This window comes from Rhizobium leguminosarum bv. trifolii WSM2297 (assembly GCF_000271845.1).
On sequence record NZ_JH719395.1, the window covers coordinates 819,180 to 932,035 of the forward strand.

99 protein-coding genes and 4 pseudogenes (1 of these 103 only partly in view) are annotated in these 112,856 nt (G+C 61.7%); 56 read left to right on the forward strand and 47 right to left on the reverse strand.

Going from position 1 to position 112,856, the window contains the following annotated elements; translation table 11 throughout:
* Positions 1-962: IS110 family transposase (locus RLEG4DRAFT_RS19290; protein WP_003579171.1), on the reverse strand; the 962-nt coding region annotated here is incomplete at its 3' end.
* Between the two features lie 260 nt (positions 963-1,222).
* Positions 1,223-2,275, reverse strand: a complete 1,053-nt coding sequence (locus tag RLEG4DRAFT_RS19295; protein WP_003579173.1) for a LacI family DNA-binding transcriptional regulator — start codon at positions 2,273-2,275, stop codon at positions 1,223-1,225.
* Between the two features lie 186 nt (positions 2,276-2,461).
* Here RLEG4DRAFT_RS19295 and RLEG4DRAFT_RS19300 point away from each other — a divergent pair, with 186 nt between their 5' ends.
* The 5 genes from RLEG4DRAFT_RS19300 to RLEG4DRAFT_RS19320 all read left to right on the forward strand — a co-directional run bounded on the left by RLEG4DRAFT_RS19300 (position 2,462) and on the right by RLEG4DRAFT_RS19320 (position 9,516).
* Complete coding sequence (locus tag RLEG4DRAFT_RS19300) at positions 2,462-4,984, forward strand: hypothetical protein (protein WP_003579176.1); 2,523 nt, start codon at positions 2,462-2,464, stop codon at positions 4,982-4,984.
* Positions 4,985-5,050: 66 nt separating this feature from the next.
* Positions 5,051-6,310: an ABC transporter substrate-binding protein gene (locus tag RLEG4DRAFT_RS19305; protein ID WP_003579178.1), complete on the forward strand. Its 1,260-nt coding sequence runs from the start codon at positions 5,051-5,053 to the stop codon at positions 6,308-6,310.
* Between the two features lie 11 nt (positions 6,311-6,321).
* On the forward strand, positions 6,322-7,359 hold the full coding sequence (locus tag RLEG4DRAFT_RS19310; RefSeq protein ID WP_003579180.1) for a carbohydrate ABC transporter permease: 1,038 nt from the start codon (positions 6,322-6,324) through the stop codon (positions 7,357-7,359).
* Positions 7,356-8,405: a carbohydrate ABC transporter permease gene (locus tag RLEG4DRAFT_RS19315; protein WP_003579181.1), complete on the forward strand. Its 1,050-nt coding sequence runs from the start codon at positions 7,356-7,358 to the stop codon at positions 8,403-8,405. Before RLEG4DRAFT_RS19310 ends, RLEG4DRAFT_RS19315 begins: the two co-directional genes overlap by 4 nt.
* A 31-nt stretch (positions 8,406-8,436) precedes the next feature.
* Positions 8,437-9,516, forward strand: coding sequence for an ABC transporter ATP-binding protein (locus RLEG4DRAFT_RS19320; RefSeq protein ID WP_003579183.1), 1,080 nt, complete (start codon positions 8,437-8,439; stop codon positions 9,514-9,516).
* 558 nt (positions 9,517-10,074) lie between these two features.
* Here RLEG4DRAFT_RS19320 and RLEG4DRAFT_RS58690 read toward each other — a convergent pair.
* Entirely contained in the window at positions 10,075-10,257 is a 183-nt protein-coding gene (locus RLEG4DRAFT_RS58690; protein WP_037094681.1) for a hypothetical protein, read from the reverse strand.
* A 377-nt stretch (positions 10,258-10,634) separates the two neighbouring features.
* On the opposite strand from RLEG4DRAFT_RS58690, the gene RLEG4DRAFT_RS19335 reads away from it, so the two are divergent.
* From RLEG4DRAFT_RS19335 to RLEG4DRAFT_RS19360, 6 genes are all read left to right on the forward strand, one after another.
* Entirely contained in the window at positions 10,635-10,844 is a 210-nt protein-coding gene (locus tag RLEG4DRAFT_RS19335) for a hypothetical protein (RefSeq protein ID WP_003579186.1), read from the forward strand.
* 8 nt (positions 10,845-10,852) lie between these two features.
* Positions 10,853-11,227 (forward strand): GFA family protein, encoded by a 375-nt coding sequence (locus RLEG4DRAFT_RS19340; RefSeq protein ID WP_003579188.1) that lies wholly within the window; start codon positions 10,853-10,855, stop codon positions 11,225-11,227.
* Between the two features lie 159 nt (positions 11,228-11,386).
* Complete coding sequence (locus RLEG4DRAFT_RS19345) at positions 11,387-12,679, forward strand: efflux RND transporter periplasmic adaptor subunit (protein ID WP_003579190.1); 1,293 nt, start codon at positions 11,387-11,389, stop codon at positions 12,677-12,679.
* Between the two features lie 12 nt (positions 12,680-12,691).
* Positions 12,692-13,408 carry an ABC transporter ATP-binding protein gene (locus RLEG4DRAFT_RS19350; protein ID WP_003579191.1) on the forward strand — a complete coding sequence of 239 codons (717 nt, stop codon included), beginning with the start codon at positions 12,692-12,694 and terminating at the stop codon, positions 13,406-13,408.
* The gene (locus RLEG4DRAFT_RS19355) at positions 13,398-14,600 is read left to right on the forward strand and encodes an ABC transporter permease (protein ID WP_003579193.1); all 1,203 of its coding nucleotides are present in this window, start codon (positions 13,398-13,400) and stop codon (positions 14,598-14,600) included. Before RLEG4DRAFT_RS19350 ends, RLEG4DRAFT_RS19355 begins: the two co-directional genes overlap by 11 nt.
* A gap of 296 nt (positions 14,601-14,896) precedes the next feature.
* Positions 14,897-15,511 carry a GntR family transcriptional regulator gene (locus RLEG4DRAFT_RS19360; RefSeq protein WP_003579194.1) on the forward strand — a complete coding sequence of 205 codons (615 nt, stop codon included), beginning with the start codon at positions 14,897-14,899 and terminating at the stop codon, positions 15,509-15,511.
* 48 nt (positions 15,512-15,559) lie between these two features.
* Here the strand turns inward: RLEG4DRAFT_RS19360 and RLEG4DRAFT_RS19365 are convergent, their stop codons facing one another.
* The gene (locus RLEG4DRAFT_RS19365; protein ID WP_003579196.1) at positions 15,560-16,372 is read right to left on the reverse strand and encodes a ferredoxin--NADP reductase; all 813 of its coding nucleotides are present in this window, start codon (positions 16,370-16,372) and stop codon (positions 15,560-15,562) included.
* A 350-nt stretch (positions 16,373-16,722) separates the two neighbouring features.
* On the opposite strand from RLEG4DRAFT_RS19365, the gene pcsA reads away from it, so the two are divergent.
* The 14 genes from pcsA to RLEG4DRAFT_RS19435 all read left to right on the forward strand — a co-directional run bounded on the left by pcsA (position 16,723) and on the right by RLEG4DRAFT_RS19435 (position 33,066).
* Entirely contained in the window at positions 16,723-17,460 is a 738-nt protein-coding gene (gene pcsA, locus RLEG4DRAFT_RS19370; protein ID WP_003573202.1) for a phosphatidylcholine synthase, read from the forward strand.
* 1 nt (position 17,461) lies between these two features.
* On the forward strand, positions 17,462-18,442 hold the full coding sequence (locus RLEG4DRAFT_RS19375) for a quinone oxidoreductase family protein (protein WP_003579198.1): 981 nt from the start codon (positions 17,462-17,464) through the stop codon (positions 18,440-18,442).
* A 39-nt stretch (positions 18,443-18,481) separates the two neighbouring features.
* Complete coding sequence (locus tag RLEG4DRAFT_RS19380; protein WP_003579200.1) at positions 18,482-20,050, forward strand: ABC transporter ATP-binding protein; 1,569 nt, start codon at positions 18,482-18,484, stop codon at positions 20,048-20,050.
* Positions 20,040-21,125, forward strand: a complete 1,086-nt coding sequence (locus RLEG4DRAFT_RS19385; protein ID WP_003579202.1) for an ABC transporter permease — start codon at positions 20,040-20,042, stop codon at positions 21,123-21,125. Before RLEG4DRAFT_RS19380 ends, RLEG4DRAFT_RS19385 begins: the two co-directional genes overlap by 11 nt.
* Positions 21,122-22,042, forward strand: a complete 921-nt coding sequence (locus tag RLEG4DRAFT_RS19390) for an ABC transporter permease (protein WP_003579204.1) — start codon at positions 21,122-21,124, stop codon at positions 22,040-22,042. Before RLEG4DRAFT_RS19385 ends, RLEG4DRAFT_RS19390 begins: the two co-directional genes overlap by 4 nt.
* Before the next feature lie 50 nt (positions 22,043-22,092).
* Positions 22,093-23,169: a BMP family ABC transporter substrate-binding protein gene (locus RLEG4DRAFT_RS19395; protein ID WP_003579206.1), complete on the forward strand. Its 1,077-nt coding sequence runs from the start codon at positions 22,093-22,095 to the stop codon at positions 23,167-23,169.
* Between the two features lie 143 nt (positions 23,170-23,312).
* Positions 23,313-24,275 (forward strand): galactofuranose ABC transporter, galactofuranose-binding protein YtfQ, encoded by a 963-nt coding sequence (gene ytfQ, locus RLEG4DRAFT_RS19400; protein ID WP_003579208.1) that lies wholly within the window; start codon positions 23,313-23,315, stop codon positions 24,273-24,275.
* Positions 24,276-24,460: 185 nt separating this feature from the next.
* On the forward strand, positions 24,461-25,984 hold the full coding sequence (gene ytfR, locus RLEG4DRAFT_RS19405) for a galactofuranose ABC transporter, ATP-binding protein YtfR (RefSeq protein WP_003579210.1): 1,524 nt from the start codon (positions 24,461-24,463) through the stop codon (positions 25,982-25,984).
* Positions 25,981-26,994, forward strand: a complete 1,014-nt coding sequence (locus tag RLEG4DRAFT_RS19410; RefSeq protein WP_003579212.1) for an ABC transporter permease — start codon at positions 25,981-25,983, stop codon at positions 26,992-26,994. Before ytfR ends, RLEG4DRAFT_RS19410 begins: the two co-directional genes overlap by 4 nt.
* Positions 26,991-27,959: a galactofuranose ABC transporter, permease protein YjfF gene (gene yjfF, locus RLEG4DRAFT_RS19415; RefSeq protein ID WP_003579213.1), complete on the forward strand. Its 969-nt coding sequence runs from the start codon at positions 26,991-26,993 to the stop codon at positions 27,957-27,959. The genes RLEG4DRAFT_RS19410 and yjfF overlap by 4 nt, the downstream gene beginning before the upstream one ends.
* Before the next feature lie 16 nt (positions 27,960-27,975).
* Positions 27,976-28,746: a FadR/GntR family transcriptional regulator gene (locus tag RLEG4DRAFT_RS19420; protein WP_003579215.1), complete on the forward strand. Its 771-nt coding sequence runs from the start codon at positions 27,976-27,978 to the stop codon at positions 28,744-28,746.
* A 178-nt stretch (positions 28,747-28,924) separates the two neighbouring features.
* The gene (gene glmU / locus RLEG4DRAFT_RS19425) at positions 28,925-30,286 is read left to right on the forward strand and encodes a bifunctional UDP-N-acetylglucosamine diphosphorylase/glucosamine-1-phosphate N-acetyltransferase GlmU (RefSeq protein WP_003579216.1); all 1,362 of its coding nucleotides are present in this window, start codon (positions 28,925-28,927) and stop codon (positions 30,284-30,286) included.
* A 110-nt stretch (positions 30,287-30,396) separates the two neighbouring features.
* Entirely contained in the window at positions 30,397-32,223 is a 1,827-nt protein-coding gene (glmS, locus tag RLEG4DRAFT_RS19430; RefSeq protein WP_003579218.1) for a glutamine--fructose-6-phosphate transaminase (isomerizing), read from the forward strand.
* 135 nt (positions 32,224-32,358) lie between these two features.
* A complete protein-coding gene (locus RLEG4DRAFT_RS19435; protein WP_003579220.1) occupies positions 32,359-33,066 on the forward strand; it encodes a DUF502 domain-containing protein in 708 nt (235 codons plus the stop codon).
* Positions 33,067-33,075: 9 nt separating this feature from the next.
* On the opposite strand, the gene recG is transcribed toward RLEG4DRAFT_RS19435, so the two are convergent.
* A complete protein-coding gene (gene recG, locus RLEG4DRAFT_RS19440) occupies positions 33,076-35,181 on the reverse strand; it encodes an ATP-dependent DNA helicase RecG (RefSeq protein WP_003579222.1) in 2,106 nt (701 codons plus the stop codon).
* Between the two features lie 92 nt (positions 35,182-35,273).
* Here recG and RLEG4DRAFT_RS19445 point away from each other — a divergent pair, with 92 nt between their 5' ends.
* The 3 genes from RLEG4DRAFT_RS19445 to RLEG4DRAFT_RS19455 are packed head-to-tail and all read left to right on the forward strand — an operon-like array spanning position 35,274 to position 39,563.
* Positions 35,274-35,579 carry a succinate dehydrogenase assembly factor 2 gene (locus RLEG4DRAFT_RS19445; RefSeq protein ID WP_003579224.1) on the forward strand — a complete coding sequence of 102 codons (306 nt, stop codon included), beginning with the start codon at positions 35,274-35,276 and terminating at the stop codon, positions 35,577-35,579.
* Positions 35,576-39,079: a transcription-repair coupling factor gene (mfd, locus tag RLEG4DRAFT_RS19450; protein ID WP_003579226.1), complete on the forward strand. Its 3,504-nt coding sequence runs from the start codon at positions 35,576-35,578 to the stop codon at positions 39,077-39,079. The genes RLEG4DRAFT_RS19445 and mfd overlap by 4 nt, the downstream gene beginning before the upstream one ends.
* Before the next feature lie 16 nt (positions 39,080-39,095).
* On the forward strand, positions 39,096-39,563 hold the full coding sequence (locus RLEG4DRAFT_RS19455; protein WP_003579228.1) for an OsmC family protein: 468 nt from the start codon (positions 39,096-39,098) through the stop codon (positions 39,561-39,563).
* 79 nt (positions 39,564-39,642) lie between these two features.
* On the opposite strand, the gene RLEG4DRAFT_RS19460 is transcribed toward RLEG4DRAFT_RS19455, so the two are convergent.
* The 3 genes from RLEG4DRAFT_RS19460 to RLEG4DRAFT_RS19470 form a co-directional block, all read right to left on the reverse strand.
* On the reverse strand, positions 39,643-40,272 hold the full coding sequence (locus RLEG4DRAFT_RS19460; RefSeq protein WP_003579229.1) for an imm11 family protein: 630 nt from the start codon (positions 40,270-40,272) through the stop codon (positions 39,643-39,645).
* Positions 40,273-40,372: 100 nt separating this feature from the next.
* Positions 40,373-41,044 (reverse strand): DsbA family oxidoreductase, encoded by a 672-nt coding sequence (locus tag RLEG4DRAFT_RS19465; RefSeq protein ID WP_003579231.1) that lies wholly within the window; start codon positions 41,042-41,044, stop codon positions 40,373-40,375.
* A gap of 43 nt (positions 41,045-41,087) precedes the next feature.
* Positions 41,088-42,890: an extracellular solute-binding protein gene (locus RLEG4DRAFT_RS19470; RefSeq protein ID WP_003579233.1), complete on the reverse strand. Its 1,803-nt coding sequence runs from the start codon at positions 42,888-42,890 to the stop codon at positions 41,088-41,090.
* Between the two features lie 282 nt (positions 42,891-43,172).
* Between RLEG4DRAFT_RS19470 and RLEG4DRAFT_RS19475 the strand changes: the two genes are divergently transcribed.
* Entirely contained in the window at positions 43,173-43,838 is a 666-nt protein-coding gene (locus tag RLEG4DRAFT_RS19475; RefSeq protein WP_003579235.1) for an invasion associated locus B family protein, read from the forward strand.
* Between the two features lie 402 nt (positions 43,839-44,240).
* On the opposite strand, the gene hspQ is transcribed toward RLEG4DRAFT_RS19475, so the two are convergent.
* The 3 genes from hspQ to RLEG4DRAFT_RS19490 all read right to left on the reverse strand — a co-directional run bounded on the left by hspQ (position 44,241) and on the right by RLEG4DRAFT_RS19490 (position 46,556).
* The gene (gene hspQ, locus RLEG4DRAFT_RS19480) at positions 44,241-44,570 is read right to left on the reverse strand and encodes a heat shock protein HspQ (protein ID WP_003579237.1); all 330 of its coding nucleotides are present in this window, start codon (positions 44,568-44,570) and stop codon (positions 44,241-44,243) included.
* Between the two features lie 158 nt (positions 44,571-44,728).
* Positions 44,729-46,138 (reverse strand): type I glutamate--ammonia ligase, encoded by a 1,410-nt coding sequence (gene glnA, locus RLEG4DRAFT_RS19485; RefSeq protein WP_003579238.1) that lies wholly within the window; start codon positions 46,136-46,138, stop codon positions 44,729-44,731.
* Between the two features lie 79 nt (positions 46,139-46,217).
* Positions 46,218-46,556 (reverse strand): P-II family nitrogen regulator, encoded by a 339-nt coding sequence (locus RLEG4DRAFT_RS19490; RefSeq protein ID WP_003579240.1) that lies wholly within the window; start codon positions 46,554-46,556, stop codon positions 46,218-46,220.
* Positions 46,557-46,899: 343 nt separating this feature from the next.
* Between RLEG4DRAFT_RS19490 and RLEG4DRAFT_RS19495 the strand changes: the two genes are divergently transcribed.
* Positions 46,900-48,372, forward strand: a complete 1,473-nt coding sequence (locus RLEG4DRAFT_RS19495) for a bifunctional ADP-dependent NAD(P)H-hydrate dehydratase/NAD(P)H-hydrate epimerase (protein ID WP_003579242.1) — start codon at positions 46,900-46,902, stop codon at positions 48,370-48,372.
* Between the two features lie 37 nt (positions 48,373-48,409).
* Here the strand turns inward: RLEG4DRAFT_RS19495 and RLEG4DRAFT_RS19500 are convergent, their stop codons facing one another.
* From RLEG4DRAFT_RS19500 to uvrA, 3 genes are read right to left on the reverse strand one after another with little or no spacing between them, the layout of a single operon-like run.
* Positions 48,410-49,216 (reverse strand): DUF72 domain-containing protein, encoded by an 807-nt coding sequence (locus tag RLEG4DRAFT_RS19500; RefSeq protein WP_003579244.1) that lies wholly within the window; start codon positions 49,214-49,216, stop codon positions 48,410-48,412.
* Positions 49,217-49,240: 24 nt separating this feature from the next.
* On the reverse strand, positions 49,241-49,699 hold the full coding sequence (locus RLEG4DRAFT_RS19505; RefSeq protein WP_003579247.1) for a GNAT family N-acetyltransferase: 459 nt from the start codon (positions 49,697-49,699) through the stop codon (positions 49,241-49,243).
* On the reverse strand, positions 49,696-52,617 hold the full coding sequence (uvrA, locus tag RLEG4DRAFT_RS19510; RefSeq protein WP_003579248.1) for an excinuclease ABC subunit UvrA: 2,922 nt from the start codon (positions 52,615-52,617) through the stop codon (positions 49,696-49,698). Before uvrA ends, RLEG4DRAFT_RS19505 begins: the two co-directional genes overlap by 4 nt.
* A 284-nt stretch (positions 52,618-52,901) precedes the next feature.
* On the opposite strand from uvrA, the gene RLEG4DRAFT_RS19515 reads away from it, so the two are divergent.
* Positions 52,902-53,414, forward strand: a complete 513-nt coding sequence (locus RLEG4DRAFT_RS19515; RefSeq protein ID WP_003579249.1) for a single-stranded DNA-binding protein — start codon at positions 52,902-52,904, stop codon at positions 53,412-53,414.
* A gap of 91 nt (positions 53,415-53,505) precedes the next feature.
* On the opposite strand, the gene RLEG4DRAFT_RS19520 is transcribed toward RLEG4DRAFT_RS19515, so the two are convergent.
* Positions 53,506-54,153 (reverse strand): MarC family protein, encoded by a 648-nt coding sequence (locus RLEG4DRAFT_RS19520; protein WP_003579251.1) that lies wholly within the window; start codon positions 54,151-54,153, stop codon positions 53,506-53,508.
* 236 nt (positions 54,154-54,389) lie between these two features.
* Between RLEG4DRAFT_RS19520 and gyrA the strand changes: the two genes are divergently transcribed.
* Entirely contained in the window at positions 54,390-57,212 is a 2,823-nt protein-coding gene (gene gyrA / locus RLEG4DRAFT_RS19525; protein WP_003579253.1) for a DNA gyrase subunit A, read from the forward strand.
* A gap of 353 nt (positions 57,213-57,565) precedes the next feature.
* On the opposite strand, the gene RLEG4DRAFT_RS40935 is transcribed toward gyrA, so the two are convergent.
* Together RLEG4DRAFT_RS40935 and RLEG4DRAFT_RS58695 are read right to left on the reverse strand one after the other, a co-directional pair.
* The gene (locus RLEG4DRAFT_RS40935) at positions 57,566-57,721 is read right to left on the reverse strand and encodes a hypothetical protein (RefSeq protein WP_003539654.1); all 156 of its coding nucleotides are present in this window, start codon (positions 57,719-57,721) and stop codon (positions 57,566-57,568) included.
* A 131-nt stretch (positions 57,722-57,852) separates the two neighbouring features.
* The gene (locus RLEG4DRAFT_RS58695; protein WP_003579257.1) at positions 57,853-58,143 is read right to left on the reverse strand and encodes a hypothetical protein; all 291 of its coding nucleotides are present in this window, start codon (positions 58,141-58,143) and stop codon (positions 57,853-57,855) included.
* A gap of 90 nt (positions 58,144-58,233) precedes the next feature.
* Between RLEG4DRAFT_RS58695 and coaD the strand changes: the two genes are divergently transcribed.
* The 5 genes from coaD to tgt all read left to right on the forward strand — a co-directional run bounded on the left by coaD (position 58,234) and on the right by tgt (position 62,195).
* A complete protein-coding gene (gene coaD, locus RLEG4DRAFT_RS19535; RefSeq protein WP_003579259.1) occupies positions 58,234-58,728 on the forward strand; it encodes a pantetheine-phosphate adenylyltransferase in 495 nt (164 codons plus the stop codon).
* A gap of 73 nt (positions 58,729-58,801) precedes the next feature.
* Positions 58,802-59,374: a peptidylprolyl isomerase gene (locus RLEG4DRAFT_RS19540; protein WP_003579261.1), complete on the forward strand. Its 573-nt coding sequence runs from the start codon at positions 58,802-58,804 to the stop codon at positions 59,372-59,374.
* Between the two features lie 28 nt (positions 59,375-59,402).
* Positions 59,403-59,912 carry a peptidylprolyl isomerase gene (locus RLEG4DRAFT_RS19545; protein WP_003579263.1) on the forward strand — a complete coding sequence of 170 codons (510 nt, stop codon included), beginning with the start codon at positions 59,403-59,405 and terminating at the stop codon, positions 59,910-59,912.
* Positions 59,913-59,981: 69 nt separating this feature from the next.
* On the forward strand, positions 59,982-61,064 hold the full coding sequence (queA, locus tag RLEG4DRAFT_RS19550; protein ID WP_003579265.1) for a tRNA preQ1(34) S-adenosylmethionine ribosyltransferase-isomerase QueA: 1,083 nt from the start codon (positions 59,982-59,984) through the stop codon (positions 61,062-61,064).
* Positions 61,065-62,195 (forward strand): tRNA guanosine(34) transglycosylase Tgt, encoded by a 1,131-nt coding sequence (tgt, locus tag RLEG4DRAFT_RS19555; RefSeq protein ID WP_003579268.1) that lies wholly within the window; start codon positions 61,065-61,067, stop codon positions 62,193-62,195.
* A 14-nt stretch (positions 62,196-62,209) separates the two neighbouring features.
* Here tgt and RLEG4DRAFT_RS19560 read toward each other — a convergent pair whose 3' ends face one another.
* The 6 genes from RLEG4DRAFT_RS19560 to RLEG4DRAFT_RS19585 all read right to left on the reverse strand — a co-directional run bounded on the left by RLEG4DRAFT_RS19560 (position 62,210) and on the right by RLEG4DRAFT_RS19585 (position 67,581).
* Positions 62,210-62,593, reverse strand: coding sequence for a hypothetical protein (locus RLEG4DRAFT_RS19560; RefSeq protein WP_003579269.1), 384 nt, complete (start codon positions 62,591-62,593; stop codon positions 62,210-62,212).
* Between the two features lie 103 nt (positions 62,594-62,696).
* Positions 62,697-63,125 carry a DUF4864 domain-containing protein gene (locus tag RLEG4DRAFT_RS19565; protein ID WP_003579271.1) on the reverse strand — a complete coding sequence of 143 codons (429 nt, stop codon included), beginning with the start codon at positions 63,123-63,125 and terminating at the stop codon, positions 62,697-62,699.
* A gap of 79 nt (positions 63,126-63,204) precedes the next feature.
* Complete coding sequence (gene fabF, locus RLEG4DRAFT_RS19570; protein WP_003579273.1) at positions 63,205-64,470, reverse strand: beta-ketoacyl-ACP synthase II; 1,266 nt, start codon at positions 64,468-64,470, stop codon at positions 63,205-63,207.
* A 12-nt stretch (positions 64,471-64,482) separates the two neighbouring features.
* A complete protein-coding gene (locus RLEG4DRAFT_RS19575) occupies positions 64,483-64,989 on the reverse strand; it encodes a winged helix-turn-helix transcriptional regulator (protein WP_003579275.1) in 507 nt (168 codons plus the stop codon).
* A 40-nt stretch (positions 64,990-65,029) separates the two neighbouring features.
* Complete coding sequence (locus RLEG4DRAFT_RS19580; RefSeq protein WP_003579277.1) at positions 65,030-65,332, reverse strand: hypothetical protein; 303 nt, start codon at positions 65,330-65,332, stop codon at positions 65,030-65,032.
* 125 nt (positions 65,333-65,457) lie between these two features.
* Entirely contained in the window at positions 65,458-67,581 is a 2,124-nt protein-coding gene (locus RLEG4DRAFT_RS19585) for a calcium-binding protein (protein ID WP_003579279.1), read from the reverse strand.
* Between the two features lie 235 nt (positions 67,582-67,816).
* Here RLEG4DRAFT_RS19585 and RLEG4DRAFT_RS64450 point away from each other — a divergent pair.
* Positions 67,817-68,089 (forward strand): annotated as a pseudogene (locus RLEG4DRAFT_RS64450) (alpha-amylase family glycosyl hydrolase); the annotation flags it as partial.
* 170 nt (positions 68,090-68,259) lie between these two features.
* On the opposite strand, the gene RLEG4DRAFT_RS19590 reads toward RLEG4DRAFT_RS64450, so the two are convergent.
* A complete protein-coding gene (locus RLEG4DRAFT_RS19590; protein ID WP_003579282.1) occupies positions 68,260-68,448 on the reverse strand; it encodes a hypothetical protein in 189 nt (62 codons plus the stop codon).
* Positions 68,449-68,586: 138 nt separating this feature from the next.
* Positions 68,587-68,889 carry a hypothetical protein gene (locus RLEG4DRAFT_RS19595; protein ID WP_003579283.1) on the reverse strand — a complete coding sequence of 101 codons (303 nt, stop codon included), beginning with the start codon at positions 68,887-68,889 and terminating at the stop codon, positions 68,587-68,589.
* Positions 68,890-69,056: 167 nt separating this feature from the next.
* Here RLEG4DRAFT_RS19595 and RLEG4DRAFT_RS19600 point away from each other — a divergent pair, with 167 nt between their 5' ends.
* From RLEG4DRAFT_RS19600 to RLEG4DRAFT_RS19625, 6 genes are all read left to right on the forward strand, one after another.
* Positions 69,057-69,452 carry a hypothetical protein gene (locus tag RLEG4DRAFT_RS19600; protein ID WP_003579284.1) on the forward strand — a complete coding sequence of 132 codons (396 nt, stop codon included), beginning with the start codon at positions 69,057-69,059 and terminating at the stop codon, positions 69,450-69,452.
* A 195-nt stretch (positions 69,453-69,647) separates the two neighbouring features.
* Complete coding sequence (locus RLEG4DRAFT_RS19605) at positions 69,648-70,478, forward strand: metallophosphoesterase family protein (RefSeq protein ID WP_003579285.1); 831 nt, start codon at positions 69,648-69,650, stop codon at positions 70,476-70,478.
* Positions 70,475-71,698 carry an ABC transporter ATP-binding protein gene (locus RLEG4DRAFT_RS19610; RefSeq protein WP_003579286.1) on the forward strand — a complete coding sequence of 408 codons (1,224 nt, stop codon included), beginning with the start codon at positions 70,475-70,477 and terminating at the stop codon, positions 71,696-71,698. The genes RLEG4DRAFT_RS19605 and RLEG4DRAFT_RS19610 overlap by 4 nt, the downstream gene beginning before the upstream one ends.
* Entirely contained in the window at positions 71,691-72,614 is a 924-nt protein-coding gene (locus RLEG4DRAFT_RS19615) for a carbohydrate ABC transporter permease (protein ID WP_003579287.1), read from the forward strand. Before RLEG4DRAFT_RS19610 ends, RLEG4DRAFT_RS19615 begins: the two co-directional genes overlap by 8 nt.
* Positions 72,611-73,447: a carbohydrate ABC transporter permease gene (locus RLEG4DRAFT_RS19620; RefSeq protein WP_003579288.1), complete on the forward strand. Its 837-nt coding sequence runs from the start codon at positions 72,611-72,613 to the stop codon at positions 73,445-73,447. Before RLEG4DRAFT_RS19615 ends, RLEG4DRAFT_RS19620 begins: the two co-directional genes overlap by 4 nt.
* A gap of 26 nt (positions 73,448-73,473) precedes the next feature.
* A complete protein-coding gene (locus RLEG4DRAFT_RS19625) occupies positions 73,474-74,739 on the forward strand; it encodes an ABC transporter substrate-binding protein (protein ID WP_003579289.1) in 1,266 nt (421 codons plus the stop codon).
* Positions 74,740-74,806: 67 nt separating this feature from the next.
* On the opposite strand, the gene RLEG4DRAFT_RS19630 is transcribed toward RLEG4DRAFT_RS19625, so the two are convergent.
* On the reverse strand, positions 74,807-75,775 hold the full coding sequence (locus RLEG4DRAFT_RS19630) for a substrate-binding domain-containing protein (protein WP_003579290.1): 969 nt from the start codon (positions 75,773-75,775) through the stop codon (positions 74,807-74,809).
* A gap of 195 nt (positions 75,776-75,970) precedes the next feature.
* Here RLEG4DRAFT_RS19630 and RLEG4DRAFT_RS19635 point away from each other — a divergent pair, with 195 nt between their 5' ends.
* Complete coding sequence (locus tag RLEG4DRAFT_RS19635) at positions 75,971-78,814, forward strand: M16 family metallopeptidase (protein ID WP_003579291.1); 2,844 nt, start codon at positions 75,971-75,973, stop codon at positions 78,812-78,814.
* A 74-nt stretch (positions 78,815-78,888) separates the two neighbouring features.
* On the opposite strand, the gene RLEG4DRAFT_RS19640 is transcribed toward RLEG4DRAFT_RS19635, so the two are convergent.
* Complete coding sequence (locus RLEG4DRAFT_RS19640; protein WP_003579292.1) at positions 78,889-80,055, reverse strand: MFS transporter; 1,167 nt, start codon at positions 80,053-80,055, stop codon at positions 78,889-78,891.
* 133 nt (positions 80,056-80,188) lie between these two features.
* On the opposite strand from RLEG4DRAFT_RS19640, the gene RLEG4DRAFT_RS19645 reads away from it, so the two are divergent.
* Together RLEG4DRAFT_RS19645 and RLEG4DRAFT_RS19650 are read left to right on the forward strand one after the other, a co-directional pair.
* Positions 80,189-81,100, forward strand: a complete 912-nt coding sequence (locus RLEG4DRAFT_RS19645) for an agmatinase (protein ID WP_003579293.1) — start codon at positions 80,189-80,191, stop codon at positions 81,098-81,100.
* An 80-nt stretch (positions 81,101-81,180) separates the two neighbouring features.
* Positions 81,181-82,689 carry a winged helix-turn-helix domain-containing tetratricopeptide repeat protein gene (locus RLEG4DRAFT_RS19650; RefSeq protein ID WP_003579295.1) on the forward strand — a complete coding sequence of 503 codons (1,509 nt, stop codon included), beginning with the start codon at positions 81,181-81,183 and terminating at the stop codon, positions 82,687-82,689.
* Positions 82,690-82,725: 36 nt separating this feature from the next.
* Here the strand turns inward: RLEG4DRAFT_RS19650 and RLEG4DRAFT_RS19655 are convergent, their stop codons facing one another.
* From RLEG4DRAFT_RS19655 to RLEG4DRAFT_RS19670, 4 genes and pseudogenes are all read right to left on the reverse strand, one after another.
* Positions 82,726-83,949, reverse strand: a complete 1,224-nt coding sequence (locus RLEG4DRAFT_RS19655; protein ID WP_003579296.1) for an MFS transporter — start codon at positions 83,947-83,949, stop codon at positions 82,726-82,728.
* On the reverse strand, positions 83,946-85,049 hold the full coding sequence (locus tag RLEG4DRAFT_RS19660) for a flavin monoamine oxidase family protein (RefSeq protein WP_003579299.1): 1,104 nt from the start codon (positions 85,047-85,049) through the stop codon (positions 83,946-83,948). Before RLEG4DRAFT_RS19660 ends, RLEG4DRAFT_RS19655 begins: the two co-directional genes overlap by 4 nt.
* Positions 85,046-85,750 carry a cupin domain-containing protein gene (locus RLEG4DRAFT_RS19665; protein ID WP_003579301.1) on the reverse strand — a complete coding sequence of 235 codons (705 nt, stop codon included), beginning with the start codon at positions 85,748-85,750 and terminating at the stop codon, positions 85,046-85,048. Before RLEG4DRAFT_RS19665 ends, RLEG4DRAFT_RS19660 begins: the two co-directional genes overlap by 4 nt.
* Before the next feature lie 2 nt (positions 85,751-85,752).
* Positions 85,753-86,494, reverse strand: a pseudogene (locus tag RLEG4DRAFT_RS19670) (SDR family oxidoreductase).
* Between the two features lie 104 nt (positions 86,495-86,598).
* Here RLEG4DRAFT_RS19670 and RLEG4DRAFT_RS47105 point away from each other — a divergent pair.
* Positions 86,599-86,730, forward strand: a pseudogene (locus RLEG4DRAFT_RS47105) (LysR family transcriptional regulator); the annotation flags it as partial.
* Positions 86,731-86,939: 209 nt separating this feature from the next.
* Positions 86,940-87,509, forward strand: a complete 570-nt coding sequence (locus RLEG4DRAFT_RS47110; protein WP_245277972.1) for a LysR substrate-binding domain-containing protein — start codon at positions 86,940-86,942, stop codon at positions 87,507-87,509.
* Positions 87,510-87,524: 15 nt separating this feature from the next.
* On the opposite strand, the gene RLEG4DRAFT_RS19680 is transcribed toward RLEG4DRAFT_RS47110, so the two are convergent.
* Together RLEG4DRAFT_RS19680 and RLEG4DRAFT_RS19685 are read right to left on the reverse strand one after the other, a co-directional pair.
* Positions 87,525-88,205 (reverse strand): peroxiredoxin-like family protein, encoded by a 681-nt coding sequence (locus RLEG4DRAFT_RS19680; RefSeq protein ID WP_003579304.1) that lies wholly within the window; start codon positions 88,203-88,205, stop codon positions 87,525-87,527.
* 72 nt (positions 88,206-88,277) lie between these two features.
* Complete coding sequence (locus tag RLEG4DRAFT_RS19685; RefSeq protein WP_003579305.1) at positions 88,278-91,523, reverse strand: adenylate/guanylate cyclase domain-containing protein; 3,246 nt, start codon at positions 91,521-91,523, stop codon at positions 88,278-88,280.
* Between the two features lie 298 nt (positions 91,524-91,821).
* On the opposite strand from RLEG4DRAFT_RS19685, the gene RLEG4DRAFT_RS19690 reads away from it, so the two are divergent.
* Both RLEG4DRAFT_RS19690 and RLEG4DRAFT_RS38970 read left to right on the forward strand, forming a co-directional pair.
* The gene (locus RLEG4DRAFT_RS19690) at positions 91,822-92,280 is read left to right on the forward strand and encodes a pyridoxamine 5'-phosphate oxidase family protein (protein ID WP_003579306.1); all 459 of its coding nucleotides are present in this window, start codon (positions 91,822-91,824) and stop codon (positions 92,278-92,280) included.
* 337 nt (positions 92,281-92,617) lie between these two features.
* Entirely contained in the window at positions 92,618-92,983 is a 366-nt protein-coding gene (locus RLEG4DRAFT_RS38970) for a hypothetical protein (RefSeq protein ID WP_003579307.1), read from the forward strand.
* A gap of 29 nt (positions 92,984-93,012) precedes the next feature.
* On the opposite strand, the gene RLEG4DRAFT_RS19700 is transcribed toward RLEG4DRAFT_RS38970, so the two are convergent.
* From RLEG4DRAFT_RS19700 to RLEG4DRAFT_RS19710, 3 genes and pseudogenes are all read right to left on the reverse strand, one after another.
* Positions 93,013-95,271, reverse strand: a complete 2,259-nt coding sequence (locus RLEG4DRAFT_RS19700; RefSeq protein WP_037093881.1) for a bifunctional diguanylate cyclase/phosphodiesterase — start codon at positions 95,269-95,271, stop codon at positions 93,013-93,015.
* Positions 95,272-95,572: 301 nt separating this feature from the next.
* Positions 95,573-95,929, reverse strand: a pseudogene (locus RLEG4DRAFT_RS19705) (helix-turn-helix domain-containing protein); the annotation flags it as partial.
* Positions 95,930-96,206: 277 nt separating this feature from the next.
* Complete coding sequence (locus tag RLEG4DRAFT_RS19710; RefSeq protein WP_003579310.1) at positions 96,207-98,354, reverse strand: mechanosensitive ion channel family protein; 2,148 nt, start codon at positions 98,352-98,354, stop codon at positions 96,207-96,209.
* 381 nt (positions 98,355-98,735) lie between these two features.
* Here RLEG4DRAFT_RS19710 and RLEG4DRAFT_RS19715 point away from each other — a divergent pair, with 381 nt between their 5' ends.
* Complete coding sequence (locus tag RLEG4DRAFT_RS19715; RefSeq protein ID WP_003579311.1) at positions 98,736-99,692, forward strand: alpha/beta fold hydrolase; 957 nt, start codon at positions 98,736-98,738, stop codon at positions 99,690-99,692.
* A 109-nt stretch (positions 99,693-99,801) separates the two neighbouring features.
* Here the strand turns inward: RLEG4DRAFT_RS19715 and RLEG4DRAFT_RS19720 are convergent, their stop codons facing one another.
* The gene (locus tag RLEG4DRAFT_RS19720) at positions 99,802-100,494 is read right to left on the reverse strand and encodes a DUF599 domain-containing protein (RefSeq protein ID WP_003579312.1); all 693 of its coding nucleotides are present in this window, start codon (positions 100,492-100,494) and stop codon (positions 99,802-99,804) included.
* Between the two features lie 459 nt (positions 100,495-100,953).
* Between RLEG4DRAFT_RS19720 and RLEG4DRAFT_RS19725 the strand changes: the two genes are divergently transcribed.
* Positions 100,954-101,475, forward strand: a complete 522-nt coding sequence (locus tag RLEG4DRAFT_RS19725) for a PAS domain-containing protein (protein WP_003579314.1) — start codon at positions 100,954-100,956, stop codon at positions 101,473-101,475.
* A 16-nt stretch (positions 101,476-101,491) separates the two neighbouring features.
* On the opposite strand, the gene RLEG4DRAFT_RS19730 is transcribed toward RLEG4DRAFT_RS19725, so the two are convergent.
* A complete protein-coding gene (locus tag RLEG4DRAFT_RS19730; RefSeq protein WP_003579317.1) occupies positions 101,492-101,875 on the reverse strand; it encodes a hypothetical protein in 384 nt (127 codons plus the stop codon).
* Positions 101,876-101,943: 68 nt separating this feature from the next.
* Positions 101,944-102,627 (reverse strand): hypothetical protein, encoded by a 684-nt coding sequence (locus RLEG4DRAFT_RS19735; RefSeq protein ID WP_003579318.1) that lies wholly within the window; start codon positions 102,625-102,627, stop codon positions 101,944-101,946.
* A gap of 286 nt (positions 102,628-102,913) precedes the next feature.
* Between RLEG4DRAFT_RS19735 and RLEG4DRAFT_RS19740 the strand changes: the two genes are divergently transcribed.
* Positions 102,914-103,519: a TerC family protein gene (locus RLEG4DRAFT_RS19740; protein WP_003579321.1), complete on the forward strand. Its 606-nt coding sequence runs from the start codon at positions 102,914-102,916 to the stop codon at positions 103,517-103,519.
* Between the two features lie 17 nt (positions 103,520-103,536).
* Here the strand turns inward: RLEG4DRAFT_RS19740 and RLEG4DRAFT_RS19745 are convergent, their stop codons facing one another.
* Genes RLEG4DRAFT_RS19745 through metG form a run of 3 tightly spaced genes read right to left on the reverse strand, consistent with a single transcriptional unit; the run spans position 103,537 to position 106,703 of the window.
* Positions 103,537-104,361: an MBL fold metallo-hydrolase gene (locus RLEG4DRAFT_RS19745; RefSeq protein ID WP_003579324.1), complete on the reverse strand. Its 825-nt coding sequence runs from the start codon at positions 104,359-104,361 to the stop codon at positions 103,537-103,539.
* A gap of 4 nt (positions 104,362-104,365) precedes the next feature.
* Complete coding sequence (locus RLEG4DRAFT_RS19750; RefSeq protein ID WP_003579326.1) at positions 104,366-105,148, reverse strand: TatD family hydrolase; 783 nt, start codon at positions 105,146-105,148, stop codon at positions 104,366-104,368.
* A 4-nt stretch (positions 105,149-105,152) separates the two neighbouring features.
* Complete coding sequence (gene metG, locus RLEG4DRAFT_RS19755; RefSeq protein ID WP_003579327.1) at positions 105,153-106,703, reverse strand: methionine--tRNA ligase; 1,551 nt, start codon at positions 106,701-106,703, stop codon at positions 105,153-105,155.
* A 234-nt stretch (positions 106,704-106,937) separates the two neighbouring features.
* Here metG and RLEG4DRAFT_RS19760 point away from each other — a divergent pair, with 234 nt between their 5' ends.
* Entirely contained in the window at positions 106,938-107,726 is a 789-nt protein-coding gene (locus RLEG4DRAFT_RS19760; RefSeq protein ID WP_003579329.1) for a sulfite exporter TauE/SafE family protein, read from the forward strand.
* 21 nt (positions 107,727-107,747) lie between these two features.
* Here RLEG4DRAFT_RS19760 and RLEG4DRAFT_RS19765 read toward each other — a convergent pair whose 3' ends face one another.
* The 4 genes from RLEG4DRAFT_RS19765 to RLEG4DRAFT_RS19780 all read right to left on the reverse strand — a co-directional run bounded on the left by RLEG4DRAFT_RS19765 (position 107,748) and on the right by RLEG4DRAFT_RS19780 (position 112,124).
* Positions 107,748-108,773: a DNA polymerase III subunit delta' gene (locus tag RLEG4DRAFT_RS19765; RefSeq protein WP_003579331.1), complete on the reverse strand. Its 1,026-nt coding sequence runs from the start codon at positions 108,771-108,773 to the stop codon at positions 107,748-107,750.
* Between the two features lie 8 nt (positions 108,774-108,781).
* On the reverse strand, positions 108,782-109,462 hold the full coding sequence (tmk, locus tag RLEG4DRAFT_RS19770) for a dTMP kinase (protein WP_003579332.1): 681 nt from the start codon (positions 109,460-109,462) through the stop codon (positions 108,782-108,784).
* A 134-nt stretch (positions 109,463-109,596) separates the two neighbouring features.
* Positions 109,597-110,754, reverse strand: coding sequence for a D-alanyl-D-alanine carboxypeptidase family protein (locus RLEG4DRAFT_RS19775; RefSeq protein ID WP_085061913.1), 1,158 nt, complete (start codon positions 110,752-110,754; stop codon positions 109,597-109,599).
* A 275-nt stretch (positions 110,755-111,029) separates the two neighbouring features.
* On the reverse strand, positions 111,030-112,124 hold the full coding sequence (locus tag RLEG4DRAFT_RS19780) for a septal ring lytic transglycosylase RlpA family protein (protein WP_003579336.1): 1,095 nt from the start codon (positions 112,122-112,124) through the stop codon (positions 111,030-111,032).
* A 381-nt stretch (positions 112,125-112,505) separates the two neighbouring features.
* Between RLEG4DRAFT_RS19780 and RLEG4DRAFT_RS19785 the strand changes: the two genes are divergently transcribed.
* On the forward strand, positions 112,506-112,709 hold the full coding sequence (locus RLEG4DRAFT_RS19785; RefSeq protein ID WP_003579338.1) for a hypothetical protein: 204 nt from the start codon (positions 112,506-112,508) through the stop codon (positions 112,707-112,709).
* 93 nt (positions 112,710-112,802) lie between these two features.
* Here RLEG4DRAFT_RS19785 and RLEG4DRAFT_RS19790 read toward each other — a convergent pair whose 3' ends face one another.
* On the reverse strand, positions 112,803-112,856 hold the end of the coding sequence (locus tag RLEG4DRAFT_RS19790) for a GYD domain-containing protein (protein WP_003579339.1). 273 nt of this gene lie beyond the right edge of the window; only the last 54 of its 327 coding nucleotides appear in the window; its start codon lies off the right edge, out of view; the stop codon is at positions 112,803-112,805.

The following is a 112,856-nucleotide window of genomic DNA, read 5'->3' on the forward strand; positions in this document are numbered from 1 at the left end:
TTTGGGGTCCAGAGGCGGTCCTGAGCTAAGAGGCAGTTAGCGAGAACGAGAAGTTTGCGCATGACGGCGACTAGGATCACCTTGGGTGGTTTTCCTGTGGCTTTGAGTGTGTCTGCGAAACGAGCAAGAGCGGGATTGTAGCGACAAGCCGACAAGGCGGCCATGTAGAGTGCACGCCGGGGTGCGGGCCTGCCGGCGCGAATGGAACGACGCCCGGTTCGCGCGCCGCTGTCGTTAGCGATTGGAGCAAGCCCTGCCAGCATGGCCGCCTGCTTGCCCGAACAACTGCCCAACTCGTCCATTCCCGCCATCAAGGCCAGGGCCGTGATGCGGCCGACGCCGGGAATGGAGGTGAGGATCTCAGCCTTGCGGCAGAGCTGCGGATCCTCGCGGACACGGCGCTCGATCTCTTTGTTGAGACGTTCGACATGCTGTTCCAGCTGGCGTGTGAGGCGGTTGAGTTCTCCGCGCAGAAAGGCGGTGGTGGTCGTCTTGCTGCGATTTTGCAGGGCGGTGATGTCGCCTATGGTTGCCGATCGTGCATTGACCAGCTCCTGCAAGGCCTCAATGTGAGGAGTTGGCGGCGCGTCGGCCGGCGGGCGCAGGCTCTCGGCCAAGAGCGCCAGGAAACGGGCGTCGAGCCGGTCGGTCTTGGCGAGATAGCCGCAAGCGCGGGCAAACATGCGCGCACGCAGCGGATCGATCACAGCCACGGCAAAGCCAGCGAGCCAAAGCGAGCGATGGGCGGCGCGATGGAACTTGCCGGTTGCCTCCATCACGATGCTTTTGGGCCGATGCTTGGCCAGCAGCCGTTTCAGCTGCCGGATGCCCATCTTGTCATTACTGAACCGCCGGCTTTCGCCCAGCGGATGCAGATGAACATCAAGCCACTCTTTACTCACGTCCACACCGGCATAAACTACCGGCATCGCGTCTTCTTGGAACGAAACCTTGCCTTGCATGCGGGACTTGCTCCCCATCATCTGTTCAGGACAAACGCGAGGACGGCCGGACCAATCTCATCCCCGGTTCTAGCCAAGGGGCTTGCGGTCCCGGCCGTCCGCGCTCCGGCGGATGGCCATCCGCCGGAGCGCACACCAATCATCCAACAATTAGTGCGAATTGAACATGCAAGGGGCTGCTCTCGCCGATCTACAGGCTCGGGAATGCAGCATGACATTGCACAGGCTAGAATCACAATGCAACCGTGACCGTGGCATCGTCAGTGATGTCCCTTTGCTGCCTCGACCCGTCTGACCGCCGCAACACTGCCTCTTTCCACCAGATGACAGGCAAGCTCGACCCGCCGTCGTGGTGCCGCAAGGCCGAGCATCATGTCGCGCAGCAGGTCAAGCGCGGTAGCGCCGAGTTCGCGCATCGGAATATGCACCGTCGACAGCGGCGGGTTGAGAAAGGCCGATTGCGGCAGGTCGTCGATGCCCATGACGGAGACGTCCTGCGGCACGGCATAACCCATCGCCTGCAATCCGCGCACGGCGCCGGTGGCGAGACTGTCGCCTGCCGTCAGCACGGCGGTGAAGGAGAGGCCCTTATCGCGGACGAGGCGGGTGAGGGCTTCGGCGCCGAGTTCCGGCAGCCAGTCGTCGACCTCGAGCACCAGATCGGCATCGGCCTTCAGCCCGTGATGCTGCAGGGCATCACGCCAGCCCTCCAGACGCCGCTCGATCGTTCGCCGCCCTGGCCGCAGCATGAACAGGATGCGTTCATGCCCGGCCTGGATCAGCCGCTCGGCGGCGATGAAGGCGGCCGCGCGGTTGCAAGGCGTCACACTCGACAGCCGCATATAGGGGTCGTCGCTGTTGACGAGCACGACGGGTTTTCCGAGGCCGGCCGCCGCCGCCAGCATATCCTCCTCGTCGACCGTCAGGATTAGCATGCCGCCGAAGCTCGGATCGTCCCGCATCTCGGCGACGACGCGGGCTTCATCACCCTTGTCGGCGATAGGGCGCATCGCCACCTCGATGCCGAGAGCGGCTGCGCGCGCATTCAGTCCTTCGAGCACGTAAAGGGTGAACTGGTTGCGGACATAGTCGATCATCGCCGCGCCGGAGGCAACGAGCATGACCTTCTTGCCGGCGACACTTGCCGGCAGCGCGTAGCTGACCGCACTTGCCGTTTCCAGCACCAGCTTGCGAATCTCGGGCCTGACGCCCTTTTCGCCGGCAAGCGCCCGCGACACCGTGCTGATCGAGACGCCGCAGCGCGCGGCGATGTCGTCGAGGCGTGTGCGCCTGCCTTTTTTCTGCTCCGCCATGACATCTCCTCGCTTCTTCCCCAGTATGCAAAAATCTTTCAGATTGCGCAAATGGCATGCCTATGCACAATTGGCTTTAGGAGTCCGCGACAAGCGACAGAGCAGGGAGGCTTTGAAGATGCGGTTTGACGGCCAGTCCACGCGTCGGTGTTTTGCCCGGCGTCTCAAGGTTCGAGCGGGTTAAGCATGGCCGCCGAGCAGCAATCCCATCTCCGCCGCGGGACCGTAAGACAGAGCCCGATCGTCTATTGGCAGCTCGGCGATCTCTCGCAGCAGCGCTACGACGTCGCCGACAGGCCGATGGAAGGCAGCATGGATCCGTTTTTCTTCGTCACCAAGACGAAGAACTTCATTCCGCACGAATATCCCTGCCGCACTGAATTCAAAAAATCCTTCTCCGGCCGTCGGCCGCGGCCGGCAGCCGATTTCGAGGCTAGCCGCTGGTGGCTTCCCTTTGCCTCGCCGCGTGTCGATCTCTCCGGCTTCTGGTTTCGCCCGACCCGCATCGGCTGCTGGGCACGGTCCTTCCTCGATGCTAACTCGGCGGGGCGGGCTATGCTTCACCTGTCGACCTGCGGCGGCGCCATTCTCTTCGTCAATGGCGCCGAACAGGGTTTTATGGCGCCTTACGAGCGCAATCTGGAAGCCCAGCAGGTCTTCGAGGTCGAGCTTGTCGCCGGCCTCAACGAGATCCGCGTCTATTTCGACGACCTCGCCGAGCGCGACGCCCGTTTCTATTTCCAGCTGGATTATCTCGAAGGGCCGGAGGTCGAAACGGCAGTTCCGGTTCCGATCGCCGCCGGTGACGCGGATACGCTGGAGGCGATCCTCCAAGGCATGCGTTTCGACCGCACCGCCTATCTCGGCGAGGACGTGACGATCCTGTTTCCCGCGCCGCTGCCGGTGGCGCTCACCTGCCATGTCGAGATCGAAGGCGACTTCATGTCAACCGAGCGTTTCGATTATGATTTCGCGCTGGAGAAGGGCTCAACCAGGCTGGAGCTTGGCAGCTCGGCTGATATGCCCGCCGATTTCCGCCATTTCCGCATCGCCTTCAAAACAGGCGAACTTTCGCTCGGCCGCACGCTCGGCGTCGAGATCTGTCATCCCGAACGCCAGGGGCAGGCGCCCGCCGCATTGGCGGACCGCGTCACCGAGGCGCTGACCGAAGTCGCCGCCCATTCCGAGCCGGACACCGTCTGCGCTTTCGCGCGACTGGCGCTGGGGCAGGGCGGCGAAGAGACCGAGGCGATGATCTCGGCGATGCTGCCTGTTATCGAGGACTGTCACGATTGCGCCGATTTCGTGCTGGTGCCGCTGCTGTTTGCCTATACGCGCTGGAGCGATCTGCTGTCGGAAGGCCTGCGGCAGCGGATCGAGCACGCCGTGCTCAACTACCGCTACTGGATGGACGAGCCGGGCAACGACGTTCAGTGGTATTTTTCGGAAAACCACGCGCTTCTCTTTCATACCGCCGCCTATCTCGGCGGCCAGCTTTTCCCCGATGCCCGCTTCATCCGGTCCGGCCGCACCGGCGCCGAGCAGATGAAGGTTGGCGAAGAGCGCGTCCGCGCCTGGCTCGATCATTTCGAGCGCTGGGAAATGGCCGAGTGGAATTCCGTTCCCTATTTCCCGATCGATCTCAAGGGCCTGACGGCGCTTGCCGCCTGTGCGCCGGATGAAACGATCCGCGCCCGCGCAAGCGCCAGCATCGTCCGGCTGATGGAGATCGTCGCCCGCTCCGCCCATCACGGCATGCTGACCGGCAGCCAGGGCCGCTCCTACGAACATACGCTGCGCCCCGGCCGGTCGGTCGAACTGTCGGCCATCGCCCGGCTGCTCTGGGGCCGCGGCTGGTACGGCCGGCGCGTCCATGCCCTGCCGCAGCTGGCCGTCTGCATCCGCGATCACGGCCTGCGTTTTCCCGAGGGGCTTGCGGCGATCGCCGCCCATGACGCGGACAACGCGCAGGAATGGACCTTTTCCCAGGGCGAGCACCGGTTTGCCGCGCTTTATCACTACAAGACGCGCGACACCGCGCTCGGCACCATCGCCCATTACCGCCCCGGCGCCTGGGGTTATCAGGAGACGGTGCTGCATCTGCGCCTGGGCAGCCGGCCGGAAGCGCAGATCTGGATCAATCATCCCGGCGAGACCATCCAGTTCGGCTACGGCCGGCCGAGCTTCTGGGGCGGCTGCGGAACGCTGCCGCGCGTGCACCAGTATCGCGATCTCGCCATCCTCGATTTCGCGATCCACGAGGGCCAGCCGGATTTCACCCATGCCTGGTTCCCGGTCGAGGCCTTCGACGAAACGGCGGTTGACGGCAATCTGGCGCTTGCCCGTTCCGGCAACGGCCTGGCGCTGCTGATCGGCAGCGAGCCACTGGTGCCGGTGCAGGAAGGTCCGACGACGGATATGGAGCTGCGCCTGGCCGGCCGTAAGAGCCGCTGGATCGTCCGTCTCTCCGATCTCGGGCGCGAAGGCGGCATCGACGATATGCGAATGCGTTTCGCCACGCTCGCAGCCCACCAAGACGACGAAGACGCATTGATCGTTGCCGATCCGGATTATGGCCAGGTTATCTTCGAAAAAGACGGCACAGTGCGCGCCGAACGCCGTATTCTCAGACCTTCGGACTGGTCGGTTCGGGGAGAAGCGGTACATCTGGAGATATCGGGCAGGCAGCCTCGGCGCGCAGCCTCGTAGACGACATGTCCGGCAGGTGGAGGACCCGGCCGGTCGCAGGAATTCATCGGTCAAGAGGAGGAGAAAATGACCAGAATGAAATCGATCGCCGCGGCTTTTGCTGCGGTTCTCTTGAGTTCTGTTGCCGCCCATGCCGGCGACGTGCGCATCATGTGGTATTCCGACGGCGGCGAAGGTGCTGTCATCAAGGATCTGCTGGCGCGCTTCTCGAAGGCCAATCCCGATGTCAACGTCATCCTCGATGAAGTCTCCTATGACGTCGTCAAGGAGCAGCTGCCGGTGCAGCTCGAAGCCGGGAAGGGGCCTGACATTGCCCGCGTCACCAATCTGAAGGCGCAGGCGCAGCACTGGCTCGATCTTCGCCCGCTGCTGGCGGACGCGAAATACTGGGACGACAATTTCGGTGCCCAGGCCGACTGGATGCGTCCCGACGGCTCGAACGCCATCACCGGCTTCATGACGCAGCTGACCCTGACCGGCGGCTTCGTCAACAAGACGCTGTTCGAGCAGGCAGGCGTCGAAATTCCCGGCCCGAAGGCCACTTGGGACGATTGGGCGGCCGCCGCCAAAAAGGTCGCCGACAGCCAGAAGGTCTTCGCCATGGCGATCGACCGCTCCGGCCACCGCGTCTCCGGCCCGAACATTTCCTACGGCGCCAATTATATCGCCGCCGATGGCAAGCCGGCGCCGATCGACCAGGGTTCCAAGGAGTTCCTCAGCCGCTTCGTCAAGTGGAACGAGGACGGAACCATCAACAAGGATGTCTGGGTGAGTGCTGCCGGCACCACCTATCGCGCTGCGGCCGACGACTTCATCAATGGCGGCCTGGCTTATTATTATTCGGGCAGCTGGCAGATATCGGGCTTTGCCCAGAAGATCGGCGATAGTTTCGACTGGGTGATGGCCGGAAGCCCTTGCGGCACGGTCGCCTGCACCGGCATGCAGGGCGGCGCGGGTCTCGTCGCCGTCAAATACACCAAGAACCCCAAGGACGTCGCCAAGGTGATGGACTATCTGGCAAGCGCCGATGTGCAGAAGGAGTTCGCCGAGCGCAGCCTGTTCATTCCGGCACACAAGGCTGTGGCTGCCGGCCAGATGGACTTCAAGACCGACAATCCGCATGTGAAGGCGGCGTTGAAGGCCTTCGTCGAATCGGCCGGCCAGACCGCGGCACCCGCCATGAAGCTGCCGGGCTGGAAGTGGTCGGACGCCTATTACAGCGCCATCGTCGCCCGCATCAGCCAGGTGATCGCAGGCGAAATGAAGCTCGACGATGCCTATGCCCGCATCGACGATGACATCAAGGCCAAGGTTGGCGGCAACTGACGGACGAACGGATGGCGGAAAAGACGGTTTCTTCCGAACCGCCGGCGAAGGCCGGCCTGCGGCAGGCGCTGATTGCGCCTGTCCGGCTCGCCATGGGGATCGTCGACATTCCCATGCGCGCCTGGCAGAAGCTGACCGGGCTGAACGGCATGGCGGGCGTCTTCCTGGCGCCCAACATGCTGATCTTCTCCGTCTTCGTGCTTCTGCCGCTGGTCATCAACTTCATCTATTCGACGACGAGCGGCAGCGCCATCTTCCTGCCGAACAGGACCTATGTCGGCGCCGACCAATACCGCATCCTGTTTGATTGCGGCTCTTATCTCGACCCCTCGACCTGTGCTGTCGACACCTTCTGGGCGGCCGTGCGCAACACCGCCGTCTTCGTCGTATTCCAGGTCTCGGCGATGCTGGTTGCCGCACTGGCAACGGCTTTGATTCTCAACCGCGAGCTTTCCAATCGCGGCTTCTGGCGCGCCGTCTTCTTCTTCCCGGTGCTGCTCTCGCCTGTCGTCGTCGGCCTGATCTGGAAGTGGATCCTGCAGCGCCAAGGCTTGTTGAACTATGCGCTGAGCCCCTTCGGCTTCGAACCCTTCTCCTGGCTCAGCGATCGTTTCTGGGCCTTCTTCTTCGCCGTCTTCGTCTCGGTCTGGGCGCATATGGGCTTTTATGCGCTGATCCTGCTTGCCGGCCTGCAGGCAATCCCGAGGGATCTCTACGAGGCCGCGGCGATGGACAAGGCGAGCCCGACCCGCATCTTCCGCCGCATCACCCTGCCGCTGCTGATGCCGAACCTCATCGTCGTCCTGGTGCTGGCGTTGATCCGCGCCGTGCAGATCTTCGACGAGGTCTTCGTGCTCACCGGCGGCGGGCCGGGCACCAGCACCATGTACATCACCCAGTTTATTTATGAGACCGGTTTTGCGAGTTCACTGCGCAATCCGGGGCTGGCCTCGGCCGCCTCGATCCTGATGGGCATCGTGCTCGTCATCCTGACGCTGGTCCAGCTCGGCGTCAGCAGCCGCAACGAGAAGAAGGGGACACGCCAATGAGCGCCGTCAGCACCTTTCTGCTGCGACGCCGCGGCCGCGGCTGGCACTGGACCGACGTCGTCACCTGGATCTGGCTGATATCAGGCGTCTTCCTGATGTTCGGCCCGGCCGTCTGGCTGGTCTTCTCCTCGTTCAAGACGCCGGCGGCTCTGGCCGAATTCCCGCCGTCCTTCCTGCCCTATGTTACCGAACAGGCCGTGGTGCCGGGCTATGACAAGCCGCTGCCGCTCTATAACGTCACCATGCCGGATGGCAGCAGCCGTCAGCTCGCCGAAGTCCGCCGCATCGGCATCATGGGCCAGATGGTCGATCCGAAGCAGCCTGATGAAATCGTCAAGGTCAACATCAAGGACCGCACGCCGGTGCGCCAGGTCGAATTCGCCGGCGGCAATTACACCGAACCGTTCCAGCGCTTCGATTTCCTGCTGTTCCTGCGCAACTCGGTTTTCGTGACGGTGGTCGCCACGGCCATCACCCTGCTGGTCAATTCCATGGCGGCCTTTGCGCTGTCGAAATACCAATTCCCCGGCCGCACCGCGGTGATGTTGATAATCCTGGCGACGCTGATGGTGCCGCTTTCGGTGATCGTCGTACCGCTCTATTCCGTCATCGGCACGCTCAACCTCTTCGACAGCCTCTGGGGCGTCATCCTGCCGACGGTCGCCACCCCGACCGGGGTCTTCCTGCTCCGGCAATATATGCTGACCATTCCCGACGAGCTGATCGACGCCGCGCGCATGGACAAGGCCAGCGAATGGCAGATCTACTGGCGCATCATCCTGCCGCTGTCAGCGCCGGCCTTGGCGGTGCTGGCGATCTTCTCGGTCGTCTGGCGCTGGAACGACTTCCTCTGGCCGCTGATCGTGCTGTCGCGCAAAGAGCTTTACACGCTGCAGGTCGGCCTCAACGTCTATGCCGGCGAACTCAATGTGCAATGGCATTACATTCTCGCCATGACCGTCGTCTCGATGATCCCCGTCGTCTTGATCTTCGTCTTCCTGCAGCGCTTCATCACCACGGGCATCGCCGGCTCGGGGCTGAAATAGGCCGGCCGACAATTATAAAACAGGAGAGTGCATGAGCGGGCTCGAGCTCAGGAACATCGTCAAGAATTTCGGCGCCGTCGAGGTCATCCGCGATGTCTCGCTTGCTGTCAATGACGGCGAGTTCGTCGCTTTCGTCGGCCCGTCCGGCTGCGGGAAATCGACGCTGCTGCGGCTGATCGCCGGCCTCGACAAGCCGACTGGCGGAAGCATCGCCATCGACGGCACTGACGTCACCGAGATTGGCGCCGCCGACCGCGGTCTTGCCATGGTCTTCCAGTCCTATGCGCTCTATCCGCATATGAGCGTGCGGGAAAACCTGGCCTTCGGTCTTGAGAATACCAAGGTGGCGAAGGCCGAGATCGAAGCGCGCATCGCTGACGCCGCCCGCATGCTGGAGATCGAGCCTTTCCTCGAGCGCCGCCCCGGCCAGCTTTCCGGCGGCCAGCGCCAGCGCGTCGCAATCGGCCGCGCCATCGTCCGCCGGCCGGATGCCTTCCTGCTCGATGAGCCGCTGTCCAATCTCGACGCCGAGCTTAGGGTCAGCATGCGCGCCGAATTAGCTGCCCTTCACGCCCGCCTGAAGGCGACGATGATCTATGTCACCCATGACCAGGTCGAAGCGATGACGCTCGCCGACCGCATCGTGGTGCTGAGAGGCGGCCGGGTCGAGCAGGTGGGAACGCCCCTGGAACTCTACAACAAGCCGGCAAACCGCTTCGTCGCCGGCTTCATCGGCGCGCCGCACATGAATTTCCTGGAAGGCGCGATCGTCGGTCACGACGGCGGTTTCATGCAAGTCGAAACCGTCGGCGGCCATCGCCTTTCCGTGATTGCCAGCGAAGCGCGTCCGATCGGCGAAAGGGTCAGCATCGGCATCCGCCCGCAACACATCACCCTTGCCGATGCGAGTGCGGCCACCAGGCTGGATACCCGCATCACTCTCGTCGAGGAACTGGGCTCCGAGACGGTGGTGCATGCCGACGCGGGTGGAAAGAAGCTGATCGCGGTCTTTGCCGGCCAGCAACGCATGAAATCGGGCGACAGCCTGCCGCTGCATCTCGACCCGGCCGTGCTGCATCTCTTTGGCGAAGACGGCCGGCGTCTGTCTTGATGCCTCAGCGTCCAATCCACGAAGGCGCTTCGCCCCGCCGTCCGCGAGAAAATCTTATCTGCAGCCAAAGTCTGAGGGCGAAATATCCGCAGGCAATGAGCGACGACGCTACGGCAAGGATCAAAAAAATAAACAAAAGACGAAAATCATTCTGGCCACCGTCGAGCAATAATAAAAAGTAAATCAATATGACCAAGCATAAAGAAAAAACAAATGTTAGAAATGACTAGAAAAAAGGACGTGAATGTACTTGGCTGTATTTAAGAGAATATAAGAGATATATTGCGATAATGACCGGTATTGAAAAAATAAATTTAAAAACGAATGTTATCAGTGCGATGTCGCCAAAGAACAAAGGGATATGGGCCAAAGTCATGCCCACGAAGTATGATTGAAAGAACAGGCCTCTCTGAGGCATTCCAAGGTTGAGTTTATTCATATTCTTGGTGGTCTCGTTATATTCTATGATGCTATCGAAATGCCGAGCCATCTTCAAGGGTCACGAAAAAGCCCGCGCCGGAATGGGGGCGCGGGCCGAATTTTCACATCGGGACAGCCTTAGTGGCTGTTTTTGTGGCTTTGTTGACCAGCCTTTACATGCTGTTCATGGCTGCCGCCGCGGGTTCCGCTGGACTGCGCGTCGCGAACGCCTGATGAGGCGCTGCGTTCAGTGGAGTCGTTCTTGTGACTTTGCTGATCGGTCTTGACGTGCTGTTCATGGGATCCACCTTGGTTTGCCATACGGTTCTCCTTGGGTTTGAACGAGGCCACGTCGACCCCGAAAGATAGAACCTCACTCTGGCGCATGTTGTTCCCGATTTTAATATTTCGTGATTTCGTCTGCAGGAGAGAGACGAGGAAGCGGACCGGGCGGGTAGGACGCTCGCCTGCCATTTCGTCGGCCATCGGGAGAAAGCGGAAAAATCCCGATGTTCTCCGGCGCCGCCGCGTCCGCTTGGCGCGGCCCGCAACCTCGATTTATCAATGCGGCCGGCGGCAAGAAGGTTCCGGAAATGAACCCGCTCCAGCCATGCCGGAAGGGCCGGTGAGGCTCGTCTACTCTTTTCAATTCAAGCTATCGCTCTAGCTTAAAAGGCATGGAAAGAAAGGAGAAACTCATGACCGACGCACCGAATACGGCGACCCCGGCGCGAAGAGTGTTGCGGGGCCGCCCCTACAGCATCGGCGAATTTGCCAGGAAATATCGGTTGGACGAGAAAGAGGCCAAGCGCCTCTACGAGAAGTTCGGCCCTTCCGCCACCGAACTCGATCTGTTGATGGCGGCAAAGCGGCGTCCACCGGGACTGCCTACGAGTCTCGAGGCCTGACGGCCGCGATGAAGATCCGCACCGGAAGCTGCCTTTGCGGGGCGGTTGCCTATCGCTTGGAGGGCGAGCCGCTGCGCGTCGGCCTCTGCCACTGCGCCGACTGCCGCAAATCCAGCGGCTCCGCCTTCGTCTTCTTCGCGGTCTGGCCGCGCCCGGCCTTTTCCATGAGCGGTGAGATCGCCACCTTCTCCGGCCGCAGCTTCTGCCCGACCTGCGGCAGCAGGCTTTTCTGCCTCAGGGAAGATGAGGCGGAAATCCGCCTCGGCTCGCTCGACAGCCCACCGACGGACCTTCTGCCGGATCATGAGGTCTGGATCAGGCGGCGCGAACCCTGGCTGCATCCGCTGCCGAGTGCGGGGCAATATGCCGAGGACGCCGACTGACGAGCGCTTCCGCGCCAAAACTTGACTTTTCTTACCAATATTTCATTTCCCCCATCCGCAATTCCGTGCCACTTCCGCGGCAACGCTAATGCCCGGTTCATCTGCGTTGTGCTTATTTCGTTGCAGAGCCGAGACGGCCAATGACTGATCGAGGATGACATGAACGACACCGGAACCGGCAACAAGACCGGGCCACAGACAAGCGGCGCGTCCGACCTCGCAGCGGTCCTTGCCGCATCGGGACGGCAGGGCAAGCGCAGCCGCTGGCGTGGACGGCTGCTTATCCTGTTGATCCTCGTTGCTGCTGCGGCAGGTGCTGCTTACGCCTATATGGGCCGCGGCCAAAGCGAAGTGAGTTATGCCACCCAGCCGGTTAAACGCGGCGCTCTGACGGTACTTGTCACCGCCACCGGCTCGGTGCAGCCGACTGAACAGGTCGATATATCGAGCGAGCTTTCCGGCACGGTCCGTGACGTCAATGTCGATTACAACAGCACGATCAAAGCGGGTGACGTGCTGGCGCTCCTCGATACCAACAAGCTCGAGGCGGATGTAAAGAGTTCGCGTGCCAAGCTGAATTCGGCCAAGGCAAATGTCGCCAAGGCCAATGCCGACCTGCAGTCGGCAAGCACCTCGCTCGAGCGGCTGAAGAGCCTGGTCAGGAGCAACGTCTCCACCCAGCAGAGCCTCGACGACGCCACCTACAAATATGATTCCGCCGTCGCCGCCAAACAGATCAACGAAGCCGAGGTCCTAGCCTCGGAGGCCGACCTGCAGCTTGCCGAGGTCAATCTCGCCAAGGCCAAGATCATCTCGCCGATCGACGGCGTGATCCTCACCCGCGCCGTCAATCCGGGTGCCACGGTCGCAGCCTCGCTGTCCGCGCCGATTCTTTTCACCATCGCCGGCGATCTGAAGAAGATGGAGCTGCAGGTCGATGTCGACGAGGCCGATGTCGGCCAGATCGCCGTCGGCCAGAAGGCGAAGTTTTCGGTCGACGCCTATCCCGACCGGACTTTTCCCGCCGAGATCGAACAGATCCGCTTCGCCTCCGAAGTGGTCAACAATGTCGTGACCTATAAGGCTGTCCTCTCCGTCGACAATGCCGATCTTCTGCTGCGCCCCGGCATGACGGCGACGGCCGACGTCACCGTCGAGGCCGTCAAGGATACGCTGATGGTGCCGAACAGCGCGTTGCGCTATGCGCCGGCGCAGGCCGAACGGCGCGGCCGCGGCATTTTCGGGATCTTCGGCCCGCCGCGCCAGCGCCGCGGCAATTCGGGTCAGGCGTTGACGGGCGCTGAGCGGCGCGTCTGGGTGCTGCGCGACGGTCGTCCCACGCCCGTCGTCATCCAGGTCGGCTCGTCCGACGGCCAGTTCACCCAGGTCGTCTCCGGCGACCTGAGGGAAAACGACGCTTTGGTGACCGACGCCACGACGCGTGCGAACTAGGCGGAGAGACGGATGGCAAGCCCGCCGCTCATCGAATTCAGGCAGGTCTCGAAAATTTACGGCGAGGGCGAGGCGGCCATCCGCGCGCTCGACCATGTCGACCTTGCGATCAACGCCCATGAATTCGTCGCCATCATGGGCCCATCCGGCTCCGGCAAGTCGACGGCGATGAACATCCTCGGCTGCCTCGACGTGCCGAGCGGTGGCGATTACGTCTTCGAAGGCATCCCCACCAGCGGCTTCGACCGCGGCCAGCTGACGCTGTTGCGTCGCCATATGCTCGGCTTTGTGTTCCAAGGCTTCAACCTTCTATCGCGCACTTCGGCGGTCGAAAATGTCGAGCTGCCGCTGATCTATCGCGGCATGGCCGTGCGTGAGCGGCGCGAACGGGCCCGCGAAGCCCTGGCGCTGGTCGGCCTCTCCGGCCGCGAACATCACAAGACGCAGGAACTATCGGGCGGCCAGCAGCAGCGCGTCGCCATTGCCCGCGCCATCGTCACCGAGCCGGCGCTGCTCTTGGCCGATGAGCCCACAGGCAATCTCGATACCAGGACCAGCGTCGAGATCATGGATCTGATGACCCGGCTGAACCGCGAGCAGGGCATCACCATCGTCATGGTCACCCACGAGCCCGATATTGCCGCCTATGCGCAGCGGCTGCTGCGTTTCGTCGACGGCAAGCTGGAGACCGAGGTCGAGCATCGGAGGAGGGCGGATCATGTTCTTTGAGACGCTGAAGCTGGCATTGCGCGCCATCAGCCGCAACATGCTGCGCTCCTTCCTGACCGTGCTCGGCGTCGTCATCGGCGTTGCCGCCGTCATTGCGCTGGTGACGATCGGCAATGGCACGACCGCCCAGGTCTCGACCGAACTGTCGCGGCTCGGCACCAACATGCTGTTCGTCCGCCCCGGCCAGTTCGGCCCCGGCCGGGCGAGCTCCGAGGCCAAACGCTTCAGCGTCAAGGATGTCGCCGCCATCCGCGACCAGATCGGCGGCTTGCGGGCGGTGGCGCCGCTCAACCAGTCCACGGCGACCGTCATATCGGGCGGCCAGAACCATTCGACCAGCGTCTCCGGCACCACCAACGACTATTTCGTCGCCCAGGACTGGAACCTGGCGCTCGGCCGCACTTTCACCCCCGCCGAGGAGCGCGGCCAGTCCCGCTGCATCATCGGCGAGACGGTGCGCTCGCAGCTTTTCGGCGCCGCCGACCCGACCGGCCAGCAGATCCGCGTCGGCAAGGTCTCGTGCCCGGTCATCGGCGTGCTGGCCAAGCGCGGCCAGTCCGGCATGGGCACCGACCAGGACGATGTCGTCATCATGCCGGTCAAGGTGTTCCAGCGCCGCATCAGCGGCAACAGCAACGTGCCGCAGATCATCATTTCCGCCCGCGACGGCGTGTCCACCGCCAAGATCCAGTCCGATGTCGAAAATCTGCTGCGCGAGCGCCGCAAGATCCTGCCCGGCCGTCAGGACGATTTCAACGTCAACGACATGACGCAGATCGCCGAGGCGATGACCGGCACGACGACCCTGCTGACCGGTCTGCTCGGCGCTGTCGCCGCCATCAGCCTGCTCGTCGGCGGCATCGGCATCATGAACATCATGCTGGTCTCCGTCACCGAGCGCACCCGCGAAATCGGCATCCGGCTGGCGATCGGCGCGCTCGAAAACCAGGTGCTGACCCAGTTCCTGGTCGAGGCGGTGGCGCTATCGCTCTTCGGCGGCATCACCGGCATCGTCCTCGGTCTCAGCCTCGGCTTCGGTGCCGTAACGCTGCTGAAAGTCCCCTTCGTCTTCAGCCCGATGATGATCGCCGTCGCCTTCCTCTTCTCCGCCGCCATTGGCATGATCTTCGGCTATTTCCCAGCGAGACGGGCAGCCCAGCTGAACCCGATCGAGGCGCTGCGGCACGAGTGACGCATGACTGAACCCTATCGGGGAGGGCACCATCATTACCCAACTCTCCGGCATCCTCGGCCCTGAGCCGAGGATCCCTGCTTCGATATATGGTTGATACCCGTAGATGCTCGGCTCAAGGCCGAGCAAGACGGAGGGCGGGGCGGGCGTAAGCATGAGCCTCGCTCAGGCGCTCGTATCGTTGCTTTCAAAATATTGCTTATGTTATCTATCTGTTTCCTTTCGGATATATCAGCATCGACTTGCGTTCGGTTTTCGAGCGTGCCACAATGTGATATATCAGCTTGGATTTCAGCATGCAGACTTCCCAGAGCCATCTTGCCTATCTGGCGCTCGAGCACCTGATCGTCACGTTGGCGCTGAAACCCGGGGCGCTCGTTACCGAAAAGCAGCTGATCGATATGGCGGGCCATGGGCGCACCCCGGTGCGCGAAGCGATCCAGAAACTCGCCTGGCAACGGCTGATCTTGGTGAAGCCGCGTGTCGGGCTGCAGGTGGCCGAGATCGCGCCTGAGGATCATGGCAGTGTCATGCAGGTGCGCCGCGAGCTGGAGCCGATCGCAGCAAGCCTTGTTGCCGAACATGCGACGGACGAACAGCGCCGGCGCCTTAGCGGTTGCGCCGACGCAATGGACGAATGCGCCGTCACCGGCGATCTTGCCGGCTTCTTCGCCGCCGACAAGGCTTTCGACGAAATCCTCGAAGATGCCTGTCCGAACGGCTTCCTCATGGCGGCACTCGGTCCGGTGCAGACGCATGCACGCCGCCTCTGGTACTCCACCGCAAGCCCGGAGCGCACGGATCGCGCCATCGCGCTGCATGTTGCCGTGATCCGCGCTATCCAGCTGGGCAGGGCGGATGAGGCGCGCGCCGCCATGGCGGCGTTGATCGACTATCTCGCCCGCAAATAAAAGCGGCCCCGCTTCCGGAGCCGCCGTCAGATATGCTTGTCGAAAAACTCAGCCGACGAAAGCGCGCTCGATGACGAACTCGGCAGGCTTGCTGTTGGCGCCTTCATCGAGGCCGGCCTTTTCCAGCAGTTCCTTGGTGTCCTTCAGCATGGCCGAGGAACCGCAGATCATGCCGCGGTCGATTGCCGGGTCGAGCGGCGGCACGCCCAGATCGGTAAACAGCTTGCCTGAGGAGATCAGGTCGGTGATGCGGCCGCGATATTCGAAGTCTTCGCGGGTGACCGTGGGGTAATGGCGCAGCTTGTCGCCGACCACTTCCTTCAGCAGTTCGTCATTCTGGATCTCGTGCACGAGGTCGAAGCCGTATTTCAGCTCGGCGACATCGCGTGTCGTATGGGTGAGGATGACTTCCTCGAACTTCTCATAGGTCTCGGGATCGCGGATCAGGCTGGCGAAAGGCGCAATGCCCGTTCCCGTCGAGAACATGTAAAGACGACGGCCGGGCGTCAGCGCGTCGAGCACCAGCGTGCCCGTCGGCTTCTTGCGCATCAGCACCTGGTCGCCCGGCTTGATCGCCTGCAGATGCGAGGTCAGCGGGCCATCCGGCACCTTGATCGAGAAGAATTCGAGCTCTTCGGCCCAGGCGGGGCTGGCGATCGAATAGGCGCGGAAAACCGGCTTGCCCTCGACCATCAGGCCGATCATCGCGAATTCGCCGGAACGGAAACGGAAGCCCTGCGGCCGGGTCATCGTGAAGCGGAAGAGCCGGTCGGTATAATGCGTCACATCGAGCACCGTCTCGGCATAGACGCCGGCGGGGATGGACGTGGCGAAGTCTTCGGTCTTTGCAGGCGCGTTCATTTCGGTAGCAGGTCCCGTATTCGTCGGATGAACTGTCGGATGCGAGCGAGATATTACAAATCGGGCCCGAATTAAAGGCATTCCATTCCACGCGACGCTTCAGAAGGGAAATATGCATGCCATTGTCAGGATTCAATGGCGGGCGGGGAATGTCTTATTTCCCGCTGGCGAAGCCAGGCAAAGGATGCATATTAGAGCGGCGCGCCGGAACTGCATGCCGGTTTTCGGCAAAAACGGTGCGACAACAAGGACCTACGACGCGGGACCCGATTCAGCAATAGGGGGTTCGGCGATATGTGGCGAATAAAGACGCTTGCCGGGGCGAGCGCGATAGGGCGGTTCGGGGGAATATGAAGATTTTCAACTATAAGCGCGTTCCTTACGCGGAGATGCGCGCCTTCTCAGTCCATATCCTGACGGCCTCCGGCTCGTTCCTTGCCTTTCTCGGCGTCGTTGCCGCCGCCGAGCACCGCTTCATCGACATGTTCTGGTGGCTGGGCCTTGCCCTTCTCGTCGACGGCATAGACGGGCCGATCGCCCGCAAGGTGCGCGTCAAGGAAGTGCTGCCGAACTGGTCGGGCGATACGCTCGACAATATCATCGATTACGTCACCTATGTGCTGCTGCCGGCCTTCGCGCTCTATCAGAGCGGCATGATCGGTGAGCCCTGGTCCTTCGTCGCCGCCGGGTTGATCGTCGTTTCCAGCGCCATCTATTATGCCGATATGGGCATGAAGACGGACGAGTATTTCTTCTCCGGCTTCCCCGTCGTCTGGAACATGATCGTCTTTACGCTGTTCGTTATCGATGCCAGCGCCATGACCGCGCTCGCCGTCGTCATCGTCTCGGTGGTGCTGACCTTCCTGCCGATCAATTTCCTGCACCCGGTCCGGGTCAAAAGGCTGCGCCCGCTCAATCTCGGTGTCTTTTTCCTGTGGTCGGCGCTGGGCATTTTTTCGCTGCTGATGCATTTCGACACGCCCGAATGGGCGCTCATTCTCTTCATTGTGACTGGGCTCTATCTTTACGTCATCGGTGCGGTGCTGCAATTCTTCCCCGCTCTCGGACGCGAAACTAAGGACGGTTGAGATGACGAAGACGCAGGCGGTTTCATTCTCGAGGACGGGCGGGCCGGAGGTTTTCGACTATGTCGAAGTCGATCTCCCCAAGCCCTCGACGGGTGAGGTGCAGATCCGCCAGGCGGCGGTCGGCCTCAATTTCATCGATGTCTATTTCCGCAACGGCTCTTACAAGGTGCCGCATCTGCCCTTCGTCACCGGCAAGGAGGGCGCCGGTACCGTGACGGCGCTCGGCCCCGGTGTTACGGATTTCAAGCTTGGCGATCGCGTTGCCTATGCCAGCGCCGACGGCGCCTATAGCGCTGAGCGCAATATCGAGACGCGCCATCTTGTGCATGTGCCTGATGGCATCGAACTCGAAACGGCGGCGGCGATGATGCTGAAGGGCATGACTGCCGAGTATCTCTTGAACCGCACGTTCAAGGTCGGCCCTGAGACCGTCCTGCTGTTTCATGCCGCTGCCGGCGGTGTGGGACTGATCGCCGGCCAATGGGCAAAGGCGCTCGGCGCCACCGTCATCGGCACTGCGGGCTCTGAGGACAAGGTCGAACTGGCGCTCGCCCATGGCTACGACCATGTGATCAATTACAAGAGCGAAGACTTCGTCAGCCGGGTCCGCGATATCACGGCCGGCAAGGGCGTCGATGTCGTCTATGATTCGATCGGCCGCGATACTTTTCCACAGTCGCTCGATTGCCTTAAGCCGCGCGGTCTCTTTGCCTCTTTCGGCCAATCTTCCGGGCCGATCGAGAATTTCACCCTTGCCATGCTGGCGCAGAAGGGGTCGCTCTATGCGACGCGGCCGACGCTCTTCACCTATATCGCCGCGCGCCATGAGCTGATCGACAGCGCCAAGGCGCTATTTGATGTTGTGCAAAGCAACAAAGTGCGTATCAATATCAATCAAACCTATCCGTTACGTGAGGTTGGGCGGGCTCACGCGGATCTGGAAACAAGAAAAACAACAGGAACGACGCTGCTGATTCCATGAGATCCGAACGGACCGGTCGGCAGAAGAAATGAGGGGAACGTGTCGCCATTGAATGTGCCGGATCCCGGTGCGTTATTATCCGTGCAGAAGCTGACGAAGTTTTTCGGTGGCTTTGCCGCCTGCAATGAAATCGATCTCGATATAGCGCCGGGCGAAATTCACGCGCTTCTCGGCGAAAATGGCGCAGGCAAATCCACCCTGGTGAAGATGCTGTTCGGCGTTGTGGAGCCGACGGCCGGACATATCCTCTGGCAGGGCAAGCCGGTTGTAATCGCCTCGCCGGGGGAAGCCCGCAAGCACGGCATCGGCATGGTCTTCCAGCATTTTTCGCTGTTCGAGGCGCTGACGGTTGCCGAAAACATCGCGCTGTCGCTCGATGACGCCATTCCGATCGACCGGATCGCCGCGGAGGCGAGGGCGCTGTCGCAAGCCTACGGCCTGCCGCTCGACCCGCATGCCCACGTCGCCGATCTCTCGGTCGGCGAGCGCCAGCGCATCGAGATCGTCCGGGCGCTACTGCAGAACCCGAAGCTCATCATTCTCGACGAGCCGACCTCGGTGCTGACGCCGCAGGAGGCCGACAGGCTGTTCGAGACGCTGTTCAAGCTGCGCGCCGAAGGCCGCTCGGTTCTCTATATCAGCCACCGACTGGAAGAGGTGCAGCGCATCTGCGATCGCGCCACGGTGCTGCGCCATGGTCGCGTGACCGGCGCCTGCGATCCCAAGCGGGAAACGCCCGCTTCGCTTGCCCGCATGATGGTCGGCAGCGAGGTGGCGGCCGTTACCCATCCGGAGCGTAGCGACAAGGGCGAGGTGCAGCTTGCCGTCGCCAACCTGTCGGTTGCTGCCCGCACACCTTTTGCCATGCCGCTGCGCGATGTCTCGATGACGGTGCGCGCAGGTGAGATCCTGGCCATTGCCGGTGTTGCCGGCAATGGCCAGAGCGAACTCTTCGATGCGCTCTCCGGTGAATATCCGGTTGCTTCGGCCGGAGCGATCGTCATCCGCAAGAAACCGGTCGGCGACCAGGGCATTACCGCCCGCCGCCTGCTCGGCGCCGGCTTCGTGCCGGAGGAGCGTCACGGCCATGCCGCCGTCTCCGCCATGAAGCTGTCGGACAATCTGGTGCTGGCCCGCAGCCAGTCGGATCGCAAGGCCTTTCTCGGTCTGCTCGGCATCATCAGGCACGGCGCGGTAAAGTCAGCCGCGCGCCGTATCTCTGAGGCGATGGATGTCCGCAAGAGCGGCGATGATCCGGCCGCAGGCTCGCTCTCCGGTGGCAATCTGCAGAAATTCATCGTCGGCCGCGAGCTCGACCGCCAGCCGGCCGTCCTCGTCGTCAATCAGCCGACCTGGGGCGTCGATGCAGGCGCCGCCAGCCGCATCCGCCAGGCGCTCGTCGATCTCGCCAGAAGCGGTTCGGCCGTTGTCGTCATCAGCCAGGATCTCGACGAGATCTTCGAAGTGGCGACCGATATTGCCGTCATCTGCGAAGGCCGCCTTTCCAGTCCGTACCCGGCGGGCGAGCTGACGCGCGAAAAGATCGGCCTGCTGATGGGCGGCCTGCATCAGAGCAGCCCTGGTGCGGAGGCAGCCCATGCGCATTGAACTGGAAAAGCGCCCCGACGTCTCGAAGCTCTTCGCCTTCGTCTCGCCGCTGCTGGCCCTTGTTCTGACGCTGGCCTTCGGCGCCATCATGTTCGCCATGCTCGGCAAGGATCCGGTCGAAGCGCTGGACGCCTTCTTCGTCGAGCCGCTGCTCGAGGTCTGGTCTCTGCACGAACTGGCGATCAAGGCCGCACCGTTGATCCTGATCGCCGTCGGCCTCGCCGTCTGTTATCGCTCGAACAACTGGAATATCGGCGCCGAAGGCCAGTTCACCATCGGCGCCATCACCGGCTCCTATCTGCCGATCGTTTTCTACGACTGGCATTCGCCGCTGGTGCTGCCGCTGATGCTCGTCCTCGGCGCGCTCGGCGGCGCGCTTTTCGCCGCCATTCCGGCACTGTTGAAGGCGCATTTCAACACCAATGAGATTCTGACATCGCTGATGCTGGTCTATATCGCCCAGCTCTTTCTCGACTGGCTGATCCGCGGCGCCTGGCGCGATCCGAAGGGCTTCAACTTTCCGGTCTCGCGCGATTTCGCGCCGGAAGCGGTGCTGCCGGCGATCTGGGAAGAATCGGGCCGGGCCCATTGGGCCTTCATCTTCGCCATTGTCGCGGCCATCGGCGTCTGGTTCATGCTGCGTTATACGCTGAAAGGCTTCGAGATCGTCGTGCTCGGCCAATCCGAGCGGGCAGGGCGCTTTGCCGGTTTCTCCTCCCGGAAGATGATCTGGTTCAGCTTCCTCTTTTCGGGCGCCCTTGCCGGCCTTGCCGGCATCAGTGAGGTGTCAGGCTCGATCGGTCATCTGCAGCCGGCGATCTCGCCGGGCTACGGTTTTACCGCCATCATCGTCGCCTTCCTCGGCCGCCTCAACCCGCTCGGGATCATCGCCTCGGGCCTGGTGTTGGCGCTCACCTATCTCGGCGGCGAGGCGGCCCAGCTGTCGCTCGGCGTCTCCGACAAGGTCACCCGCGTCTTCCAGGGCCTACTGCTCTTCTTCGTGCTCTCCTGCGATACGCTGATCTATTACAAAATCCGCATCGTCTGGTCGCGGCTAAGGGGTGGAGCGGCATGAGCATCTTCGAAGCCATTCTGCTGACTGTCATCACCGCCTCGACGCCGCTCGTCATTGCCGCCCTCGGCGAACTGGTGACCGAGCGCTCCGGCGTTCTCAACCTCGGTGTCGAGGGCATGATGATCATGGGCGCGGTTGCCGCTTTTGCCGGCGCCCAGATGTCGGGCTCACCCTATGTCGGCATCGTCTGCGGCATCGTGGCCGGGGCGCTGTTCTCGCTGCTGTTTGCCTTCCTGACGCTGACGCTGGTGGCGAACCAGGTGGCGACGGGACTGGCGCTCACCCTTCTCGGCCTCGGTGTCTCAGGCATGCTCGGCGAGGCCTATGTCAGCATGCCCGGCATCCGGCTGGGAGAGATCGTCATTCCCGTGTTGTCGGATATTCCGGTCATCGGCCATGTGCTCTTCAGGCAGGATCTGATCTTCTATCTGTCGATCGCGCTGGTGATCGGCGTCAGCTGGTTCCTGTTCCGCAGCCGCACCGGGCTGAAGCTGAGAGCGATCGGCGACAATCACGGCTCGGCCCATGCGCTCGGCATCCATGTTATCCGCACGCGATACCTGGCGGTGATGTTCGGCGGCGCCTGCGCCGGTCTTGCCGGCGCGCAGTTGTCGCTCGTCTACACCCCGCAGTGGGCCGAGAACATGTCGGCCGGCCGCGGCTGGATCACGCTGGCGCTTGTGGTTTTTGCCTCCTGGCGGCCGTGGCGGGTCTTTGCCGGCGGTTATCTGTTCGGCGCGGTCACCATCCTGCAGCTGCACGCACAGGCCTTCGGTCTCGGCATTCCCTCGCAGTTCCTCTCGATGCTGCCCTATGCCGCGACTATTGTGGTTCTGATCATCATTTCTCATAATCGGCGCACGACGTTGATCAATACGCCCGCCTCGCTCGGAAAGGCCTTCGTGCCGGAGCGATAAGGCAACAACACAAAGACGGGTTTCCCAACTTCAAACCAACAGGGGTCATCATGAAGAAGTTCGCATTGACACTTGCCGCCTCGGCTGCCGCCGTGATCGGCATCTCTTCCGCCGCTCAGGCCGCTGACAAGACGAAGGTCTGCTTCGTCTATGTCGGTTCGCATACCGACGGCGGTTATTCGCAGGCCCATGATCTCGGCCGCCAGCAGGTTCAGGCCGAATTCGGCGACAAGATCGATACGCCTTACCTCGAAAACGTGCCGGAAGGCCCGGACGCCGAGCGCGCCATCGAACGCCTTGCCCGTTCCGGCTGCAAGCTGATCTTCACGACGTCCTTCGGCTTCATGGATGCGACCGTCAAGGTTGCCGCCAAGTTCCCCGATGTGAAGTTCGAGCACGGCACCGGCTACAAGTCCGGCCCCAACCTCGCCACCTACAATTCGCGCTTCTATGAAGGCCGCTACATCCTCGGCCAGATCGCCGCGAAGACTTCGAAGAACCATGGTGCGGCCTACATCGCCTCCTTCCCGATTCCGGAAGTGGTGATGGGCATCAACTCCTTCGAGCAGGGCGCCAGGTCGGTCGATCCGAGCTTCAAGCTGAAGGTCATCTGGGTCAACACCTGGTTCGACCCTGGCAAGGAAGCCGATGCCGCCAAGGCCATGGTCGACCAGGGCGTCGACGTGCTGACGCAGCATACCGACACCACAGCACCGATGCAGGTTGCCGAAGAACGCGGCATTCATGCCTTCGGCCAGGCATCCGACATGATCGCAGCCGGCCCGAAGGCGCAGCTGACGGCAATCGTCGATACCTGGGGCACCTACTACTCCAAGCGCGTGCACGCGCTTCTCGACGGCACCTGGAAGTCCGAGCAGAGCTGGGACGGCCTGAAGGACGGCATCCTGAAGATGGCGCCCTACACCAACATGCCTGACGACGTGAAGAAGATGGCCGAGGAAACCGAAGCCAAGATCAAATCGGGCGAACTGCATCCCTTCACCGGCCCGATCAACAAGCAGGACGGTACGCCCTGGCTGAAGGCCGGCGAGAAGGCCGATGACGGCACGCTGCTCGGCATGAATTTCTATGTCGAAGGCGTCGACGACAAGCTGCCGGCGCAATAAGTTGCCTTCAATTCGCAGTTGCGAAGGGCGGCCCTTGTGGCCGCCCTTTTTTTGCTGCACTGCATACCAAGATTCCGATTTACAAAAGTAATACTATATGATTTTTTGACCCTGCGCCGCGAGACGCGGCTTGGGAGGAAATCATGAAATTGAAGACTGCACTTTTGAGTGCCACGATTCTTGCTGCCTGCATGTTCGGTTCGGCTTCGGCCGGCGGACTGACTGTCGGCTTCTCGCAGATCGGCTCGGAATCGGGCTGGCGTGCGGCTGAAACGACCGTCACCAAGGAACAGGCCAAGAAGCGCGGCATCGATCTGAAATTTGCCGATGCGCAGCAGAAGCAGGAAAACCAGATCAAGGCTTTGCGCTCCTTCATTGCTCAGGGCGTCGATGCCATTCTCATTGCTCCGGTCGTTGAAACCGGCTGGGACGACGTTCTCAAGGAAGCCAAGGAAGCCAAGATTCCGGTCATCCTTCTCGACCGTACCATCAAGGCTCCGGACGATCTCTACCTGACGGCTGTTACTTCGGACCTGGTCCACGAGGGCAAGGTCGCCGGTGACTTCCTGGTCAAGACCGTCGGCGACAAGAAGTGCAACGTCGTCGAGTTGCAGGGCACCACCGGTTCGTCGCCGGCCATCGCCCGCAAGAAGGGCTTCGAAGAGGCTCTCGCCGGTCACGACAACCTCAAGATCGTTCGCAGCCAGACCGGTGACTTCACCCGCACCAAGGGCAAGGAAGTCATGGAAAGCTTTCTGAAGGCCGAGAATGGCGGCAAGGATATCTGCGCTCTCTACGCCCATAATGACGACATGGCCGTCGGCGCCATCCAGGCGATCAAGGAAGCCGGCCTGAAGCCAGGCAAGGATATTCTCGTCGTCTCGATCGACGCCGTGCCCGATATCTTCAAGGCCATGTCCGAAGGCGAGTCCAATGCCACGGTCGAGCTGACGCCGAACATGGCGGGTCCGGCCTTCGATGCCCTCGATGCCTACCTGAAGGACAAGAAGGCTCCGCCGAAGTGGATCCAGACCGAATCCAAGCTCTACACGCCTGCCGACGAGCCGATGAAGGTCTACGAAGAGAAGAAGGGTCAGGGCTACTGATCTGATTTGACGCCGCTGCGCAATCCTTGAATCGGGATCGATTGAGGGTGAAACGATGCAGCATTCAAGCGCTGTAGAACCGCACCGGCCCATCATGGACCGGTGCGGAACTGCCTTGCCGCCTTGGGACGTCATGTCCGGCCGCGGCGCGGCTTTTGCCGTCAATATCAGGAAAACAGACCCCTATGATTCACGATTTCGAGAACGTTCTCGCGGCTTCCGGAATATCGAAATTCTTTCCCGGCGCAGTGGCGCTGGACAAGGTCGATTTCACGCTGCGCAAGGGCGAGGTGCATGCACTACTGGGTGAGAACGGCGCCGGCAAATCGACGCTGATCAAATGCATCACCGGCGCCTATCATCGTGACGAGGGCAGCCTGACGCTCGACGGCCATGAAATCAATCCGGCCAATACGCTCGCCGCCCAGAAGCTCGGCATCGGCACGGTCTACCAGGAGGTCAACCTCCTTGCCAATTTGAGCGTCGCCGAAAACCTCTTTCTCGGACGCCAGCCAAGGCGTTTCGGCATGACCGACGTGCGCACGATGAACCGCAAGGCGCGCGAACTGCTCGCCGGCTACGGCATCGAGATCGACGTCACCGCCGAGCTTGGCCGATTCTCCGTTGCCGTTCAGCAGGTCGTTGCCATCGCCCGCGCCGTCGATCTCTCCGGCAAGGTTTTGATATTGGACGAGCCGACGGCAAGTCTCGATAATCAGGAAGTGGCGTTGCTCTTCCGCATCATTGAGGACCTGAAGAAGCGCGGTCTGGGCATCGTCTTCATCACCCATTTTCTCGAGCAGGTCTATGCGATCAGCGACCGGATCACCGTACTGCGCAACGGCAAGCTCGTCGGCACCCGCGACGCCGCCGATCTGCCGCGCCAGGGCCTGATCGCCATGATGCTCGGCCGCGAACTGGCGCATGTAGAGGAGAGCGTGCGTGAGCACAACCTTGCCGCCGGTGAGGTCAGGTACCGCTTCGCAGGCTACGGCAAGCGTGGCAAGGTCAAGCCCTTCGATCTCGATGTACGCGCCGGCGAGGTGGTCGGCATTGCCGGACTGCTCGGCTCCGGCCGCACCGAAACCGCCGAACTGCTCTTCGGCATCGAACATGCCGACAGCGGCAGCGCCACGATCGACGGCCAGCCGGTCACGCTTTCGAGCCCGCGCGCCGCAATCGAAAAAGGTTTCGGCTTCTGCCCGGAGGACCGCAAGACCGACGGTATCGTCGGCGACCTGTCGATCCGGGAAAACATCGCCCTTGCACTGCAGGCGCGCCGCGGCTGGACCCGGCCGCTGTCGCGCACCGAGCAGAATGCGCTTGCCGACCGCTATATCAAGGCACTCGATATCCGCACCACCGACCGAGAGAAGCCGATCCGCCTGCTCTCCGGCGGCAACCAGCAGAAGGCGATCCTCGCCCGCTGGCTGGCCACCAATCCGAAGTTTCTGATCCTCGACGAGCCGACCCGCGGCATCGATGTCGGCGCCCATGCCGAGATCATTCGGTTGATCGAACAGCTCTGCGCCGAAGGCATGTCGCTGATCGTGATTTCCTCGGAACTTGAAGAGCTTGTCGCCTATAGTTCACGTGTCATCGTCCTTCGCGACAGGCAGCATATCGCCGAATTGACGGGCGAACGCATTACCGCCGCCGGCATCGTCGATGCCATCGTCGCGGCCGAGCATAAGATGGAGGAGGCATGAGGTCCTCGCTGAACGCGCTGGCTTTTCGCCTGGCGCCGCAATTGATCGCGCTCGTTGTCATTCTTTTGTTGAATTTCATCACGTCGCCGCAGTTTTTTAATGTCGTGATTCAGAATGACCGGCTTTACGGCAGCCTGATCGATGTGCTGAATCGCGGTGCGCCGGTGGCGTTGCTGGCGATTGGCATGACGCTGGTCATTGCCACCAAGGGCATCGATCTCTCTGTCGGGGCTGTTATCGCCATCTGCGGCGCTGTCGCCGCATCGTCGATTGTTTCAGGAAATTCAGTGGCCTACACCATTGTCCTGACGCTTTCGATCGGCATTGCCTGCGGCGTCTGGAACGGTTTGCTGGTGGCCGTGCTGAATATCCAGCCGATCATCGCCACGCTGGTTCTGATGGTCGCCGGCCGCGGCATCGCCCAGCTGATCACCGAAGGCGCCATCCTCACCTTCAACGATGACGGGCTGACCTTTTTCGGCAGCGGCTCCATGGCCCTCCTGCCGATGCCAGTGGTCATCTGGCTTCTCGTCGGCCTGCTCGTCATCCTGCTCGTCCGCCGGACCGCACTCGGCATGCTGATCGAGGCCGTCGGCATCAATCGCCGCGCCAGCACGCTCTCCGGCATTCAAACGCCGGTACTGCTGATGGCGGTCTATATGCTGAGCGGGCTGTGCGCCTCGATCGCGGGCATCATCGTCGCCGCCGACATCAAGGGCGCCGATGCCAACAATGCAGGTCTCTGGCTGGAGCTCGACGCCATCCTCGCCGTCGTGGTCGGCGGCAATTCGCTGCTCGGCGGACGCTTCAGCATTCTCGGATCGCTGATCGGCGCAATGATCATCCAGGCGGTGAATACCGGCATCCTGTCTTCCGGCTTCCCGCCTGAATTCAACCTGATCATCAAGGCGGTCATCATTATCGTCATCCTCGTCATCCAGTCGCCGGCGGTGCAATCGCTCGCCATCTTCGCCAGCCGCCGGCAGGGCGGAAGGGAGCAGCCGAAATGAACTCCAAATATCTGCCGCTGCTGGCGACCATCGTCATCTTCGTGCTCGCCTATGCCGGCTGCACGCTGCAATATCCGAACATGCTGTCGACCCGTGTCATCGGCAATCTTCTGACCGACAACGCCTTCCTCGGCATCGCCGCCGTCGGCATGACCTTTGTGATCATCTCGGGCGGTATCGATCTGTCGATCGGATCGGTCATTGCCTTCACCGGCGTCTTCTTGGCGGTCATCCTGCAGAAGACCTCGATCCATCCGCTGCTTGCCTTTGCGATCGTGCTCGTCATCACCACCGCCTTCGGCGCGGTCATGGGCGCAATCATCCACTATCTCGAAATGCCGGCCTTCATCGTCACGCTCGCCGGCATGTTCCTGGCGCGCGGCATGGCCTTCGTGCTCTCGATCGACAGCATCCCGATCGATCACGAATATTATTCGACGCTGACCAGCCTCTATTGGCGCCTGCCTGGCGGCGGCCGGCTGACGCTGATCGGCGGCATCATGCTTCTGGTCTTTGCCGTCGGCATTTTCATCGCCCAGCGGACCCGCTTCGGCACCAATGTCTATGCGCTCGGCGGCGGCCCGCAGACGGCGCGGCTGATGGGTGTGCCTGTGGGACGCACGACAATCCAGATCTATGCGCTGTCGGGCTTTCTGGCAGGCCTATCCGGGATCGTTTTTTCGCTGTACACCTCTGCTGGTTATTCTCTTGCAGCAGTGGGCGTCGAACTCGACGCCATTGCGGCGGTCGTCATCGGAGGGACGCTGCTGACCGGAGGCGCGGGATTCGTGGCGGGAACCTTGATCGGTATCCTGATCCAGGGGCTCATTCAGACCTACATCACCTTCGACGGCACGCTGTCGAGCTGGTGGACCAAGATCCTGATTGGCCTCCTGCTGTTTGCATTCATTCTGATGCAGAAGGCGATCCTGTTCGTTTCCAGTCTGAACAAGAGGTACGCTTGAGGGGGAGACGGATCGCTTGCGCAACAAATTGGACGAGACACGGAAGACGGGGCGCAGAACCCGGACGAGCCACGCGCAGGTGGTCGACGAGCTCGGAAAGGAGATCGTCGCCGGCACCTATCCCGTCGGCTCGATCCTGCCCGGCGATACCGAACTGGCGCAGCGCTTCAAAGTGTCCCGTACCGTCTTGCGCGAGACGATGAAGACGCTTGCCGCCAAGGGCATGGTCGTCGCCAAGGCGCGGGTCGGTACGCGTGTGACCGAGAAGAACCTCTGGAACATGTTCGACAGCGAGATCATCGCCTGGCACTTCGACAGCGGCGTCACGGAAGAGTTCCTGCTGCAGCTCTATGATATCCGTCTTGCGGTCGAACCCTTCGCTGCCGGTCTCGTCGCCGAGCGGGCGAATGCGGATGATATCGAGACGCTGCGGGCACTGGCGCTCGATATGGCGGCGAGCGGCCACACTGCCGACAGCCTGGCGCTCGCCGACCTTCGTTTTCACCTGGCGCTCGCCGAAGCCTCGCACAATCCCTTTATGCGCACCTTGGGCAGCCTCATCGAAGCGGCCCTCGTCGGCATGTTCCGCATGAGCACGCCGCCCTCCGAAAACGGCTTCGCCAATATCGCCGATACCCATATGCGCATCGTCGATGCCATCGTTTCCGGTGATAGCGCTGCCGCACGCCGCGCGATGGAGCTCGTCATCCTGGATGGCCGCCATCATGTGCACGAGGCCTTCGCCGCCCGCGGTTCGGAGACCGTCAGAGTGCCGATTTCGACCTAAATTTCACACTCGTAAAGGCTTTGCTGTCTGCGGCGCCACGCATCTTTTCGGGCGCGAAAAGGACGCTGCAGGGCTTTCAATTCACGCAGTGGGCTTTCCGAAAATCGATTCCGATTTCAGCAATTATACAGTATGAGGCAACAAAGCCGCCTCATGGCGCGGATTCGCGGAGCAGATCATGGAACGTACTTGTCTTGCCGTCATCCTCGCCGCCGGTGACAGCACGCGGATGAAATCCTCGAAATCGAAGGTGCTGCATCCGGTCGCCGGGCGGCCGATGATCGCCCATGTGGTCGAGGCGGTCGCCTCGGCCGGCATCTCCTCCGTCGCACTCGTCGTCGGCCGCGATGCCGAGGAGGTGGCAAAGGCCGCAAGCGTTGCCGGTGTCGGGATCGAATCCTGCCTGCAGAAGGAGCGCCTCGGCACTGGCCACGCGGTATTGGCGGCGCGCGAAGCAATCGCCAAGGGCTATGACGACATCCTCGTCACCTATGGCGACGTGCCGCTGCAGACCGACGGACCGCTGAAGGCCGCCCGCCAGGGGCTTGCCGATGGCAGCGATATTGTCGTTATCGGCTTCCACACCGACCGGCCCACAGGCTACGGCCGGCTGCTCGTCAAGGACGGCGAACTGATCGCCATCCGCGAGGAGAAGGACGCGACCGATGCCGAGCGCGCGGTTACCTGGTGCAATAGCGGCCTGATGGCGATTAACGGCAGCAAGGCGCTCGATCTTCTCTCGCGCATCGGCAACGCCAATGCCAAGGGCGAATTCTATCTGACCGATCTCGTCGAGATCGCCCGCTCGCTCGGTGGCCGCGTCACCGCCGTCGATGCGCCTGAAATCGAGATGACCGGCTGCAACAACCGGGCCGAACTCGCCGTTATCGAGCGGTTCTGGCAGGAGCGCCGGCGCCACGAGATGATGCTGGCGGGCGTCACCATGATCGCGCCGGAAACGGTCTTTCTCTCCTACGACACCGTCATCGGCCAGGATGCGCTGATCGAGCCGAACGTCGTCTTCGGTCCCGGCGCGGTGATCGACAGCGGCGCCGTCATCCATGCCTTCTCGCATATCGAAGGCGCTCATGTCAGCCGGGACGCCACCGTCGGTCCCTTTGCGCGGCTGCGGCCGGGGGCTGATCTCGCTACCGGTTCGAAGGTCGGCAATTTCTGCGAGGTCAAGAACGGCCGGATCGGCGAGGGCGCCAAGGTCAATCATCTCACCTATATCGGCGATGCCGTCATCGGCGCCGGCAGCAATATCGGCGCCGGCACGATTACCTGCAACTATGACGGCGTCAACAAGAGCGAAACGGTGATCGGCGAAAACGCCTTCATCGGTTCCAACTCCTCGCTTGTCGCGCCGGTGACGATCGGCGACGGCGCCTATATCGCCTCCGGCAGTGTCATCACCGTCGACGTGCCGGCCGATGCGCTGGCGCTTGGCCGCGCCCGCCAGGAGATCAAGCCCGGCCGCGCGACGCTGCTGCGCGAGCGCGCGCTCGCCGTCAAGGCCGCGAAGAAGGCGAAGACTTGAGGCCGCTTTCCGTAACCGGCGGAAATTCAAAGTGACCGCCGAGGTGATTGATAAATAAGCGGGAATCGTTAGGACTGGCCTCGATTGTCGAAGCCGTGTGGGGATATTGTATGTGCGGAATTGTTGGGATCGTCGGAACTCAGCCTGTTGCCGGGCGCCTGGTCGATGCGCTGAAGCGTCTCGAATATCGCGGTTATGATTCCGCCGGTGTCGCCACCATCCATGAGGGGGTGATGGATCGCCGCCGCGCCGAAGGCAAGCTGTTCAATCTGGAAAAGCGCCTCGACGCCGAGCCGCTGCCCGGCACGGTCGGCATCGCGCACACACGCTGGGCGACTCATGGTGTTCCGAACGAGACCAATGCCCATCCGCATTTCGTCGAAGGCGTCGCCGTCGTCCATAACGGCATCATCGAGAACTTCTCCGAGCTGCGCGACGAGTTGACCGCGGAGGGCTCGGTCTTCGAAACCCAGACCGACACCGAGGTCGTCGCCCAGCTGATGGCGAAATATCTGCGCGAAGGCCTGGAGCCGCGCGCCGCCATGCTGCAGATGCTGAACCGGCTGACCGGCGCCTATGCGTTGGCCGTCATGCTCAAGGCCGATGCTGGCACGATCATGGCTGCCCGTTCCGGCCCGCCGCTTGCCGTCGGCTACGGCCGCGGCGAGATGTTCCTCGGTTCGGATGCCATTGCGCTCTCGCCCTTCACCAACGAGATCACCTATCTCGTCGACGGCGATTGCGCCGTCATCACCCGCGACAGCGTCGCCGTCATCGATTTTACCGGCAAACCGGTCAAGCGCGCCCGCCAGATCTCGCAGGCGACCGCCTATGTCGTCGACAAGGGCAATCACCGCCATTTCATGGAAAAGGAAATCTACGAGCAGCCGGAGGTCATCTCCCACGCGCTCAGCCACTATGTCGATTTCGCCGAAAACACGATCGGCGCCAATGCCGCTGCGATCGACTTTAAGGCGGCGACCGGCCTGGCGATCTCGGCCTGCGGCACCGCCTATCTCGCCGGCCTGGTCGGCAAATACTGGTTCGAGCGTTATGCCCGCCTGCCTGTCGAGATCGACGTCGCCTCCGAATTCCGCTACCGCGAAATGCCGCTCTCGCCCTCGCAGGCTGCACTCTTCATCTCGCAGTCCGGCGAAACCGCCGACACGCTTGCATCGCTGCGCTACTGCCGCGACAACGGCCTCAAGATCGGCGCCGTCGTCAACGTCCGCGAATCGACGATCGCTCGCGAATCCGACGCCGTCTTCCCGATCATGGCAGGCCCTGAAATCGGCGTCGCCTCGACCAAGGCTTTCACCTGCCAGCTTGCCGTGCTGGCATCGCTGGCGATCGGCGCCGGCAAGGCGCGGGGCACGGTGAGCCCTGAGGAGGAGAGGGCGCTGGTGCGCCATCTCGCCGAAATGCCGCGGATCATGAGCCGGGTGCTGAATCTCATCCAGCCGCAGATGGAAAGCCTGTCGCGCGAGCTGTCGAAATGCAAGGATGTGCTCTATCTCGGCCGCGGCACCAGCTTCCCGCTCGCCATGGAAGGCGCGCTGAAGCTCAAGGAAATCTCCTATATCCACGCCGAAGGTTATGCCGCCGGCGAATTGAAGCACGGGCCGATCGCGCTGATCGACGAGAACATGCCGGTCATCGTCATCGCCCCTTACGACCGTTTCTTCGAAAAGACCGTTTCGAACATGCAGGAAGTCGCAGCCCGCGGCGGCCGCATTATCTTCATCACCGACGAGGCCGGTGCGGCAGCCTCGAAACTGCCGACCATGGCGACCATCACCCTGCCTGTGGTCGACGAAATCATCGCGCCGATGATCTTCTCTCTGCCGATCCAGCTGCTCGCCTATCACACCGCCGTTTTCATGGGCACCGATGTCGACCAGCCGCGCAACCTGGCGAAATCCGTGACCGTGGAATAAGCCTGCGACGCCCCGGCCTTCGCGCCGAAACATATTGTGCGGGACCCCGAATTCTGGCAATTTTGGTCGGCGGACAAAGGGGGAAGGGCCGGCGTTCCGGCCTGTCCAGGACCGAGATGGAGTTCATCAGTAGAGATGACCGACAATGCCCCCAGAATGCCGGTCGCGACCCGGCTGAGGAATAATTTTCTCGCAGGCCTGATCATCTGCGCCCCGATCGCGATCACCATCTGGCTGACCTGGACCTTCATCCACTGGTCGGACAGCTGGGTCAGGCCCTATATTCCGGCCCGCTGGAATCCGGAAAGCTATCTCAATTTCGCCATTCCCGGTTTCGGCCTGCTGACGGCCATCGTGCTGATCACCGTCGTCGGTTTTCTCGGCAAGAACCTCATCGGCCAGAGCATTGTCGGTTTCGGCGAATCGGTCGTCCAGCGCATGCCGCTGGTGCGCACGATCTACAGAAGCGTGAAGCAGATCTTCGAAACCGTGCTGAAGGAGCAGTCGAACTCCTTCAAGAAAGTCGGCCTCATCGAATATCCAAGTCCCGGCCTCTGGGCGCTGGTTTTCGTCGCCACCGACGCCAAGGGCGAGATCGCTTCGAAGTTCAATGCGATGGGCCAGGATATGGTCGCGGTCTTCCTGCCGCCGACGCCGGTGCCGACGGCCGGTTTTCTCGTCTTCGTCCCACGCGAGAAGATCGTCGTGCTCGACATGTCGCCGGAGGATGCGGCCAAGTTCCTGATTTCGGGCGGTCTCGTGGCTCCTGAAACCCCGCAGACGGAGCCGAAGCAGAAGCATTTGCCGCGGCCGAAGCCGGTGGCGGTTTCCAAGGCTGACTAATTTACCCGACTAGCCCGCTCGCAAAAACCGGATCGCCTCGTCGCGGCGGAAGAGATAGAGCAGCGTGCGGATCGCAGTTCCTCGTTCACTGGTCAGTTCGGGATCACGCTCGATCAGATAGGCCGCATCCTTGCGGGCGATTTCCAGTAGGTCGGCATGCGCCTCGAGGCTGGCAATGCGAAAGCCCGGCGTGCCGGACTGGCGGGTGCCGAGCAGCTCGCCTTCGCCACGCAGTTTCAGATCCTCCTCGGCGATGCGAAAACCGTCCTCCGTCTCGCGCATGATCGAAAGCCTGGCATGGCCGGTCTCGCCGAGCGGACCCTTATAGAGCAGGATGCAGGTCGAGGCCTCGTCGCCGCGCCCGACCCGGCCGCGCAGCTGATGCAATTGCGCCAGACCGAAGCGCTCGGCATGTTCGATCACCATGATCGTTGCATCCGGCACGTCGACGCCGACCTCGACGACGGTGGTGGCGACGAGAAGCCGGGTCTCGCCGCTCTTGAACGCCATCATCGCCGCATCCTTCTCCGGTCCGCTCATCCGGCCATGGATGAGGCCGACATCAAGGCCAAGCGCTGAGACCAGCGTCGCATGCCGCTCCTCGGCCGACATCAGGTCGAGCTCTTCGGACTCTTCGACCAGCGGGCAGATCCAGTATGCCTTCTTGCCCTCGGCAAGCGCGCCCTGCAGCCGCCCGACGATCTCGCCGGTCCGCTCCATCGGCACGGTGATCGTCTGGATCGGCTTTCGGCCGGCCGGTTTCTCGGTGAGTTTGGAAACGTCCATATCGCCGAAGGCGGCAAGCACCAAAGTGCGCGGGATCGGCGTTGCCGTCATCACCAGCATGTGCGGCGAGATGCCCTTGGCCGTCAGCCGCAGGCGCTGATGCACGCCGAAGCGGTGCTGCTCGTCGACGACGGCAAGCATGAGGTTGGCATAGGCGACGCTGTCCTGGAACAGCGCATGTGTGCCGATGATTATCTGGGCAGCACCCGAGGCGATGCGTTCCAGGATCTCCTCCCGTTCGCGTCCTTTGGTGCGCCCGGTCAAGACCTCGATGCCGAGCCCTGAAGAGGCGGCGAATTTCGAGATCGTCGCATGGTGCTGGCGCGCCAGAATTTCGGTTGGGGCCATCAGTACCGCCTGGCCGCCGCTCTCGATCACCGCCGCCATCGCCATCAGCGCCACCAGCGTCTTGCCGGCGCCGACATCGCCCTGCAGTAGCCGCAGCATGCGCTCGGCTCCGGCCATATCCTTCAGAATGTCGGCGATCGCTGCGTTCTGGCTTGATGTGAGCGAGAACGGCAGGGTCTTCGCAATCTTGCCGCTGATTTCGCCGGTGGCATGCACCGGCTGGCCCGCCACCTTGCGCAGCCTCTGCCGCACCAGGCTCAGCGAAAGCTGGCCGGCGAGAAATTCGTCATAGGCGAGCCGCCGCCGGGCGGGCGCCTGCGGGTCGATATCCGAAGGATCGCGCGGCTCGTGCAGCATATGAAAACTGTCGCGGATCGACGGCAGGCCCTGCTTCTGCGTCAGCGCCAGGTCGATCCATTCCGGCAGTTCCGGAAAACGCGGCAGGCCGGCATCGATGATCTTGCGCAGCGTCTTCGGCGAAAGCCCCGCCGTCAGCGGATAGATCGGCTCGACGAGCGGCAGGCTCTCCGCCTCGTCGGCCCTGACGATATAGTCGGGATGCACCATCGAGGCGCGGCCGTTGAACCAGTCGACCTTGCCGCTGACCGTCACCTCCGCATCGACAGGCAGCTGCTTTTCCAGCCAGGCCGCTTGTCCGCGGAAGAAGACCAGCGTCAGTTCGCCGGTCTCGTCATGCAGGAAGACGCGGTAGGGGACGTTGCTCTTGCCGCGCGGCGGCACCTGGTGGCGGTCGACGCGGGCGGTGATCGTCACGATCGCGCCTTGCGGCGCCCGGGCGATCCCCGGCTGGTTGCGCCGGTCGATCAGCGAAAAGGGCGCGTGGAAGATGAGATCGATGACCCGGCAATCCTCCGGCGTCTCGCGCCCGAGCAGCTTGACCAGCAGCTCGGCGATCTTCGGGCCGACGCCCGGAAGGCCCGAAATGGGGGAGAACAGCGGATCGAGAATGGCGGGGCGCATGCGGTCAAAATGCGATGAACAATGCGGCCTTGGCAAGGCTGACAAGCCGCTTTCCAGGGTCTATAGAGGCGCATCAACAGGAAGGTAATGCCATGACAGGTGTCACGCTCACGAGTGCCGGTCTCGACCCGCGCCGCCGCCGGATCCTTTTCCGTTGCTGGCATCGCGGCATTCGCGAGATGGATCTGGTTTTCGGCCAGTTTGCCGAAGCCGAGATCGCGACGCTTTCGGAAGCCGAGCTCGACGAGTTCGAGACGATCATGGCGGAAGAGGACAATGATCTCGTCCGCTGGATCATGGGAACATGGCCGGTTCCAGAGCGTTTCCAGACACCGATGTTTGCCCGCCTGGCCGCCTATACACCCGATTTCGACAAGCCCCTCAGGACGCCGGAATGATCCCTGGTTTTGATGCGAAGAAGCTTGCGGACATTGCCGAGCCGCTGACGATCGGCAATGTGCCTGCCGGCCTCGAAACGCTGCTGCTCGCCGAGCTCGCCCGAACGGGAGAGCCGGTCGCCTATGTCATGTCGGACGGCCATCGCATGGCCGATCTCGAGCAGATGCTGAGCTTTGTCGCCCCCGACATTCCGGTTCTCAGCCTGCCGGCCTGGGACTGTCTGCCCTATGACCGCGTCTCGCCGAGCGCCGACACCTCGGCCCGCCGCCTTGCTGCACTCGGCGGCCTGATTGCCCACCGGAAGAAGCCGCATGCCGCAATCGTGCTCGTCACCGCCAATGCCATGCTGCAGAAGGTGGCGCCGCAGGATGTGATCGAAAGCCTGAGTTTTTCGGCTCGTCCCGGCAACCAGCTGCGCATGGACGATCTCGCCGGGCGCCTGGAGCGCAACGGCTTCGATCGCGTTGCAACAGTGCGCGAGGTCGGCGAATATGCCGTGCGCGGCGGCATTCTCGATGTCTTCGTGCCGGGTTCGGAAGAGCCGGTCCGCCTCGATTTCTTCGGCGATACGCTGGAATCGATCCGCAGCTTCGATCCGGCCAGCCAGCGCACGACCGGGCAGGTGCGTTCTCTCGATCTCAACCCGATGAGCGAGGTGACGCTGACACCGGATACGATCAGCCGCTTCCGCAAGAATTACCTCTCGGCTTTCGGCGCGACGACACGTGACGACGCGCTCTATCTCGCCGTCTCCGAAGGCCGCCGTTACCCCGGCATGGAGCATTGGCTGCCGCTCTTCTACGAGAAACTCGATACCGTCTTCGATTATCTCAGCGGCTTCCGTCTTGTCACCGATCATACGGTGCGTGAAGCAGCCGAGGAGCGCTCCAAGCTCGTCTTCGACTATTACGACGCCCGCCTGAATTCCGGTCAGCCGGCCAAGAGCCAGATGTCGCAGGGCACGCCCTATAAGCCGGTGACGCCGGGCCAGCTCTATCTCGACAGCAAGCTGTTCGCCAAAACCCTCGACGCGCTCAGCGCGATCCGCATCAGCCCCTTCAATGAACATGAGGGCGAGGCGAGGCGGGTCGTCAATATCGACGCCCGTCAGGGCCAGCGCTGGGCCCGCTCGAATGCCGAAGGCGGCGGTGACGCCGAACGCATCAATATCTTCGACGTCGTCGTCAAGCATATCGCCGACCGCCGAGCGGCCGGCGCGAAAGTGCTCGTCACCGCCTGGACCGAAGGCTCGCTGGAACGCCTGCTGCAGGTGCTGAACGAGCATGGCCTGGAAAAGGTCAAGCCGATCGAGGCGCTGAAGGATGTCGGCTCGTTGGCGCGGGGCGAAGCCGCCGCTGCCGTGCTCAGTCTCGAATCCGGCTTCGAGGCCGGCGACTTCGTCGTCATCGGCGAGCAGGATATTCTCGGCGACCGCATGGTGCGCCGCTCCAAGCGCCGCAAGCGTGCGGCCGATTTCATCGCCGAGGTCGCCGGCCTCGACGAAGGCTCGATCGTCGTCCACGCCGAACACGGCATCGGCCGTTTCATTGGCCTCCGGACCATCGAGGCGGCAGGCGCGCCGCATGCCTGTCTCGAGCTGCAATATGCCGACGAGGCCAAGCTTTTCCTGCCGGTCGAAAACATCGACCTGCTCTCGCGTTACGGCGGCGAAGGCACCGACGCCCAGCTCGACAAGCTCGGCGGCGGCGCCTGGCAGATGCGCAAGGCCAAGCTCAAGAAGCGGCTGCTCGACATGGCCGATGCGCTGATCCGCATCGCCGCCGAGCGCCTGACGCGTCACGCGCCGATGCTGACGACGCCGGAAGGCCTTTACGACGAATTCGCCGCCCGCTTCCCCTATGACGAGACCGAGGACCAGGACAATGCGATCGAGGCGGTCCGCTCCGATCTCGGCGCCGGCCGGCCGATGGACCGTCTGGTCTGCGGCGACGTCGGCTTCGGCAAGACCGAGGTGGCGCTGCGTGCCGCTTTCGTCGCGGCGATGAACGGCGCCCAGGTGGCCGTCGTCGTGCCGACGACGCTGCTCGCCCGCCAGCATTTCAAGACCTTTTCCGAACGTTTCCGCGGCCTGCCGGTGCGCATCCAGCAGGCATCGCGCCTTGTCGGCGCCAAGGAATTGGCGCTGACCAAGAAGGAAGTGGCTGAGGGAAAGACCGATATCGTCGTCGGTACCCATGCGCTGCTCGGCGCCGGCATCAAATTCGCCAATCTCGGCCTGCTCGTCATCGACGAGGAGCAGCATTTCGGTGTCAAGCACAAGGAACGGCTGAAGGAGCTGAAGAGCGACGTACACGTGCTGACGCTGTCGGCAACGCCGATCCCGCGTACGCTGCAGCTCGCCATGACCGGCGTGCGTGAACTGTCGCTGATCACCACGCCGCCGGTCGACCGCATGGCGGTGCGCACCTTCATCTCGCCCTTCGACAGCCTGGTCATCCGCGAAACGCTGATGCGCGAGCACTATCGCGGCGGCCAGAGCTTCTATGTTTGCCCGCGGCTTGCCGATCTCGCCGATGTGCACGCCTTCCTGCAGTCTGATGTGCCGGAGCTGAAGGTCGCCGTCGCCCATGGCCAGATGCCGGCCGGCGAACTCGAAGACATCATGAACGCCTTTTATGAAGGCCGCTACGACGTGCTGCTGTCGACCACCATCGTCGAATCCGGCCTCGATGTGCCGACTGCCAACACGCTGATCGTCCACCGCGCCGATATGTTCGGCCTGGCCCAGCTTTATCAGCTGCGCGGCCGTGTCGGCCGCTCGAAGGTGCGGGCTTTCGCGCTCTTCACCCTGCCTGTGAACAAGGTGCTGACGGCCACGGCCGAACGCCGGTTGAAGGTGCTGCAGTCGCTGGATACGCTCGGCGCCGGATTCCAGCTGGCAAGCCACGACCTCGATATCCGCGGCGCCGGCAACCTGCTCGGCGAAGAGCAGTCCGGCCACATCAAGGAGGTCGGCTTCGAACTCTATCAGCAGATGCTGGAAGAGGCGGTCGCCGAGGTCAAGGGCGTCGACGAGATCCACGATACCGGCTGGTCGCCGCAAATCTCCGTCGGCACCACGGTGATGATCCCGGATGGCTATGTGCCCGACCTGCATCTGCGCATGGCGCTTTACCGCCGCCTCGGCGAAATCACCGAACTCAAGGAGATCGACGGCTTCGGCGCCGAGATGATCGACCGTTTCGGGCCGATGCCGATCGAAGTCCAGCATCTCCTGAAGATCGTCTACATCAAATCGCTTTGCCGCACCGCCAATGTCGAAAAGCTCGACGCCGGCCCGAAGGGCGTCGTCGTGCAATTCCGCAACAAGGAATTTCCCAACCCGGCAAACCTCGTCGGTTATATCGGCAAACAGGGCGCGATGGCGAAGATCCGCCCCGACCACAGCCTGTTCCTGACCCGCGACCTGCCGACTCCGGAAAAACGCCTGCAGGGCGCCGCCGTGATCATGACGCAACTGGCCGAGATGGCGAAATAAATAGAGGGAGACGGAGATGGCGACATACGGCACAACGATCGCCTGGCAGCGAGACGGCGAGACTTTCACCGACAACCGCTACAGCCGCGCCCACCGCTGGACATTCGACGGCGGTATCGAGGTGAGGGCGTCCTCTTCCGCTCATGTCGTGCCGCTGCCCTATTCCGCGGAGGACGCCGTCGATCCGGAAGAGGCCTTCGTCGCCTCGCTCTCCAGCTGCCACATGCTCTGGTTCCTGTCGCTCGCCGCCAAACAGCGCTTCTGCGTCGACAGCTACACCGATGCCGCCGAGGGCGTGATGGAGAAGAATGCCGAAGGCCGCCTTGCGATGACCGTGGTCACGCTCCACCCGCATGTCGTCTTCAGCGGTGAAAAGCAGCCTTCACTCAGCGAACTCGAAGCCCTGCATCATCGCGCCCACGACGAATGCTTCATCGCCAATTCAGTGAAGACCGAAGTGCGTTGTATTCCGGTTTTGGGCTGAAGCTGGTCGTTACCAAGCCGGACCCACTGAAGCTTTGCTCTACACCGAAGTTCGAATGCGGCCATCGAAACGTCCCTTACTATTTCAGCAGGAGACCTACCTGTCGGAAAGAAATGCCTTTGATATCTTGGATTTTGCAAATGTCCTTAAATGCCTGATCACAAAAGGTTAAGTTTGCACACTCGACCAAACGGAATAAGTGCTCACCATCGAGGACAGCAGGCAAAAATTGCCAATTGGATTCACCGGAGATCAAATACGTGCCCCATTTGCTGACGCGAATTTCAGATTTCTCTAAGTCCACCGCGTTCCGATATGAATCAACAACGCTGCATAGCCAGATTGCCGGGCCAGTTTCTCCGTCAGCAAATTTGGTATCGCACAACATATATTCGCAGGACTTTGGAGCGAATTGGTCGAGCAGCCCCTTCATTTTGTCGGAGATGAAAAGAAAATACTCGACCGAATAGAGATCTTTCATCTTTCGCTTTTGATCAACGATCAGTTTCGGTGTTTCGATGTAATCAGGTATTCGCCACGGGCCGCGCGGCAAATCAAGCATACTATCCGGCCATGAGGCTTCCCCATAATTGAGGCCGAGCCCACGTCCATTTAATTGCAGCCTGTCCCAGTTTGAGAACTCCCAGTTGTAATCCCCGCTGGAGCCAACTATGTAAATCCCTTGAGGCTTCGCTCTGGCGCCACTCATGCTTCGTTCCAAGTTCTGCATGAAAATAAAAACGGTATAGCCGGTTCTCGCGGATAGCTTTGTCGCGGCAGTTCAATCTCGATCTGCATGGCCGGCAGCGTTAGTTGAGCCCCGATCGTGCTTCGGCCTTCGCCTTGGCGATATCTCGCAACGCATTCGCCAGTACGTCAGGCGTCTGAGCACCGCTAACCGCATACTGCTGATCGAAGATGAAGAAAGGCACACCATTGACGCCCATCTCCTGCGCCGCCTTGATCTCGGCGACGATCAGGTCGCGATCGGCATCGGAGGCGAGCAGCGAGGCGATGACCGAGCGGTCGAGGCCTGATTTTTCGGCGATATCGAGCAGCACCGCATGGTCGCCGACATTGCGGCCTTCCTCGAAATTCGCCTTGAACAAACCCGCGACGACTGCGTCCTGCTTCTCGCGGCCTTCGATCACCGCCCAGTGAATCAGCCGATGGGCGTCGAGCGTGTTCGGGCCGATCTTGATCGCCTCGAAATCGAAGCCGATGCCGACCTCGCGGCCCAAATCGGTGAGCATCTTGTGCGCCTGCGCCACACGCTCCTCGCCGCCGAGTTTCTCAGCCAGCGCCTTCTTCTGGTCGACGCCCTCCTTGGGATAGTCGGGATTGAGCCGATAGGGCCGCCAGTTGATGTCGACGCCGATTTCGTCCTGCACCTCGGCAATGGCGAGATCCAGCCGCGCCTTGCCGAGATAGCACCAGGGGCAGACGACATCCGAGACAACGTCAATGGTGATACGCTCCATGATGAATCTTCCTTATCTCAATGCGTTCGGCGTTTGGCCGTTGTTATTGCGCGCTTGTATCCCACCAGACCGGCAGCTGATAGCCATTGAGCGGCACGCTGTCGGGATGGCCGATGCGCTTGCTGCGCGCCACCCATTGCTGGTCGACGTGATAGAGCGGCAGCACGTAGTGGCCGGAAAGCAGCAACCGGTCGTAGGAGCGCACCGCCGCGGTGAAATCCTCGGCCGAGCGCGCCCTGAGCAGATGGTCGATCAGCGTGTCGATATCGGGGTCGTTGGCGCCGGCAAAGCTGTCCGTACCCTCGCGCGTGCGCGCCGCCGAAGACCAGCGGCCGAGCTGCTCGTTTCCGGGTGACAGCGATGATGTATAGGATTTGAGGATCATATCGTAATCGAAACTGTTCGTTCGGCTCTGATATTGCGAATCGTCGACGGTGCGAATCGACGCGCCGATGCCGATCGTCTGCAGCGACCGCTGATAGGCGACGGCGAGCTTCTCCTGGTCGGCATTCTGCGTCATGATCTCGAAGGCGAGCTGGCGGCCGGAGGCATCCAGCATCTTGCCGCTCTGGATCGTAAAGCCGCCCTGTTTCAACAGCTCGACCGCCTGCTTCAGCACATTGCGGTCACGGCCGGAGCCGTCGGTGACCGGCAGCTTGTAGGTCCCGTCGAGAATTGCTGGAGCGATTTTGTCCTTGATCGGCCCGAGCAGTGCAACTTCCCGGGCATCGGCGGGGACGCCGAAGCTCGAAAGCTCGGAATTCTGCCAGAAGCTCTGAGTGCGCTTGTAAGCGCCGGAATAGAGGTTCTTGTTCGCCCATTCGAAATCGAACACCAGCGACAGGCCTTCGCGCACCTTTATGTCTGCAAAGATCGGCCGGCGGGTATTGAACACGAAGCCGAGCATGCCGCTTGGCAGCTTCGGCGTGTAGACGTCCTTGACCACGGCCCCCGAAGTGACGGCGGGGAAATTATACGCGTTGGCCCAGTGGCCAGGATTGCCGTCGGCATAGATGTCGATATCGCCCTTTTTGAAGGCCTCGAACAGGGTCGTATCCTGCAGGAAATACTGGACGGTGATCTGGTCGTAATTGTCGGTGCCGACTTTGGAGGGAATGTCCTTGCCCCAGTAATTGGGGTCGCGCTCATAGGTGATGCTCTCGCCGGGCTTCACCGTCTTCACCTTGTAGGGACCGGAGCCGACCGGCGGCGTCAGCGACGAACGGTCGAAGGTTTCCGGATCGATCGCATGTTTCGGCAGCACGGGGAAAAGACCGAAAATCAAAGGCGTCTCGCGGTCGGCCTTGTCATTGAAGGTGAAACGCACGCTGTGTTCGCCGACCTTTTCCATCTTGGCGACGACGTTGAGGCGGTTGGCGAAGGGCACACGGCCCTTGTCGCGCATCAGCTCGAAAGTGAACATCACATCCTCAGGCGTCACCGGCTGGCCATCGGCCCATTTCGCCTTCGGATTGAGGTTGAACTGGATGAAGCTTCTGTTGTCATCCCATTCCACCGTCTCGGCCAACAGGCCGTAGAGTGTGAAGGGCTCGTCGCGAGAGCGCTGCATCAGCGATTCGTAGACGAGATTGCCATATTCCGGATCCCACATTCCGCGCGCCGTCGTGCGCATGCTCTTCAGGATGAAGGGATTGAGGCTGTCGAAGGTGCCCACGACACCATAGGTGATCTTGCCGCCCTTCTTGACGTCGGGATTGACGTAAGGGAAGTGCTTGTAATCTGCCGGCAAGGCCGGCTCGCCATGCATCGCGATGCCGTGCAGCGGCTCGGCGGCAACAGCGCCGCACAGCAGCGACAGGACGAGGGGGACGACGATCCGGAGCATTCGGCAATCCTTGCGACCAAAAAAGGGCATGATTCACGGCGGAGATTATCATGGGGTCGAACGATTCCAACACGAAGCGGCGATTTCTTTGGCATCGCGACGAAATGCGCCTCAAATTGCCAAAGAAAAGCTGGATATCTTGAACGCTGCGATGTAACAGGTGAACCCGAAGTTTCGGGGTCATGCATTTGCCTTATTTTTTTAAGAGGTGGGTGCCGAACGACCCGATGGTTGGGGCGGCAAGTCGCTGCCCCGAACGGATATCAGGAGACGGAATTCGTTATGATGTTCAAGTCTGAAAAGAAAATGCGGGCAGCGCTGTCCGTTCTGGCAGTGATGTTCGGCGCCGCTTCGGCTCCGGTCTCCTCCTTCGCACAGGATGCGGCGGCACAGGCTCCGGCCGATGCTCCGGCACAGGCCGCCGGCGCGCCGAAGCTCGGCTGGTACAAGACCTGCAGCAAGCAGGAAGACAACGACATCTGTGTTGTCCAGAACCTGATTCTCGCCAATGGCGGCCAGCTTGTCACGGCCGTCGGCCTGATCTCGGTTACCGGCAAGATCAACCGCAAGCTCCTGCAGGTGTCGGTTCCCACCGCACGCCTGATCCCCCCGGGCATCATCATGCAGATCGACGGCGGCAAGGGCCAGAAGCTCGACTACGCCGTCTGCCTGCCTGATAAGTGCACGGCTGAAATTCCGCTGACCGACGCGATGATCGCCAGCCTCAAGAAGGGCAGCGACGTGATCTTCACCTCGATCAACTTCCGCCGCGCGCCGAACCCGATCAAGATTTCGCTCGAAGGCTTCACCGGCGCTTATGACGGCGAACCGGTTTCCGAATCCAAGCTCGCTGAAAGCCAGCGCAGCCTGCAGGACAGCATGCAGAAGAAGGCCGAGGAAGCCCGCAAGAAGCTGGAAGACGCCCAGAAGGCAGCCAAGGCGCAGTAATCCTGCCCTCATATTGAACAAGGAACCCGGCTTAGTGCCGGGTTTTTTGTTGATAAATTGCTGTCTCTGCTGTGCGCCACGGCTGTCCGGTTCGCGTCGATGGGCTGCCCCTCACCCTAACCCTCTCCCCGTTTTGACGGGGAGAGGGGACGTGCCATGCGAGGGGTGCGTGGGAACGGAGGGGTCGCGGCAATCCTCCTTCGCCCCGTTTACGGGGGTCCGAAGGACGGGGCGAGACCCGTGGCTCGACGCCGGTCGGTGCCGGCAGGCGGATGAGGGCATCCCGCCGAAGGCAAAGGGAATTACAGGCATTGTCATCAGCTTAACCGGATAAGCTGCGCCAAAGGAAAAGGCCTCGCTGGGAGAGGCGAGGCCTTGTTTCACTTACCGGGCAAGCCGATCTTAATGGGCGAAGCTCATCTTGGGTTTGAACTGCCCTGACGGGGCCTGATCGAAAATCTGGTAGATCTGCGGGTTGCGAAGCGGCGTGCCGCTTTCGTCGTTCGTCAGGTTCTGCTCGGAGACATAAGCGACATATTCGCTTTCGTCATTTTCGGCGAGCAGGTGATAGAAGGGCTGGTCCCTGCTTGGGCGCACTTCGGCTGGAATGGAATTCCACCATTCCTCCGTATTCGCGAACTCCGGATCAACGTCAAAGATGACGCCGCGAAACGGAAAAACCTTGTGCCGAACCACTTCGCCGATACTGAACTTTGCTATTTTTTCTTTCATGGTACGACTTCCTTTCATCACCAAATTTGGTGATTGGTGCCGCGCAAATCAAGATTTTTGCGCAAGCTCGTCACATGAACGTCATATCCTCCTGCTGGCGTCCATGACCCTGGGAGGGGAAAGCCCCGGCGGACCGGGACTTTCCGTGTTCAGGCCAATCAGGCCGAATAGTACATGTCGTATTCGACAGGATGCGGCGTCATTTCGAAACGCATCACCTCTGCCATTTTCAATTCGATGAAGGCATCGATCTGGTCGTCGTCGAAGACGCCGCCGGCCGTCAGGAACTTGCGGTCCTTGTCGAGGCTTTCGAGCGCTTCGCGCAGGCTGCCGCAGACGGTCGGGATCTTCTTCAGTTCCTTCGGCGGCAGGTCGTAGAGATCCTTGTCCATGGCCTTGCCGGGATGGATCTTGTTCTTGATGCCGTCAAGGCCGGCCATCAGCATGGCGGCGAAGGCGAGATAGGGGTTGGCGGTCGGATCCGGGAAGCGGACTTCGACGCGCTTGGCCTTCGGGTTGGAGCCGAACGGAATACGGCAGGAGGCCGAGCGGTTGCGGGCCGAGTATGCCAGCAGCACCGGTGCCTCATAACCCGGAACGAGACGCTTGTAGGAATTCGTCGACGGGTTGGTGAAGGCGTTGATCGCCTTGGCATGTTTGATGATGCCGCCGATGTAGTAGAGGCAGCTCTCGGAGAGGCCGGCATATTCGTCGCCGGCAAAAGTCGGCTTGCCGCCCTTCCAGATCGACTGGTGTACGTGCATGCCTGAGCCGTTGTCGCCGAAAATCGGCTTCGGCATGAAGGTCGCCGTCTTGCCGTAGGCATTGGCCACCTGGTGCACGACGTATTTGTAGATTTGCATCTTGTCGGCGTTGCGCACCAGCGTGTCGAACTTGATGCCGAGTTCGTGCTGGGCGGCGGCGACTTCGTGGTGATGCTTTTCGACGACGACGCCCATCTCGGACAGCACCGTCAACATTTCCGAACGCATGTCCTGGGCGCTGTCGACCGGCGGAACCGGGAAATAGCCGCCCTTGACGCGCGGCCGATGGCCGAGATTGCCGGTTTCGTAATCGGTATCGTCGTTCGACGGCAGTTCGGTCGAGTCGAGCTTGAAGCCGGTATTGTAGGGATCGGCCTTGTACTTGACGTCGTCGAAGACGAAGAATTCGGCTTCCGGGCCGACGAAGATCGTGTCGCCGATGCCGGATGCCTTGAGATAGGCTTCGGCCTTCTTGGCGGTGCCGCGCGGATCGCGGTTATAAGCCTCGCCGGAAACCGGATCGAGGATATCGCACATGATGACCATGGTCGACTGAGCGAAGAACGGGTCCATATGCACCGTCTCGGTATCGGGCATCAGCACCATGTCGGACTCGTTGATGGCCTTCCAGCCGCCGATCGAGGAGCCGTCGAACATCACGCCGTCAGCGAACATGTCCTCGTCGACGCAGACAACGTCCATCGTCACATGCTGCAGCTTGCCCTTCGGGTCGGTGAAGCGCAGATCGACGAACTTTACGTCGTTCTCCTTGATCTGCTTCAGAATTTCGCTTGCGGTCGCCATTAAATACCTTCCTCCGATTTACGATGACAATACATGGCTGCGCTGACCGTATCGAACTTTGCGCGCTTGGCAAAGTGGGTCAGATAGCGTCGATGCCGGTCTCGCCGGTGCGGATACGGATAACCTCTTCGATGTTGGAGACGAAGATTTTTCCGTCGCCAATGCGGCCGGTCTGCGCCGCTTTGCGGATCGCATCGATGACCGCTTCCGCGTTCTCGTCAGCCAGCACGACCTCGACCTTTACCTTCGGCAGGAAATCGACGACGTATTCGGCGCCGCGGTAAAGTTCCGTGTGACCCTTCTGACGGCCGAAACCCTTGGCCTCAGTGACCGTGATACCCTGCAGGCCGACTTCCTGAAGGGCTTCCTTCACTTCGTCCAGCTTGAAAGGCTTAATGATCGCTTCGATCTTTTTCATGAGAAAATGTCTCTCCGCTTCTCCCGTTATGGCAGGAACTTTCCCGCTCGCCGGATATGATGCAGATATCGTGCCAGTTTGAAATCCATCTTCTTAAAAAAATCCGCGGATTTTGCCGAAACCGCCGCATTTGCGGAGATTCTGATGTCGGTTTGGTGACAAAATTGCCGAAAAACTCTGCCCTTCGATCAAAATCATATCGAAAATCTGAAAAAACCTATGTCTAAGGAGTCGCGCAACCATGCTTACGTAAGATGAAAATATAGGCAAATGCACAAAAGCAGTTCTTTTCTTTGACGTTTCAGGCGGTTGTTTTTTAGGCGTTTTTCGATTGAATAGGCCAATGAGCCACCAACTGTCCGAACTTCTTCTCACGCCCGCCGAGATGGCTGCAGTCGACACGGCCGCTGCCGCATCCGGTATCGATTCTTTTGGTCTGATGGAAAGGGCAGGCGCCGCGGTCGCGGCTGCGGCCCTGCGTCTTCATCCCGGCGCTTTGCGCTTCGTCGTGCTCTGCGGGCCGGGCAACAATGGCGGCGACGCCTATGTGGCAGCAAGGCACCTGCGGGAGGGCGGAGCTGCAGTGGCGCTCTTCCATCTTGGCGATCCCTCGAGGCTGAAGGGCGATGCGGCCCGCGCGAAAGCCGGATGCGCGCTCCAAAGCCGGGAACTCCATCTCTACCAGCCCGAAACCGGCGACGTCGTCATCGATGGCCTGTTCGGCGCTGGCCTCGGCCGCGAGGTGCCGGCCGATGTCAACGCCCTGATCGGGCGCGTCGCCGAGGCCGACATCCCGGTGCTTGCCATCGATCTGCCCTCCGGCCTCGATGGCCGCACCGGCCGGGTGTTGGGGGTGGCCTTCAAGGCGCAGAACACCATCACCTTCATGACTCGCAAGCCCGGGCATCTCTTGATGCCGGGCAGGGAGCTTTGCGGCGAACTTGAGGTTTTCGATATCGGCATTCCCGCCCGTATCATCAGGGCCGAGGCAAGCGGCGCCATCGCCGAGAACAGGCCGGACGCCTGGAAGGGTGTGCTGCCGGCCGAGCAGCTGGAAACCCACAAATACAAACGCGGCCATCTGGTGGTCTTCTCAGGCGAGGCCGACAAGACGGGGGCCGCGCGCATGTCGGCGGTCTCAGGCCTGAAGGCCGGCGCCGGCCTGGTGACGATCGCAGCCCCGCATGCGGCGATGGCCGCCAATGCCGCGCATCTCACAGCGGTGATGCTACATGCGATCGATGACGAAGCCGAGCTCGACGACTGGCTTTCTGACAAGCGACTGCAGACATTCGTCCTCGGCCCCGGCTTTGGTATTGGCGCCAGGGCGCGCGGCTTCGTCACCGCCCTTGCCGATCGCCATCTGGTTCTCGACGCCGACGGCATCTCCTCGTTCAAGGATGATCCGCAGCAGTTGTTTGATCTTTTCCAGGGCGAACCGCGCCTGGTGCTGACGCCGCACGAAGGTGAATTTTCCAGGCTCTTTCCCGATATCGGCGGCGACGATGCGCTGGGGAAGGTGGACAAGGCTTTGGCCGCCGCCCGCCGCGCCAATGCTGCGATCGTCTATAAAGGCGCCGATACCGTCATCGCTGCCCCGGACGGACGGGCGCTGATCAATACCAACGCTCCCGTCTGGCTTGCCACCGCCGGTTCCGGCGATGTGCTCGCCGGCATTATCGGCGGATTGCTCGCCCAAGGCCTGCCGGCCTTCGAGGCCGCCGCCGCCGGCGTCTGGCTGCATGGTGAAGCCGGCCACCGCGCCGGTAAGGGCCTGACGGCGGAGGAACTCGCCGCCCACGTATTGCCGCTTTAGCCCGGTCGGCGCATAACCGCTCCTAGCTTAGGCTGGCCTATTTCGCCAGCGCCTGCTGCAGGGCGATCGCCCCATGCGGCGCATTTACCTTGCCCTCATGGATCATGAAGGCGAAGACGTCGCGCGGCTCGGCTTTGACCTTGCGATCCCCATCAATCAGCGGCAGATCGTCAGGGACTTTGCCTTCGGCCCAGGTCTCGAGCCGCTTTGCCCAGGCCTCCAAGTCCTTATCGGGATAGCAGGTCGGAATATCGTCCGAGCCCTTCTGCAGCCTGGCATAGACGAAATCGGCCGTGACGTCGGCGATCATCGGATATTCGAAATGCTCGGCGCAAACCGGCGCCACTCCATATTTCGCAAGCAGCGCCACGAACTCCGGCACCTTGAAGGAATCGTGCCGGACCTCGACCACGTGGCGGAGCGCCAGCCCGTCCTGTTTTGCCGGCAGCAGTTTTAGGAAGGCCTCGAAATCGTCCGGATCGAACTTCTTCGTCGGCGCGAACTGCCAAAGCAGCGGCCCGAGATGATCGCCGAGTTCGCTGATCCCCGATGACAGGAAACGCTCCATCGATTCACCGGCTTCGGCAAGCACCCGCCGATTGGTGACGAAACGCGTCGCCTTCAGCGAAAAGATGAAACCCTCGGGCACGTCGGCCGCCCATTTGGCAAAGACTGCCGGTTTCTGGGTGCTATAGTAGGTGCCGTTGACCTCGATGACCTTCAATTGGCGGCTGGCATAATTCAGCTCGTCCTTCTGCTTGAGGTCATCCGGAAAGAAATGCCCGCGCCAGGGCTCGAAGGTCCAGCCGCCGATGCCGGTGCGGATAGTGCCGGATTTCGTCATGTCGTCCTCCCCATTCGCAGCCGTTCAGGCCGCATCGATCGCTTTCGTCATGTCGACGAGTGTCCATCCTGGCCGATTAGGGTTCGGCCGGCGACCCGTTTCCTGAAACCCGAAGGCGCCATAAAGCGCGATATTCCGTTCCATAAGCGCATTCGTATAAAGCCGGATCTCCGGCACGGCCCATTCCCGCGCCTTGCCGTCTAGCCAGCGCAGCATCGCCAGCCCATGCCCAGCCCCCTGAAAGGCCGGCGAGACCGCGATGCTGAACAGCATGAGGTGATCGGAATGCCGCTCGACAACCACGAGGCCGGCCGTTTCGCAGCCGATCTCGCGCAGCCAGACCTCGCCGCGTTCGATCCGCAGCGTGTAGTCTTCTGTCACCGGGACCGGCGGAGCGCCGAAGAGCTCGGTATAGGGTCGATAGGCGGCGGCCGTCAGCGTCGCGATCGTTTTGAGATCATCGGGCGACGCCGGCCTCATCATTCCGCCGCAACTGCCTTCTTCGCCGGCCGCCGCTCCAGCAATTCCTTCAGGAAATGTCCGGTATAGGAGCGCTTTTCCTTGACGATCGCTTCGGGCGTGCCGACAGCCACGATCTCGCCGCCGCCATCGCCGCCTTCCGGGCCGAAATCGAGCACCCAGTCGGCAGTCTTGATGACTTCGAGATTATGCTCGATCACCACCACCGAATTACCCTGGTTGACCAGTTCGTGCAGCATTTCGAGCAGCTTGGCGACGTCGTGGAAATGCAGGCCGGTCGTCGGTTCGTCGAGAATATAGAGCGTGCGCCCCGTCGACCGTTTCGACAGCTCCTTGGCGAGCTTGACGCGCTGCGCCTCGCCGCCCGAGAGCGTGTTGGCCTGCTGCCCGACCTTGATATAACCGAGGCCGACATCCTTCAGCGATTGCAGCTTGTCGCGCACCGCCGGCACCGCCGCGAAGAAATCGACGCCTTCCTCAACCGTCATGTCGAGCACGTCGGCGATCGACTTCTGCTTGAAGGTGACGTCGAGCGTCTCTCTGTTATAGCGCTTGCCGTGACAAACGTCGCAGGTGACGTAGACATCGGGCAGGAAGTGCATCTCGATCTTGATGACGCCGTCGCCCTGGCAGGCTTCGCAGCGTCCGCCCTTGACGTTGAAGGAGAAGCGGCCGGGCTGGTAGCCGCGCGCCTTGGCCTCCGGCAGGCCGGCGAACCAGTCACGGATCGGCGTGAAGGCGCCGGTATAGGTCGCCGGGTTGGAGCGCGGCGTGCGGCCGATCGGCGATTGATCGATGTCGATCACCTTGTCGATATGCTCGAAGCCGTCGATACGATCGTGATCGGCCGGGTTTTCACGCGCGCCCATGACCCGCCTTGCCGCCGATTTATAGAGCGTCTCGATCAGGAAGGTCGATTTGCCGCCGCCGGAAACGCCGGTCACCGCCGTGAACACCCCGAGCGGGATCGATGCCGTGACGTTCTTCAGATTGTTGCCGCGGGCGCCGACCACCTTGATCTCGCGACCCTTCTTCTGCTTGCGGCGCTCGTTGGGAACGGGAACGCCGAGTTCGCCCGAGAGGTATTTGCCGGTCAGCGACATCGGACTGTCCATGATATCCTGCGGCGTGCCGTGGGCGATAACCTGGCCGCCATGAATGCCGGCGGCCGGGCCGATATCGACCACGTCGTCGGCCGTCATGATCGCGTCCTCGTCATGTTCGACGACGATGACCGTGTTGCCGATGTCGCGCAGATGCTTCAGCGTGTCGAGCAGCCGGGCATTGTCGCGCTGATGCAGGCCGATCGACGGCTCGTCGAGCACATAGAGCACGCCGGTCAGCCCAGAGCCGATCTGCGAGGCCAACCGGATGCGCTGGCTTTCGCCGCCAGACAGCGTGCCGGAGTTGCGCGACAGGCTGAGATATTCCAGGCCGACATCGTTGAGGAAGCGCAGCCGGTCGCGGATTTCCTTGAGGATGCGCACGGCAATCTCGTTCTGCTTGGCGTTGAAGCTCGCCGGCAGCGTCTCGAACCAGTCGCGGGCGATGCGGATCGACATGCCGGTGACTTCGCCGATATGCAGCGTGTCGATCTTTACCGCCAGCGCTTCCGGCTTCAGGCGGAAACCGTTGCAGGAAGGGCAGGGGGCAGCCGACATGAAGCGCTCGATATCTTCGCGCGCCCAGGCGGAATCGGTCTCCTTCCAGCGGCGCTCGAGATTGGTGATGATGCCCTCGAAATTCTTATGCGTCGTATAGGAGCGCGCGCCGTCGGCGTAATGGAATTCGATCTTGTCCTCGGTGCCGTTGAGGATGACGTCCTTGGCTTCGTCAGACAGATCGTTCCAGCGGGTGCCGAGCTTGAAGCCGTAATGTTTGCCGAGCGCTTCCAGCGTCTGGTTGTAATAGGGCGAGGTCGATTTGGCCCAAGGGGCGATCGCCCCGTCGCGCAGCGTCCGCTCGGGTTCGGGCACGATCAGGTCCGGATCGATCTTCTGCTGGGCGCCGAGGCCGTCGCAGGTCGGGCAGGCGCCGAAGGGATTGTTGAAGGAAAATAGCCGCGGCTCGATCTCCGGAATGGTGAAGCCGGAGACCGGGCAGGCGAATTTCTCCGAAAACAGCACGCGCTCATGCGTCTCGTTCAGCGACTTGTTGGCCGAGCCGCCGGCCGAAGTCTCTTCCGGCGGCAGCGGCTTGTCGGCGAATTCGGCAACCGCCAGCCCGTCGGCGAGCTTCAAGCAAGTCTCCAGGCTGTCGGCCAGGCGGGCCGAGACATCTGAACGCACGACGATGCGGTCGACCACCACGTCGATATCGTGCTTGTATTTCTTGTCGAGCACCGGCGCCTCGGCGATCTCGTAGAACTGGCCGTCGACCTTGACGCGCTGGAAGCCTTTCTTCATCAGCTCCGCCAGTTCCTTCTTGTATTCGCCCTTGCGCCCGCGCACGAGCGGCGCGAGAATATAAAGACGGGTGCCCTCGCCGAAATCGAGAATGCGATCGACCATCTGGCTGACCGTCTGGCTCTCGATCGGCAGGCCGGTCGCCGGTGAATAGGGAACGCCGACGCGGGCAAACAGCAGGCGCATATAATCGTAAATCTCGGTGACGGTGCCGACCGTCGAGCGCGGATTGCGCGAGGTGGTCTTCTGCTCGATCGAGATTGCCGGTGACAGCCCGTCGATCTGGTCGACGTCGGGCTTCTGCATCATTTCGAGGAACTGCCGGGCATAGGCCGACAGGCTCTCGACATAACGGCGCTGGCCCTCGGCATAGATCGTGTCGAAGGCAAGCGAAGATTTGCCGGAGCCTGACAGCCCGGTCATGACGATCAGCTTGTTGCGCGGCAGATCGAGATCGATGCCCTTGAGATTGTGCTCGCGCGCGCCGCGGATGGAGATCGTCTTCAGTTCGCTCATCGTCTCAGCTTTGGTCCTTTGGGATAACAGCCCTTATTTAGTGATGCCGACCGGCGAGTCGAGGCTGAATGTCCGCAACACTGAAGGTTTTCGATTCTGTTGACAGGATCATACGGATAAACTAGAACAAATAAAGAACAAAATTCCTGATGGATGCATGTGGCGTTCTGATGGATAAAGATGTGGATTAAAGACCGTTCATGCGCATCGGCGGTCCGTGATGGTTTAAGGTGCGCCGATCGATTGAAACGCCGCCGGGCAGGGCGGCAGGCAGGGTGAGAAGCATGGCTGGTAGCGTAAACAAGGTAATTCTGATTGGAAATGTCGGTGCGGACCCGGAAATCCGCCGTACTCAGGATGGCCGGCCGATCGCCAATCTTCGCATCGCGACCTCGGAGACCTGGCGCGACCGCAATTCCGGCGAGCGCCGCGAAAAGACCGAATGGCACACCGTCGTCGTCTTCAACGAAGGCCTCTGCAAGGTCGTCGAGCAATATGTGAAGAAGGGCGCCAAGCTCTATATCGAAGGCCAGCTGCAGACCCGCAAGTGGCAGGACCAGCAGGGCCAGGACCGCTACTCCACGGAAGTGGTGCTGCAGGGCTTCGGTTCGACCCTGACCATGCTCGACGGCCGCGGCGAAGGCGGCGGTGCAAGCTCCAGCGGCGGCCGTGGCGGCAGCAGCAACAATGATTACGGCGACGATTACGGCGCCCCGGCTCCCTCTTCATCGCCCAGCCGCGGCGGTGGCGGCGGAGGCAACTTCTCGCGGGATCTCGACGACGACATCCCGTTCTGATCGGTAGGCTTTGCTGGTTCTATGAATTATCCGAGAGCATGACGTCTTTAACGGCGTCATGCTTTTTTGATCTCGCGGCAGAGGCCGCGTTTCAATGCGGCGTCGCGCTGATGAGATTGAGCGCCGCTTTCGCGCCGTCGACGACGAATTGCACCGCAAGCGCGGCGAGGATGACGCCGAGGAGCCGTGTCAGGATCGCCCGGCCGGTGACGCCGAGGAAACGGTCGAGCCTTTCGGCGATCAGCAGCATCAGGAAGGTCAGCAGCAGATTGGCGGCAATGACGCCGATCAGCTGGGCCTTTCCGATGGAGGTAGCAAGCGTGCCGGCGAGCAGGATCGTCGCCGAGATCGCACCCGGGCCGGCGATTAGCGGCAAGGCGAGGGGGAAAACGGCGATATTCTCGATATGATCCTTGGTGACGGCAGCCTCGCTGGCCTTCTCCTTGCGCTCCTGGCGCCGCTCGAACACCATCTCGAAGGCGATCCAGAAGAGCAGCAGCCCGCCGGCGATGCGGAAGGCGCCGATCGAGATGCCGAGCACGCCGAGAACGCTTGCGCCGAACAGGGCGAAGACGGCGAGGATGATGAAGGCGATGGTCGAGCCGCGCAGCGCCACCTGCGTGCGCTCGGCACGGCTCATGCCCGTCGTCAGTCCCAGGAAAATCGGTGCCAGCCCCGGCGGGTCGATGGTGACGAGCAGCGTCGTGAAGGCGTTGATCAATAGGTCGGCGCTTGCCATCGTCTCTCCGGAAGCCCATATGGTCACGTGGTTTTTATGATTGTGAAGCGGGGATTCCGATTTGGCAAATATCCCGCGGCCGTCGGCGGCGGATTTGTCCGCTCCGGCCCCGCGACTTGCATGTTTTACCCTCTTTAAGCCGCAAAAGCCTGTTCAAAACGCCCTGTGAAAATGGCGCGGGAACAGGCTTTCCGCTATAAATCTTCAAGTGATTCTAGAAGAGATCGTGATCTGTTTTGACTGAGCAAACACCCCCCGGCGGCGGGAAGCTCCCGCCAGGCATCGAGCCCATCTCCATCATGGAGGAAATGCAGCGGTCGTATCTCGATTACGCCATGAGCGTCATCGTCAGCCGCGCGCTGCCCGACGTGCGCGACGGCCTGAAGCCCGTGCACCGGCGCATCCTCTACGGCATGTCCGAGCTCGGCATCGACTGGAACAAGAAATACGTCAAATGCGCCCGCGTCACCGGTGACGTGATGGGTAAATTCCATCCACACGGCAATTCCGCGATCTACGATGCGCTCGCCCGTATGGCCCAGCCCTGGTCGCTGCGTCTGCCGCTGATCGACGGCCAGGGCAATTTCGGGTCGGTCGATGGTGATCCGCCGGCGGCCGAACGCTACACCGAATGCCGCCTCGAAAAGGCTGCCCATTCGCTGCTCGACGACCTCGACAAGGAAACTGTCGATTTCCGCGATAACTATGACGGCACGCTTTCCGAGCCGGTCGTGGTGCCGGCCAAGTTCCCGAACCTGCTGGTCAACGGCGCCGGCGGCATCGCTGTCGGCATGGCGACCAATATCCCGCCGCATAATCTCTCCGAAGTCATCGACGGCTGCATCGCACTGATCAACGATCCGGCCATCGAGCTGACGGACCTGATACAGATCATTCCCGGCCCCGACTTCCCGACGGGTGCGAAGATCCTCGGCCGTGCCGGTATCCGCTCAGCCTATGAGACCGGCCGCGGTTCGGTCATCATGCGGGGCGTCGCCGCCATCGAGCCGATGCGCGGCGACCGCGAGCAGATCATCATCACCGAGATTCCCTATCAGGTGAACAAGGCGACGATGATCGAGAAGATGGCCGAACTGGTGCGCGATAAGCGCATCGAAGGCATCTCCGACCTGCGCGACGAATCCGACCGCCAGGGTTATCGCGTCGTCGTCGAGCTGAAGCGCGACGCCAATGCCGAGGTCATCCTCAACCAGCTCTATCGCTACACGCCGTTGCAGACATCCTTCGGCTGCAACATGGTGGCGCTGAACGGCGGCAAGCCGGAACAGCTGACGCTGCTCGACATGCTGCGCGCATTCGTCTCCTTCCGCGAAGAAGTCGTTAGCCGGAGAACCAAATTCCTGCTGCGCAAGGCACGTGACCGTGCCCATGTATTGGTCGGCCTCGCCATTGCCGTCGCCAATATCGACGAAGTCATCCGCGTCATCCGCCAGGCGCCCGATCCGCAGTCGGCCCGCGAAGAGCTGATGACCCGCCGCTGGCCGGCCGAAGATGTCGAAAGTCTGATCCGTCTGATCGACGATCCGCGCCACCGCATCAACGAGGACCTGACCTACAATCTCTCCGAAGAGCAGGCCCGCGCCATCCTCGAACTGCGTCTTGCCCGCCTGACGGCGCTTGGCCGCGATGAAATCGGCGACGAACTCAACAAAATCGGCGAAGAAATCAAGGATTACCTCGATATTCTCTCCTCGCGCGTCCGCATCCAGACGATCGTCAAGGATGAACTCATCGCCGTCCGCGACGAATTCGGCACGCCGCGCCGCACCGAGATCGTCGATGGCGGCCTCGAAATGGACGACGAGGATCTGATTGCCCGCGAGGACATGGTCGTCACCGTCTCGCATCTCGGTTATATCAAGCGCGTGCCGCTGACCACCTATCGCGCCCAGCGCCGCGGCGGCAAGGGCCGCTCCGGCATGACCACGCGCGATGAGGATTTCGTTAGCCGGCTATTTGTGGTCAATACCCATACGCCGGTTCTGTTCTTCTCCTCGCGCGGCATCGTCTACAAGGAGAAGGTCTGGCGCCTGCCGATCGGCACGCCGACCTCGCGCGGCAAGGCGCTGATCAACATGCTGCCGCTGGCACCCGGCGAGCGCATCACCACGATCCTGCCCTTGCCCGAGGACGAGGAGAGCTGGGATAATCTCGACGTGATGTTCTCGACGACGCGCGGCACGGTTCGCCGCAACAAGTTGTCGGATTTCGTCCAGGTCAACCGCAACGGCAAGATCGCCATGAAGCTCGAGGAGGAGGGCGATGAAATCCTCTCCGTCGAGACCTGCACGGAACATGACGACGTGCTGCTGACAACGGCGCTCGGCCAGTGCATCCGCTTCTCCGTCGACGACGTTCGCGTCTTTGCCGGCCGCAACTCGATCGGCGTGCGCGGCATCAGCCTTGCCGGCGGCGACCGCATCATCTCGATGACCATCGTCCGCCATGTCGATGCCCAGCCGTGGGAACGCGCCGCCTATCTGAAGCGCGCCGCCAACGACCGGCGCCTGACGACCGGCGAGGCCGAGGAAATCGCGCTGGTTGGCGAGGAAGTCACCGAAGGGGGACAACTCTCCGACGAGCGTTACGAGGAACTGAAGGCGCTCGAGCAGTTCGTGCTCACCGTCTCCGAGAAGGGCTTCGGCAAGCGTTCCTCATCCTATGACTTCCGCATCTCCGGCCGCGGCGGCAAGGGCATCCGCGCCACCGACACGTCGAAAACCAGCGAGATCGGCGAACTGGTGGCTGCCTTCCCCGTTGATGACGGCGACCAGATCATGCTGGTTTCCGATGGCGGCCAGTTGATCCGCGTGCCGGTCGGCGGCATCCGCATCGCCAGCCGCGCCACCAAGGGCGTCACCATCTTCTCGACGCACAAGGATGAAAAGGTCGTCTCGGTCGAGCGCATCAGCGAGCCGGAGGAAGAGGAGACGGAGGAGGCTGTCGAACTCGCCGAAGGTGCTGCTCCTACCGACGAAGGGGCTGCCGGCGAAGTGCCGAGTGCCGATGGTGATCCTGCTGGGCCCACCGAGGAATAATCAGATGAACGGGGCGGCTTCGGGCCGCCCTTTTCTTTTCAAGCCGCCTTTTCTTTTCAACCGGAGATGGCTGAAGACAACGCCCAAAGAAAAAGCCGGACGCTGGGTGCATCCGGCTTTGAAAGGCCTTGGGCAGCGGAAGGGTGCCGCTCAAGGTGGGGAAGGGGTTGGAAAAAGGAACGTCAGAACGCTCTATGTTTTTCGTTCAGCGCCTTGACCTCTTCACCTTCGCGCCGGAGCGCTGATATCGTGGAGGCTACAGACACTATGAACATGACACTGAGGAGGGCGGTGAGCACTGTCAAGATCGTGAACATAGGCATTCCTTTCCTGGGGAGTTGCGTTTGCGCCCCTCAGTACTGGCCCAGTACGGCCGTCCGGGCCGAAGCATAGGGACCATAAACCTTGGACGTATCAACCTTCTGATCATAGAGAGCGACAGTTGCGGTTAGCATGCCCGTGACCATTACCATCCAGAGCACGTTAATCATCGTAATCTTGCCGGGCATCTTTAGTCCTTCCTGCCGCGATAATCGCATCTATGTGTCGGTTGAATGAACGCATCCGTTTTAAAATGGTTCCGCCGGATGTTGAGGCGGTGTTTAGCAATGCCGATCTGAAGCCTCCTTGAATGTCTCGTTCATCTGGCGTTCAGATTCGCGGCCCGGTTTTTTTCACGCAGGCGACCTTGGGCCCGTACAATCGCCGCATGCTGGGCAAGCTCGGGCCGCACCCAGCTTACCTCGTAGCGATCGGCGAAATAGCCATAGGCCATCTCGACGGCGAGCGAGGAAACGACGGCAAGTGCAACAAGCACGATCAGCATGGGTCTGGTCTTTCGGGGAGCGCCGGCTGCCGGAATGGCATCGGCCGCGTTGATGATTTGAATAAAGCAGATCCTGTCTGAAACCGCCTTGAACGGGTCATTCATCCGCCGTTCAACCGTCCGGGACGATTGCCCAAATCACTTGCGGGAAGGCGGCATCCGTGACAAAAGGCGTCAAACCAACGGTCGGGCCAGATGACGACAGCTTTTTATCCGGGGTCCTTCGACCCGATCACCAACGGGCATGTGGATGTTCTGGTCCAGGCGCTGAACGTCGCCGAAAAGGTGATCGTCGCGATCGGCACCCATCCCGGCAAGGCGCCGCTGTTTTCCTTCGAGGAGAGGGCCGAGCTGATCCGCCTTTCGCTCGCCGCAACGCTGCCCGGTAAGACGGGCGACATATCAGTCGTCGCCTTCGACAATCTGGTTGTCGACGCCGCCCGCGCCCATGGCGCCACGCTTCTGATCCGCGGTCTTCGCGACGGCACCGATCTTGATTACGAAATGCAGATGGCTGGCATGAACAGGACGATGGCGCCCGATATCCAGACCATCTTTTTGCCGGCGGGCACGGCCTCGCGGCCCATTACCGCCACATTGGTCCGCCAGATCGCCGCCATGGGCGGCGATGTCAGCGCCTTCGTGCCGGCCGCCGTCCTACAAGCCCTCACATCCAAGCGCCAAAATTAACAGCTACAAAGACTTGCAAGACAAAGACGAGCAAGCGCAAAGACCAGGCGGAACCCGCCGCAATGGAGCCCACATGAAACTCTTTTATCTCGCATTTGCCGGCGTATTGTATCTCGCCTCCTTCGCCGGCGATGCCTTCGCCCAGTCGGCCGATCATTATCTCACCATTCAGTTGAAGAACGGCCCCGTCGTCATCCAGCTCATGCCTGAGGTGGCGCCGAAGCATGTCGCCCAGATCGAGGCGCTGGCCAAGAAGGGCGAATACGACAACGTCGCCTTCCACCGCGTCATCGAGGGCTTCATGGCCCAGACCGGCGACGTCAAATACGGCAACATGGAAAAGGGCTTCGATGCCAGCCTTGCCGGCACCGGCTCCTCCGACATGCCCGATATTCCGGCTGAATTCTCCAAGACCCCGTTCGTACGCGGCACGGTCGGCATGGCCCGCTCGCAGGATCCGAATTCCGCCAATTCGCAGTTCTTCATCATGTTCGCCGACGGCTCCTTCCTCAACGGCCAGTACACCGTCGTCGGCAAGGTCGTGTCCGGCATGGAGAATGTCGACAAGATCAAGCGCGGCGAAGGCCAGAACGGCGAAGTCAAAAGTCCCGACCGGATGATCAAGGTCACCCTGGGCAAGAAGTAAGTTACCAGAGAAACAAGAGGAGAAGATTATGGCCGAGATCAAGGATCCCGAAAACACCATCATTCTGGAAACCACCAAGGGCAAGGTTGTCATTCAGCTTCTGCCGCAGGTCGCCCCCGAGCATGTCGCCCGCATCAAGGAACTCGCCCGCGAGAATGCCTATGACGGCGTCGTCTTCCACCGCGTCATCCAGGATTTCATGGCCCAAACGGGCGATGTCGAATTCGGCAAGAAGGGTTCTGAAACCTTCAATCCCGGCCGCGCCGGCATGGGCGGCTCTTCCAAGCCGGATCTGAAGGCTGAATTCTCCGCCACCACGCATACGCGCGGCACCTGCTCGATGGCCCGTTCGCAGAACCCGAACTCCGCCAATTCGCAGTTCTTCATCTGCTTCACCGACGCGCCCTGGCTGAACAAGCAGTATTCCGTCTGGGGCCAGGTCATCGAAGGCATGGACAACGTCGACAAGATCAAGCGCGGCGAGCCGGTTTCCGATCCGGACTCGATCGTCTCGATGCGGGTTGCCGCCGACGTCTGATTGTGATTTCTGCTGAAACCCGCTCTTGCGTGACCGCGCGAGGGCGGGTTTCGCTTTGAAAGTGCCCTTATGCGCGTAGACCTTTTCGATTTCGATCTGCCCGATGAACGCATCGCGCTGCGGCCCGCCGAGCCGCGTGACAGCGCGCGCCTGCTCGTCGTTGATTCCAATGCGGGCAACACGCTCTCCGATCATCACGTCGGCGAGCTGCCGTCCTTCCTGCGGGCAGGCGACGCGCTGGTCTTCAACGATACCAAAGTCATTCCCGCCCAGCTCGAAGGCGTCCGCCACCGCGACGGCGCCGGCGGCCAGCAAGTGTCGGCGACGCTGCACATGCGCGTCGGCCCGAGTCGCTGGAAGGCCTTTGCCAAGCCCGGCAAGCGTATCAAGGAAGGTGACCGCATCGCCTTCGGCCATAGCGGCGAAAGCTGCTTCCTCGGCTCGCTCGATGCCACCGTCGAGGAAAAGGGTGAGGCCGGCGAGGTGACGCTCGCCTTCGATCTTTCCGGCCCGGCGCTCGACGAGGCGATCGCCGCCGTCGGCCATATTCCGCTGCCGCCCTATATCGCCGCCAAGCGCCCGGAGGACGACCGCGACCGCGCGGATTACCAGACGATCTATGCCCGCGAAGAGGGCGCCGTTGCTGCGCCGACCGCCGGCCTGCATTTCACGCCTGCGCTGTTCGAGGCGCTCGACAAGGCGGGCATCGAACGCCATTTCGTCACGCTGCATGTCGGCGCCGGCACCTTCCTGCCGGTGAAGGCGGACGATACCGCCGATCACCGGATGCATCTGGAAAGCGGCACCGTCAGCGCTGAGACCGCCGCACGGCTGAACGCCGTGAAGGCAAGGGGCGGGCGCATCGTCTGCGTCGGCACCACCTCGCTGCGGCTGATCGAAAGTGCAGCTGGGGAAAGCGGCGAGATCCGCGGCTGGAGCGGCGCCACCGGCATTTTCATCACGCCCGGCTACCGCTTCAAGGCGGTCGATATGCTGATGACCAATTTCCACCTACCGCGCTCGACGCTGTTCATGCTGGTCTCGGCCTTTTCAGGCTTCGAGACCATGCATGCGGCCTATAAACACGCCATTTCGACAGGCTACCGCTTCTACTCCTACGGCGACGCGAGCCTTCTTTTCCGGAAAGACTAAATGACAGAGAAATTCCAATTCACGTTGAAGAAGACTGATGCCGGCGCCCGGCTTGGCGAGATTTCCATGCCGCGCGGCACGATCCGCACGCCGGCCTTCATGCCTGTCGGCACGGTGGGAACCGTCAAGGCGATGTATCTCGACCAGGTGCGTGAGACCGGCGCCGACATCATCCTCGGCAATACCTATCATCTGATGCTGCGCCCGAGCGCCGAGCGCGTCGCCCGCCTCGGCGGCCTGCACAAGCTGATCCGTTGGGAGCACCCGATCCTGACGGATTCCGGCGGTTTCCAGGTCATGTCGCTCTCCGGCCTGCGCAAGCTCGACGAGCGGGGCGTCACCTTCAAATCGCATGTCGACGGCAGCCTGCATCATATGTCGCCGGAGCGCTCCATCGAAATCCAGGGCCTGCTCGGCTCCGACATCCAGATGCAGCTCGACGAATGCGTGGCGCTGCCGGCCGAGCCGAAGGAGATCGAACGCGCCATGGAAATGTCGCTGCGCTGGGCCGAGCGCTGCCGGATCGCCTTCGGCGAACAGCCGGGGAAGGCGATGTTCGGCATCGTCCAGGGCGGTGACATCCCGGCGCTGCGCGTCCGTTCGGCCGAGGCGCTGAGCCAACTCGACCTCAAGGGATATGCGATCGGCGGCCTTGCCGTCGGCGAGCCGCAGGACGTCATGCTGCAGATGCTGGAAACGACGCTGCCGGTGCTGCCTCTGGAAAAACCGCGTTACCTCATGGGCGTCGGCACGCCGGACGATATCTTGAAGTCGGTCGCCCGCGGCATCGACATGTTCGACTGCGTCATGCCGACCCGTTCCGGACGCCACGGCCTGGCCTTTACCCGCCGCGGCAAGGTCAATATCCGCAATGCCCGCCATGCCGAGGATATGCGTCCGCTCGACGAACAGTCGAACTGCCCGGCCTCGCGCGACTATTCACGCGCCTATCTGCACCATCTCGTGCGCTCCAACGAGGCGCTGGGAGGCATGCTGCTTTCCTGGAACAATCTCGCTTATTACCAGGAATTGATGCAGGGCATCCGCAAGGCGATCGCCGAAGGCCGCTTCGCCGATTTCATGGCGGAAACGCAGGAGGAATGGGCGAGAGGCGATCTTCAGCCTGTATAATGCACTTCGGTCAATCAGGGAGCTGGTGTGCAGTTCCCGACATCGGCCGGCTTGACGCGGCCGGCCTGAAGATCGCTCCATTGCGGTATGGACGCATCGGGGCCACCGATCGATGCCTCAAACGCGGCACGGTCCAGCTTGATGAGCCGTCCGCTTGCCAGGATGCTCACCATCTCTTTCTTGCTGACATAAGCCAGGCTGGCGTCCAGCCGGCAAAAGAACCGCTTGCTGCCGTTCGAGAGGAGCCAGCCGTAGCCGCCGGCCTTCCCCTTGGTGAGTTTGCCGACGGCGTAATCCTGCCGTGCAAGCTTGGAAAAGGATTCCGCCTGCGCTGTAGCCGGCATGACGGCTAAGCCGAGCGCCGCAGCGGCGACCAAACACTTGAATGAAATAGGCATTGCGTTTCACCCCGGATAGAAAGACGTGGGTTCTCTACGTTCCGAGGCTGCCGGACACAACTCTGCAGGGATGCTTAATCCGCACGCGCTTAACGGACATGCGTCAAATGCCCTTGCTGTCGGCATCCGGCATGATCTGTACGCCGTTGATCCGGTAGCTGCCGTCAGGCTGGCGGGTGATCTGGTAGATCGCCGTCCAGTCCTTGCCGTCGCGGCCTGAGATCAGCACCTCGTGATAGATCAGCGCGCCGTTGTCGATCGAGCGGCTGCGGCCGAAGGCGTAGTTGCCGGGATGGTAAACCGGTTCGTAGCTCTTCTTCACCATGGCGAAGAACAGGTTCTTGTCGGGATACATCGCCCTGATGCCGGGAGCGGCAAAGGAATAGGCGGTCTCGGCATCATCTTTGAGGAAGGCCTTGATCTGCTCCTCGATCATCGTCCGCGTCGTATCAATCGGATCTTCGGCGCGGGCTGAGACGGTGGAGAGAATGGACGCGGCACACAGAAGGAAAACTGCGAAGAAGGCGCGCATGGGTGATCTCCGGCTCCATCAGGAAAGGATGCCTGATGGAGTAGAAGTGTAGGCGATTTTCCGTTTAGGGAAAGCTGATTTACGACCAACGCCGGAAGAGGGCGCTGGCATTCACCCCGCCGAAGCCGAAACCATTGGTAATGGCATAGTCCATCGCCACCGGCCGCGCCGTCTTGCCGACAATATCGATGCCGTCGGCATCAGGATCGGCCTGCTCCAGATTGCGGGTCGGCGGCGCGATCTGGTCGCGCAGCGCCAGGATGGTGAAGATCGCCTCCAGCCCGCCGGCGGCCCCGAGTAGATGGCCGGTCGCCGATTTCGTCGCGCTGACGGCAATGCCGCCGTTGCGGCCGAAGACCGTGCCGATCGCTGCAATCTCGCCTTTGTCGCCGACCGGCGTCGAGGTCGCGTGCGCATTGAGGTGCTTGACCTCCGAAGCCGGAATTTTCGCCTGCCGAAGGGCTGCCTCCATCGCCCTGCGCGCGCCATCGCCGTCTTCGGGGCCCGAGGTCATGTGATAGGCGTCTGCCGCCGTGCCGTAGCCGACGAGTTCGGCAAGCGGCGTCGCCCCGCGGGCCAGCGCGTGTTCGAGTGTTTCGATGACCAGGATGCCGGCGCCTTCGCCCATGACAAAACCGTCGCGCGCCGTGTCGAAGGGCCGTGACGCCAGTTCCGGAGTGTCGTTGAAACCGGTGGAAAGGGCACGCGCAGCGGCAAAGCCGCCGAGGCTCACCTTGTCGATACAGGCTTCGGCGCCGCCGCAGATCGCCACATCCGCTTCGCCCGAGCGGATCAGCCGCGCCGCATCGCCGATCGCCTGGACGCTGGCCGCACAGGCCGTCACCGGGGCGCCGAGCGGACCCTTGAAGCCGTAGCGGATGCTGACCTGGCCGGCGGCGAGATTGACGAGGAAGGAGGGCACGGTGAAGGGCGACAGCCGCCGCACGCCGCGCGCCTCACCGATCCGCACCGCCTCGGCAATGGCCGGAAAGCCGCCGACACCCGACGCGATGATCGTTGCAGTGCGTTCGCGTTTGCCGTCGTCGGTCGGCATCCAGCCGGCCTGCTTTACCGCTTCCTCCGTCGCCGCCATGGCGAAGTGGATGAAGCGGTCCATCTTCTTCTGGTCCTTGGGCGTGATGTAGCGGTCTGGATCAAAACCGGCCTCTGCATCCTCGGCGATGCCGGGGACGAGACCGCCGACCTTGGCCGGAAGTTCGCCGACGACATCGTCCGAAAGCACCCGCAGCCCCGATCCGCCGTCGAGAAGGCGCCTCCAGGCGGGTTCGACGCCGGTGCCGAGCGGCGACACAAGTCCCATGCCGGTGACAACGATGCGATCCATTCTATTCTCCTTTTAGGCGTCGATGCCGAGATACCAGGCGCGCATGCGGGCGATCCGCGCGTGCACCTCGTCGTCGGCGGCGGGGCCTGCAAGCAGGCTGGTGTTTTCGGGTGTCACCTGTTCGCCGGTCCGCGCGTCCACAAGCACCGTCTCGCGCGATTTGCCGGAGGCGGCATCGCCAAGCAGATAGGCGAGGTCTTCTTCCGGAATGTGCCGGCTGCCCCAGGAAAACAGCGTCATCAGCACCGGAAAGAAATCGCGGCCTTTGTCCGTCAGCACATATTCATAGCGGGCAGGTCGCTGATGGTAGAGACGCCGTTCGAACAGCCCCTGATCCGTCAGGTGCTTGAGCCGCCGCGTCAGGATATTCGGCGCCACGCCGAGGCTCTTCTGGAAACCGTCGAAGCGCGAAAGACCTTGAAAGGCGTCGCGCAGGATGAGGATGCTCCACCAGTCGCCGACGCTGTCGAGCGCACGCGCCGCCGGGCATTTGAAATCGCTGAAGCTCGTCCGTTGCATGCCGCAGTCACTATATCAGTGACTATCATCATGCAAGTGACTATCGCGCGTCGCCTTCGAAAATCCGGACGAGCAACACGCCGGCGACGAGCATGCCGGCCGCGACGAAGATCGTGTCGCCCGGTGTGCCGATGTAGAGCGGTCCGATATTGGCAAAGAGCAGAAAGGCGACGAGGAAATTCCCCCAACCCCAGAGGACATTCGCAATCGGCGAGCCGAGCTTGCCCCGTTGCGCGAACGGGATGCGGAAAGGCCTGCCGCTGACGCCGTTGACGAAATGCGGGATACCGTTGGTCAGAAAGGCCGCGGCGATGAAATGGACGATATAGGCGATCCAGGGCAAGAACTTCTCCAGTGCTGCTAGTGGCATCAATGGAGGAATGTGGCCGGGAATATCATGCCGGCAAGACCAGACTGAAAAGCCGGGGGAGAGGCAGCCCGCCGCCAAAGGGCGACGGACCGACTGGATCAGACAAGGACGAAATCTTTGAAGTGAAGCGCCGGAGAATGATCGAGATCAGCGACATGGATGGCTGCGCCCGCCGCACTCCCATCCGCGTCAAAAGATAGGATGCCGCTCGCCTGATCGTAGATCAGCTTGTCATCCGCCTCGAGCGCTTTGGTGCCGAGAACGAAATTCTCGTCCGAAAATGCGGACAGGCTGAGCGCGGCGAAAATCGAATGGTCGAGCAGCAGCTTGTCGCCTGCCGCGGAGGAAAAATCGCGGATCTTGTCGACGCTGATATTGTCGGGCTTTACATCGAAGACGAAGCTATCGCCGCCACCGCCGCCGGTCAGAATGTCGGCGCCGGCTTTCCCGATGAGCTTGTCGTTGCCGAGCCCGCCGGTCAGCTGGTCGGCGCCTTTGCCGCCATTGATTATGTTGCTTCCGTCGTTGCCTGTCAGCACATTGGCCGTGTTGTTACCCGTCGCGTTGAGGTTGGCCGTTCCGGTCAAGGTGAGATTCTCAATCGTTCCTGATGTATGCACCTGATCAACTAGGCTGAAGGAGATCGAGGACTTGACGGTGTCCTTGCCGGATCCACCTGCTTCATCGACAAAATCGCCTTTGTTGTCGACCGCATAGGCGTCGTTGCCGCCATGTCCCGACATCCGGTCGGCGCCCGTGCTTCCATCGAGGATATTGTTGCCGGAATTGCCGACGAGAACGTTTGCCAGCGCATTGCCCGTGGCGTTGATATTCGCGGAACCGGTCAGCGTCAGATTCTCGACGTTGCCGATCGTATGCGTCGTATCCTTGAGGCTGAAGCTGATAGAAGACATGACGGTATCCGTCCCGCTGCCCTTGCTTTCGTCGACGATTTGCGTTGGGTTGGTTACGGTGAATATGTCGTTGCCCGTGCCGCCATAGATATGGCCGGTGGCCGGCGGCGGAGTGCTGGCGCTGCCGCCGATGTCGATAATAACGGGATGGTCGACGACCTCGACCGTCAGGGACGACACATTGCTGAGGCTTTTGATCGCCGTCGTCCCGCTCAGCGGATCGAAAACCTTCACGGAGCCGAAGGCGGTCCCGAGATTGACTTTGACGCTTGTTACTGCGGCCTGGATGGCCGTGTCGGTTGACTGGTTCCAGATATCCGGCTCGTTCCAGATGACGATCTGATAGCTCCCGTCCGATTTTTCGGTGAGCAGGCTGTGGGCCGAGGACGGCAGGCCGTCGATTGAATAATTGAGGGTCCCTGCGCTGAAGGTCGCCTTGGTAGCGCCGTCGTCCGCCAGTATTTCGGTCAGATTGTGGATCGCCGTCGCCGCCGGCTTGGCTGAATAGTCGAGATGAAAAAGGCCGAAATGCTTTTCCTGATTGGCGCCCTGGGGATCGGAATAGGCGTCCAGCAGTTCGTAGAGGAAGGTCTGCTTCGATCCGAGTGCCGCGCCGTCCATCAGCGTGTTGAGCAGGAGTTTTGCCTGCGTCGCTTCACTGACGCCTTCCCAGCCGCCATTGGTGTCGGCGCTGAGCGAGGTGTGGTAACCGGTCTCGGTGATCGCCAGCGGCTTGCCCGGATCGGCAGCACGCTGAACACCGGATTCCCGGGAAAGCCATGAGTATGGCTGGTCGCCATCCTTCGCATAGGTGTGGATCGTCGTGAAATCGGAGGCGGATGCGACGGTATATCCGGTAAAGCCGAGGACCGGGATGTTCTTCAGAAGCGGATCGGCGTTGACTGCGGCGGACAGGTCCTTCTGATAGGCGACTGCTGCGGCCTGGCCGCTCAGGCTATGATAGCTGACCGGCCAATTATTGACTTCGTTCGGCCCCTCGATGCCGACGACCGACCCCGGATGAGCCTCAACGAAGGCATGCAGCCGCTGCACCACAGCGGCAGGGTCCACTTCCCGCTGGGCGCTGAAGACGAATTGCAGGCCGGCGTCGGCCGCGTCGCCGAGATGCGTTTGACCGTTCGGGTCGGAAGCGGAGTTGGGGGCGTGATCGCGAACCGTATCGAGGCCAAGATAGTCTAAGGCCTTAACAACCTCACCGACATTGGAGTATTTCCCGTCGGTGTAATCCATATGCGTATCGATTCCAAAGGAACGAATAATATCGTTGATTCTAACGGCTTGAGCCATTCTGTTTCTCCCGGTCTGCGAGGGAGCCGGTCATGGGAATATATCCCCATTCTCTGAGGCCGATTCGATTTTATACACGAGGAGGCACGTGCAGCGTTTCCCGTTAACCACGGCATATTGTCCTGAATGTGGCTGCTATCGGGAAGGAATTTATCCAGTGGAATCATCAATCTGTGCTTGCATTTTTCGCAGTCGGCCGACAGATATGTCATTGGGACGGCCGCATAAGCGGAACCATCCGGTGCTCCACGCCGACGGTCGGCGCGCCGATCGTGCTGCTCATTCGGCGCCAAATTCTCGAAGCAGTGGACCCACACGACGCGGCTCATCGAAAGCAGCTTTTCCTGACGGCCAAGGATATTCGGACTGGTTGGCAATGACCCAGCCGAGCCTGACCGGCGGCGGGCTCTGCTTCGATGCGACTTGGTATGGCGATCTTCACCACAACCTCGTCGAATGTCACGGCGGCGCACAGGCGCAGCTGTTGAAGAATGCAGGTTTCGGCGACAATGCTCAGACTTATGGCGGCTGGAATGTCGGCAACGGCGGCGCAAAGATCAGCCGCGGCGGGAGCGCTCGATGCCGTGCTGCCTGCCTCAGGCGTCCTGGTCTTTCGCAGGCTGCAACACACCGCAGGTCACGCCTTGCAAGGCAGCAGGCAATGCGTGCGCACAGCGCTCAGGCAAACCCGACCGGCAGGTTTTCCAGTTTTCTGCGGGCACCGTAGTCGCGTTCATGCGGCGAGCGGCGGCGGCCGTCGCGGCGAGCTGACAGATCGATCCGGTTTTCAGCAAAGATCCCATCGGCATAAGTGCCGGTGTCATGGTTATCGGCCTCGATCTTTGGGGCAAGGATTTTCAGGATCATCAGGGTTCCTCCGCGGCGCACCATCAACATTCGGAAAGGCCGTTACACCCCATCTATAAACCGTGAATTATTAATAAATTAACCATAAGTGCCGGGGTCGACGCCGCCGTTGACCGATCGTTCACGCTGGATGGACGTTCAATGGATGATTGACGACGGGGGCATCGACGCGAGCATTCCCTCGGTCGTGCGGATTAGCCGCGCCGCGCGCACCATCACTTCCGCCCCCGTCTCTGTTTCGGCAATTTCGGTTGCCAAGCTCTCCAGCCCGTCCGCGACCCGGATCAGCGCCGGCAGCACGTCGGCCCGCCCGACTGCCTCGGCCGAGCGTGCGAGCTTACGGAGCGCTTGCGAATATCGCGAAATCAGTACGAGCTTCTGATCTGTTGAGATATCGCCGAGCAAGTCTTGCTCATGCGGGGACGGTAGGGATTTCGGCATGGATGCGACCTGTTGAAGTGCCGATAAACGCGCGCCTCCATTTTTTGTTCCAGCGTGGTGCTGCATGCGGTGCCGAAGCGTCGTCTCGGCTCTGCACCCGTTGCGAGGCTTCCATGGAACTCACGGACCGTGATTGCCGTTGATGTCGATGAACGCAGGAGGTTTCCATGCAATTGATCGATACGCGAGTGACACAGGCCGGCGACATCTTCACCGTCGAATTCTTGGGCGAGGGAGGAGAATCGATCTCCGTCAAGATCGACAACTCCCACGGCGAACTAGACGATACCAAGGCCGTCGACCACGCCAAGGTTATGATGGTCCAGCTGACCAGCTTTACGGGCGGTGAGGCGGATGGCAGCATCAACCGTTACGATGCCTTGAGCAACGGCAATTTCGACGAGGGCAGCAAGGGCCTGATCGGCCAGCCGAGCGCACGTTCGACCCACGACACTGAAACGCTGGAAGAGGAACTCGAGGAAGGCCTCGAGGACAGCTTTCCTGCAAGCGACCCTGTCTCGGCAACGGTTTCGTCTATTCCCGCCAACGCGCGACGGCACTGATCTCACCCTTGTTATTGCAAATGCAGACAGAGGCTGCCCGGTTCACGCGGGCAGCCTTCTTCTCGCATGACAGTTGGATGTCAAAACTGAGAAACAGCTGAAAACATCAGGTGTCTGATTGACATGGGAGCCTTCTAGAGAGGGCACGAGAAGGGAGTGCGCACGACGCGCTTCCCAGGTCTCGGAGACGCCCCCATGAAAATCATTCAGATCACCGACACCCATTTCAGCCCCAACAAGCCGCATTTCAACGGCAACTGGGCGCCGCTCCTGACCTGGATCGAAGCGACCGGCGCCGACCTGATCGTCCATACCGGCGATCTCACCGTCGACGGCGCCGACAAGGACGAGGACATCACCTTTTCGATGGATCTGATGCGTCAGGTGTCGATCCCAATGCTGATCGTCCCCGGCAATCACGATGTCGGCCATCTCAAGGGATCCGACCAGCCCGTCAACACCGAGCGGCTGGCCCGCTGGCGCAGCCTTGCCGGTGACGATCGCTGGCTGGAGGATGCCGCCGGCTGGCGCTTCATCGGCTTGAATTCGCTGCTGCTCGGGCATGAGGATGAGGAGGAAGAGGCCCAGTTCGAATGGCTCGCCAAGGCGCTCGAAGACAGGGCAGGGCGGCGGGTGGCTCTTTTCGCCCACAAGCCTTTGTTCGTCGATGCGCCCGATGAAGGCGATACGGGCTATTGGAGCGTTCGTCCGGCTCAGCGCCAGCAGCTCTATGATCTGATAGCAGCCCATGACGTGGCGCTGTTTGCCAGCGGCCACCTTCACTGGGCCTGGCAGGGACGTTTTAACAATACTCAGCTGACCTGGGGTCCGTCGGCCGCCTTCATCATCGACAAGATGGAACGGGAGATGCCGGGCGAGCGCCTGATCGGCGCTGTCGTCCACGAATTCGATACGTCGGTCGAGAGCGAGATCGTCGCCATTCCCGGCATGACCGCTTATGTGCTCGACGATGTCGTGCACGAGGTCTATCCCCAGGCGGTCAAGCAGCGGGAACCCGTCGAATGAGCGCGCTCTCGCTTCGCGGCATCACCAAGGCTTTCGGCGGCAACCAGATCCTCGACGGCGTCAGCCTCGACGTCGAGGCGGGCGAGTTCATTGCGTTGGTCGGCCCCTCCGGCTGCGGCAAGAGTACGCTGTTGCGCGTCCTTTCCGGCCTTGACCACGCCGACGGCGGCGAGATCCTGATCGGCGGCCAGAATATGTCCGGCGTGGCCGCCGCCGACCGCAACATCGCCATGGTCTTCCAATCCTACGCGCTCTATCCGCATCTGACGGCCTCTCAGAATATCGCCGTGCCGCTGGCGATGCGCCGGCTGTCGAGAATGCAGCGGCTGCCTTTCGTCGGATCTTTGATACCGGGCCAGCGCGCCACCCGCACGGCGATCGCCCGCGACGTCCGAGAGATGGCGACATCGCTGAAGATCGACCACCTTCTCGACCGCAAACCCGGCCAGATGTCGGGCGGCCAGCGTCAGCGTGTGGCGCTTGCCCGCGCGATGGTGCGCCAGCCAAGCGTCTTCCTGATGGACGAACCGCTGTCCAATCTCGACGCCAACCTGCGCGTCCATGCCCGCGGCGAGATCGTCGAACTGCATCGGCGCGCCGGTGTGCCGACTCTCTATGTCACCCATGACCAGGCGGAAGCGTTGTCGATGGCCGACCGCGTCGCCGTGATGATGGGCGGCCGACTGCTGCAGATCGCCAGCCCCGAGGTGATCTACGACGATCCCGCCCATATCGAGGTCGCCCGCTTCATCGGCCAGCCGCGCATCAATCTGCTCCCGGCTGTGGCCGAAGGCGGGACCATCGCTTTCGGCGGCTTGCGCCTGACGCTTGAGAATGCGCCCGACAGGAAGATGCCGGTGACGCTCGCCATCCGCCCCGAATTCGTCTTTCTGTCCAAGAACCGGCATGACGGTCTTGCCGCCCATATCGAACGCACCGAGTTCCTCGGGTCCGAAGTCATTCTACATTGCCGGCTCGATGCGGTCGGCGAAACTGTCATCGCCAAGGTTCAGCCGTCGGAAGCCGCTGGCCTTGTGGCCGGCGATCCCATCGGGCTTCGGTTGTCGCCCGGCCGTACGCTGATCTTTGCCGAGGACGGCAGCCGGCTGGCCGGCTTCGCAAACGCCGATGCCGGGCTCAGCGCCGCTGATGCCGGGCTCGCTCCCAGCAATGCCGGGCTCGCTCTTAGCAATGCCGCACGGGAGCGCGCGCATGGCTAGTGTCGTCTCGGTAGCCATGCCGCAGGATTCAGCCATTGCGCATCGGCGCAGTGAGGCCCGCATCGCCTGGATGCTGGTGCTGCCGGCGGTCGTCCTGCTTTTTCTCTTCGTGCTTTTGCCGGTTGCTGCGGTCATCGTCCTCGGTTTCACCGATTTCGAACTCGGTTACGGCAAGTTCCGTTTCGTCGGTTTCGAGAATTATGCGCACCTGATCACCGACCGCACCTTTCGCAAGTCGCTGTGGAATACCACTGTCTATACGGCGATCGTCGCACCCGTCTCGATCCTTCTCGGCCTCGGCATCGCCATGCTGATCGAGAGCGAGACCGCGGCGCGCAGCTTCTTCCGCACCGCCTATTTCCTGCCGGTCGCCTCGCTCATCGTCGCAATGGCAACCGTCTGGCAGTACATGTTCCACCCGACGATCGGCCCGATCAATGCGCTGCTGGCGCTTGCCGGGTTGCCCGGCCCGAACTGGCTGGGCAGCTCCGGCACGGTGCTCTACAGCCTGTCGATCATCGGCGTCTGGCAATCGGCCGGCTTCAACATGGTGCTTTTCCTGGCCGGGCTGACGGCGATCCCGCGTGAGCTTTATGCGGCCGCCGAGGTCGACGGTGCGAAATCCGCGCTCGACCGCTTCCTGCTGGTGACCTGGCCGATGCTCGGGCCGACGACGCTCTTCGTCATCACGATCAGCATCACCAATGCGGTCAAGGTCTTCGAGACGGTCAAGACCCTGACGGAGGGCGGTCCGAACAAGGCCTCGGAAGTGTTGCTCTTCACGATCTACCAGGAGGGCTTCGTCTATCTGCGCGTCGGCTACGCCTCGGCGATGACCGTAGTGTTTCTATTGATCCTCGTGGTGCTGATGTTCCTGCAGTACCGCATTCTCGACCGCCGGGTGCATTACACATGATGGCCAGCGCTTTTTCCCTCGGCAGGGTCATCCGCCTGAGCCTGCTTTGCCTCGGAGCGATCGTCTTCCTGTCGCCCTACATCTTCATGATCTCGGCGGCCGGCAAGACGCAGAGCGACATCTTCACCTCGTCGCTGTCGCTGATCCCGGCGCATCTCGCTTATGCCGAGAATTTCGCCAAGGCTCTGAGCCGGGTGCCGATGGCGCGGCTGTTGTGGAACGGCGTCGTCGTCTGCGGGCTGATCTTCTTCTTCCAGGTGCTGGTGGCGATCCCCTGCGCCTACGCCATGGCCAAGCTGCGCTTCGGCGCGGCGCGGGCCATGATGGTGCTGGTCATGCTCGGTCTGCTGGTGCCGATCCATGCGACGGCACTGCCGCTCTATGTCGCCTTCAGCAGCGCCTCGCTGCTCAACAGCTATGCCGCCCTGGTGGCGCCCTTCACCATCTCGGTCTTCGCGATCTTCATGTTCCTGCAGTACTTCCGCGCCATGCCGGATGATCTCATCCATGCGGCCCGTCTCGACGGCATGTCGGAACTCGGTATCGTCGCCCGGGTCATCGTGCCGAATGCCTGGCCGGCCGTCACTGCCTTTGCCATCTTCTCGGTCGTCGCCCATTGGAACGATCTCTACTGGCCGCTGATCGTCATCAGCAAGCAGGACTACGCCACGCCGCCGCTCGGGCTGATGTATTTCCGCGCCGCCGAGGCCGGCGACGACTACGGCGCGCTGATGGCGGCGACCCTGATCATTACCCTTCCCCTCGTCGTCGCCTTTCTGCTGGCGCAGAAGCGGTTCGTCGAAGGCATCACCATGACCGGTCTCAAAGGCTGACCGGTTTCAACTCAGGAGAACGAGCGATGAAACTTATTACCCAGCTGCTCGCCGCAGCGGCCGTATCGATGGCAGTCGCGCTTCCCGCGCAGGCCGAGACGACGCTGACGGTTCATTACCCGATGCCGGGCTTCTTCAAGGACGTGATGGACACGATCTCGAAGAAGTTCATGGAAGAAAATCCTGATATCAAGATCCAGTTCGCCAGCCCGTCGGCAACCTACGAAGAAGGTATCCAGACGATCCTTCGCCAGGTCGGCACCAGCGAAATGCCGGACATCACCTTCATTGGCCTGAACCGCCTGCGCATGCTCGACGAACGCGACGTCGCCGTCGACCTCGGTCCGCTCGTCCAGAAGGACGGCAACATGGCCGAGCAGGGCTTCTCCGACACCATCCTCAAGCTTGCCCAGGTCAAGGGCAAACAGGTGGGCCTGGCTTTCGCGACCTCCAATCCGATCATGTATTACAACGCCGATCTGGTGAAGGCGGCCGGCGGCAATCCCGACAACCCGCCGAAGACCTGGGATGAGGTCATCGCGCTCGGCGGTAAGATCAAGGCGCTCGGCAATGGCGTCGACGGCATCGATTTCCGCTGGCAGGGCGATGATTGGATGTTCTCCGCACTGCTCTTCGGCGCCGGCGGCAGGATGCTGAGCGAAGATGAAAGCAAGGTCGCCTTCAACGGCCCGGAAGGCGAAAAGGCCGTCGAGGTCCTGCATCGCCTGGCCACCGAGGGCGGCATGCCTGTTTTCACCAAGGCGGCCGGCGAACAGGCCTTCGCGGCCGGCAAGGTCGGTTTCGAATTCCAGACAACAGGCGCTTTGCGCAACACGATCAAGAATGTCGGCGATAAATTCGATCTGCGCACCGCTAAGATCCCGCTGATCGACCCGATCAACGGCCGTCTTCCCACAGGTGGCAATGCCGTCGTCATCCTGACGCATGACGCCGCCAAGCAGGATGCAGCCTGGAAGTTCGCCAAATTCGCCGCCGGCCGTTACGGCGCCTCGGTCGTCGTGCCCGGCACCGGCTATGTCCCGAACAACGAGCTTGCCGCCAAGTCGCCGGAATATCTCGGCGATTTCTACAAGCAGAACCCGCTGTTCCAGGCAGGCCTCAGCCAGATGCCGGTGATGATCCCCTGGTATGCCTTCCCGGGCTCGAATGGCGTCAAGGTTACCCAGACGATCGTCGACAACCTCTCGCGCATCGTCGACCAGTCGGCCGAGCCGAAGGAAGCACTTGACGACGCAGCCGCCGACGTCGAGGGCATGCTGCCGCGCAGCTGATAATCTCCTCCATCAGGGAAGTGGGTAGGGCCGTCACGCCGAGTGGCGGTCTTTTTGTTTCGAAGCTTCAGATGGCGCGCACCGTGCCGCCACGGCGAAGTGTATAGGCGACATCGAGATGGCGGGCAGGGGCGGCATTCTCCGCCATATCGAGCAGCAGCGAGGCGGCCGTCGCTCCCATGCTGGCATCCGGCATTTCGATTGTGGTCAGCGGCGGATCGATCAGCCGGCCGATGGCGATGCCGTCGAAGCCGGCGACCGAAACATCCCCCGGCACTGACAGCCCCTCGCGCTTCAGCGCGCCAATGACGCCGAGCGCCAGAAGGTCGTTGGAGGCGATGATCGCCGTCGGCGATAGCGAGGTCATCGCCGTGCCGAGATCGAGCTGGTCATAACCGCCGACGAAGGGGATCTCTACGGCCTCGAGCGATGTCAGTCCATTTTCGGCCATAGCGTCGAGATAACCCCGGTATCGAAGCCGCGCCCGGTCGGAAGCGGCGAAATTGCCGGAGAGGAAGAGAATGCGGCGATGGCCCATGCCGATCAGGAAGGTGGTGATCTCGCGGCCGGCGCCGCGATTGTCGGCGGTGACGGCGGCCGGAAATTGCGCGGTCGGCAGGTTGTTGAGCAGCACGGTCGGCGGCAGCCTGGCGAGCAACGCCTCGCTGGTCGAAGGATCGCAGACGGTCAGGATCAGCCCGGTCGGCCGATCGTTCAGAAGGGCTGCGACGGCATCGGCCTCGCGCGCCGGATCGTAATTCGACTGGGCGATCAAGACGCCATGGCCGGCCACCAGCATGCGGTTCTGGATGCTCGACAGCGACGAGGCAAAGACCGGATTGGTGATGCTCGGGATCAGCACGCCGACCACCGGCCTGCGCCCGAGCCGCCCGGCGGAGTGATAACCGAGTTCAGCGGCCGCGCGGCGCACCTTGCGCACCATCAGGTCGCTCGCCGGTCCATTGCGGTTGAGAACCCGGCTTGCCGTCGCCAGCGAGCATCCGGCCCGGAATGCGACCTGCTGCAATGTCGCCATCGAAAACGTCTCCTGGTGACAGATAAGGCGCAATCCCTTAGGAGGCTTCGATGACAATGGTCTGACAGTGGGTAAAGCGGCGAGTCGGAGGTTTCGCTTCTCGTCCGGTCATACACATGGAAGTTGAAGAAAAATGCAACCTGTGGAATAGTCAGATCAGCGCGATCCCCCCTTCAAGCTCATCCCTGGACAAGAATGCCTCACAAAATGGAATGCTCCGCCGCCTGGCGGTTTCTCGCGACGGTCGCCCTTGTCGCAAGCTTCGCGTCGTCGGCCTCTGCGGACACCCTGTCCACGCCCTGGCCACAAACGCAAAGCGACCTTAAAGCCGACACCAACCTCCATTTCGGCACGCTCGCCAATGGAATGCGGTTTGCGATCATGCGCAATGCCACGCCACCCGGGCAGGCAGCGATCCGCTTTCGCATCGGCTCCGGCTCGCTTGAGGAAAACGACAACCAGCAGGGCCTGGCGCATTTTCTCGAGCACATGGCCTTCAAGGGTTCGACGCATGTCGCCGAGGGGGAGATCATCCGCATCCTGCAGCGCAAGGGCCTGGCCTTTGGGCCTGATACCAACGCCCATACCTCTTATGACGAGACTGTCTATTCGCTCGATCTTCCCGAGGTCGATGCCGACACGGTTTCGACGGGCCTGATGCTGATGCGGGAGACGGCAAGCGAGCTGACCCTCGATGCCGGCGCCTTCGATCGCGAACGCGGCGTCATCCTTTCGGAAGAGCGGCTGCGCGACACGCCGCAATATCGCGCCGGGCTCGGAATCATGAATTCGTTGCTCGCCGGCCGGCGTGCGACCATGCGCGCGCCGATCGGCAAAACCGATATCATCAGCAAGGCGCCAGTAGACCTCGTCCGCGATTATTACCGGGCCAATTACCGGCCCGAGCGGGCGACGCTGATGGTGGTGGGCGATATCGACCCGGCGGCCATGGAAGCCCAAATCCGGCAGCGCTTCGGCGACTGGAAGGCCGTGGGTCCGACACCGACAAAACCGGATCTGGGCACGTTGGAGACGAAAGGCGAAAACGCCGACGTCCTCGTCGTTCCCGGCGGCATGACCAGCGTACAGATCGCCTGGACGCGTCCCTACGACGCCGCGCCCGACACGTTTGCCAAGCGCCGCACGCAGCTGATCGAAGATCTCGGCCTTTTGGTGCTCAAACGCCGGCTGAGCACCATTGCCAGCAAGGCGGATGCCCCTTTCATCAGTGCGGTCGCCGGCTCCCAGGATCTTCTTGATTCCGCTCATATCGTCCTGATTGTGGCGAATTCCGAGCCGGATAAATGGCAGGCGGCGCTCACGACCATCGACCAGGAACAGCGGCGCATCCAGGAGTTCGGCGTTGCGCAGGCTGAACTCGATCGCGAAATCCTCGAATATCGCGCGTTCGTTCAGGCTGCTGCGGCTGGAGCCGCGACGCGCACGACTACCGACATCGCTTCCATGCTGGCGAGTAGCGTCGATGACAATCAGGTCTTCACGTCGCCCGCCGAAGACCTTTCGCTGTTCGAGACGATAACCAACGGCGTCACCGCGGCCGAGGTCAATCAGGCCCTGCGGCATGCTTTCTCCGGCAACGGTCCGCAGGTCGTGCTGCAGACGGCCCAAGCACCGCAGGGGGAAGCCGACACGGTTCGGCAAGTCTATGATGCTTCAAAGGCTATTACCGTCTCGGCATCATCCGGTGCAGCCGACGTCGCCTGGCCCTACACCCATTTCGGCGAGCCGGGCGCCGTGGTCGAACGCCGCGCCGTCGACGATCTCGGCTTGACCATGGTGCGCTTTTCCAACGGCGTCCGGCTGACCGTCAAGCCGACCAAGCTGCGCGCCAACGAAGTGCTGGTGCGCGAAGATATCGGCCGCGGCCGGCTGGACCTGCCGCAGGACCGTCCCGTGCCGATCTGGGCATCTCCGGCCGTCGCGCTGTCCGGCGTGAAGGCGATGGACTACCAGGATATACAGAAAGCGCTGACGGCCAACATCGTCGGCATCGACTTCTCGGTCGGCGACAGCTCCTTCAAGTTCGACGGTCGCACGCGGACGGAAGATCTTGCAACGCAATTGCAGCTGATGGCGGCATACACCTCCGATCCCGCCTATCGCCCCGAGGCATTCAAGCGGGTGCAGAAGGCCCTTTTGAGCGGCCTTGATCAGTATCAGTCGACCCCCGGCGGGGTTGTCAGTCGTGATTTCGGAGGTCTGGTGCATTCCGGCGATCGGCGCTGGACCTTCCCTGATCGCGCTGAGTTGTCCGCCGCCAAGCCGGCCGATTTCGAGGCGCTGTTCCGGCCTATGGTTTCCAACGGCCCGATCGACATCACCATTGTCGGCGACGTCACGGTGGATGACGCCATCCGGATGACAGCTGAAACCTTCGGCGCTTTGCCGCCGCGGCCCGAGGCAGTGGCGAGCAAGGATTGGGGTGACGTACGTTTTCCGGCGGTGAACAAGACGCCCGTCTTGCTGACCCATAGCGGCAGGGCGGATAACGCCGCCGCCGGCTTCGGGGCTCCGATCGGCGATTTGCTCTCCGATCTGCCGCGGTCGTTCACCGCCAATATCGCTACCCAGATTTTCCAGAACAGGCTGATCGACCAGTTTCGTATTGCGGAAGGCGCAAGCTACGCCCTGGAGGGTGACGCGAACCTGTCACGGGAAATCCCCGGCTATGGCTACGCATTGTTCTACGTCGAGACGGAGCCGGCAAAGATCGCGCGCTTCTATGCGCTTGTCGACGAGATTGCCAATGACCTCGGGTCGCATGACGTCTCTCCGGACGAGTTCGCGCGCGCCCGGGAACCGATCATCGAGACACTGAAGCATCAGCGGCAGAGCAACGAATATTGGCTTGAATATCTGCGCGGCGCTCAGACGGATGAGCGCCGTTTGAACCGGATACGCGACAATCTCAGCAGCTACGACAAGGTCACCGCCGGGGATATCCGCGAATTTGCCGCGACCTATTTCAGCCCGGAAAAATTCTGGAAATTCGAAGTGCTGCCGGCGGCGGTAAGATAGGTGTTTTGAATGGTATGTGTTGAACCGTCGCCAGCAAACGGAGGTCTACTCTGAGCACAGGAAAAATGCCGCGGTCAGGCCCGCCGTCTCTCTGCCATTAGAAACACCGCCAGGACACAGCTGAGCAGGCCAAGGGACATCGGCAACCCCTGATGTCCGATCAGCTGCATCGCCGGTCCTGCAGCGGGCGAGCCCGCTATGCCGCCGACGCCCCATGCGAAGGCGAAGGCGGCGTTGCCGGCAATCAGGGTCTGGCCGGTGAAACGCTCGCCGAGCTGGATCAGGGACATGGTGTAGATCCCGAATGAGACCCCGCCCCAGACGAAGATCAGTGGCCAGATCAGCCATGCATTGAAGACCAAAGGCAGCAGCAGGCAACCGGCAAGGCAAGCCAACACGCAGAATGACATGGCCCGTCTCGAGCCGAACCGTTCGGCGATGCGGCCGAGCAAGATCTGCATCGCGGCATTGCCGGCGATGAAACAGGTGATGAGCGAAGCGATCCGCCCCTCGGCGCTGCCGAGTGCCGCGCCATACACTGCAAAGAGGGAAAGCAGGATCTGCTCGAAGGCGGCAGCTGTGAAAACAGCAAACAGCAGCAGCGGCGCCAGCACAAAAAAGCCGCCGAGCGATGTTGCCTCGCCTTCAGCAGGCATCTTTGGCACGCGTGGCGCAACGGCAGCCACGATGAAGCCGCAGGCGAAAAAGGCCGCGATACCGGCCACGAAGGGCGGCCAGCCCTGCGTGCCGGTGAGGCCGAGCGACAGCGGACCGATGGCAAAGCCTGCCGAAACGGTTGACGAATAAAGGCCCATGATGCGACCGCGCCGCGCCGCCGGCGTGATCGAGATCAGCCAGGTCTCGCTGATCACATAGAGCGGATTGGCGAAGACGCCGAGCAGCAAGCGCAGCGGCATCCAGGCCCAAACATTCTGTATCCAGCCAATCGCTATCAGGGTGAGGGCGGCCAGGATCGAACACAGAATGGCCAGCCGCGCCCCGCCCAGGCGCCGCGACAGCGCCGGAATGAAGGGCGCCGATACAATGAAACCCAGCGGCGTCATCGCCGCCGACAGGCCGATCAGGCCGGAGGTCGTTGCCTGCCGCTGCAGGATGAAGCTCAGCAGCGGATAGGTCAGACCCTGCGCCACGGCGAATACAGTAACGGTCGCGATGATCCCCGCCATCGCCGCCCATCGGATGTGGGCTTCCCTCGGTGATAGGATGTTTTCGGCACTCATGCAGATGTCCTCGGTTCGAAGAGGATGAATTCTGCGGGATGTGGCGGGCGCCGTAATTAAGCTCTCCCAAAAAGTTCTCAAAAATTTCCAAAGGGGCTAAACAGGTCAAGATCGAACCCAGGACCATCAGGAAATGACCGCCTCGCCCACTTTTCTCGGCCTTCCCAATCGCCTCGCCGATGACCGTTTGCCCCGCGCGGTGATTTTCGCCGCCGCCCACGGCAGCACCTATCCCGGCAAGGATAGCAGCGGTTATGCCTTGGCCTCCGGCGCCATTCGTGCTGCAAGCCAGGATGATGCCGGGCTCGTCGAGCACTGGGATTTCGATCTCGGCGGGCCGCTGTTCGATGGCAAGCCGATCTCATGCATCGACGTGGGCGATATCGAGACGACCATGCACGACAATGCTGGCAACCGGGCCCGGATCGAGGCGAAGACCCGCGAGATTCTCTCATCGCCGGCCATACCGATCCTGCTCGGCGGCGACTGTTCCGTGACCATTCCTTTCCTTGCCGGCTTTGCGGCGCAAGGGCCGGTCAGGGTTCTGCAGATCGACGCTCATATCGACTGGCGCGACGAGGTGCATGGCGAACGCTACGGCTATTCAAGTCCGATGCGCCGGGCGAGCGAGATGCTGCATGTCGCCGGCATCGTGCAGGTCGGCCTGCGCGGCGTCGGCAGCGCGCGCATCTCCGATATGGAAGCGGCGCAGCGCTACGGCAGCTGCCTTGTGACCGCTCGCGAGGTTCATGCCCGGGGCGTCGAAGCCGCACTCCAGCATATTCCGGAAGGAGCGCAGGTCGTCGTCACCCTCGATTGCGACAGCATCGATCCCGGCATCATGCCGGGCGTGGCGGCGCGCACCCCTGGTGGCCTGACCTACACGCAGCTGATCGATCTGATCGCCGGCCTCGGCAGGCGGGCGCGGATTGCGGGATTCGACCTTGTCGAACTCTATCCTCCCGCTGAAATCGGCGGCCTGTCGGCCCTGACGGCGGCGCGGCTTCTCGTCAACGTGATCGGCGCCATCGTCCGGCAGGTTTGATCCTCTTTCTCGCAGCAAGCCGTCCATGGGGTCACGGACGAACAGTTTGATCCAAGCTTTAAAGACTCTAGAATACGCCCATGCAGGGATCGCGTTTTGCCTTTGGTCCGTTCGTGCTTGATCCGGCTGCGGGAACGTTGCTTCGGAATGACGATCCCGTTGCCGTCGGCCATCGCGGGCTGAAGCTGCTTGCGACGCTTGTCGGCCGGCCCGGCGAAATCCTCGGCAAAGCCGAGCTGATGGACGCTGCCTGGCCCGGCCGGGCGGTCGAGGAAGGCAACCTCACCGTCCAGATCGCGCAGCTGCGCAAGCTGCTCGGCCCGACTGCCGGCGGCGGCGAATGGATATCGACAGTTCCACGCGTCGGCTACCGCTTTACCGGCGCCCTGCATCGGCTCGGCGCCGTCAAGCCGAAAGCTTTGCCGCTGCCCGACAGGCCATCCATTGCTGTGCTGCCCTTCGCCAATATCAGCAACGATGTCGAGCAGGAATTCTTCGCCGATGGCCTGACCGAAGATCTGATCACCGACCTTTCCAGGATGCCGGGCTTGTTCGTCATCGCCCGCAACTCGGCTTTTTCCTACAAGGGGAAGGCGGTTGACATGCGAGAGATCGCCGAGGAACTCGGGGTGCGTTACCTGCTCGAAGGCAGCGCCCGACGCGCCGCAGGACGGGTCCGCATCAATGCTAAGCTGATCGACGCCGTTAGCGGCGATCACCTATGGGCGGAACGCTTCGATCGCAGCCTCGACGATATCTTTGCGGTGCAGGACGAGGTGACGGAGAGGATCGTCGAGGCGCTGCTCGGCCGGCTGCGCACAGCGCCGCCGCTCAATCGGCCAAGCAGCATAGAGGCTTACGATCTCTGCGTGCGGGCGCGCAGGCTGATGGATGATTCCCCGCAGGCGGCTGAGGAAGCGCATCTGATGCTGACGCGCGCCGTCTCCCTCGACCCCGATTATGCCGAGGCCTATCGCTGGCTGGCCATGAACCATTGGATGGGATGGGTCCATAGCGGCGGACCGACACAATCCACGCGCAGCCTTGCTTTAGAACTGGCGCGCCGGGCTGTCGCGATCGATCCCAACGACGCCGGCTGCCGTTGGGTCCTGGCTTACCTGCTTGCTTATGAGCGCGACTTCGCCGAAGCGGATGCGGAATTCGCCAAGGCGATCGAGCTCGACCCGAACGAGGCCGATACTTTTGCGGCGTTATCCGACATCACCGTCCTTGCCGGCCGGGTCGGGCAGGGGCTCGAACACATTCGCAAAGCGTTCCGGCTGAACCCGTTTCCGGCAAGCTGGTACTATCTGGCGCTCGGCCAGGCGCAGTACGCGGCCGGCGATTACCAAGCTGCAGTCGAGACGCTGCGCCGCGACGAGACCTATCGCACCAGCTCCCGCCGTTTCCTGGCGGCAAGCCTTGCCCAGCTGGGGCGGCTCGACGAGGCGCGCGCCGAGACCGATCTCTTCCTCGTCGCCAACCCCCATTTCTCCACCCATCACTGGGCAGAGACCGAGCCATTCCGTGACGCTCGAACGCGCGAGCATTTCGTCGATGGCTACCGTAAGGCCGGTCTTCCCGAGTGATGGCCATGGCGTAACCCGCTTCAGGCAGCGCGGCCGTCAGATAATTTGAAGAGCGCCGGCGATGGGCCGCGCCGCCCGCCAGACCAGCGGAACCAGCACTAAGGCGGCCGCCGGAAGCACGATCCAGTTGATCGTCTCCCAGCCGGAGCTGTGGAGAAGCGAGCCGGCCGAGAAGGATGCGCAGGCGACCGTGCCAAAGACCATGAAGTCGTTTGCGCCCTGCACCTTGCTGCGTTCGGCCGGCGTGTGGCAGTCGGCCACCATGGCGGTCGCACCGATGAAGCCGAAGTTCCAGCCGATCCCGAGCAGAACCAGCGAGAGCCAGAAATGGGCGATGTCGAAGCCGGAGAGCGCGACGGCCGCCGAGCAGCCGATGAGAAGCAGACCGACGGCCGCGACCCGTTCCTTGCCGAAGCGCACCATCAGGCGGCCGGTGACGAAGCTCGGGGCATACATGGCGAGAATATGCCATTGGATCCCCAATGCGGCCTGGTCGATCGAGTGACCATGCCCGACCATGGCGATCGGTGACGCGGTCATGACAAAGGTCATCAGCCCGTAGGACACGACACCGGTTGCGATGGCGAGGAGATAGCGCGGCGATGTCAGGATCTGGACGAGCGGCGGCTCCGCGGCGCTTTCCGAAGCATGCGCCGCCCGCGGTGTCGATGTGCGAAGCATGAGCAGCACCGGAAACGCCAATCCGGCAAGCGCGGCCTGGCTGACGAAGCTTCCGGCAAAGGGCGTTCCCGGAAGCGCGTCGCGCGTCCAGATCACCAGTTGCGGGCCGATGATCGCGGCGATCAGGCCGCCGACCATCACGCGGGCGATCGCCTTCTGGCCCTGCGCCCCGGTGGTGTGGTCGGTCGCGGCGAACCGGTAGCTCTGTACATAGGAGGAATAGAAGCCTGCCAGACAGGTGCCGAGACAGAAGACCAGGAAGTTGGAGAGCACGATCCCAAGCGCAGCGACCAGGCCCGAAACCACGCCGATCACCGCGCCCAACAGATATCCTGGCTTGCGTCCGAACCGACGCATCACCCAGGCGGCAGGCAGGGTCCCGAGTGCCAGCCCAAGGCTGAGAAGGCTGACGGGAAGCGTGACCAGATCGGGATCGGTCGACAGATGCTGCCCGACCAGACCGCCCAGCGAAACGATGATCGGAGCATTGGCGCCACCGAAGGCCTGCGCAACCGTCAGGACCCAGGAGTTGCGCTTTGCGGTTCCCGGGTCGGCCGAGGCTTGATGCATGACGTTCATCTGGAGTCCATCTTCGACAGGATGTCGGCGACCGCGCGACCGGCAGCGACGACTGCACCGGCCAGATAACCAGGTTCGAAAGGGCTTGTCTCGCTTCCCGCCAGGATGAGGCGGTCCTTCCACAGGCCAGACACCCATTGCGAGCTACCCGGCAGCGGATGCCCGCCGCCCACACGATCGGCGGCGGTGGCTGTCAGCGGATCGGCAGCCCAGTCCTTCAGCAGAACCGCCCGCGGCGCGAGGGCGCCGGAACCGAACAGCCTGGAGAGCTGTGCCAGGCAAGCTTGTTTCAACATCTCCTCGCCAAGCGCGGCGCGCTGATCGGCGCCGACGCCTGGGAAGCCGAAGAGAGCGGCCTTGCCGGAGGCGGTCGTTGCGTCATGGATTTCCACCAGTGGCCCCACCATGCTCTGCGCGGTGCCGGACAGTCCGGCTGTTCGCCAGAATGGTTCGTCGTAAATGGCGAAGAACTTCGCGTGCGGAGCCATCCAGGTCGCGGTGTCGCGCCACCGAGCGGCGGTTGCCGAATCCTGTTCGGGGCTGAAACTCACCGTCGCTTCCAGCAGCCGGGGCGGCAGTGCGGCGACAACCTGCTCCGCCTGAAGGATGCCGATGCTCCCCTGGCTTCTCTTCACCGTGAGCTCGATCCCGGCGTCGGAAAGGGCCATCGCCGTAACCGTTGCATCAAGGTGTATTCGATCGACGGGTATCTCGCGCGCCAATGCGCGCACGACCGATGCCGTGCCGCCGGAAAGCCGCATCGACTGCTGTTCCTGCATCGCCGGCAGATAGCGCTGCGGCGTCTCCCGCGACATTCTTTCGAAAACCACGGCGCCCTCGCTGTTCTGCGCGAAGGAATGGAGACCGAGTTCGCCGATCAGCGTCTCCATCGGCGGCTGCATCTGCGGCCAGTACCAGGATGGGCCGAGGTCGAAGCCGTCTTCCGCCGCCATGCCGGCTTCATCGGCGGTCAGGATGCGGCCGCCCAGCCGATCCCGTGCTTCGAGGACGATCACATCGATCCCCGAAGCGTAGAGGGCGCGTGCCGCATAAAGCCCGGCGAGGCCGCCGCCGACGACGGCTACGGTGCAAGCTTTCATCTCGTCGGTCCTCTATCTCCAGCCTGGTCGAAGGCTAGAACGTCGGCGTGAAGGAGAGGGGCCGACTTGTACCAGACCTTTGCGCCACGATCGCCGACCCGTGCGCGGAACATTTGGCCCTGGGGAAGGCGCAGCCAGGTCCAGCGTTCAAGTATATCGCCGGCCTCAGTAAGGGAGCCATCGATCACCAGCAGCTCAAGCCCCTGGGGATTGGCCAGCTCGATGTCGGCGTGTGCCTGCCAGTCCTCGAGCATCACACGCTCGTCTGCTCCATCGAAGAGGGTTCTCGACGACGTTGCTGCGCTGCCAGGCTCGCCGCTCCGGCCTTCGCCGGGCAGGCGGACGATCCGTTCCCGGTCGCTTTTCTTGAACTGCCAGAGCTTGACGAAGATCACGCATCCGTCGTCGCTTCCGGGTGCGTGCCCGGTTCCGGGAGGGTTTCTGATGTAGCTGCCGGCCGGGAAGTCGCCGCTCTCGTCCTGAAAGACGCCGTCCAGAACGAGAAACTCTTCGCCGCCTGGATGTTCGTGATGCGGGAACCGGCTGCCGGCGGCATAGCGCACGATCGAGGTGGCGCGGGCCTTTTCGTCGCCGATGCGGAACAGCATGCGCCGATCCACGCCCTTCGCGGGGCTCGGCATCCATTCGAGCCGGCCGGCATGGACAAGGGCGCGCCGGGAGAAGTCGTCATTGAGCAACATGGTCAAAGCTCCGATCTGCCGCCGTCGACGACGATCTCCGCACCGAGCATATAGCTCGACGCGTCGCTGGCAAGGAACAGAACGGCGGCTGCGATCTCCTCCGGCCTGCCCATGCGCCCGATCGGCACCTGTGCGCCGACCCGCTCCGCATAGGCGCGAAACTCTTCCTCGGTCTGGTTCTTTCCGCGGTGAATAGGTGTCTCGATCGAACCGGGGCTCACGGCATTCACCCGGATCTTGCGGTCGAGCAGTTCGGCCGACATCGTCCGCGCGAAGGAGCGAACGGCCGCCTTCGAAGCGGAAAGGATCGCCCGTCCTGGCGTGCCGACCTGGTTCAGCCAGGAGGTGTTGAGGATGATCGAGCCGCCCTCGCGCATCAACGGCAGGACAGCCTGCACGGTGAAGAAGACGCCCTTCACGTTCGCATCCATGATCTTATCATAGGTCTCCTCGTCAGCCGTCGCGAGCGGTGTAGCGAGCGCCACGCCCGCGTTTGCGAACAGAACGTCCAGCGATCCGAACGCGTCCTGAAGCTCTGTTCGCATCCGCTTCAGATCATCAAGCGAGGACATATCGGCACGGATCGCAACGACACCGCCGCCCAAATCATCCACGGCGTTGTCGAGCTTCTCCTGCGAGGCCGGCAATGGCCACCGGCGCACCGCCATCGCGCAACTGCCTTGCCGCCGCGAGACCGATCCCGCTCGAGCCGCCGGTGATCAACGCCGTCTTTCCCTGAAACATCATCCTAAAACCTCTTTGTCCTTCCTCCAGGGTAGCGCACGAGATTGCATTGGCGAGGAAAACCGGGCATACCGCAAAGAAAGAAAAACTTTGTCGTGGGCGAGATGAGAGACCTGACCAGATTGAAGTCCCTGCAGGCGCTGGAGGCTTCCGCGCGGCATGGCAGCTTTGTCGGAGCGGCAGCCGAGCTGGATGTCACGCCTCCTGCCGTCGGCCAGCTCGTCCGTTCGCTGGAGGATTGGGTCGGCTATCCGCTTTTCCGGAGAAGCCGCTCCGGCGCCGAACGGCTGACGCCCGTCGACGAAGCCCAGGACGCGTTGGATGATATTGCCCGAGGACTCGATCTTCTCGAAACGGGGTTGCGGAAGCTCCGCGGTAGAAAGGCCCGGTCGGTTGTGGTGGTGACGGCGCCCCGGCATTGGTCGCCAACTGGTTGCTTGCAAGATTGGACGACTTCTCGACGAATTATCCGACGATCGATGTCCGGCTTGATGTGTCGGACAGGGTCATCGATCTGGCCCAGGGCGAGGCCGATGTCGGGATACGCTGCGGTCTTGGTTCCTGGAAGGGTGTGAAATCGACCTTCCTCATGAGCGAGGAGATTATCGCGGTTTGCCATAATCGGCTGCTGCCGGTGGATCGGGAGGTGACTGCCGGTTGGATCGTCGAACAGACGCTGATCCACGACGGCACGCCGCATCCGGGTGGCGACTTTCCGACATGGGCCGAATGGCTGGGCAGATCCGGTGCAAACCAGGTTCCATCGGAACGCGGGCTGAAGATCAATTCCACGGCCGCAGTGATCCAGGCCGCAGTCGCGGCGAGGGGCGTCGCGCTGGTGCGCAGGGCGCTCGTGGCACAGGAGCTCGACAGCGGCAGGCTGGTTCATCTGTTGCCGGACGTTCGCTGGCCGGTGAAGTGGGCGTACTACATCGTCGCCGCGCCAAAGGCGTTGCGTCGATACGAGATTGCAGCATTTCACGATTGGCTGGCTTCCCGTCCCAAATCAGGATGATGTCAGGCCTCCGCCTCAAACAGCCATATTCGACGCAGCCGACATCACTTCGCGGGGGGCGGGACCGCCGAACATATGACGGCCACCGTCCTCGACTTCGGTGAAACACCAACGCACGACACCATCGCGATCGAGCAGGAATTCGCCGACAAGCTGGCCATGACCGGTCGCGATCATCTGCGTGTCATCCTCGGTGAATTCATAACCATCGGCCTTGTCGAGATAGTCCACCGCCGCCATCACATCCATGGGCTCGGGGAGCTCACCCGGCATGTCGATACGCATCGAGGTCACGGCGCTCATGCTGACTTTGTACGGCCAGTCGTTCTCGGCTTCCGTGAACTGAAGATTCGGCAGGCCGAAGGCCTTGTGCGAGACCCGTTCCGGGTCGGATGCAGCCAGAAGATTGGGAAGCGGATGGTAGCGGAAATAGAGGCGCGCGCGCTCGATCGGGGTATTCACGACGGTCAGGCTATCGATGCCTTTTTCCTGCAATGCATCGGTCAGTTCAGCCATGGCGGCGATCTGCCGGCGGCAGAAGGGGCAATGCAGTCCGCGGAACAAGCCGACGAGCACCGGCCTCTGGCCGCGAAAATCATCGATGGCGATCTTGCCCTGGCGGGTGATTGCGTCCAGCACCACGTTCGGCGCCCGATCTCCAGGCTGCAACGGTCTTTCCGAGTGGTTCTCCTGCATGTTTAGTTCCTCCCTTTATCTATTTGACTTGATTTAACTAACCGATCTCAGAGAGTTGCGCTGAGAGGAAGGTCAGTCGAGAAACGGCAAGACCACAAGTGTGCCTGGATCGAGGTTGTGGCGGATGCACACATCCTGAGCCAGCGTGAAATACCGTTCCGCCTCGTCCATGTTGTCATGCTCGAGGCTCAGCGTCGCCAAGCCATCATAACACGGAAAGAGCAATTGCGGTTCGTCAATTTCCTTTGCAACCTCAAGGGCTTCCTCGTAATACTTACGGGCTAGGTTTGGCTGTCCGTGGCATTGATGAATCTGCCCGAGGACGATCAACGGCACCGAGAGATGGTCGCGCTGGTCGAGCGCCCGGTCGATTTCGACGGCCTTCTCCGCTGCCGGCACACCTTCGGCTGCGCAGCGATCGGTAAAGGTGCAGCAGGAAACCGCGAGATTGGCGAGAAGGCGCGCCTGGAAGCCGAGATCGCCGATGCGGGTTGCCACCTCCAGCCCACGCCGGCAGATCTTGATGGCACTCGCCGGATCGACGATCGTGTAGAGCACGCCGAGATTGGAATAGGCGCGGCACGCCGCACTTTGCAGATCGGCCTTTTCGGCGACCGAAAGGCTGCGCTCGACTTCCTGCACGGCATCGCGGCGGCGTCCGAGCCGCGCCAGCGCTGCACCCTTGGTATTCAAAGCCTCCGCCATCGCCCGCGCCGCCTCCCGCCCGGCCTCGGTGGTTCCGTCGATCGGCAGCGTTTGCAGGCATTGCAGCGCCTGGGTCGCCCACTCGGCGGCGGCAGCCTGATCGCCCATGCGGAAGGCCAGATGGCCGCGCTCCTGCAAGAGATGCGCATGTTCGACCGGCGCATCGATTGTCGCGATCATCGCCTCGGCCGCCGCGCAATGTGTCTCCGCCTGGTCGCGGCGTCCTGCATCGAGATGCAGTCGGCCGGTCTTTCGCAATATCCTCGCTGCGGCGATCCGGTCGTCTTTGGCGCGATGGATCGCGAGCGCCTGCTGATAGTGGTTCAAGGCATCGTCGCGGCGGCCGGCAGGAGCGCAGAGATCGCCAAGACGCTCCATCAGCGCCAATTGCTCTGCCGTCGCCTCCGGCTCGTTTGCGAAGGCCGCAAGGGCCTGGCGGTAAAGGCGCATGGCATCGTCATTGGCGTAGGTCTTGCGCGCCAGATCGCCCGCAGCCATCAGATAGCCGGCGCCCTTGGCCTTTTCGGTGGTCAGGCTGAAGTGATGGCCGAGCTGCGCCAGATGCTCGGGCCGCTCCGGTGCCAGGCCATATTGGCGTTCCAGAACCCGGCCGATCCGCAGATGCAACTCCATGCGCCGTTGCAGCAGCAGATTATGATAGATGACGTCGTGCATCAGGGTCTGGCTGAAGCGATAGCCTGGGGCGCCCCCGGCATCCGGACCGCGCAATTCCTCGATGATGTCGGCATCGCAGAGATAATCCAGCGCCGCATCGACGGCGGCCGGGTCGGTGGCGACGGTGCGGAGCAGGGCGGTATCGAATTTCGGCCCGACGACCGCTGCTTCCTGCGCCAAGCGTCTCATCTCTTGCGGCAGACGATCGACGCGGGCGAGCAACAGCGCCTGCAGATTGACCGGGATATCGACATCCGTGTCTTCGGCGGCGAGATGCCAGCGCTGACCATCATTGTGCAACGTGCCCATGTCGATCAGGACCCGGAGGATTTCTTCGATGAACAGCGGATTGCCGCCGGCCCGGTCGAGGATGCGTTTGCGCATCGTGACCGGCAGTTTGCCGTGACCCTCGCCGAAAAAGGCAGCGAGCAGCTTCTGCCCATCGGCCGCAAAGAGCGGTTCAAGACGTTGTACGGTGACGTTGACGCGATCGGAGTTCAGCGGGTCGGTCTGCGATGTCGGCCGGTAGATCGCCAGCAGCATCAGCCGGCTTCGCTCCAGCCGATCCATCATGAAGCGAAGCACTTCAAGCGAGGCGGCGTCCGCCCAGTGCAGATCCTCGATGACGAGCAGCAGCGGACTTTGCGCCAGCCGCCGCTCGAAGACCGTGCGCACCGCATAGAAGATCTGTCGCCGCAGCTGCTCCGGCTCGATGTGCCGCAACGCGCCATCGGGATCACCGAGGCCAAGAACATGCTGAAACAGCGGCAAAAGCCCCTCGACATCCTCCTGGGTGAGATCGAGCGCGCGGAACCCCGTTGTCAGCAGTTGCCGTGTCCGGTCGAGATCATCCCGCTCGCCGATGCCGTAAGCGCTGCGGACGACCGCGGCAAGCGTGCCGTAGGATTGTTCGCCGAGTGGCGAGCAGGTTGCCTTGCGGATGGCAAGGCCCTGGAAGCGGGCAGCAGTGCCGGCGATCGCCACGAATTCGTCGGCAAGCCGTGACTTGCCGATACCGGCTTCGCCGATCAGGCGGACGAGTTGGGCCGCGCCGCCGCAGGCGAGATCGAGGCAGGTCAGCAGCCGCGACAACTCTGCATCCCGCCCGATCATCGGCGCCTGAAGGCCGAAACTTTCGAGCCCGCGCGCCGTATGCGGCGCTTCCAGCAGCCCTGTCAGCCGATGGACGAGGACGTTTCCGCTTTTCCCGCGCAACGCCTGCGCCCCCAGACTGTCGAAGGCAAAGGCATGGCGGGTGAGACGATAGGTCAGCGGTCCGACGAGGATATCGTTTTCGCCCGCCATCGATTGCAGCCGCTGGGCAGTGTTCACCGTGTCGCCGGTCACCGAATAGGATTTGGTGCTGACGGCACCAAAGCCGCCGGTTACGACGGGTCCGCTATTGATGCCGATATGCAGACGCAGCGGGACGCCGGCGCGGGCGTTCCAGCGCTCGCCGACCTCGGTGGCCCGACGGATCATATCGAGCGCGGCCCCGAGCGCCCGGACCGGATCGTCTTCATGGGCGACCGGCGCGCCGAACAGCGCCAGCAGCGCATCGCCGACGAATTTGTCGACGAATCCGCCATAGGCTTCCACCGCCTGCGTCATCTCCTCGAACAATTCGTTCTGCAGCACCCGCATGATTTCGGGGTCGATCTGCTCGCTCAACGTCGTGAAGCCGCAGAGATCGGCAAAGAGCACCGTCACGGGCCGCCGGTCGGCATCGCTGTCTGATTTCTGCGGCACCACCTCGACGCTTGGCTTCAGCGCCGGCGGGGCTTTGCCTGAGATCGACGCACCGCATCTCGGGCAGAAGGCAAAATCCGGCTGACAGACGCAGCCGCAAGCAGCGCAGGAGAGAGGCTGCCTTGCGCCGCATCGCGGACAGAAAGCAAAACCGCTCTGAATATCGAAACCGCAGCCGGCGCACTCCATCGCACGCGTCCCACGAAGGCCTGATGTGTCACGGCGATTTCGACCGCAACCAGCGGGCTTTAAACGGGGCCAGCATGAACCTGCCGCGTGGGGCCTGCAAGCCCTAAACAGAACGGCCCGTACGCTGCCGCTTCCGAGAGCGCCACTGCCTTGGTTACCTGACGCCGGTGCAGGGCGGAAAGCAGTTCGTGTCCGGAGAGGTGCCTCGGGCAAATGATATTTCGCGTTGACGAAGATCAAGGCGGATTGAACGCAAAAGCGCGAGCCTGCGAACTCCTCATGGAGGAGGGAGCCACCGATGAGCTACATCCTGAAAGACCTGACCCCGGCGGAATGCTCCGCCGTTCTCGCGCAATCCCGATTTGGCCATCTGGCCTGTTGCAAAGATGGCCGGCCCTACGTGGTGCCGATCTATTTCGCCTATGCGAAGGGCACGATCTACAGCTTTTCAATGCCGGGGAGAAAGGTCGACTGGATGCGCGCGAACGAAAATGTCTGTCTGCAAATCGACCAGCGCGGCGCAGGCAAGGGTTGGACGAGTGTCGTCGTCGATGGGCGGTTCGAGGAGTTCCCGGATACAGACCTTTGGCGCAGTGAGAGGTTGCAGGCCTGGTCGTTGCTGCAAAAACACTTCGATTGGTGGGAAGTCGGCGCGTTGAAGCTGCAGGAACAACCGACTGGCTCGGTCTCCGAACACATATTTTACGGCATATTCGTCCGAGAGGTGAGCGGTCGAACGGCGCTCTCAGTTGACTGAGACAATCGCCTGGGAAGGGGCGCCCGGACGATCCCAAGCGCCTTGTTCAGTGGGCGAGAAACAGCGGAATTTGAGTTTCTTCCAACATCGATCGCTTTACGCCGCTTCCAGTTCTCGTCATTGCGGCCGTGTTCGGGCAGGCTAGGAACGGCTGGCAGGTGAGACCAGACGATCACAGATCCGAAAAAGGGGATGAAATCGCCGTACGCGCAACCATCATTTCTCTGGAGGCGTATAGTGGACATGCCGACGCGTTAATGTCCTGGGAGGCCGCGTGCAAACGGAATCGTCGGCTGAAGAGGGCGGCCAAAAAGGGTGAAGTGACGGGAGAACGAAGATGTTGGTGACAGATCGTGACTGCCAGACTGGAGGAGCGCGATTCGCCGTGCCGACGTTCGGCGAAATCGAGGGAAGACTATTGGTTTGCGAAGTGGTCGCGACCTGCTGCTTGCGACAGCTCCTCGCTCACTCCGACACCGCCGCCATTCCAGTCATCAAACGCCGGGTCAGGCGATTGCTTGAAACCCGCTGCCGCGGCGAAAAACTCTGCCAGGACGACATGGAAGCGGCTGTCGAATATGCGTTTCAGCTGGTGGATGCGGCCGCCGAGGCAGCCGGCAGGAAGACCGTGGTTTCGAAAACGACCGATGGCTGCGAAACCATTCGCCGGCTGCGGGCAATGCACGGTCCTTCTCGTCGTTAGCGCGCTTTAACTAGGCTGGCGGGGTTTCTTCAGCCTGCCACTGTGCGTCCTTTGTCCTTCATGCTGCAAAATTCGATCAACTGTTCCGACGTCATTGGTCGCGCCAGAGCATAGCCTTGCAACAAATGGCAACCAAGATCTTTCAGGATCTTCGCGTGCTCCATTGTCTCCACGCCCTCGGCAACGATGTCGATATTCTGTGACCGGCCGATTTCGATAATGGAGGAGACCAGGCGGCGTTGAGATGGAGAGGCTATGATCGGTTTGATAATTTCGCGGTCGATTTTAAGTCGCCGCGGCTCAAATCGAAGCAGACTGATGATGCTGGCATGTTCCGTGCCGAAATCGTCAATCTCAATTTCAATGCCAAGCGCTTTGATAGTCGGAATGATATCATGGAGGGCAGGTTGAAGCTCGTCGAAGGAAATTGTCTCAAGCAGCTCGAAACACAGCCGACCCTTCGATACGGGAAGCTCGGACAGCTCGGCAAGCAGATTTGGCTGCGCCAGGCGGCGCGCTGAGATATTCACTGAGACCCGCGGGATCTGCATTCCCAGACTATCCCATCTCGTAAGCTCGAACAGGGCCTTCTGCAGGATTAGCCTATCCATGTCGCCGCTCCGCCCCAGTCTTTCCGCGGCGTCAAGAAAATTGTTCGGGCCGAGCAGACCTTTTCGCGGGTGATCCCAGCGGGCAAGGGCCTCGACGCCGGCGATAGCCAACGTATCTGCGTTGAACTGCGGTTGGAAGAAGGCAACAAGTTCATCGCGGTCGAGCGCCTGATTGAACTCATCCGCCAATTCTTTTGAATGGATTGCAGCGCTACGAAGCTCTTCGGTGAAGATGGCCGCGCGGCCACGGCCGGTCTTTTTCGCCTCGTAGAGAGCCAAATCGGCATTCAGAAGCAACTGACCGAGATCCCGCCCGCGGGCACGTTCAGTCTCCCAGGCGACACCGACGCTCGCTCCGACCACATACTCTGCCCCATCGATAAGGATGGGCCGCTGGAGGCCGTCGACGATCTGCCTGGCCAATTCGGTTGCTTCAGGCTCGGGATCGGCGCTCCACCTGGCGAAGATGAACTCGTCTCCACCGATCCGAGCCGCGACGTCGCTTGGGCCGGTCAAATCGGCGAGACGCAAAGCCGTTGTTTGCAGGACCATGTCGCCGCCGGCATGCCCTTTCGTATCGTTGATCTCTTTAAATCGGTCGAGGTCGATATGAATGAGGATCAGACTGTCTTCTTCACCGGGTCTCTGGGGTTGCGAGATCATCTGGTCGACGAACCGTCGGTTCGCCAGCCCCGTCAGCGCGTCGTGCAACGACAGATATTCTAGCCGTTGCCGCGCTCGAACGAGCTTCTTCTTGTGGAGGCGAAGCTTTTCAATCGTTCTTTGACGCGACCTGGTCAGGAAGCCGACCCAAATGATCGGCGCAACGACACACAACGCCAACAGGCTCGCATAAAACTCAAAAATGCCGATCCCGTTATTTTGGCCCCATCCGCGCTTGGGCACTGCGACGAAGGTCCATCGGCCATAAGTCATGTCAACGGATGTCACGACCGGCTGCTTCGAAAAGGTTTCCAGATTTCCGAGAAAAACCTGTTTCGGCGAATTTGGCTCCGGCACGGTGCTGATGGCAATCTCAAGCTCGGTCGATCCGAGGCCGCTATCGCTATAGAGCCTTGGAATATCTATGATTCCGGAGAGCAGACCCCAAAAGACCTGGCTGTTTCCGTTATTGTTATAAATCGGGCACCTGACGACAAAAGCAGTTCCGCCTTGGACGAGCTCCACCGGGCCTGTCAGAACGATATTGTGGGTGTTGCGCGCCAGCATCGCGGCAGCCCGTTGCTTCTCATTCTTTCGGTAATCGAGACCGACGGCCTTTTCGTTTCCTTTTTCCGGATAAACCCACTTGACCACCATGTCGGGCGCCGCAGCGAAGCTGCGCAATTGTGAATCGGGCTGCAGGATCTGCGCGGCAAGTTTGGAAAATCCGTTTTGGTCCATTGTCGGGTCGACTGCGATGCCGGCCGCCAGCCCTTGCAGCAGCTTCACATTGCTATTGAGGTTGGTCTGTAGCCGAGATGATATTGTGGCAAGCTCGCCGGCAACAATCGAGCGTTCTTCGGCCAGCGAGCGCTCCAGCCGCCAGTTCGTTGCGACCCAGACGATGATGACTGCAATCATTGCCGCGAATATTGCCGGAGCAAATGCGCTGGCATGGCTGGCTGTGGAAGTAGCGAGGCCACGTACTATTTTTGGACTTCTAAGAAACTTCATCAGGTTGCCAGCGCGGATGGACACGCCTGCATCCTTGCACAGTTTCTTTAAGGCAACGCTAAACCGGCCAGCCTGGGAGAAAAGCCGACCCGGTTCGGATGTCGCCGCCTCTTGCGTTCGGCAAGCTGGTGCAGCGACAGCGATCGGCGAGGGTCGGTTGGAGATTGCGTTGAGACATTTCAAAAATATCCAAGCCATTGTTTTAAGTCGAGCTTTTGTCTACCGCATGGCACGATGGCCTGCCGCGATCTGACTGACTGGTCCTGTTGCTGGGGCAGATCGGGCAGGTGAGGGCGCCCCCGCCGGCCTCGGTCATCCATTGGCGCAGCGTCTCCTCGGCGACTGAAATCTGATGCAGTTCGATCAGCTTCTCGCGCGCCAGTGTCGGACCGAAATCCGGATAACGTTCGCGGATCAGATCCAGCGCCGCATTGCGAAAATCCTCGCTGTGGCGCCGATTGCTCGGGCGCCATCGCTTCTTCGAGACCAGACCGTCTGGACCGGCCTGATCATAGGCTTGCAACAGCCTGTGGACCTGACTGCGGCTGAGACCGAGCAGCTCGGCCGCCTGAACGACGCTCAGACGCCGATCACGGATCTTCTGAATGACTTCGAGGCGATGCAATTCTTTCTGCGACATGGTGATCATAAAGGACATGACGACTCCGACCGCTCATGGTCTCGACCAGGCTGAAGGTCGCCATCCTTGCTCCCAACGTTGGCATTGACCAGCACGTCGAGAGGCGAGACTGTCGCATCTCTAACTGGCCCAACTGTCGCATTACTAAATAGCCGCTACATACAATAATCGCATAAGACAGATTATGGAACATAAGAATGCCTTTTGATTGCAATGGCATATCTTCATCGTCCATCTCACCCGCCCACTTTGGGCCGGGTCGAATTTGCGTCTCGACGATCGCACGCCTCAGTTATTATTCCTGAACTGTTGGGATGACTTTTGCTGGCCTTTGCAGCTCGGCTGCGGCGGCGGACGCTGCTGGATCGGCCGTCCCGCTGGAGACATGAACCGTCGGAGTTGCAAACTGGATCCCTTTTTCCGCGAAGGTCTTCTTGAGCATCGCAAGCGCCTTTCGGCGAACGCCGAATTGTTCGCCGGGTTTGGCCATGAACTTCAGCCGGATCTGCACGCCATAATCCGCCATCTGCTCAATCCCTTGCATCTTCAAGGGCTCGATGATGTTGGGCCCGAGTTCGGCGTCCTCCAGAAGTTCGACGCCGATGCGCTTGATGGTCTTGCGGACCTCCTCGAGATCGCTGTCATAATTCAAGGTGAGCGTAATGATGTCGATCACCCAGTCGCGGCTGAGGTTCTGCACCGCGCCGAGTTCGCCGAACGGAACGATCGTGACCGGGCCGCGATGGTGTCGCAGACGGATCGATCGCAGCGAGAAACCTTCGACCGTCCCCTTATATTTTGCCGCCTGAATGTATTCGCCGATGCGAAAAGCATCGTCGAACAGATAAAAGACGCCTGAGATGATGTCCTTGACGAGTGTTTGTGCGCCGAAGCCGACGGCGATGCCGACGACACCGGCGCCCGCCAGCAGCGGTCCGATCTGAATGCCGACGGCATCCAGGATCATCAGGAAGCCGACAGCCCCGATCGCCAGGAACAGCACATTGCGAAGGATGGGAAGCAGCGTATTCAACCGCTGACGCCGACGCGCTTCGGGTCCGTCGTGATGCCCCGCCTCTGCGCTTCGCGACGCCACCGCCATCTGACTGTCGATCAGCGTGCTGGCGAGCTTCCAGATGACGTCCGTCACCAGCAGCACGATAACAATGCGGATGCCTGCGCGGATCAAACGCGTGCTCACCGTTTCGGCGGCGGCAAGGTCACTGAGATTGACATCCCACGAGCGGGCAATGAGCAGCGCGGCGACCACGATGAGGCCGTTGCGCAGCGTCTGCATGATGACAACGGACCATCCGACGATAGCCGGATCTTCCACCGCGTGTTCGCCGCCGGATTGTATGATGCGACCAATGATATCGCGAGCCACCGAAACGGTCAGCGGCAGGAGCGCGATGACGACCATCGTCCAGAAGGCACCGCGCAGTCCGGACACCCACAACAGCCACGATAGTACGATGCTCGCACTGAAGCCGACGCAGACCAGCCGGTTCACCGGCGGTCCGTCAGAACGAAACTGCCGCAGCCAAATCATGACGATCAGCGCGATTGAAACGACGCCAAGCCATGCCGCGGTAAAAAGGTCGACCAGGATGGGTGAAGCGCCGATCGTCTGGATCACTTCGATGATGGCCCAGCCAACCGCCAGCACTGCCACGATTCCGAGGAGCCAGTAGTACCAGAACCAGGCAAGCGACGTGACAAGCGTCAGAAGCCGCATATGCGGCAGGCGGGCGCCCGGCGCGATGACGATGCGGCCGACAAGCACGCCGAGACGCACCATCAGAGCAGCGGACAGCAGGATGAGTGCAACGTCGCGAAACACGGCAGGCCACGGAAAGAGAATAAACGCGCCGAGGCTTCCGATCAGGTAGCCGGTCAAGGCGAGAACACCCATTGAAAGTCGGCCCGCGTGGAGCTTGATCCGCTGCCGAACGGTGTCGGCAGGCGTGGTCAGCACAAAATGCAGAAGTCCTCGCCCCGACCACCAGGCAAGGCGCTGCGCGACGAAACCGCCTGCTACGAAGAGTGTGACCGCTAGGATCAAGCCGAGAGGGTCGATATGATTATCCGTCTGGAAGGCGCGGACCGCCGCTTGGATCTGTCCCGGGAGGGTCGGCACTGCATTGACGAGTGCGAGCAGCCTCTGGCGCAAATCCTGTAGTGAGGTGGCAATCGACGGCGGTGGCGCGTCTTGCGCGACAGCTACCGGCTGCGCCGGTTCCTGATTGCCGGGAACGATCCGGTTGACCAGCGCACGGCCGGAATCATCGTTCGGCAATTCGATGATAACCCTGATCGGCGCCGAGGAATTGGTCGGCTCGGCCGCTGCGGGATTTGCGCCGGCGAGCAGAAGCGTTGAAAATACCACCGTCAGCAATGTGAACACTCTGCCGAAGAAATGACGGTCGTCGTTGATGCGCATGTAGCTGTGGTCCTCGCGAAGTGGTCGCGCTTTGTCTGGTGGATTGAACTTCGCCACTTTGTGAAGCGTTGCATCATCAACGTCAATCGACGACCGGCCTGGCGGACGCAGACAGTATGTTGCAGCGACGCTCCGAAGCGACAAACGCTCGCGGCTAGAGCGGACCCAAATTTCCCGAGTCTATCTTCCGTAGGTAACTTCGAAGGGGAACGATGCCCTGGGCCCCGCTTCCCTGCCCGGTTCCATGCCGAAACATCGGGCCTCGTCATCGAGAGGGTGCCTCTCATTTCCGGCGGCTACCATGCGCTGGCGGCGTGTCTACCTATTCTGGGAGTTGGCCAGGTTTTTGAGCCTAGGCCGTCGTTCACGAGAGGACATCATATGTCTGAGAACAACATCGCCCATGTTGCCCCATCGGTCGCAGCAACTCCACCTTTCGGCGTCGCCGAAACCTTCGCTTCCGCCTCCGGAGAAGCCGCGCGCGCGGCTGTCGACTTCATCGAGATCGACGAGATCCTGACGCTGAGGAGGATGATCGTCCGCGCCCCGGCGCCCAAAGGTACTGTACTTTTCCTGCATGGGTTTCCGGAAACGCTGAGCGTCTGGAAGGAGATCGCGACAAGGCTTTCTCGCGACTACGACGTCCACGCCTTCGATTGGCCGGGTTACGGGCAGTCGTCGCGCCCGGTTTTGGAACGGTTTTCCTATGCGCCGAGGGCGTACGCGCAGGTGTTGAAGGCCTATATCGAACGAGCAGCCATCGACCGGGAGAACCTCGTAATCTACGCGACCGATATCGCTGCCCTCCCCGTTCTGCTGCTTGCTCTCGATGAGCCGACGATCGCCAGGCAGATCATCGTCGGCGACTTCGCGCCATTCGACCGGCCGCAATATATGTGGGAGAACCTGCAGAACCTCAAAACCGAGCCGACCGCCTCGCCGACCCGCGCTTACATGAACAAGACCAGCGACGATATCCTTGCGAACGTGCACAGGCGCGGCCTCTCGCCCGCGGAGCAATTCGATCTGCCGATCGACCTTCAGCAAGACATGGCCCGTTCGTGGAGCCTCGACGGGATCACTTCGGCGGACGCCTTTGCCGATTATTACGCGAATTTCACCCGCGACCAGAACGTCCTCGAGGCCAACCTCGAGCGGTTGAAGACGCCGGTCAAGCTGGTCTGGGGCGAAAAGGATCTCTACATCAAAAAGGAAATGGGCATCGAGTTCGCCGCCAAGATCGGTGCAAAAATCGATATCCTGCCGGGTATCGGCCATTTCCCACATCTTCAGAATCCGGAACAAACAGTTGAAGATATCTACACATCCTTCAGATAATGTTTGATTATCGTGGTGAAGATACAGACGACGGCCATTACATGCGCATCGACCACGGCTGTCACACGATCCCGACAAACTTCTGTCCAGCGGGACTTAAGGCTTGGCCCTAATCGAGCAGCTTGCGTATGGCCATGATCCCTTTGGCGGCATCCGACCAGGATTGCCGCCAGATCAGCATGCCGACGCTGAGGATGGTCGCAACGATGAATGGGATCGGCCCGAGAAACCAGAAGGCGGCTGCGAAGGTGAAGTAATAAGACCGGACACCGACGCTAAACGATCGAAGAGCAGGGTTCGAAACCAGGGTCAGCGCATTTGTCCAACTGACAATGTCCCTGTCTTCATCGCGCGACGGGCTGGCCCCAATCGCCGCCAGGCAGTAGTTGATCTGCCGGACCGCCCAGATGAAATCGGATAGTCCCCGCAGCAGCGTGGCCATGATCAGGAGCACCTTGCACTGGAAAAACCAGGCGGGATCCTGGGCGGCAAACATCTCGATCAGACCGCCACCCGATCCATAATTCGGCTCCATGAACAGCGCGCCGCTGAGCCCGACGATGACGATCAGGTTGGCGGAACCGAAGAAGGATGCCGAATTGATCGTGTGGCCGAGGATCGCCGCGTCGCCGATGAAGTTGTTGTCTCGCGTCAGCACCTCGCGCATCCAGGCGGTGCGGATCCGCACCATGTCGACGGAAAGGCTGTCGTTCCTCCTTGGCCACCCCACGGCCATCAAAGGCTCGAGCGCCACCCAGACAAGAAGGAAGAAAACGATCGCCGCGACGTTCAGAAAATCCATAGTGCCCTCGAACTGAATCTGGATTTTCTGAAACACTACTTCGAGGAAACGACAGCTCCAAGCGTCTATCGTCGCCCGCGGGTACGGTATCCGGGCCCCTGCGTACGATCGCCAGGGCCGATGCCTGTGCGTGACGCGTTTATGGGGCGGCCGCGGCCGCGTCCTACGCGTCACCTTGCGGGGTGCGACGAGCTCGAAAACGTCGATGTGACGAGGGCGATACGCGCCGCGCCGCGCTTCCGTGGCAAGCTTGCTGATTATGCGGCGCAGATTGAGCCATCAAGCGTGGAGCCTTAACAAGCAGGTTGCTGGCAACGTTCTTGCAGTGGCGTCGAGTGGAAACGCGACTAAAATCGGGAGCCAATACTACTGCTTTGTCTTTGATCGAGCCTGTCGTATTCTTGCAAGTGCTGGGGATTGGCCAACCGGCAGCATTGGCGCTCAGACTGGGGGTGCGAAATGAACCTTGTTAGCGGGGCTTTCGGAACGCCCGAATTTCTGTCCGAAGAGCCTGGCATCTTCACGTGGGATTTGGCGACGGACACGGTATATGCGGATTCGGCGCTGGCACAGCTTTTTGGGCTTGATCCGGAACAGACCATCTCGGGGCTGCCGATCATAAAATACCTCGACCGGATCCACCCGGACGACAAGCCATCCGTTGCCAAGGCGATTTCGGATTCGGTGATCACGGGAGATCCCTACCGCCATGACTATCGGGTATTTGATCGAAGCGGGCAGATGGTAGCCGTGGCTGCCTTCGGCCGCTGTTTCCGGGATGAAGCCGGCAACCCATCGCACTATGCGGGCATCGTATTTGCGACGAACGATCCCGCCCCGCAAGACGAGTTGTCTGCTCACTGCAGGGAGGCCATGAAAATTGCACAGTCATCCGGCTTGCAGGCGACGGCCGATGCACTTGAAGCGATTCTGAAAGAGCTCGCCAAGCCGATGCCATCCGACGCTGTGCCGATTCATTGATGTCGTTCCTTGGCTGTCAGTGCCACCGTCTCGCCTCGGAGAGCTGACCGGCAAATCCGGTCAGCATGACTCCCAGTGCAAGGCGCCGAACCAGTCTGGTTGCGACGAAGGCCGCGCACATCGCCGCGGCAAGCTTCGCCCAGGGATAATCGCCGAGTTGAACATGGGCGTTTGCATCGACCGAAGTGGCCTTGGCTTTCAGCGCCGCTTCTGCATCCTCGCGCAGCATACCGATCCGGGCGCGCAGCAGTCTGACTTCATGCTGCAGCACGTTCAAATCATCGTCAGCCTTCTCACGCGCGTTCTCTGTGGCAGCATCGGCAAATGGCGGTTCGCCTTCCGCGACAAGGTCATCGGGGTCGAGCGGAAGGACGCCGTCCCGGTTAATGGATGATTGCATGGATATGTCCTCCAACGAAGAGCAAGAGAAATAAGCCCGGCATAGGACCGGGCCTCGGTGGGTGCACATCAATGATCGCGCCGGAAACTCTGGCTCTGTTGCGATCCACCTTGCGACTGGCTCTGCGACTGCCGGTCGGCATCACTCGATGGCGAGCCGGTCAAAGTATAGGCCCGCACCTTGGCGCTTCCATGCGTGGTGTCGCGTGTGGCGACCGGGCGCGGGTCGTCGGGATTGGTAGGCGAATCCCGACCTTCGAAGGCCGTCTCGGAGACGGCGAGGTCTTCCGCCGCTTTGCCGCCTTCAGTCGCGCCGGCAAAACCCGTGTTTGACGCGCCTTGAAATGCGCCCTCCGATGACCAGAGGTCCGCCCGCTCATCCATGTCGATGCTGCCCTCGTCGTCCAGAATATCGTGGACTGTCTCATAGAGCGCGTCATCGATGTCATTGACCTGGACGAGGAAGCCCCCTCGCCGCAGCCCCTCCGCGTAGACCGCCCGGTCCTCGTCCGGAAAAAAGAAGTCGGCCAACGCCTCGAAGAAGCCGCTGCGATTGTCGCTCCTCGCGCCGGCGGTCTTTGCGTCCGCCTCATACCCTGGCATCAACCTGATTCTCGCCACCGGCACGCCCGCATCTTCCAGACGGGAGACGGCGGATTGAGCTTCCGATCGACTGTCGAAAAATGCTGTAAGGCTGCTGCCCCCTGTCGGGCCCGAGACGGCTGGATTAGTATCGTTGTAAATGCTGCTCACGGGAAATCTCCTCTCGATGCAAAGCCCCACGCCGCCGATCCGGCGGCTGGTTTCCTGATCAGAAAAACAGGTGGGCGAGTGGAATGTTCCAAGCCAATGCGAGGGAGGCGATGGTGGCTTCAGCCGAACCGCCCGCCCCTACATTGGCGCCTCACCGTTATTAAAATGAGGAACGGTTTGGCATCGAAGATCGTTGTCCCGCGCCACCGCAATTCAAGGGGCTGTGCGGTTGACGTCAAACCGTCGAGACGCTAGCACGGCTATTGACGCACTGGGGATATTTCATATGGACATCTTTACGGCAGCCGGTCTGACGGCTTTGCTGCAGGTCATTGCTATCGACCTCGTTCTTGCCGGCGACAACGCCGTGGTTATCGGTCTTGCCGCTGCCGGGCTCGAGGCCACACAGCGCCGCAAGGCGATCATCGTCGGCATTGCGGCCGCGACCGTCCTGCGTATTCTCTTTGCCAGTGTTGCGGTCTATCTGCTGGCGATCGTCGGTCTGCTGCTGGCCGGCGGACTTCTGCTCCTCTGGGTCTGCTGGAAGATGTGGCGCGAGCTTCGCGCCGGCCATGGCGACAATAATGACGCAGCCGGCGGCGAAAGCGCGCCGAAAAAGACCTTCTTCCAGGCGGCAACCCAGATCGTCATCGCCGACGTCTCCATGTCGCTCGACAACGTGCTCGCCGTTGCCGGTGCCGCACGCGAACATCCGAGCGTGCTGATCATCGGTCTTGCCCTGTCGATCGCGCTGATGGGTATTGCCGCCAACCTGATCGCCCAGTTGCTGCACAACCATCGCTGGATCGCCTATGTCGGCTTGCTGATCATCCTCTATGTTTCGCTCGACATGATTTATCGCGGCGCCGTCGAGGTTATGCCCTACGTATAGTGACAGGGGATCGGGGCTTACGCCTCGATCCTGACCTCGGTTTCGAAGCTCATCTGGTCATAGGCCGGCACCACATGGTCCGGCGTCTCAGCCATCACCACGTCGTAATCGAGCGGCGTGTGCATATGCGTGAGGATCGCCCGCTTTGGCTTCAGCCGGCCGATCCAGTCGAGCGACTGTTCCAGGGACAGATGGCTCGGATGATAGGTATATTGCAGCGCGTCGATGATCAGCACATCGAGATTTTGAAGCTTGTCGACGGTCTGCGGCGGGAAGTCGCTGATATCGCTGCAATAAGCGACATCGCCGATACGGAAGCCGAGCGAGTGGATATCGCCATGCTGCTGGATATGCGGGTGAAACTGTATCTTGCCGCCGGGGCCGCGGATTTCGACGGGGTCGCCGATGTTTTCCATGACAACAGGCAGCACGATCGGCGGATAATTGCTGCCCGGCGGCGTTTCCAGGCAATAGCCGAAGGCTTCGCGCAGCCTGTCCATCGTATATTGGTCGGCAAAGATCGGCACTCGGCGGCGCGTATTGTGAAAATAGCCGCGTAGATCGTCGATGCCGTGAATATGATCGGCATGCGGATGGCTGTAGAGCACGGCATCGACATGATCGGCCCCCGCCCTGATCATCTGTTCGCGAAAATCCGGTCCGGTGTCGATGACGACGGTGGTGACACCGCCATTCGGGGCAAATTGCTGCACCATGAAGGCGGCGCGTGTGCGCCGGTTCTTCGGATTGTCGGGATTGCAGGCGCCCCAGTCGCCGGTAATGCGCGGCACGCCGGGTGACGACGAACAGCCGAGGATGGTGAAGCGCCGCCGGTAGAGCACGCTCTCAGACCCTCGGCATCTTCGTAAACAGGCGCAATGCGTTCTCCGTCGTAATCCGCGCGACCTCTGCGTAGGAAAGGCCGATCGTCTCGGCGAGCACCTCGGCGGTGTTGACGACATAGGACGGTTCGTTGCGCTTGCCGCGCCAGCGCTTCGGCGCCAGATACGGCGCGTCCGTTTCCACCAGCAGCCGCTCATGCGGGACCGTCTTGGCGATCGCGCGCAGCTCTTCCGACTTCGGGAAGGTCAGAATGCCCGAAAAGGAGACATAGCCGCCGAGTTCGACGCCAGTCTTCGCGAGTTCCGGGCCTGCCGAGAAGCAGTGCAGGATGAAGGGGAAAGCCCCCTTCCCGGTTTCCTCGGTCAGGATCGCTGCCATATCCTCATCGGCACTGCGGCTGTGGATGACGAGCGGCAGCTGCGTCTCGCGCGCCGCCGCGATATGGCGGCGGAAGCCGGTCTGCTGGTCCTCGGGCTTCTGCGTATCGTAGAAATAATCGAGACCGGCCTCGCCGATCGCCACCACCTTCTCATGGGCGTTGGCAAGGCGCACCAGATCTTCCGTCTGGATATCCAGCTCTTCGTCGGCATTGTTCGGATGCGTACCGACCGAGCAGAACACCGAAGGATATTTCTCGGTGATTTCAAGCAGCCTGTCGAGCTTGCGCACCCGCGTCGAAATCGTCACCATCTGCTTGACGTCGGCCTGATGGGCGCGCGTGACGATCTCGTCGCGCTCCGCCTCGAAGTCGGCGAAATCAAGATGGCAATGCGTATCGATCAGCACGGCCTCAAGCCTCCGGAGCAACGTAGCGCGGGAAGACAGGCGTCGGCGCTTCGATCGGCGTTCCGGCAACGAGACGGCCTGCCGCACCGAGGGCGGCAAAATCGCGCTTGTCGGCAGATGCTGCCACGAGGTCGAGCAGCTTGCCTGATGATTCCGGCATGAAGGGCTGCAGCAGGATGGCGATCTGGCGCACGACTTCGGCGGTGACATAGAGCACCGTGCCCATCCGCTCCGGATCGGTCTTTTTCAGCGCCCACGGCGCCTGGCCGGCGAAATAACGGTCGGTCTCGGAAACGACCGAGATGATCGAAGCGAGCGCCCGGTGGATCTGCTGTTTGCCCATGTCCTCGCGTGTCGAGGCATGCAGCGCGTCGGCCTGCGCCAGCATCGCCTTGTCCTCGTCGCTGAGCGGCCCACATTCGGGGATCTTGCCGTCGCAGTTCTTGACGATCATCGACAGAGAGCGGCTGGCGAGATTGCCGATGCCATTGGCAAGGTCGGAGTTGATGCGGATGCCGATTGCTTCTTCGCTGTAGCTGCCGTCCTGGCCGAAGGAGACTTCGCGCAGGAAGAAGTAGCGCACCTGGTCAAGGCCGAAATGGTTCACCAGATTGACGGGATCGACGACGTTGCCGAGCGACTTCGACATCTTCTCGCCCTTGTTGAGCAGGAAGCCATGGGCAAAGACCCGCTTCGGCAACGGCAGCTTCGCCGACATCAGGAAGGCCGGCCAGTAGACGGCGTGGAAGCGGATGATGTCCTTGCCGATGATGTGCACATCGGCCGGCCAGTATTTCGCCCGCGGGCCGTTCCGATCCTCGATATAGCCCGTCGCCGTGAGGTAGTTGGTCAGCGCGTCGACCCAGACATACATGACGTGGGCCGGATCGTTCGGCACTTTGATGCCCCAGTCGAAGGTGGTGCGCGACACCGACAGGTCCTTGAGACCTGACTTGACGAAGGAGATCACCTCGTTACGGCGTTCGGCCGGACCGATGAAATCCGGGTTCGCCTCGTAATGAGCAAGCAGCTTCTCCTGATACTCGGAGAGCTTGAAGAAATAGCTTGCCTCTTCCACCCACTCAACCGGCGTACCCTGCGGCCCGTAGCGCACGCCGTCGGCGCGCAGCTCCGTTTCGTTTTCCTGGTAATAGGCCTCGTCGCGCACCGAATACCAGCCGGCATAGCTGTCCTTGTAGATGTCGCCATTCTCGGCCATCAGGTTCCAGATGTTACGCGATGTCTCGTGATGACGCTCCTGCGTGGTGCGGATGAAGTCATCGTTGGAGGCGTTGAGCAGCTTGGCCATCGCCTGGAATTCGCCGGAGTTGCGGTCGGCAAGCGCCTGGGCGGTGATGCCCTCGCCGCGCGCCGTCTGCTGCATCTTCTGGCCGTGTTCGTCGGTGCCGGTCAGGAAGAACACGTCCTTACCGTCGAGGCGCTGGTAGCGCGCCATCGCATCGGTCGCGATCAGCTCGTAGGCATGGCCGATATGCGGCTTGCCATTGGGATAGGAGATCGCGGTGGTGATGTAGAAGGGTGTCTTGTCTGTCATGGCGGCCAATGTCCGGCTAACTCTATAAAAATGGTCAGCCGCTCTTAGCGCATGTCACCGTCAAGCGAAACATCAAGTTTTACCGCCGCCGATGATTTCCGGGAGGTAGGCGTAGTGAACTTGACTCAGCTTCTGCCGCAATCTACCCCTCAAGGAAAAGAGGGCGGAACAGAACCAAGTGCCAGTTTTCATCGATCCGGATTGTCGTGACTGTGCGCCGTCGGAGAAGCTTGTTTGACATTCGAGCCTCTCTATTCACTTTCGGGCCTGTTTGTCGGCGCGCTCGTCGGCATCACCGGTGTTGGTGGCGGTTCGCTGATGACACCGCTGCTGGTGCTGCTCTTCGGCGTCCATCCAGCCACCGCCGTCGGCACCGATCTTCTCTATGCGGCGATCACCAAGACCGCCGGCACCGCCGTTCACGGCATGCACGGGCGCATCAACTGGAAGATCGTCGGCAGCCTTGCAGCCGGCAGCGTGCCGGCCGCCCTGCTGATGCTCTGGCTGCTGGCAGGCGTCGATCGCAAAAGCATCGGTGTCACCAATACGATCACCACGGCGCTCGGCTGGCTTCTGGTCATGACTGCGATCATGCTGGTCTTCCGCGGTCCGATCCTCGAATGGGCGCGCCGCGCCATCGGCGACCGCACGCCGCCGCAGCCGAGTACCATCCTCGCCCTCACCGTCATTCTGGGATTTGTCCTCGGCGTCCTCGTCACTCTCACCTCGGTCGGTGCCGGCGCGCTGGGGGTGACCATCCTGCTGGTGCTCTATCCCAGGCTCGATGTGCGCGAGATCGTCGGTTCGGATATCGTTCATGCGGTCCCGTTGACGCTGATCGGCGGCACCGGCTACTGGTTGATCGGCGAGATCAACTGGCCGATGCTGCTTGCCCTGCTTGTCGGCTCGATCCCCGGCATCATCATCGGCAGCCTTCTGGCGCCGAAGCTGCACGAGCGCACCATCCGCATCGTCCTTGCCGCGACACTCGCCGTCGTCGCAGGCAAGCTGCTGGCTGGCTGACCTGAGAATCAGGATTCAAATTTAGAGACCCGGCTGCTTGATATCGGCGAGAATGCTGATGATCGTCTGTTTGCGGTCGAGGTTATAGGCATCCGAAATGGTCAGCCGCTCGGTGATCTCGGAATAGAGCCGCGCCAGCCGCTCCGCAGCTGTGATCTGCCCCTCGCCAGCCGCAGTCCGCGCCCGGTTCATGATGTCGTCGCCGACATGGCTGACGAAGAAATCGAAGATCGTGTCGCTTTCCCGGCCTGAAAGCGCGTCGGCCAGCCGATGCATGGCCTTGCGCGCCGCCGGCCCTTCGGCCGATAGCATCTCATCATAGGCGGAAATGATCTCGCCTCCGCCGTAGTTCAACAGTTTCAGCGCCTCCCCGACGCTGCCCTTGGCGGCCGAAAGCACCGCACCGCCCTCGCCTGCTATGCCGAGATGGGCAAGGGCCGCCATGAGCGCGTCGTCGGCAAGCGGTGCCAGCTTCAGTGGCAGGCAGCGCGAACGGATGGTCGGCAACAAGCGTCCCGGCGCATGCGAGAGCACCAGGAACAATGCCCGCTTCGGCGGCTCTTCCAGGATCTTCAGGATGGCGTTGGCGGCATTGCGGTTCATGTCGTCGGCCGGATCGATGATGACGATCCGCCAATTGCCGGTGCCTGATGTCTGCGAGAAGAATTTGCCGGCGCGGCGCACCTCGTCGACCGTGATCGCCGACTTCACCTTGCCGGTCTTTTCATCCACCGGCCGGGCGAGATGCAGGAGATTGTGCGAGGCGCCGGAGGAGATCTGCCGGCTGACTGAAGAGGCAGGATCCGGATCGCCGATCGTCTCCGGCGCCGTCGCAGGATCGGGATGGGAGAGCACGTGATTGGCAAAGCGGAAGGCGAGCGTCGCCTTGCCGATGCCCTCCGGTCCCTCGATCAGGATGGCGTGGTGACCCTTGCCGGACCGGTAGGATTGCGCCAGGAAGGCCTCCGCCTCCTCATGGCCGAACAGCCGGGTATTTTCCCCCGGCCAGATGGCGCCGTCGAGCAGTCCGGGTCTTTCTTCACTCATAATAGGCCTCACTCATGATGAGCGGCTTCCGGCATGCGTGCACGGCCTGCAGGCGACATGAGCTGCCGGACGATCGCCACGATCTCGGCGGCGATTGCCTCCTCGCTCTGCATGGCGTTGATGACGTGACAGCGCTCCGGCTCGCGGGCGGCGATATCGAGAAAGGCTTCGCGCCGTTTCTCGTGGGTTTCAAGCCGCTCTTTCTCGAAGCGGTCGGGGGCCTCGGCGGCAGCGCGTTTCTGCGCCCGCTCCAGCCCGATCTTGGCGGGGATGTCGAGGATTACGGTGCAATCCGGCATCACGCCGTTGACGGCGATGCGCTGCAGCGTCTCGATGAAATCCGGCTCGAGATTGCCGGTGACGCCTTGGTACACGCGGGAGGAATCCATGAAGCGGTCGCAAAGCACGATCTTGCCGGCAGCCAGTGCGGGGCGGATCACCTCTTCGACATGGTCGTTGCGCGCCGCCGCAAACAGGATTGCTTCCATCCGCGTGCCGAAGGCTTCGGCAGCCCCCGACAGCAGCACATGGCGTACGGCCTCGGCACCCGGCGATCCGCCCGGTTCCCGCGTCACCAGCACATCGTGACCTTCGCCTTTCAGCGCCTCGGCGAGGCGGCGGATCTGCGTGGACTTGCCAGCGCCTTCCCCGCCTTCAAACGTAACGAACAATCCCGTACCGGATGACAATGACGATTTCCCGCATTCCGGGCGCCGCAGGCGCGCCCCATCTCTTCTATCTATCCGAAGATATCGGGGAGGAAAACCTTTCGCCACGGCGACATATTCACCTTTCCCGGCAAATTGCATGAGAAAGCCGGCATTCAGCCGGGTGCGGACTTGTCCCAGAGCCAGGAGAAGAATAGCGATTCGCCGAGTTCCAGCACGGCATCGACCGCCCGGCTGCTGAGCGATCCCTCGCCGACCGCCTGCACGGTATAAAGCGGCACTTCCCGGAGCAGCCGGGCCCCTGCGAAAATCCTCAGTGCGCCCGCCTGGGTATCCGGCTCTACCGGCGCCATCAGCGGCCAGTGATAGACGATGCGCGCCGACAGCCGGTCGGGATTGCTGATCGGAATATAGACGCTGACCGGCGCCTTGGCCACGAGATCGACGGTGCGCGCCGTGCCGCCATAGACGCTGGCGGCGCCGATCACTTCCTTGTCGGCGAAGATCTGCCGGTTCTCGAAGGCCGTCAGCCCCCATTCGAGCACCCGCTTGGCCTCTTCCGTCCGCTCCTTGTCGGAAGCGATGCCGGCAAGCGCCAGAAACAGCCGCCTGCCGTCGCGCTCAACCGACGCGACGATCGAATAGCCCTCGCCCTCGGTAAAGCCGGTTGCCAAGCCATCGGCGCCGAGATCGAGCCCGAGCAGCGGATTGCGGTTGCGCTGGAAGATCTTGTTCCACTCGAAATCCGGCTTCGCGAAATAGGGATAGAGGTTCGGATAGGACTGCTGCAGGGCGGTGGCCAGCGTCACCATTTCGCGCGCCGTCACCTTGCTCTTTCCATCGGGAAGGCCGGTGGAATTGCCGAACTCGGCCTTTTCCATGCCAAGCTCGCGGGCGCGCCGCGTCATCGACACGGCAAATTGCTGCTCGCTTCCGGCCATGCCTTCGGCGAGGATGATGCAGCTGTCATTGGCGCCCTGGATGGCGATGCCCTTGATCAGGTCCTCAACGCGCACCTTCGATTTGAGGCTGGCAAACATCGTTGCCGTCCTCGACGGCGCGCCGCCGGTTCTCCAGGCATATTCGGAAACGGGATATTCGGTATCGAAGGTAATCTGGCCCTTCGTCACCGCGTCGAAGACGAGATCCATCGTCATCAGCTTGGCGAGCGAAGCCGGCGAAAAAACCTGATCCTCGTTCTTGGCAAGAAGCACCGTGCCGGTATCGGCCTCAATCATATAGGCCTGCGCCGCCTTGGTGGCGAAACCGGCGGCACCGTTATCGGCCGCAACCGCTCCGGTGGTGAACGGCATCAGGCATGCCAGAGCAATTCCAGCAAAAGTGCGCAGCGGTTTTGCGTCCGGAATTGCGGCGAGGAAAAGAGATGGAGCAATTCCCGCAAAAGTGCGTAGCGGTTTTGCGTCCGGAATTGCGCGGAAACAAAGGGTTAGAGCGGTTCCGCGCTCCGATAGGAAGCTGAACTGGTCTAAAAGGCGAAGCACAGGCTTCAGCATCAGAGGTTTCCATCGATCGAGCGGCGTGTCGTCAGGAGGTTAGTGCGAGAGGAAATCCGATGCAATCGCCGCGCTCAGTGCGCGGCGAATTTGGCCTGACGCTTGGTCGAGGCAAGGATCGCGTCCTGCGTCAGCCCGTCATTGCGCACCATCACCGCGTCGAAGGCGAGATCGACGTTCACCGTCTTGACGTTCTCGTTCTGGTAACCGAGCGCCAGCGAGCCCAGCGGCCGTTCGTAGGGCATGGGACCGATCTCCGGCAGCACGACCATCTGGTCGAAGGCCTGCGGGGCACTGGTGGCGGACGATGCCGGCGGTGCCACCAAGACATGGGCACCGGGAGCCTGAGCGGGCGCCGCATTATAGCGTGCGCTCGGCGTCGAGCCGGCATAGGAGGTCGCCGACATCGGCACCGGCACATTGGCCGGCGTTTCGTAGTCTTCCGAACTTTGCAGCTGGTCGCGGGTCATCTTGCGGCTGGTGGAGGCGACCATCACGCCGGTTGCGATCTGGCCTTCCGGATTGACGCCGGGGATACGGCTGCCCCCCTTCGGCACGTAGGAGGCCATCAGATAGGGCATGTCGTGGCCGTCCATGCGGGCGCGGCCGACATATTGCACGCGCACCTTGCCGGTGCCGCTGTGCTGCAGATCCAGCATGTCGGCCGTCTTGTTCGAAAGGTCGATGATGCGGCCTTCGTGATAGGGGCCGCGATCGTTAACGCGCACGATAACGGAGGAACCGCTTTCGAGATTGGTGACGCGCGCATAGCTCGGCAGCGGGAAGGTCGGATGCGCCGCGGAAAGATGCATCTGGTCGTAGACTTCGCCGTTCGCCGTCAGGCGCCCATGAAAGGCCGAGCCATACCAGGAGGCGACGCCGACCTTGTTATAGGCGAAGTCTTCCTTCGGATAATACCACTTGCCCTTCACCTCGTAAGGATTGCCGACGATGTAGCGGCCGCCGCCCTTGGGAATATTGTTGCCGGTAGCGACCCTCGGGCTCGCCTTCACGCCATATTCGGATTCGGAGAAATATTCTTTGCCGTGGGCTTTCTTCTTCGGCACCGCCTGCGTCGTGCCGCACGCCGCAACCGTCGCACACATCGCCGATACCGCCAGCCACCGTGCTGTCGTTGCGAAAGACGCCGCCCCGTATCCCAATTTCATATGTCCCACGCCGCTCAAAGATCGTTATGGTTAAGGAACTTGCCCCATACCGGGCCAATACGCCTTATCCCCGCCCGCCTAACGAGGCTTTAATCTTGCGAAGTTCGTGGCAAATTTACGAACGATTTCGCAGCGATAGCGACAATTCTAATGATTATGGTTTATAAAACACTAACGCGGACCTTGCCGCCCTGTCCCCGCCGCTGCCGAAAGGAGGCTGAAATTCCCGTGCCGATGCGGGACACATGGTAAACATCCGGCCCCTTCAGAACGCTCGAAAAGCTCCATATTGGAACGCAGCCGGCGCGACTTCACGCGCCGGCTGGTGGGAACGAAATCTCTGCCACGGGCTTTGAAGTTTATGCCTTTTGGAGGATCACCATGAACGATGAAACCATGACGCAGCTCGACACGGTCAGCCAGCAATTGCATGCCAGATCTCGGACGCTTTCCCAGCAGGACAAAGACAATGACATCGCAATGCTGATGTCAGCGCTCGCCGTGACAATGGAGGCAGTTCGATCTCTCTGCGAGGATATGAACCAGCTCAACGGTCCGAAGGGCCTCGGATCTGACGGAGGCTAGATCTCTCCTATGCCAGGCGCAATTCAAAGGGAACTTTGCGCCGGCAAGGTGACCCGCGCCAAGCACTGACCTTTAGAAGCAGCAGTCCGTCCCCTACGCTGCCGGTGGGCGATACCGCACCGACTTTGCCTTTCCCAAGGCTTCGAT

What these genes read in the sequence shown, in the direction of transcription:
- RLEG4DRAFT_RS19335 (WP_003579186.1), top strand. Translation starts at nt 10,635, where the DNA reads ATGACCGACGCACCGAATACGGCGACCCCGGCGCGAAGAGTGTTGCGG.
- RLEG4DRAFT_RS58690 (WP_037094681.1), bottom strand. Translation starts at nt 10,257, where the DNA reads ATGGCAAACCAAGGTGGATCCCATGAACAGCACGTCAAGACCGATCAG.
- RLEG4DRAFT_RS19445 (WP_003579224.1), top strand. Translation starts at nt 35,274, where the DNA reads ATGACAGGTGTCACGCTCACGAGTGCCGGTCTCGACCCGCGCCGCCGC.
- RLEG4DRAFT_RS19595 (WP_003579283.1), bottom strand. Translation starts at nt 68,889, where the DNA reads ATGCCGAAATCCCTACCGTCCCCGCATGAGCAAGACTTGCTCGGCGAT.
- RLEG4DRAFT_RS38970 (WP_003579307.1), top strand. Translation starts at nt 92,618, where the DNA reads ATGTTGGTGACAGATCGTGACTGCCAGACTGGAGGAGCGCGATTCGCC.
- RLEG4DRAFT_RS19390 (WP_003579204.1), top strand. Translation starts at nt 21,122, where the DNA reads ATGAGCATCTTCGAAGCCATTCTGCTGACTGTCATCACCGCCTCGACG.
- RLEG4DRAFT_RS19765 (WP_003579331.1), bottom strand. Translation starts at nt 108,773, where the DNA reads ATGAGTGAAGAAAGACCCGGACTGCTCGACGGCGCCATCTGGCCGGGG.
- RLEG4DRAFT_RS19300 (WP_003579176.1), top strand. Translation starts at nt 2,462, where the DNA reads ATGGCCGCCGAGCAGCAATCCCATCTCCGCCGCGGGACCGTAAGACAG.
- RLEG4DRAFT_RS19565 (WP_003579271.1), bottom strand. Translation starts at nt 63,125, where the DNA reads ATGCGCGCCTTCTTCGCAGTTTTCCTTCTGTGTGCCGCGTCCATTCTC.
- glmS (WP_003579218.1), top strand. Translation starts at nt 30,397, where the DNA reads ATGTGCGGAATTGTTGGGATCGTCGGAACTCAGCCTGTTGCCGGGCGC.
- RLEG4DRAFT_RS19505 (WP_003579247.1), bottom strand. Translation starts at nt 49,699, where the DNA reads ATGATGAGGCCGGCGTCGCCCGATGATCTCAAAACGATCGCGACGCTG.
- ytfQ (WP_003579208.1), top strand. Translation starts at nt 23,313, where the DNA reads ATGAAATTGAAGACTGCACTTTTGAGTGCCACGATTCTTGCTGCCTGC.
- RLEG4DRAFT_RS19490 (WP_003579240.1), bottom strand. Translation starts at nt 46,556, where the DNA reads ATGAAAAAGATCGAAGCGATCATTAAGCCTTTCAAGCTGGACGAAGTG.
- RLEG4DRAFT_RS19575 (WP_003579275.1), bottom strand. Translation starts at nt 64,989, where the DNA reads ATGCAACGGACGAGCTTCAGCGATTTCAAATGCCCGGCGGCGCGTGCG.
- RLEG4DRAFT_RS19395 (WP_003579206.1), top strand. Translation starts at nt 22,093, where the DNA reads ATGAAGAAGTTCGCATTGACACTTGCCGCCTCGGCTGCCGCCGTGATC.
- RLEG4DRAFT_RS19610 (WP_003579286.1), top strand. Translation starts at nt 70,475, where the DNA reads ATGAGCGCGCTCTCGCTTCGCGGCATCACCAAGGCTTTCGGCGGCAAC.
- hspQ (WP_003579237.1), bottom strand. Translation starts at nt 44,570, where the DNA reads ATGAAAGAAAAAATAGCAAAGTTCAGTATCGGCGAAGTGGTTCGGCAC.
- RLEG4DRAFT_RS58695 (WP_003579257.1), bottom strand. Translation starts at nt 58,143, where the DNA reads ATGAATGACCCGTTCAAGGCGGTTTCAGACAGGATCTGCTTTATTCAA.
- RLEG4DRAFT_RS19725 (WP_003579314.1), top strand. Translation starts at nt 100,954, where the DNA reads ATGAACCTTGTTAGCGGGGCTTTCGGAACGCCCGAATTTCTGTCCGAA.
- RLEG4DRAFT_RS19305 (WP_003579178.1), top strand. Translation starts at nt 5,051, where the DNA reads ATGACCAGAATGAAATCGATCGCCGCGGCTTTTGCTGCGGTTCTCTTG.
- RLEG4DRAFT_RS19410 (WP_003579212.1), top strand. Translation starts at nt 25,981, where the DNA reads ATGAGGTCCTCGCTGAACGCGCTGGCTTTTCGCCTGGCGCCGCAATTG.
- RLEG4DRAFT_RS19340 (WP_003579188.1), top strand. Translation starts at nt 10,853, where the DNA reads ATGAAGATCCGCACCGGAAGCTGCCTTTGCGGGGCGGTTGCCTATCGC.
- RLEG4DRAFT_RS40935 (WP_003539654.1), bottom strand. Translation starts at nt 57,721, where the DNA reads ATGCCCGGCAAGATTACGATGATTAACGTGCTCTGGATGGTAATGGTC.
- RLEG4DRAFT_RS19520 (WP_003579251.1), bottom strand. Translation starts at nt 54,153, where the DNA reads ATGGCAAGCGCCGACCTATTGATCAACGCCTTCACGACGCTGCTCGTC.
- RLEG4DRAFT_RS19685 (WP_003579305.1), bottom strand. Translation starts at nt 91,523, where the DNA reads ATGGAGTGCGCCGGCTGCGGTTTCGATATTCAGAGCGGTTTTGCTTTC.
- tgt (WP_003579268.1), top strand. Translation starts at nt 61,065, where the DNA reads ATGACAGAGAAATTCCAATTCACGTTGAAGAAGACTGATGCCGGCGCC.
- RLEG4DRAFT_RS19625 (WP_003579289.1), top strand. Translation starts at nt 73,474, where the DNA reads ATGAAACTTATTACCCAGCTGCTCGCCGCAGCGGCCGTATCGATGGCA.
- RLEG4DRAFT_RS19680 (WP_003579304.1), bottom strand. Translation starts at nt 88,205, where the DNA reads ATGCAGGAGAACCACTCGGAAAGACCGTTGCAGCCTGGAGATCGGGCG.
- RLEG4DRAFT_RS19540 (WP_003579261.1), top strand. Translation starts at nt 58,802, where the DNA reads ATGAAACTCTTTTATCTCGCATTTGCCGGCGTATTGTATCTCGCCTCC.
- RLEG4DRAFT_RS19620 (WP_003579288.1), top strand. Translation starts at nt 72,611, where the DNA reads ATGATGGCCAGCGCTTTTTCCCTCGGCAGGGTCATCCGCCTGAGCCTG.
- RLEG4DRAFT_RS19495 (WP_003579242.1), top strand. Translation starts at nt 46,900, where the DNA reads ATGAGCCACCAACTGTCCGAACTTCTTCTCACGCCCGCCGAGATGGCT.
- RLEG4DRAFT_RS19315 (WP_003579181.1), top strand. Translation starts at nt 7,356, where the DNA reads ATGAGCGCCGTCAGCACCTTTCTGCTGCGACGCCGCGGCCGCGGCTGG.
- RLEG4DRAFT_RS19475 (WP_003579235.1), top strand. Translation starts at nt 43,173, where the DNA reads ATGATGTTCAAGTCTGAAAAGAAAATGCGGGCAGCGCTGTCCGTTCTG.
- RLEG4DRAFT_RS19375 (WP_003579198.1), top strand. Translation starts at nt 17,462, where the DNA reads ATGACGAAGACGCAGGCGGTTTCATTCTCGAGGACGGGCGGGCCGGAG.
- RLEG4DRAFT_RS19615 (WP_003579287.1), top strand. Translation starts at nt 71,691, where the DNA reads ATGGCTAGTGTCGTCTCGGTAGCCATGCCGCAGGATTCAGCCATTGCG.
- RLEG4DRAFT_RS19715 (WP_003579311.1), top strand. Translation starts at nt 98,736, where the DNA reads ATGTCTGAGAACAACATCGCCCATGTTGCCCCATCGGTCGCAGCAACT.
- RLEG4DRAFT_RS19660 (WP_003579299.1), bottom strand. Translation starts at nt 85,049, where the DNA reads ATGAAAGCTTGCACCGTAGCCGTCGTCGGCGGCGGCCTCGCCGGGCTT.
- RLEG4DRAFT_RS19465 (WP_003579231.1), bottom strand. Translation starts at nt 41,044, where the DNA reads ATGGAGCGTATCACCATTGACGTTGTCTCGGATGTCGTCTGCCCCTGG.
- RLEG4DRAFT_RS19600 (WP_003579284.1), top strand. Translation starts at nt 69,057, where the DNA reads ATGCAATTGATCGATACGCGAGTGACACAGGCCGGCGACATCTTCACC.
- RLEG4DRAFT_RS19320 (WP_003579183.1), top strand. Translation starts at nt 8,437, where the DNA reads ATGAGCGGGCTCGAGCTCAGGAACATCGTCAAGAATTTCGGCGCCGTC.
- mfd (WP_003579226.1), top strand. Translation starts at nt 35,576, where the DNA reads ATGATCCCTGGTTTTGATGCGAAGAAGCTTGCGGACATTGCCGAGCCG.
- metG (WP_003579327.1), bottom strand. Translation starts at nt 106,703, where the DNA reads ATGACAGACAAGACACCCTTCTACATCACCACCGCGATCTCCTATCCC.
- yjfF (WP_003579213.1), top strand. Translation starts at nt 26,991, where the DNA reads ATGAACTCCAAATATCTGCCGCTGCTGGCGACCATCGTCATCTTCGTG.
- RLEG4DRAFT_RS19385 (WP_003579202.1), top strand. Translation starts at nt 20,040, where the DNA reads ATGCGCATTGAACTGGAAAAGCGCCCCGACGTCTCGAAGCTCTTCGCC.
- RLEG4DRAFT_RS19650 (WP_003579295.1), top strand. Translation starts at nt 81,181, where the DNA reads ATGCAGGGATCGCGTTTTGCCTTTGGTCCGTTCGTGCTTGATCCGGCT.
- RLEG4DRAFT_RS19500 (WP_003579244.1), bottom strand. Translation starts at nt 49,216, where the DNA reads ATGACGAAATCCGGCACTATCCGCACCGGCATCGGCGGCTGGACCTTC.
- RLEG4DRAFT_RS19690 (WP_003579306.1), top strand. Translation starts at nt 91,822, where the DNA reads ATGAGCTACATCCTGAAAGACCTGACCCCGGCGGAATGCTCCGCCGTT.
- RLEG4DRAFT_RS19630 (WP_003579290.1), bottom strand. Translation starts at nt 75,775, where the DNA reads ATGGCGACATTGCAGCAGGTCGCATTCCGGGCCGGATGCTCGCTGGCG.
- RLEG4DRAFT_RS19310 (WP_003579180.1), top strand. Translation starts at nt 6,322, where the DNA reads ATGGCGGAAAAGACGGTTTCTTCCGAACCGCCGGCGAAGGCCGGCCTG.
- RLEG4DRAFT_RS19435 (WP_003579220.1), top strand. Translation starts at nt 32,359, where the DNA reads ATGACCGACAATGCCCCCAGAATGCCGGTCGCGACCCGGCTGAGGAAT.
- queA (WP_003579265.1), top strand. Translation starts at nt 59,982, where the DNA reads ATGCGCGTAGACCTTTTCGATTTCGATCTGCCCGATGAACGCATCGCG.
- RLEG4DRAFT_RS19345 (WP_003579190.1), top strand. Translation starts at nt 11,387, where the DNA reads ATGAACGACACCGGAACCGGCAACAAGACCGGGCCACAGACAAGCGGC.
- RLEG4DRAFT_RS19355 (WP_003579193.1), top strand. Translation starts at nt 13,398, where the DNA reads ATGTTCTTTGAGACGCTGAAGCTGGCATTGCGCGCCATCAGCCGCAAC.
- RLEG4DRAFT_RS19640 (WP_003579292.1), bottom strand. Translation starts at nt 80,055, where the DNA reads ATGAGTGCCGAAAACATCCTATCACCGAGGGAAGCCCACATCCGATGG.
- RLEG4DRAFT_RS19635 (WP_003579291.1), top strand. Translation starts at nt 75,971, where the DNA reads ATGCCTCACAAAATGGAATGCTCCGCCGCCTGGCGGTTTCTCGCGACG.
- RLEG4DRAFT_RS19700 (WP_037093881.1), bottom strand. Translation starts at nt 95,271, where the DNA reads ATGAAGTTTCTTAGAAGTCCAAAAATAGTACGTGGCCTCGCTACTTCC.
- RLEG4DRAFT_RS19585 (WP_003579279.1), bottom strand. Translation starts at nt 67,581, where the DNA reads ATGGCTCAAGCCGTTAGAATCAACGATATTATTCGTTCCTTTGGAATC.
- RLEG4DRAFT_RS19545 (WP_003579263.1), top strand. Translation starts at nt 59,403, where the DNA reads ATGGCCGAGATCAAGGATCCCGAAAACACCATCATTCTGGAAACCACC.
- RLEG4DRAFT_RS19730 (WP_003579317.1), bottom strand. Translation starts at nt 101,875, where the DNA reads ATGCAATCATCCATTAACCGGGACGGCGTCCTTCCGCTCGACCCCGAT.
- RLEG4DRAFT_RS19560 (WP_003579269.1), bottom strand. Translation starts at nt 62,593, where the DNA reads ATGCCTATTTCATTCAAGTGTTTGGTCGCCGCTGCGGCGCTCGGCTTA.
- RLEG4DRAFT_RS19645 (WP_003579293.1), top strand. Translation starts at nt 80,189, where the DNA reads ATGACCGCCTCGCCCACTTTTCTCGGCCTTCCCAATCGCCTCGCCGAT.
- RLEG4DRAFT_RS19590 (WP_003579282.1), bottom strand. Translation starts at nt 68,448, where the DNA reads ATGATCCTGAAAATCCTTGCCCCAAAGATCGAGGCCGATAACCATGAC.
- RLEG4DRAFT_RS19720 (WP_003579312.1), bottom strand. Translation starts at nt 100,494, where the DNA reads ATGGATTTTCTGAACGTCGCGGCGATCGTTTTCTTCCTTCTTGTCTGG.
- RLEG4DRAFT_RS19350 (WP_003579191.1), top strand. Translation starts at nt 12,692, where the DNA reads ATGGCAAGCCCGCCGCTCATCGAATTCAGGCAGGTCTCGAAAATTTAC.
- recG (WP_003579222.1), bottom strand. Translation starts at nt 35,181, where the DNA reads ATGCGCCCCGCCATTCTCGATCCGCTGTTCTCCCCCATTTCGGGCCTT.
- RLEG4DRAFT_RS19665 (WP_003579301.1), bottom strand. Translation starts at nt 85,750, where the DNA reads ATGTTGCTCAATGACGACTTCTCCCGGCGCGCCCTTGTCCATGCCGGC.
- pcsA (WP_003573202.1), top strand. Translation starts at nt 16,723, where the DNA reads ATGAAGATTTTCAACTATAAGCGCGTTCCTTACGCGGAGATGCGCGCC.
- RLEG4DRAFT_RS19780 (WP_003579336.1), bottom strand. Translation starts at nt 112,124, where the DNA reads ATGAAATTGGGATACGGGGCGGCGTCTTTCGCAACGACAGCACGGTGG.
- glnA (WP_003579238.1), bottom strand. Translation starts at nt 46,138, where the DNA reads ATGGCGACCGCAAGCGAAATTCTGAAGCAGATCAAGGAGAACGACGTA.
- RLEG4DRAFT_RS19360 (WP_003579194.1), top strand. Translation starts at nt 14,897, where the DNA reads ATGCAGACTTCCCAGAGCCATCTTGCCTATCTGGCGCTCGAGCACCTG.
- RLEG4DRAFT_RS19710 (WP_003579310.1), bottom strand. Translation starts at nt 98,354, where the DNA reads ATGCGCATCAACGACGACCGTCATTTCTTCGGCAGAGTGTTCACATTG.
- glmU (WP_003579216.1), top strand. Translation starts at nt 28,925, where the DNA reads ATGGAACGTACTTGTCTTGCCGTCATCCTCGCCGCCGGTGACAGCACG.
- RLEG4DRAFT_RS19775 (WP_085061913.1), bottom strand. Translation starts at nt 110,754, where the DNA reads ATGCCGTTCACCACCGGAGCGGTTGCGGCCGATAACGGTGCCGCCGGT.
- coaD (WP_003579259.1), top strand. Translation starts at nt 58,234, where the DNA reads ATGACGACAGCTTTTTATCCGGGGTCCTTCGACCCGATCACCAACGGG.
- RLEG4DRAFT_RS19470 (WP_003579233.1), bottom strand. Translation starts at nt 42,890, where the DNA reads ATGCTCCGGATCGTCGTCCCCCTCGTCCTGTCGCTGCTGTGCGGCGCT.
- RLEG4DRAFT_RS19515 (WP_003579249.1), top strand. Translation starts at nt 52,902, where the DNA reads ATGGCTGGTAGCGTAAACAAGGTAATTCTGATTGGAAATGTCGGTGCG.
- fabF (WP_003579273.1), bottom strand. Translation starts at nt 64,470, where the DNA reads ATGGATCGCATCGTTGTCACCGGCATGGGACTTGTGTCGCCGCTCGGC.
- RLEG4DRAFT_RS19605 (WP_003579285.1), top strand. Translation starts at nt 69,648, where the DNA reads ATGAAAATCATTCAGATCACCGACACCCATTTCAGCCCCAACAAGCCG.
- ytfR (WP_003579210.1), top strand. Translation starts at nt 24,461, where the DNA reads ATGATTCACGATTTCGAGAACGTTCTCGCGGCTTCCGGAATATCGAAA.
- RLEG4DRAFT_RS19785 (WP_003579338.1), top strand. Translation starts at nt 112,506, where the DNA reads ATGAACGATGAAACCATGACGCAGCTCGACACGGTCAGCCAGCAATTG.
- RLEG4DRAFT_RS19365 (WP_003579196.1), bottom strand. Translation starts at nt 16,372, where the DNA reads ATGAACGCGCCTGCAAAGACCGAAGACTTCGCCACGTCCATCCCCGCC.
- RLEG4DRAFT_RS19295 (WP_003579173.1), bottom strand. Translation starts at nt 2,275, where the DNA reads ATGGCGGAGCAGAAAAAAGGCAGGCGCACACGCCTCGACGACATCGCC.
- RLEG4DRAFT_RS19455 (WP_003579228.1), top strand. Translation starts at nt 39,096, where the DNA reads ATGGCGACATACGGCACAACGATCGCCTGGCAGCGAGACGGCGAGACT.
- RLEG4DRAFT_RS19460 (WP_003579229.1), bottom strand. Translation starts at nt 40,272, where the DNA reads ATGAGTGGCGCCAGAGCGAAGCCTCAAGGGATTTACATAGTTGGCTCC.
- RLEG4DRAFT_RS19740 (WP_003579321.1), top strand. Translation starts at nt 102,914, where the DNA reads ATGGACATCTTTACGGCAGCCGGTCTGACGGCTTTGCTGCAGGTCATT.
- uvrA (WP_003579248.1), bottom strand. Translation starts at nt 52,617, where the DNA reads ATGAGCGAACTGAAGACGATCTCCATCCGCGGCGCGCGCGAGCACAAT.
- RLEG4DRAFT_RS19655 (WP_003579296.1), bottom strand. Translation starts at nt 83,949, where the DNA reads ATGAACGTCATGCATCAAGCCTCGGCCGACCCGGGAACCGCAAAGCGC.